General features: G+C 54.4%; 107 protein-coding genes and 3 pseudogenes (2 of these 110 cut by a window edge). 62 read left to right on the forward strand and 48 right to left on the reverse strand.

Annotated features, from left to right (window positions below):
* Positions 1–461, reverse strand: partial view of an oxidoreductase gene (locus HV157_RS00645; protein ID WP_014170359.1) — the beginning only. Its footprint begins 526 nt before the window's first position; only the first 461 of its 987 coding nucleotides appear in the window; it begins with the start codon at positions 459–461; its stop codon lies off the left edge, out of view.
* A 156-nt stretch (positions 462–617) separates the two neighbouring features.
* Positions 618–1,406: an enoyl-ACP reductase FabI gene (gene fabI / locus HV157_RS00650; protein ID WP_020882447.1), complete on the reverse strand. Its 789-nt coding sequence runs from the start codon at positions 1,404–1,406 to the stop codon at positions 618–620.
* Between the two features lie 317 nt (positions 1,407–1,723).
* Between fabI and HV157_RS00655 the strand changes: the two genes are divergently transcribed.
* On the forward strand, positions 1,724–2,617 hold the full coding sequence (locus tag HV157_RS00655) for a helix-turn-helix domain-containing protein (RefSeq protein WP_126488184.1): 894 nt from the start codon (positions 1,724–1,726) through the stop codon (positions 2,615–2,617).
* A 238-nt stretch (positions 2,618–2,855) separates the two neighbouring features.
* Positions 2,856–4,055 carry a GGDEF domain-containing protein gene (locus HV157_RS00660; protein ID WP_249420790.1) on the forward strand — a complete coding sequence of 400 codons (1,200 nt, stop codon included), beginning with the start codon at positions 2,856–2,858 and terminating at the stop codon, positions 4,053–4,055.
* Here HV157_RS00660 and HV157_RS00665 read toward each other — a convergent pair.
* The 3 genes and pseudogenes from HV157_RS00665 to HV157_RS00675 form a co-directional block, all read right to left on the reverse strand.
* Positions 3,990–4,687, reverse strand: a protein-coding gene (locus HV157_RS00665) for an IS1-like element IS1B family transposase (RefSeq protein ID WP_095033700.1) whose coding sequence is annotated in 2 segments (ribosomal slippage) — positions 3,990–4,438 and positions 4,438–4,687 — 699 coding nt in all. Because the reading frame shifts where the segments join, the coding sequence is not laid out codon by codon here. The genes HV157_RS00660 and HV157_RS00665 overlap by 66 nt on opposite strands.
* Positions 4,688–4,720: 33 nt before the next feature.
* Positions 4,721–5,425, reverse strand: a complete 705-nt coding sequence (locus HV157_RS00670; RefSeq protein WP_249420789.1) for a helix-turn-helix transcriptional regulator — start codon at positions 5,423–5,425, stop codon at positions 4,721–4,723.
* Between the two features lie 72 nt (positions 5,426–5,497).
* Positions 5,498–5,892, reverse strand: a pseudogene (locus HV157_RS00675) (RidA family protein).
* Positions 5,893–6,024: 132 nt separating this feature from the next.
* Here HV157_RS00675 and HV157_RS00680 point away from each other — a divergent pair.
* The gene (locus HV157_RS00680) at positions 6,025–6,615 is read left to right on the forward strand and encodes a TetR/AcrR family transcriptional regulator (RefSeq protein ID WP_032678285.1); all 591 of its coding nucleotides are present in this window, start codon (positions 6,025–6,027) and stop codon (positions 6,613–6,615) included.
* A gap of 147 nt (positions 6,616–6,762) precedes the next feature.
* On the opposite strand, the gene sapF is transcribed toward HV157_RS00680, so the two are convergent.
* The 6 genes from sapF to pspF all read right to left on the reverse strand — a co-directional run bounded on the left by sapF (position 6,763) and on the right by pspF (position 13,108).
* Positions 6,763–7,569 (reverse strand): putrescine export ABC transporter ATP-binding protein SapF, encoded by an 807-nt coding sequence (sapF, locus tag HV157_RS00685; protein WP_014170351.1) that lies wholly within the window; start codon positions 7,567–7,569, stop codon positions 6,763–6,765.
* A 1-nt stretch (position 7,570) separates the two neighbouring features.
* The gene (gene sapD / locus HV157_RS00690; RefSeq protein WP_014170350.1) at positions 7,571–8,563 is read right to left on the reverse strand and encodes a putrescine export ABC transporter ATP-binding protein SapD; all 993 of its coding nucleotides are present in this window, start codon (positions 8,561–8,563) and stop codon (positions 7,571–7,573) included.
* Positions 8,563–9,453 carry a putrescine export ABC transporter permease SapC gene (gene sapC / locus HV157_RS00695; protein WP_014170349.1) on the reverse strand — a complete coding sequence of 297 codons (891 nt, stop codon included), beginning with the start codon at positions 9,451–9,453 and terminating at the stop codon, positions 8,563–8,565. Before sapC ends, sapD begins: the two co-directional genes overlap by 1 nt.
* On the reverse strand, positions 9,440–10,405 hold the full coding sequence (gene sapB, locus HV157_RS00700; RefSeq protein WP_014170348.1) for a putrescine export ABC transporter permease SapB: 966 nt from the start codon (positions 10,403–10,405) through the stop codon (positions 9,440–9,442). Before sapB ends, sapC begins: the two co-directional genes overlap by 14 nt.
* Entirely contained in the window at positions 10,402–12,042 is a 1,641-nt protein-coding gene (sapA, locus tag HV157_RS00705; protein WP_020882454.1) for an ABC transporter substrate-binding protein SapA, read from the reverse strand. The genes sapB and sapA overlap by 4 nt, the downstream gene beginning before the upstream one ends.
* Before the next feature lie 88 nt (positions 12,043–12,130).
* Positions 12,131–13,108 (reverse strand): phage shock protein operon transcriptional activator, encoded by a 978-nt coding sequence (gene pspF, locus HV157_RS00710; RefSeq protein WP_121339613.1) that lies wholly within the window; start codon positions 13,106–13,108, stop codon positions 12,131–12,133.
* Positions 13,109–13,274: 166 nt separating this feature from the next.
* Here pspF and pspA point away from each other — a divergent pair, with 166 nt between their 5' ends.
* The 15 genes from pspA to HV157_RS00785 all read left to right on the forward strand — a co-directional run bounded on the left by pspA (position 13,275) and on the right by HV157_RS00785 (position 27,704).
* Positions 13,275–13,943: a phage shock protein PspA gene (pspA, locus tag HV157_RS00715; RefSeq protein WP_014170345.1), complete on the forward strand. Its 669-nt coding sequence runs from the start codon at positions 13,275–13,277 to the stop codon at positions 13,941–13,943.
* Between the two features lie 54 nt (positions 13,944–13,997).
* Positions 13,998–14,222 (forward strand): envelope stress response membrane protein PspB, encoded by a 225-nt coding sequence (gene pspB / locus HV157_RS00720; protein ID WP_020882456.1) that lies wholly within the window; start codon positions 13,998–14,000, stop codon positions 14,220–14,222.
* On the forward strand, positions 14,222–14,581 hold the full coding sequence (gene pspC / locus HV157_RS00725) for an envelope stress response membrane protein PspC (protein WP_014170343.1): 360 nt from the start codon (positions 14,222–14,224) through the stop codon (positions 14,579–14,581). Before pspB ends, pspC begins: the two co-directional genes overlap by 1 nt.
* A 12-nt stretch (positions 14,582–14,593) precedes the next feature.
* Entirely contained in the window at positions 14,594–14,818 is a 225-nt protein-coding gene (pspD, locus tag HV157_RS00730) for a phage shock protein PspD (protein WP_014170342.1), read from the forward strand.
* A 185-nt stretch (positions 14,819–15,003) separates the two neighbouring features.
* A complete protein-coding gene (locus HV157_RS00735; protein WP_269836865.1) occupies positions 15,004–16,701 on the forward strand; it encodes a sugar phosphorylase in 1,698 nt (565 codons plus the stop codon).
* 15 nt (positions 16,702–16,716) lie between these two features.
* Positions 16,717–18,009, forward strand: coding sequence for an ABC transporter substrate-binding protein (locus tag HV157_RS00740; RefSeq protein WP_032678282.1), 1,293 nt, complete (start codon positions 16,717–16,719; stop codon positions 18,007–18,009).
* Positions 18,010–18,031: 22 nt separating this feature from the next.
* The gene (locus HV157_RS00745) at positions 18,032–18,913 is read left to right on the forward strand and encodes a sugar ABC transporter permease (protein ID WP_025204014.1); all 882 of its coding nucleotides are present in this window, start codon (positions 18,032–18,034) and stop codon (positions 18,911–18,913) included.
* Positions 18,900–19,742: a carbohydrate ABC transporter permease gene (locus HV157_RS00750; protein WP_176587177.1), complete on the forward strand. Its 843-nt coding sequence runs from the start codon at positions 18,900–18,902 to the stop codon at positions 19,740–19,742. The genes HV157_RS00745 and HV157_RS00750 overlap by 14 nt, the downstream gene beginning before the upstream one ends.
* Positions 19,743–19,770: 28 nt before the next feature.
* Positions 19,771–20,823: a zinc-binding alcohol dehydrogenase gene (locus HV157_RS00755; protein WP_020882461.1), complete on the forward strand. Its 1,053-nt coding sequence runs from the start codon at positions 19,771–19,773 to the stop codon at positions 20,821–20,823.
* A gap of 16 nt (positions 20,824–20,839) precedes the next feature.
* Positions 20,840–21,628, forward strand: a complete 789-nt coding sequence (locus tag HV157_RS00760) for a sugar phosphate isomerase/epimerase (RefSeq protein WP_020882462.1) — start codon at positions 20,840–20,842, stop codon at positions 21,626–21,628.
* An 11-nt stretch (positions 21,629–21,639) separates the two neighbouring features.
* Positions 21,640–22,698, forward strand: a complete 1,059-nt coding sequence (locus HV157_RS00765) for a Gfo/Idh/MocA family oxidoreductase (protein WP_182268628.1) — start codon at positions 21,640–21,642, stop codon at positions 22,696–22,698.
* Positions 22,692–24,971 (forward strand): glycoside hydrolase family 65 protein, encoded by a 2,280-nt coding sequence (locus HV157_RS00770; RefSeq protein ID WP_182268627.1) that lies wholly within the window; start codon positions 22,692–22,694, stop codon positions 24,969–24,971. The genes HV157_RS00765 and HV157_RS00770 overlap by 7 nt, the downstream gene beginning before the upstream one ends.
* Positions 24,961–25,638 carry a beta-phosphoglucomutase gene (pgmB, locus tag HV157_RS00775; protein ID WP_182268626.1) on the forward strand — a complete coding sequence of 226 codons (678 nt, stop codon included), beginning with the start codon at positions 24,961–24,963 and terminating at the stop codon, positions 25,636–25,638. The genes HV157_RS00770 and pgmB overlap by 11 nt, the downstream gene beginning before the upstream one ends.
* Before the next feature lie 2 nt (positions 25,639–25,640).
* The gene (locus tag HV157_RS00780) at positions 25,641–26,723 is read left to right on the forward strand and encodes an ABC transporter ATP-binding protein (protein WP_063924896.1); all 1,083 of its coding nucleotides are present in this window, start codon (positions 25,641–25,643) and stop codon (positions 26,721–26,723) included.
* Between the two features lie 66 nt (positions 26,724–26,789).
* Entirely contained in the window at positions 26,790–27,704 is a 915-nt protein-coding gene (locus HV157_RS00785) for an OmpG family monomeric porin (protein ID WP_025204021.1), read from the forward strand.
* Between the two features lie 34 nt (positions 27,705–27,738).
* On the opposite strand, the gene HV157_RS00790 is transcribed toward HV157_RS00785, so the two are convergent.
* Positions 27,739–28,749, reverse strand: coding sequence for a LacI family DNA-binding transcriptional regulator (locus tag HV157_RS00790; RefSeq protein WP_025204022.1), 1,011 nt, complete (start codon positions 28,747–28,749; stop codon positions 27,739–27,741).
* A 155-nt stretch (positions 28,750–28,904) separates the two neighbouring features.
* On the opposite strand from HV157_RS00790, the gene HV157_RS00795 reads away from it, so the two are divergent.
* The 3 genes from HV157_RS00795 (at position 28,905) to tyrR (ending at position 33,006) form a co-directional block, all read left to right on the forward strand.
* Complete coding sequence (locus tag HV157_RS00795; RefSeq protein ID WP_049021890.1) at positions 28,905–30,302, forward strand: YcjX family protein; 1,398 nt, start codon at positions 28,905–28,907, stop codon at positions 30,300–30,302.
* The gene (locus HV157_RS00800; protein WP_138614097.1) at positions 30,299–31,351 is read left to right on the forward strand and encodes a YcjF family protein; all 1,053 of its coding nucleotides are present in this window, start codon (positions 30,299–30,301) and stop codon (positions 31,349–31,351) included. The genes HV157_RS00795 and HV157_RS00800 overlap by 4 nt, the downstream gene beginning before the upstream one ends.
* A 113-nt stretch (positions 31,352–31,464) precedes the next feature.
* Positions 31,465–33,006: a transcriptional regulator TyrR gene (tyrR, locus tag HV157_RS00805; protein ID WP_014170325.1), complete on the forward strand. Its 1,542-nt coding sequence runs from the start codon at positions 31,465–31,467 to the stop codon at positions 33,004–33,006.
* Positions 33,007–33,041: 35 nt separating this feature from the next.
* Here the strand turns inward: tyrR and HV157_RS00810 are convergent, their stop codons facing one another.
* Both HV157_RS00810 and tpx read right to left on the reverse strand, forming a co-directional pair.
* A complete protein-coding gene (locus tag HV157_RS00810; RefSeq protein ID WP_182268625.1) occupies positions 33,042–34,250 on the reverse strand; it encodes an aldose 1-epimerase family protein in 1,209 nt (402 codons plus the stop codon).
* Positions 34,251–34,582: 332 nt separating this feature from the next.
* On the reverse strand, positions 34,583–35,089 hold the full coding sequence (gene tpx / locus HV157_RS00815) for a thiol peroxidase (protein ID WP_063214359.1): 507 nt from the start codon (positions 35,087–35,089) through the stop codon (positions 34,583–34,585).
* 108 nt (positions 35,090–35,197) lie between these two features.
* Here tpx and ycjG point away from each other — a divergent pair, with 108 nt between their 5' ends.
* Positions 35,198–36,163: an L-Ala-D/L-Glu epimerase gene (gene ycjG, locus HV157_RS00820; protein WP_020882473.1), complete on the forward strand. Its 966-nt coding sequence runs from the start codon at positions 35,198–35,200 to the stop codon at positions 36,161–36,163.
* Here ycjG and mpaA read toward each other — a convergent pair.
* On the reverse strand, positions 36,154–36,867 hold the full coding sequence (mpaA, locus tag HV157_RS00825) for a murein tripeptide amidase MpaA (RefSeq protein ID WP_020882474.1): 714 nt from the start codon (positions 36,865–36,867) through the stop codon (positions 36,154–36,156). The two genes, ycjG and mpaA, sit on opposite strands and share 10 nt — an antisense overlap.
* A gap of 185 nt (positions 36,868–37,052) precedes the next feature.
* Between mpaA and HV157_RS00830 the strand changes: the two genes are divergently transcribed.
* Complete coding sequence (locus HV157_RS00830) at positions 37,053–38,669, forward strand: peptide ABC transporter substrate-binding protein (protein ID WP_151887447.1); 1,617 nt, start codon at positions 37,053–37,055, stop codon at positions 38,667–38,669.
* A 115-nt stretch (positions 38,670–38,784) separates the two neighbouring features.
* Positions 38,785–39,543: a hypothetical protein gene (locus HV157_RS00835; protein ID WP_182268624.1), complete on the forward strand. Its 759-nt coding sequence runs from the start codon at positions 38,785–38,787 to the stop codon at positions 39,541–39,543.
* Positions 39,544–39,612: 69 nt separating this feature from the next.
* Here the strand turns inward: HV157_RS00835 and HV157_RS00840 are convergent, their stop codons facing one another.
* The 4 genes from HV157_RS00840 to HV157_RS00855 all read right to left on the reverse strand — a co-directional run bounded on the left by HV157_RS00840 (position 39,613) and on the right by HV157_RS00855 (position 44,062).
* Positions 39,613–40,176 (reverse strand): DJ-1/PfpI family protein, encoded by a 564-nt coding sequence (locus HV157_RS00840; RefSeq protein ID WP_025204027.1) that lies wholly within the window; start codon positions 40,174–40,176, stop codon positions 39,613–39,615.
* Positions 40,177–40,393: 217 nt separating this feature from the next.
* Complete coding sequence (locus HV157_RS00845) at positions 40,394–40,534, reverse strand: Ecr family regulatory small membrane protein (RefSeq protein ID WP_182268623.1); 141 nt, start codon at positions 40,532–40,534, stop codon at positions 40,394–40,396.
* Between the two features lie 73 nt (positions 40,535–40,607).
* Positions 40,608–41,840: a sensor domain-containing diguanylate cyclase gene (locus tag HV157_RS00850; RefSeq protein WP_086532463.1), complete on the reverse strand. Its 1,233-nt coding sequence runs from the start codon at positions 41,838–41,840 to the stop codon at positions 40,608–40,610.
* 92 nt (positions 41,841–41,932) lie between these two features.
* Positions 41,933–44,062, reverse strand: coding sequence for a GGDEF domain-containing phosphodiesterase (locus HV157_RS00855; protein WP_182378383.1), 2,130 nt, complete (start codon positions 44,060–44,062; stop codon positions 41,933–41,935).
* A gap of 457 nt (positions 44,063–44,519) precedes the next feature.
* On the opposite strand from HV157_RS00855, the gene HV157_RS00860 reads away from it, so the two are divergent.
* The 4 genes from HV157_RS00860 (at position 44,520) to dbpA (ending at position 48,712) form a co-directional block, all read left to right on the forward strand.
* Positions 44,520–45,671 carry a methyl-accepting chemotaxis protein gene (locus HV157_RS00860; RefSeq protein ID WP_083599680.1) on the forward strand — a complete coding sequence of 384 codons (1,152 nt, stop codon included), beginning with the start codon at positions 44,520–44,522 and terminating at the stop codon, positions 45,669–45,671.
* Positions 45,672–45,870: 199 nt separating this feature from the next.
* Positions 45,871–46,854 carry a zinc transporter ZntB gene (zntB, locus tag HV157_RS00865; RefSeq protein WP_032680913.1) on the forward strand — a complete coding sequence of 328 codons (984 nt, stop codon included), beginning with the start codon at positions 45,871–45,873 and terminating at the stop codon, positions 46,852–46,854.
* Positions 46,855–47,128: 274 nt separating this feature from the next.
* The gene (locus HV157_RS00870; RefSeq protein ID WP_020882481.1) at positions 47,129–47,311 is read left to right on the forward strand and encodes a hypothetical protein; all 183 of its coding nucleotides are present in this window, start codon (positions 47,129–47,131) and stop codon (positions 47,309–47,311) included.
* 27 nt (positions 47,312–47,338) lie between these two features.
* The gene (dbpA, locus tag HV157_RS00875) at positions 47,339–48,712 is read left to right on the forward strand and encodes an ATP-dependent RNA helicase DbpA (RefSeq protein WP_014170312.1); all 1,374 of its coding nucleotides are present in this window, start codon (positions 47,339–47,341) and stop codon (positions 48,710–48,712) included.
* Positions 48,713–48,762: 50 nt separating this feature from the next.
* On the opposite strand, the gene ttcA is transcribed toward dbpA, so the two are convergent.
* Both ttcA and HV157_RS00885 read right to left on the reverse strand, forming a co-directional pair.
* Complete coding sequence (ttcA, locus tag HV157_RS00880; RefSeq protein ID WP_032678259.1) at positions 48,763–49,698, reverse strand: tRNA 2-thiocytidine(32) synthetase TtcA; 936 nt, start codon at positions 49,696–49,698, stop codon at positions 48,763–48,765.
* A gap of 114 nt (positions 49,699–49,812) precedes the next feature.
* Positions 49,813–49,953, reverse strand: a pseudogene (locus tag HV157_RS00885) (tyrosine-type recombinase/integrase); the annotation flags it as partial.
* 93 nt (positions 49,954–50,046) lie between these two features.
* Here HV157_RS00885 and HV157_RS00890 point away from each other — a divergent pair.
* The 5 genes from HV157_RS00890 (at position 50,047) to HV157_RS26145 (ending at position 51,881) form a co-directional block, all read left to right on the forward strand.
* Entirely contained in the window at positions 50,047–50,391 is a 345-nt protein-coding gene (locus HV157_RS00890) for a DUF1294 domain-containing protein (protein WP_047356425.1), read from the forward strand.
* A gap of 144 nt (positions 50,392–50,535) precedes the next feature.
* Positions 50,536–50,985: a hypothetical protein gene (locus HV157_RS00895; RefSeq protein WP_020884006.1), complete on the forward strand. Its 450-nt coding sequence runs from the start codon at positions 50,536–50,538 to the stop codon at positions 50,983–50,985.
* A gap of 134 nt (positions 50,986–51,119) precedes the next feature.
* Complete coding sequence (locus HV157_RS00900) at positions 51,120–51,317, forward strand: hypothetical protein (RefSeq protein WP_014170281.1); 198 nt, start codon at positions 51,120–51,122, stop codon at positions 51,315–51,317.
* A gap of 3 nt (positions 51,318–51,320) precedes the next feature.
* Entirely contained in the window at positions 51,321–51,734 is a 414-nt protein-coding gene (locus HV157_RS00905; protein WP_047356426.1) for a GFA family protein, read from the forward strand.
* 69 nt (positions 51,735–51,803) lie between these two features.
* Positions 51,804–51,881 (forward strand): hypothetical protein, encoded by a 78-nt coding sequence (locus HV157_RS26145; RefSeq protein WP_223263916.1) that lies wholly within the window; start codon positions 51,804–51,806, stop codon positions 51,879–51,881.
* A 58-nt stretch (positions 51,882–51,939) separates the two neighbouring features.
* On the opposite strand, the gene HV157_RS00910 is transcribed toward HV157_RS26145, so the two are convergent.
* The 5 genes from HV157_RS00910 to nifJ all read right to left on the reverse strand — a co-directional run bounded on the left by HV157_RS00910 (position 51,940) and on the right by nifJ (position 58,516).
* Positions 51,940–52,146, reverse strand: a complete 207-nt coding sequence (locus HV157_RS00910; protein WP_063934306.1) for a hypothetical protein — start codon at positions 52,144–52,146, stop codon at positions 51,940–51,942.
* A gap of 143 nt (positions 52,147–52,289) precedes the next feature.
* Positions 52,290–53,399: a porin OmpC gene (gene ompC, locus HV157_RS00915; protein WP_020884010.1), complete on the reverse strand. Its 1,110-nt coding sequence runs from the start codon at positions 53,397–53,399 to the stop codon at positions 52,290–52,292.
* 28 nt (positions 53,400–53,427) lie between these two features.
* The gene (locus tag HV157_RS26410) at positions 53,428–53,640 is read right to left on the reverse strand and encodes a hypothetical protein (RefSeq protein ID WP_341767533.1); all 213 of its coding nucleotides are present in this window, start codon (positions 53,638–53,640) and stop codon (positions 53,428–53,430) included.
* The gene (locus tag HV157_RS00920; RefSeq protein ID WP_000019445.1) at positions 53,622–54,602 is read right to left on the reverse strand and encodes an IS5-like element ISKpn26 family transposase; all 981 of its coding nucleotides are present in this window, start codon (positions 54,600–54,602) and stop codon (positions 53,622–53,624) included. The genes HV157_RS26410 and HV157_RS00920 overlap by 19 nt, the downstream gene beginning before the upstream one ends.
* A gap of 389 nt (positions 54,603–54,991) precedes the next feature.
* Positions 54,992–58,516 (reverse strand): pyruvate:ferredoxin (flavodoxin) oxidoreductase, encoded by a 3,525-nt coding sequence (gene nifJ / locus HV157_RS00925; RefSeq protein ID WP_176587181.1) that lies wholly within the window; start codon positions 58,514–58,516, stop codon positions 54,992–54,994.
* Positions 58,517–58,789: 273 nt separating this feature from the next.
* Between nifJ and HV157_RS00930 the strand changes: the two genes are divergently transcribed.
* On the forward strand, positions 58,790–59,056 hold the full coding sequence (locus tag HV157_RS00930; RefSeq protein ID WP_014170276.1) for a DUF333 domain-containing protein: 267 nt from the start codon (positions 58,790–58,792) through the stop codon (positions 59,054–59,056).
* On the opposite strand, the gene hslJ is transcribed toward HV157_RS00930, so the two are convergent.
* From hslJ to HV157_RS00950, 4 genes are all read right to left on the reverse strand, one after another.
* A complete protein-coding gene (hslJ, locus tag HV157_RS00935) occupies positions 59,057–59,494 on the reverse strand; it encodes a heat shock protein HslJ (RefSeq protein WP_014170275.1) in 438 nt (145 codons plus the stop codon).
* 127 nt (positions 59,495–59,621) lie between these two features.
* Positions 59,622–59,750: a DUF2474 domain-containing protein gene (locus tag HV157_RS00940; RefSeq protein WP_014170274.1), complete on the reverse strand. Its 129-nt coding sequence runs from the start codon at positions 59,748–59,750 to the stop codon at positions 59,622–59,624.
* Positions 59,750–60,760, reverse strand: a complete 1,011-nt coding sequence (gene cydB / locus HV157_RS00945) for a cytochrome d ubiquinol oxidase subunit II (protein ID WP_032678254.1) — start codon at positions 60,758–60,760, stop codon at positions 59,750–59,752. Before cydB ends, HV157_RS00940 begins: the two co-directional genes overlap by 1 nt.
* Complete coding sequence (locus HV157_RS00950; protein WP_113656265.1) at positions 60,760–62,160, reverse strand: cytochrome ubiquinol oxidase subunit I; 1,401 nt, start codon at positions 62,158–62,160, stop codon at positions 60,760–60,762. The genes cydB and HV157_RS00950 overlap by 1 nt, the downstream gene beginning before the upstream one ends.
* Positions 62,161–62,554: 394 nt before the next feature.
* Here HV157_RS00950 and HV157_RS00955 point away from each other — a divergent pair, with 394 nt between their 5' ends.
* The 9 genes from HV157_RS00955 to HV157_RS00995 all read left to right on the forward strand — a co-directional run bounded on the left by HV157_RS00955 (position 62,555) and on the right by HV157_RS00995 (position 71,048).
* Positions 62,555–62,743 (forward strand): hypothetical protein, encoded by a 189-nt coding sequence (locus HV157_RS00955; protein WP_020884014.1) that lies wholly within the window; start codon positions 62,555–62,557, stop codon positions 62,741–62,743.
* An 82-nt stretch (positions 62,744–62,825) separates the two neighbouring features.
* A complete protein-coding gene (locus tag HV157_RS00960) occupies positions 62,826–64,235 on the forward strand; it encodes a PLP-dependent aminotransferase family protein (RefSeq protein ID WP_182268621.1) in 1,410 nt (469 codons plus the stop codon).
* Between the two features lie 273 nt (positions 64,236–64,508).
* Positions 64,509–65,654: a putative ABC transporter substrate-binding protein YdcS gene (gene ydcS / locus HV157_RS00965; RefSeq protein WP_020884016.1), complete on the forward strand. Its 1,146-nt coding sequence runs from the start codon at positions 64,509–64,511 to the stop codon at positions 65,652–65,654.
* A 15-nt stretch (positions 65,655–65,669) separates the two neighbouring features.
* Entirely contained in the window at positions 65,670–66,683 is a 1,014-nt protein-coding gene (locus HV157_RS00970; RefSeq protein WP_020884017.1) for an ABC transporter ATP-binding protein, read from the forward strand.
* 1 nt (position 66,684) lies between these two features.
* Positions 66,685–67,629, forward strand: coding sequence for an ABC transporter permease (locus HV157_RS00975; protein WP_063214368.1), 945 nt, complete (start codon positions 66,685–66,687; stop codon positions 67,627–67,629).
* Positions 67,619–68,425 carry an ABC transporter permease gene (locus tag HV157_RS00980; RefSeq protein WP_032680927.1) on the forward strand — a complete coding sequence of 269 codons (807 nt, stop codon included), beginning with the start codon at positions 67,619–67,621 and terminating at the stop codon, positions 68,423–68,425. The genes HV157_RS00975 and HV157_RS00980 overlap by 11 nt, the downstream gene beginning before the upstream one ends.
* Before the next feature lie 24 nt (positions 68,426–68,449).
* Positions 68,450–69,874, forward strand: coding sequence for an aminobutyraldehyde dehydrogenase (gene patD / locus HV157_RS00985; RefSeq protein WP_182268620.1), 1,425 nt, complete (start codon positions 68,450–68,452; stop codon positions 69,872–69,874).
* A 155-nt stretch (positions 69,875–70,029) separates the two neighbouring features.
* Positions 70,030–70,203, forward strand: coding sequence for a GhoT/OrtT family toxin (locus HV157_RS00990; protein WP_032670341.1), 174 nt, complete (start codon positions 70,030–70,032; stop codon positions 70,201–70,203).
* Positions 70,204–70,289: 86 nt separating this feature from the next.
* On the forward strand, positions 70,290–71,048 hold the full coding sequence (locus HV157_RS00995; RefSeq protein ID WP_020884021.1) for an alpha/beta hydrolase: 759 nt from the start codon (positions 70,290–70,292) through the stop codon (positions 71,046–71,048).
* A gap of 33 nt (positions 71,049–71,081) precedes the next feature.
* Here HV157_RS00995 and HV157_RS01000 read toward each other — a convergent pair whose 3' ends face one another.
* The 3 genes from HV157_RS01000 to HV157_RS01010 are packed head-to-tail and all read right to left on the reverse strand — an operon-like array spanning position 71,082 to position 77,591.
* The gene (locus tag HV157_RS01000) at positions 71,082–73,256 is read right to left on the reverse strand and encodes a virulence factor SrfC family protein (RefSeq protein ID WP_182268619.1); all 2,175 of its coding nucleotides are present in this window, start codon (positions 73,254–73,256) and stop codon (positions 71,082–71,084) included.
* Positions 73,253–76,234, reverse strand: coding sequence for a virulence factor SrfB (locus HV157_RS01005; RefSeq protein ID WP_182268618.1), 2,982 nt, complete (start codon positions 76,232–76,234; stop codon positions 73,253–73,255). The genes HV157_RS01000 and HV157_RS01005 overlap by 4 nt, the downstream gene beginning before the upstream one ends.
* A gap of 4 nt (positions 76,235–76,238) precedes the next feature.
* Positions 76,239–77,591: an SrfA family protein gene (locus HV157_RS01010; protein WP_182268617.1), complete on the reverse strand. Its 1,353-nt coding sequence runs from the start codon at positions 77,589–77,591 to the stop codon at positions 76,239–76,241.
* A 283-nt stretch (positions 77,592–77,874) separates the two neighbouring features.
* Between HV157_RS01010 and HV157_RS01015 the strand changes: the two genes are divergently transcribed.
* Both HV157_RS01015 and HV157_RS01020 read left to right on the forward strand, forming a co-directional pair.
* Complete coding sequence (locus HV157_RS01015) at positions 77,875–79,473, forward strand: ABC transporter substrate-binding protein (protein ID WP_025204114.1); 1,599 nt, start codon at positions 77,875–77,877, stop codon at positions 79,471–79,473.
* A 51-nt stretch (positions 79,474–79,524) separates the two neighbouring features.
* Positions 79,525–79,758: a YdcY family protein gene (locus HV157_RS01020; RefSeq protein ID WP_182268616.1), complete on the forward strand. Its 234-nt coding sequence runs from the start codon at positions 79,525–79,527 to the stop codon at positions 79,756–79,758.
* Positions 79,759–79,772: 14 nt separating this feature from the next.
* Here HV157_RS01020 and HV157_RS01025 read toward each other — a convergent pair whose 3' ends face one another.
* Positions 79,773–80,222 carry a DMT family transporter gene (locus HV157_RS01025; protein WP_014170257.1) on the reverse strand — a complete coding sequence of 150 codons (450 nt, stop codon included), beginning with the start codon at positions 80,220–80,222 and terminating at the stop codon, positions 79,773–79,775.
* On the reverse strand, positions 80,219–80,737 hold the full coding sequence (locus HV157_RS01030) for a GNAT family N-acetyltransferase (RefSeq protein ID WP_020884028.1): 519 nt from the start codon (positions 80,735–80,737) through the stop codon (positions 80,219–80,221). Before HV157_RS01030 ends, HV157_RS01025 begins: the two co-directional genes overlap by 4 nt.
* Positions 80,738–80,887: 150 nt before the next feature.
* Between HV157_RS01030 and HV157_RS01035 the strand changes: the two genes are divergently transcribed.
* The 3 genes from HV157_RS01035 to HV157_RS01045 all read left to right on the forward strand — a co-directional run bounded on the left by HV157_RS01035 (position 80,888) and on the right by HV157_RS01045 (position 83,492).
* Positions 80,888–81,463 carry a helix-turn-helix domain-containing protein gene (locus HV157_RS01035; RefSeq protein WP_182268615.1) on the forward strand — a complete coding sequence of 192 codons (576 nt, stop codon included), beginning with the start codon at positions 80,888–80,890 and terminating at the stop codon, positions 81,461–81,463.
* 65 nt (positions 81,464–81,528) lie between these two features.
* Positions 81,529–82,569, forward strand: a complete 1,041-nt coding sequence (locus HV157_RS01040; RefSeq protein WP_047356436.1) for an NADP-dependent oxidoreductase — start codon at positions 81,529–81,531, stop codon at positions 82,567–82,569.
* Positions 82,570–82,823: 254 nt separating this feature from the next.
* Entirely contained in the window at positions 82,824–83,492 is a 669-nt protein-coding gene (locus HV157_RS01045; RefSeq protein WP_020884031.1) for a GntR family transcriptional regulator, read from the forward strand.
* 133 nt (positions 83,493–83,625) lie between these two features.
* On the opposite strand, the gene pqqU is transcribed toward HV157_RS01045, so the two are convergent.
* A complete protein-coding gene (pqqU, locus tag HV157_RS01050; RefSeq protein ID WP_182268614.1) occupies positions 83,626–85,740 on the reverse strand; it encodes a TonB-dependent receptor PqqU in 2,115 nt (704 codons plus the stop codon).
* Positions 85,741–85,981: 241 nt separating this feature from the next.
* On the opposite strand from pqqU, the gene HV157_RS01055 reads away from it, so the two are divergent.
* Positions 85,982–87,043: a YncE family protein gene (locus HV157_RS01055; protein WP_182268613.1), complete on the forward strand. Its 1,062-nt coding sequence runs from the start codon at positions 85,982–85,984 to the stop codon at positions 87,041–87,043.
* A 71-nt stretch (positions 87,044–87,114) separates the two neighbouring features.
* On the opposite strand, the gene ansP is transcribed toward HV157_RS01055, so the two are convergent.
* On the reverse strand, positions 87,115–88,611 hold the full coding sequence (gene ansP, locus HV157_RS01060) for an L-asparagine permease (protein WP_020884034.1): 1,497 nt from the start codon (positions 88,609–88,611) through the stop codon (positions 87,115–87,117).
* A gap of 347 nt (positions 88,612–88,958) precedes the next feature.
* Positions 88,959–90,494, reverse strand: a complete 1,536-nt coding sequence (locus HV157_RS01065) for a PAS domain-containing methyl-accepting chemotaxis protein (protein ID WP_113656261.1) — start codon at positions 90,492–90,494, stop codon at positions 88,959–88,961.
* A 342-nt stretch (positions 90,495–90,836) separates the two neighbouring features.
* Between HV157_RS01065 and HV157_RS01070 the strand changes: the two genes are divergently transcribed.
* The 10 genes and pseudogenes from HV157_RS01070 to pptA all read left to right on the forward strand — a co-directional run bounded on the left by HV157_RS01070 (position 90,837) and on the right by pptA (position 99,921).
* Entirely contained in the window at positions 90,837–91,376 is a 540-nt protein-coding gene (locus HV157_RS01070; RefSeq protein WP_020884036.1) for an AAA family ATPase, read from the forward strand.
* 110 nt (positions 91,377–91,486) lie between these two features.
* Positions 91,487–92,506, forward strand: a complete 1,020-nt coding sequence (locus HV157_RS01075) for an LLM class flavin-dependent oxidoreductase (RefSeq protein ID WP_182268612.1) — start codon at positions 91,487–91,489, stop codon at positions 92,504–92,506.
* Positions 92,485–93,606: an amidohydrolase gene (locus HV157_RS01080; protein ID WP_020884038.1), complete on the forward strand. Its 1,122-nt coding sequence runs from the start codon at positions 92,485–92,487 to the stop codon at positions 93,604–93,606. The genes HV157_RS01075 and HV157_RS01080 overlap by 22 nt, the downstream gene beginning before the upstream one ends.
* A gap of 16 nt (positions 93,607–93,622) precedes the next feature.
* Positions 93,623–95,886, forward strand: a pseudogene (locus tag HV157_RS26150) (NtaA/DmoA family FMN-dependent monooxygenase).
* A gap of 9 nt (positions 95,887–95,895) precedes the next feature.
* On the forward strand, positions 95,896–96,405 hold the full coding sequence (locus tag HV157_RS01095) for a GNAT family N-acetyltransferase (protein WP_182268611.1): 510 nt from the start codon (positions 95,896–95,898) through the stop codon (positions 96,403–96,405).
* Between the two features lie 9 nt (positions 96,406–96,414).
* Positions 96,415–97,341 carry an amino acid ABC transporter permease gene (locus HV157_RS01100; RefSeq protein ID WP_182268610.1) on the forward strand — a complete coding sequence of 309 codons (927 nt, stop codon included), beginning with the start codon at positions 96,415–96,417 and terminating at the stop codon, positions 97,339–97,341.
* Complete coding sequence (locus HV157_RS01105; protein ID WP_014170239.1) at positions 97,325–98,098, forward strand: amino acid ABC transporter ATP-binding protein; 774 nt, start codon at positions 97,325–97,327, stop codon at positions 98,096–98,098. The genes HV157_RS01100 and HV157_RS01105 overlap by 17 nt, the downstream gene beginning before the upstream one ends.
* 9 nt (positions 98,099–98,107) lie before the next feature.
* The gene (locus HV157_RS01110; RefSeq protein ID WP_020884043.1) at positions 98,108–98,995 is read left to right on the forward strand and encodes a transporter substrate-binding domain-containing protein; all 888 of its coding nucleotides are present in this window, start codon (positions 98,108–98,110) and stop codon (positions 98,993–98,995) included.
* 40 nt (positions 98,996–99,035) lie between these two features.
* Positions 99,036–99,653: a glutathione S-transferase family protein gene (locus tag HV157_RS01115; RefSeq protein WP_014170237.1), complete on the forward strand. Its 618-nt coding sequence runs from the start codon at positions 99,036–99,038 to the stop codon at positions 99,651–99,653.
* Positions 99,654–99,690: 37 nt separating this feature from the next.
* Entirely contained in the window at positions 99,691–99,921 is a 231-nt protein-coding gene (gene pptA, locus HV157_RS01120) for a tautomerase PptA (RefSeq protein WP_020884045.1), read from the forward strand.
* Between the two features lie 43 nt (positions 99,922–99,964).
* Here the strand turns inward: pptA and HV157_RS01125 are convergent, their stop codons facing one another.
* On the reverse strand, positions 99,965–100,264 hold the full coding sequence (locus tag HV157_RS01125; protein ID WP_014170235.1) for a helix-turn-helix domain-containing protein: 300 nt from the start codon (positions 100,262–100,264) through the stop codon (positions 99,965–99,967).
* A gap of 160 nt (positions 100,265–100,424) precedes the next feature.
* On the opposite strand from HV157_RS01125, the gene fusA reads away from it, so the two are divergent.
* Positions 100,425–102,524: an elongation factor G gene (fusA, locus tag HV157_RS01130; RefSeq protein WP_182268609.1), complete on the forward strand. Its 2,100-nt coding sequence runs from the start codon at positions 100,425–100,427 to the stop codon at positions 102,522–102,524.
* A 42-nt stretch (positions 102,525–102,566) separates the two neighbouring features.
* Here fusA and HV157_RS01135 read toward each other — a convergent pair whose 3' ends face one another.
* A complete protein-coding gene (locus tag HV157_RS01135) occupies positions 102,567–103,142 on the reverse strand; it encodes a flavin reductase family protein (protein WP_182268608.1) in 576 nt (191 codons plus the stop codon).
* A 143-nt stretch (positions 103,143–103,285) separates the two neighbouring features.
* On the opposite strand from HV157_RS01135, the gene nhoA reads away from it, so the two are divergent.
* Entirely contained in the window at positions 103,286–104,131 is an 846-nt protein-coding gene (gene nhoA / locus HV157_RS01140) for an N-hydroxyarylamine O-acetyltransferase (protein WP_151887463.1), read from the forward strand.
* 42 nt (positions 104,132–104,173) lie between these two features.
* Here the strand turns inward: nhoA and narI are convergent, their stop codons facing one another.
* The 6 genes from narI to HV157_RS01170 form a co-directional block, all read right to left on the reverse strand.
* Positions 104,174–104,854, reverse strand: a complete 681-nt coding sequence (gene narI / locus HV157_RS01145) for a respiratory nitrate reductase subunit gamma (protein ID WP_182268607.1) — start codon at positions 104,852–104,854, stop codon at positions 104,174–104,176.
* Complete coding sequence (gene narW, locus HV157_RS01150; protein ID WP_149376493.1) at positions 104,851–105,546, reverse strand: nitrate reductase molybdenum cofactor assembly chaperone; 696 nt, start codon at positions 105,544–105,546, stop codon at positions 104,851–104,853. Before narW ends, narI begins: the two co-directional genes overlap by 4 nt.
* Complete coding sequence (narH, locus tag HV157_RS01155; RefSeq protein WP_020884050.1) at positions 105,546–107,090, reverse strand: nitrate reductase subunit beta; 1,545 nt, start codon at positions 107,088–107,090, stop codon at positions 105,546–105,548. The genes narW and narH overlap by 1 nt, the downstream gene beginning before the upstream one ends.
* On the reverse strand, positions 107,087–110,827 hold the full coding sequence (locus HV157_RS01160) for a nitrate reductase subunit alpha (RefSeq protein WP_025204127.1): 3,741 nt from the start codon (positions 110,825–110,827) through the stop codon (positions 107,087–107,089). The genes narH and HV157_RS01160 overlap by 4 nt, the downstream gene beginning before the upstream one ends.
* A 66-nt stretch (positions 110,828–110,893) precedes the next feature.
* Positions 110,894–112,279 carry a NarK family nitrate/nitrite MFS transporter gene (locus tag HV157_RS01165; protein ID WP_020884052.1) on the reverse strand — a complete coding sequence of 462 codons (1,386 nt, stop codon included), beginning with the start codon at positions 112,277–112,279 and terminating at the stop codon, positions 110,894–110,896.
* A 206-nt stretch (positions 112,280–112,485) separates the two neighbouring features.
* Positions 112,486–113,061, reverse strand: coding sequence for a TetR family transcriptional regulator (locus HV157_RS01170; RefSeq protein ID WP_020884053.1), 576 nt, complete (start codon positions 113,059–113,061; stop codon positions 112,486–112,488).
* A gap of 116 nt (positions 113,062–113,177) precedes the next feature.
* Between HV157_RS01170 and HV157_RS01175 the strand changes: the two genes are divergently transcribed.
* The gene (locus tag HV157_RS01175) at positions 113,178–114,665 is read left to right on the forward strand and encodes an MFS transporter (protein ID WP_020884054.1); all 1,488 of its coding nucleotides are present in this window, start codon (positions 113,178–113,180) and stop codon (positions 114,663–114,665) included.
* Between the two features lie 38 nt (positions 114,666–114,703).
* On the opposite strand, the gene HV157_RS01180 is transcribed toward HV157_RS01175, so the two are convergent.
* The gene (locus HV157_RS01180) at positions 114,704–115,162 is read right to left on the reverse strand and encodes a GFA family protein (protein ID WP_020884055.1); all 459 of its coding nucleotides are present in this window, start codon (positions 115,160–115,162) and stop codon (positions 114,704–114,706) included.
* Between the two features lie 79 nt (positions 115,163–115,241).
* Positions 115,242–115,343: the final stretch of a porin OmpD gene (ompD, locus tag HV157_RS01185; RefSeq protein WP_020884056.1), read on the reverse strand. The gene runs 972 nt beyond the window's last position; only the last 102 of its 1,074 coding nucleotides appear in the window; its start codon lies beyond the right edge, outside the window; its stop codon occupies positions 115,242–115,244.

Here is a 115,343-nt window from a genome sequence, read left to right on the forward strand (position 1 = left end):
CCCACCTCATCAAGCTGCTGCTGTGCTTTATCATCGATGACATCAGGTGAGCTGGCGAGCTGACGGGCGTACTGGGTGATTTGTGCCAGGCGGCGGTTACTTTCGCGTGAGGAGTCAGGGCCGGGAAGCGGGGCGAGGAGGGCGGCATAGTGGTTACACAACCGTTGGACGCCACAGGCCTGCGCGACCGTTAATGCAGTACTCAATCTGTCGTAGGCGCTGAGCGTATGCAGCCGGTTAACGGAGATTGAGAGCGGAAACAACAGGTGGCATAAGGTTCTGGCAGGGGTGAGCCAGCCAGTACAGGCGGCGACAATCTCGTCAGGCAGGGCTAAATCGAGCAAAAAACGATCGTCGACGTTAGCGGCTTCGGGCACCAGAGGCAGAACATCCGTCTGCGCGTGGTTTGACTGGGTTTCGTGGTACCAGTGGCCTTTGCCGGAAAAACGGCGTTGTTCCATGGGCGTTCCTTGATCTCAAAATGGCGATCAATATCCTGGCGTAAGGCAGATGTGGGGAAAAATATTGTTAGGTGATAACAAATAGCTGAACGGAATAACGAAGGGGTCGGGCGGAGGAAGGAAAACTCTCTTCCCGTGAGGGAAGAGAGTCACAGCTTATTTAATTTCCAGCTCGTTCATTGCAGCGATGTTGAAGCCGCCGTCAACGTGAACCACTTCGCCGGAGATACCCGCGGAAAGGTCAGAGCACAGGAACGCTGCAGAGTTACCCACATCTTCAATGGTAACGGTACGACGAATCGGAGTAACCGCTTCGCAGTGCGCCAGCATTTTACGGAAATCTTTGATACCGGAAGCTGCCAGGGTACGGATTGGACCCGCAGAGATAGCGTTCACACGCACACCTTCTGGACCCATCGCGTTCGCCATGTAGCGGACGTTTGCTTCCAGAGACGCTTTAGCCAGACCCATAACGTTGTAGTTAGGGATAGCACGTTCTGCGCCCAGATAGGACAGGGTCAGCAGAGCTGCGCCGGGGTTCAGCATCGCACGGCAAGATTTAGCCATTGCCACGAAGCTGTAGGAGCTGATGTCGTGAGCGATTTTGAAGCCATCACGGGTTACCGCGTTCACGTAGTCGCCGTCCAGCTGATCGCCAGGAGCGAAGCCGATGGAGTGAACGAAACCGTCGAATTTCGGCCATGCTTTTGCCAGTTCAGCAAACATGCCATCGATGCTTTCGTCTTGTGCAACGTCGCATTCCAGAACAAGGCTGGAACCCAGCTGCGCGGCAAACTCTTCTACACGGCCTTTCAGCTTGTCGTTCTGGTAGGTGAACGCCAGCTCAGCGCCTTCGCGATGCATAGCCTGTGCGATGCCGTATGCGATGGACAGTTTGCTGGCAACGCCAGTTACCAGAATGCGCTTACCGGAAAGAAAACCCATAGATTTAATCCTTATATTCATTGCTTATTTTTTGCCTTGTAAATCATAGCATTACAGGCAACATTTCAAAGTCATTCGAAATTAGCTCGAAATTATATCCCACTCAGTGCCCCTTGTGTCACGCTATTTCTCGCTCAAAGCCCGTGACGTATGTCATGGAAGGGGGTGAGCGAACGCGTTATCACGCTGTTTCACAGGCATCCGTCCATTATATCACTGCACGACCGGTTCGCCTCATCCAACCAGAGGCGGGCGTTTTTGCGCAAAATGATCCGTTCAGTGGATTTTACGTATTACAATCCAGTTAGAGTCAAAACATGAAAGAAATCATTAACAAACACGTTATAGACTGGGTTGAAGATAATATTTTATCTCTGGAGCATATCGATCGGCTGGTCGTAAAAACGGGTTACAGCAGAAGGACGCTCGAAATCTGGTTTAAACACCAATTCCACCAGTCGCTGGGTGAGTATATGCTCAGGAGACGAATGAGCTATGCCGCGTCTTTATTAAGGATGACGTCGCTGCCGGTCACCGAAATCGCTCACATTTTTCAGTATCATAGTGGACAGGGTTTTGCCCGCGCGTTTAAGAAATTGACCGGGAAAACACCGTCTCAATATCGAAGCGATGAAATATGGGACTTCCAGCGTTACCATCCTTCACTGTTATTAGAAGGGCTCCGTAAACCTGACGTGAAGATTTGTCGGCTGGCGCGGACGTTTTCCTATAACGATACCCTGACGGAATATGATCATATTTTTAATCCTGCGATACAGGATGTGACCAAAAGACTGAGAAAACTTTTGCTTGATCATCGTGGGGAGGTAAAAGAAATCGCCATCAGGGGACGGCGTCCAGAAGGCCTGGATAAAAGCCGGGAAAACATGGCTGAAGTCATAATTGATTATCTGTCACCGGATAATACGTCGCACCAAAAACAGGAATATCATTTTTCCGGTAAATATGCCGTTATGCGGTATGACGGTACCTGGAGCGCCTACGGTAAGCTCAGCAAAAAGAACTATTTTTATAACCGCTATAGACACCAGAATCTCGCCGTTCCTGCCTCTCATGTGGCAGGCCAGACGGAGCTGGCAACGAGCCTTGCGCTTTCGGAATCGGTTTATCAGACGTTTCAGAACAATAAGCGGCTGTATGTAGACTTCAATAGCCACGGCGATGTGGTGAATGTCAGCACATGGCGCTAGCGTTGCCTCTGGCCTTGCCGGTAAGGGTGATCTCACTGGTGAGTAAAGCGCAGTAGGAAATATCCCGGTTCGGTACGACATCGACCGGGATAATCCACTTCAACAGACTGAGGTCGGTTAACTGAAGCATCTGAAAAGAGGGTGGCAAGCCTGACCGGTTTGCCCCTCGATGTTAAGCAGAGAATGGTGTAAATCGCTCTGCCGTTTCACGTCTTTTATTTATGCGGTATTAATGAACATGAATAACATTACGTTGGCTGAGAAAATGATCGTGCTGTCCGGTGCGCTGCTGTTTGCACTGATGATCGCGGTGAACTCCTTTTTTGTTAATGATAATCCAGGTTTCAGGGTACCCATGACAACCTATTTGATCGTCATGATTGCGCTATTTTTTCTGGATACCATTATCTCTATTTTTATCCAGATGCAGTATGCGTCTGACCGATCTCATTTATCCCTGTTAATCCTGAGCATGGCGTTTCTGAGCGGTCTCATCTATTTCATAGAAACGATTATCGTCATTCAGCTTCCTGAAGACGCAGGGTTAACCCATACGCTAAAAACTAACGATACGGCGGTATTTTATTTTTTCCGCCAGTTAAGTTTTATTTTTTTGCTGGGGCTTGCTGTATGGGTGGAGAAACACACGGCACGGCGACGGTTCACATTACGGAATAAGGTCTGGCTGGCGCTAATATCGTTAATCCCCCTGGTTATGTTCCCGGTGCTGGCCCATGCGTTGAGCAGCTACAATCCAACCTGGACATTAACGATAGCCGCGTATCGCCCCGATCAGTATCATCCTGTCTGGGATGTCCGCTACGTTAACGCTCTGATAGTTCTCTGGTCGGCCCTGGCCTGCTACATGACTTACGTGACACGCTTTTCATCTGGCGTCTGGAACAGCATCATCGTGGTGTGCCTTTCTGCGATCACCTATAACTTTTTCCTGCTCTTACTCGATACGTATAACCTGTCGCTCTGGTATATCAGCCGGGCGGTAGAAGTGTTCAGTAAACTATTTGTTATCTGTACCTTACTGTTACATGTCTTCAGCTTGCTGAGATTTTTTGGCGATCGGGTTAACCGCGATCCCCTTACGCAGATCTTCAACCGCAAGTATTTTTTTGAGGCACTTCAGCGGCTCCGCATGCTCAGAACAGAAAAGGGCACCAGCATTATGATGCTGGATATCGATAACTTTAAGACCATTAATGACACCTGGGGACATCCTGTGGGGGACCGCGTCATTCTGGCGGTCGTGGATATTATTAAAGACAGTATTCGTGATAACGACGTCTTTGCCAGACTGGGAGGTGAGGAGTTTGGCCTGCTGTTGCCCGACACGGACAGGAGTGGTAATGACTCCAACTTATTGATAGTGTTTTATGTTCAGATAATGCCCGATGACTTTGTCATGCAGCTCCACCGATTTTGAGAACGACAGCGACTTCCGTCCCAGCCGTGCCAGGTGCTGCCTCAGATTCAGGTTATGCCGCTCAATTCGCTGCGTATATCGCTTGCTGATTACGTGCAGCTTTCCCTTCAGGCGGGATTCATACAGCGGCCAGCCATCCGTCATCCATATCACCACGTCAAAGGGTGACAGCAGGCTCATAAGACGCCCCAGCGTCGCCATAGTGCGTTCACCGAATACGTGCGCAACAACCGTCTTCCGGAGCCTGTCATACGCGTAAAACAGCCAGCGCTGGCGCGATTTAGCCCCGACGTATCCCCACTGTTCGTCCATTTCCGCGCAGACGATGACGTCACTGCCCGGCTGTATGCGCGAGGTTACCGACTGCGGCCTGAGTTTTTTAAATGGCGGAAAATCGTGTTGAGGCCAACGCCCATAATGCGGGCGGTTGCCCGGCATCCAACGCCATTCATGGCCATATCAATGATTTTCTGGTGCGTACCGGGTTGAGAAGCGGTGTAAGTGAACTGCAGTTGCCATGTTTTACGGCAGTGAGAGCAGAGATAGCGCTGATGTCCGGCAGTGCTTTTGCCGTTACGCACCACCCCGTCAGTAGCTGAACAGGAGGGACAGCTGATAGAAACAGAAGCCACTGGAGCACCTCAAAAACACCATCATACACTAAATCAGTAAGTTGGCAGCATCACCCATTCCCAGCTGCCTTCAAAGGACATTTTTGCATATTTTCCGGTAAGTAAAAGTGTGTCTTTCTTTGTTGTTTTAGTGCTGTCTAAACAATATGAAATTAAGACTTCTACCAGATAGGAACGGCTTTTACCCAGACGTTCTGGTCGGCGCGGCACTATGGCAAGCTGTTGGATCCGATCGCGATTCTCAAGCAGGATTTTTTTGATTTTTTTAGTGACATCGTGCACCGCAGTATCAAAAAGATGATCGTGCTCTATAATCTCATGGGTATACGGAAAAATCTCATTGAGTTCACAGAGTGTTATTTCGGGTGTTTTAAGATCGTCTAATAAAAATGAGGGCTGAAGGATATCAAAATCCCACTCTTTTGCATTTCTGTATTCAGAAGGGGTGAGTCCTGACATCTTTTTAAAGGCTCTTGAAAACCCCTGGCTGCTTTGGTAGTGAAATAAATAAGCAATGTCCGTAACGGGAAGCGACGTCATTCTGAGCATGATGGCTGCAAGGCTCAGCCTTCTCCTTAGGATGTACTCACCTAAAGAGAGGTGATATTTCTCTTTAAACCATGTTTCGATGGTTCTTCTGCTATACCCGGTATCTTTAACCAGTTGATCAATATGTAAAATAGAAAAGTTATTTTCCTCTACCCAGGTGAGAATATATTTACTAATACTTTCTTTCATTCGATATCTACAGCGTGTGGCGTCATGACGTAATTAATAAATTGCCGGTGGGGGTTATGCCGAATACTCGCTTTATTGCGGTGGGATTCTGGCAATGACCTTAATTTCAAAATCAAAGCCCGCAAGCCAGTTTACCCCCACGGCCGTCCAGTTCGGATAAGGGGGCGGGGGAACGCTAATTTTTTGGCTTCCATGATGGTTGAAAACTGATTTTCTGGATCGGTATGAAACGTCGTCACGTCGATCACATCATCAAACGTACATCCCGCGGCAGAAAGCGTAGCCTGGAGATTATCAAAAGCCAGTTGTACCTGAGCGCCGAAATCCGTTTCAGGTGTGCCGTCGCTGCGGCTTCCAACCTGGCCTGAGACAAATAACAGATCGCCAGAGCGAATGGCAGCAGAATAGCCATGTTCTTCATAGAGGGCATGACGATTAGCGGGAAATACAGGTTCACGTGGGTGCATGGCATTTCCTTTTCGATTGGGGGTATTGTTGAGATCACGCGGTCGTATTAACATACGCGGCGTATGTCAAAATCTAAACCACATACGCCACGTATGTCAAACGGAAAAACACAACGTAACCAAGGACGTCTTATGGCTGCAAAAAGCCGTGCCGAAACGGCCCAGGAAAATCGCGAAAAAATGATACAGGCAGGGCGCAAAGCTTTTGCCGAGAAAGGCTATGCCGCAGCCTCCATGGATGAGTTGACCGCAAGCGTGGGGTTAACACGTGGAGCGCTATACCATAATTTCACTGACAAGAAAGGCTTGCTGGCTGCGGTGGTCGCCCAGATAGACAGCGAAATGGCACGAAAGGCGAAGGAAATTGCCGCCAGCGCCGAGAATGACTGGGAACGACTGCTGGCGGAAGGCGTCGCTTACATCAAAATGGCGCTCGATCCGGAAGTGCAGCGTATTGTACTGCGTGATGGTCCGGCTGTTCTGGGTGACCCGGCCCACTGGCCCAGCCAGAATAGCTGCCTGGAATCTACCCGTCAGACCATAGAAAAAATGATTGAACGCAAGGTCCTGAAAGACATGGATGCAAACGTCGCTGCACAGCTGTTAAATGGCGCTGCGCTCAATGCTGCACTGTTGATAGCCGCCAGTGACGATCCACAGAAGACGTTGCCACATGCGATTGAGGTGTTTGTCCTGCTTGCAAGCGGGTTACGCCATCAGTGAAAGGAAAGGGTTAACGCGCGCGAGCTGCCATTTAACCCTTAAAGGAATGGGTGTGCCGGGGGCATTTTTGTCGGATAAGGGGCGTTAAAACGCCGCGAGGATTTCGCGTGTGGTGAGCGTTGTTAATCCGCCCCTTGCACCAACGCGCTAGCGGTCTTTTCTCCACGCGTCCGCGGTTAATGCTTCACCGAAATGGCCGGCGATCAATCGCTTAGTCAGTTCATGAAGCGGAGAGGCCATAACATCTGCGGTACTGCCACGTTCAACAACCTCACCCTGATGCATGACCATCACCTGGTCGCTGATGTGTTTCATCATCCCCAGATGTTGGGTCACGTAGATATACGAGATACCCTGTTTTTCCTGTAATTCGAGCATCAGGTTAATTAACTGCGACCGCATCGACATATCCAGCGAGGCGAGCGCTTCGTCGGCGATGATCACTTTCGGGCGCAATATCAGCGCACGCGCGAGCCCAAGACGCTGTTTCTGGCCGGGGGCGAGCATGTGCGGGTAATAGCTCTCGTGATCGGGCAGCAGCCCAACCATCCGCAGGGTTTCAAAAACGCGTTTGCGTCGCGCTTCTGGCTCGAGATCGGTATTCAGACGCAGCGGAAAATCGAGGATTTGCGAAATACGCTGACGCGGGTTGAGCGATGTCGACGGATCCTGGAAGATCATGCGGATACGCTGGCTGCGGAAAGAGTAATCACCGAATTCCAGCGGATGGTCATCTATCAGCACTTCGCCGCCGGAGGGTTCAACCATGCCTGCCAGCATCTTCGCCAGCGTGGATTTACCGGAACCGTTCTCACCGATGATCGCCAGCGTCTGTTTTTCGCGCAGGGTAAAGCTGAGCGGCTTCACGGCTTCAACGGTCTGACGATGGAACAGCCCGGTACGGTAGCGAAAGGTCTTACTCAGGTTACGGACTTCCAGTAAGGTTTCGACCATTTCACTCTCTCTCCATGTTCAGCGGGAAATGACAGGCATATAGATGATTTTTGGCCCCTGTCAGGCGTGGCGTCTCAATACATTTACGCTGCGCATACGGGCATCGCGGCCCCAGACGACAGCCAATCGGCAAGGACTCCAGCAGCGGGATAGCCCCGGGCAGGGTGTTCAGGCGACTCTTGTGTGGCATGGCGCTGCCAAAATCTGGAATGGCGCGGATCAGCGCCTGCGTATACGGATGATGCGGCGCGGTGATGAGGTCTTCACTCGGGGCGGTTTCGACCGTCTGCCCGCAGTACATCACATCAATCTTATCAGCCCATTTGCTGAGCATTTGCAGGTCGTGACTGATTAACAAAATGGTGGTGTTGTTGTTCTGGTTCAGACGCGTCAGCAGGCGGAAAATCTGCGCCTGCGTGGTCGGTTCCATCGCGTTGGTCGGTTCATCCGCAATCAGCAGACGCGGCTGATTGGCCAGCGCGATGGCAATCATCACTTTCTGACACTCACCGTCGGTCAGTTCGTACGGAAAACTGCGCATGGCATCTTTATGATCTTTGATCCCGACGCGGTGCAATAGCTCAATTGCACGACGCTTACGCCAGCCGAACCGTTGCCACCAGCGGCCTTTATAGGTCCATCCGGGAATGTTCTGCATCAGCTGTTTGCCCACGCGCTCGGACGGGTCAAGACAGGATTGCGGCTCCTGGAAAATCATCGATACGTTATGGCCGACCAGCTTGCGACGCTCGCGGGGAGAGAGGCGTTGCAGGTCGATATCATCAAAACGCATACGGTCAGCGGTGACGCGCCAGTTATCCTTCGCCACACCACAGATGGCTTTGGCGATCAGGCTTTTCCCTGAACCGGATTCACCCACCAGCCCGCGAATTTCACCCTCAGCAAGGGTGATACTAATGCGATCGACGGCTTTCACCCAGCCTTCACCGGTTTTGAACTCGATGGTCAGGTTGCGAATATCAAGAAGCGGCATTATTGCACCCCCGCATTAATTGCACGGCGTATACCATCGCCCAGCAGGTTGACAAGCAGCACACTCACCATAATGGCTGCGCCCGGTAACATAACCGTCCACGGCGCAACGTAGATAAGCTCGAGCGCGTCACCGAGCATCGCGCCCCATTCAGGCGACGGCAGCTGCGCGCCGAGATCGAGAAAACCAAGCGCCGCGATGTCCAGAATCGCCATCGACAGGGCGCGGGTGATCTCCGTGACTAGCCCGGCAGCGATGTTCGGCAGTACGGCAAACCAGAGGATGTTTAAGGTTGTTGCACCGTCCAGGCGAGCTGCGACGACATACTCTTTTTCCAGCTCGTCATGCACCATGCTGTATACCGAACGCACGATGCGGGGGAGGATCGCCAGCCAGACCGCGAACATGGCATGCGACAGGTGTGGCCCGACAAACGCCACCACAATGATGGCCAGCAGCAGGGACGGAATAGAGAGCAGGGTGTCGAGAATGTGGTTCAGTGCCGCCGAGCGCAGGCCATGCGTCGACCCGGCAAAGATGCCGAGCGCCAGACCGCAGATGGTGGCAGCAAACGTCACCACAAATGCACCGCCGACCGTCGGCGCCGCGCCGCTCAACAGGCGGCTCAATACGTCACGCCCCAGGTCGTCTGTCCCGAGGAAGAAAGAGACCTCACCGTAGCGCGACCAGGATGGGGGCAGCAGCTGATAGCCAAGGAACTGCTGATCAATACCATAGGGCGCAAACCAGGAGCCAAAAACGCAGAGCAACACCAGCCCGGCGAAGCCATAAAGGCCAATCATTGCCGTGGTGTCACCATAGAATTTACGCCACACGGTACGCAGCGCACCGGGCGTGCGCTTTTCACTGTATACGTTATCGTAGGGCATACCATTCCTTATGCTTCAACGGGTTGGCCATAGCACCCAAAATATCGGAAATCACGTTAACAATAATCACCAGAGAGCCAATCACCATGACGCCCGCGGAAATGGCGGCGTAGTCCTGCTGGCGGATAGCGTTAATCAACCATCGTCCCAGCCCCGGCCAGCTGAAGACCATTTCGGTAATCATCGCCAGGGTGAGCATGGTGGAAAACTGAAGCCCCAGTCGCGGGATAACAGGCGGCAGGGCGTTATGCAGCACATTACGGCGTAAGATAGTCAGGCGCGATAAGCCGCGCGTGGCGGCCGCTTTGACATAGTTTTGATCGAACACCTCGATGGTACTCAGGCGCATCAGGCGGATCACTTCGGTTGTGGGTGCCACCGCCAGCGTCAGTACCGGCAAGACCATATGGCGTACGGCGCTGACGATCATCTCATGTCGCCAGGCTGAATCAGACAGCCAGGCGTCAACGATAGCAAACCCGGTCACCGTTTTTACCGTATACAACAGGTCAAAACGGCCAGAAACCGGCAGCCAGCCCAGGTTGAGGGAAAAGAAAAGCGTCAGCAGCAGCGCCAGCCAGAAGATCGGGATCGAGAAGCCGAGCAGGGCGAGGGCGCTGATAAATTTATCCTGCCATTTGTTGCGATAAATCCCTGCCAGCATCCCTACCGGAATACCAACCATTAAGGCAAAACCGAATGCCAGAATGCACAGCTCCATTGTCGCCGGGAAAACCTCTTTCAGCTGCTCGGAGATGAGCTGTCCGTTGATGCTTGAAACACCGAAATCCCAGTGCAGCAGACCGTTAAACCAGAAGAGCCACGCATCCCACAGCGACGACCCCTGAAGCGGGGCGTGCGGGGTGAAATAGCTCAGACTGAAACCAACAAAGGTCAGGAAAAAGAGCGTCACCAACAGCAGCAGAAGGCGGCGCAAGGTAAAAATGATCATGGTTTTTTCACCTCTTGTTCTTTTTCGCGAGACACGCCGGCGAAGGAGGCGTTGCCGAACGGACTCAACACCAGGCCTTTAATATCATAGCGATAGGCCTGCAGGCGCAGGGACGAGGCCAGCGGTAGCACGGGCAGCTCTTCGGCAAGGATCTTCTGCGCTTCATCATAGGCGTCTATGCGTGACGCCAGCTGTTGGGACGCCAGCGCTTTTTGCAGCACGCCGTCAAATTCCCGGTTGCACCAGTGGGCGTAGTTGGTCTGGGAGTTAATCGCCGCACAGCTCAGCAACGGACGGAAGAAGCTGTCCGGGTCATTACTGTCGGTCGCCCAGCCTGTCAGGGTTAAATCATGGTTCATGTCCATCAGGCGCGCCTCCTGGAAACGACCCTCAACCGGCACGATGATCACTTTCACCCCCACCTGCGCCATATCTGCCTGCAACAGCTCGGCGGTCTTCAGCGGGCTTGGGTTCCAGGCCTGAGAACTGGTCGGTACCCAGAGTTGCAGCGTCAGGTTTTCCGCTCCCAGCGCTTTCAGCTGTTCACGCGCTTTTGCCGGGTTGTATTCCGTAATTTTAGCTTCACTGTCATAGGCCCACGAGGCTCGCGGCAAAATAGAGGCGGCGGTTTCTGCCGTACCGTAATAGATCGACTGCATCAGACGCTGGTTGTTAATGGCCAGCGCCAGCGCGTGGCGTACGGCAGGGTTGTTCAGCGGCGGCTTATCGGTATTAAACGCCAGATAGGCGATGTTCATGCCGGGGCGTAACGTCAGGCGCAAACGCGGATCGTCGCGCAAAATGGTGAGCTGGCTGGCAGCAGGCCACGCCAGCACGTCGCACTCCCCGGTCAGCAGTTTTGATAAACGCCCCGTCCCGCCAGAGCCAAGATCGACCACTACCTGTGGCATCAGCGGCGTGCCGCGCCAGAAATGCGCATGGCGCTGCAGGCGGATATATTGTCCGGAGCGATATTCGGCCAGCTGGAACGGACCGGTGCCGACTGGCTGACGGTCGATTAACTCCTGACGATCGATTTTGCTCAGGTTCGCAGCGTATTCAGCAGACATAACGGACGCATAGTGGGTGGCCAGGTGCCAGAGGAAAGAGGCATCCGGGCGCTTCAGCGAAAACTCCACCGTGCGGTTATCCAGCTTGCGAACGCTTTTAACGGTATCGGCAAACTGCAGGCTGTCGAAGTAGGGGAAGTTGCTGCCGTTAACGTTATGCCACGGGTGATTACGGTTAAAGATACGCTGGAACGTAAAGACCACGTCATCCGCGTTCAGTTTGCGCGTTGGGGTAAACCATGGCGTGTGCTGAAATGCGACATCATCGCGCAGGTGGAAACGGTAGGTCGCGCCGTTATCCAGGACTTCCCAGCTTTCGGCAAGCTCTGGCACCAGACGGTAGGTATAGGGATCCACATCAAGCAGACGGTCATAGAGTTGCGCGGCAAGGGTATCCACAATCAGGCCGCTGCCCGCTTTTTGCGGGTTAAATGTATCAACCTGACCGCTTACGCAATAGACGAAGCCGCTGTCGCGAATATCAGGTTGCGTAGCGGGTTCGGGCGCAGCAAACGCCAGGCTGCTGAACAAACCAAGTGCAAAGAAGGACGATAAAACCAGACGCATAATTTTTAAGGTTTTTAGGTTCGATCTGCAAAGTGTATCGCACTTACGCCTGCTTCGTAAAAATGTCTGCGGGTAAGTGCTGATATTGTCAGCGCATTTGATGCTTTTTGAGCAATGCCCTTAATTGATGGTAGGTCAGACCCAGGAGTTCAGCCGCCCGTTTCTGGTTATATTTCGCCACCTTCAGGCTCTGCTCAAGCAGCTGTTGTTCCTGTTCATGCTGGAACTGCCGCAAATCCAGGGGAAGTGAAGGGGAAGCCCCGGACACGGGCGGGGCGGAAGCTGGCTGCGGGCTACGCTGAAAAGGATCGAGAATAATGTTATCCAGCTCGGTCTCACTGCTGCCGTGGCGATAGACAGAACGCTCCACGACGTTTTTTAACTCACGGATATTTCCCGGCCAGTGGTAAGCGAGGAGTGTCTCCTTTGCATACTCGCTGAACCCCGGAAAAAGCGGCAGGCCGAGCTCGCGACACATCTGAATCGCAAACTGCTCTGCCAGCAGCATGATGTCGCTTCTTCGCTCGCGCAGCGGCGGGAGCTGAACGACGTCAAAGGCCAGCCGGTCGAGCAGGTCGGCACGGAATTTATCCTCTGCCACCATTTGCGGGAGGTTGGCATTGGTCGCGCACACCAGACGCACGTTGACCTGCAACGGCTGGCTACCGCCGACACGCTCCAGCTCGCCATACTCAATCACGCGCAGCAGCTTTTCCTGTACCAGCATGGGCGCGGTGGCCAGTTCATCAAGAAACAGCGTGCCGCCGTCGGCGCGTTCAAAACGACCCGGATGGCGTTTTTGGGCACCGGTAAAAGCACCGGCTTCATGACCGAAAAGCTCCGTGTCGAGCAGATTTTCATTCAACGCCGCGCAGTTAAGCGAAATGAAGGGGCCATCCCAGCGTCCGGATAAATAATGTAGACGGTTAGCAATCAGTTCCTTACCCGTGCCGCGCTCACCGATAATAAGCACCGGCTTGTTGAGCGGCGCGAGACGGGAGACCTGTTCGAGGACTTCCAGAAAACTGTTGGCTTCGCCGAGTAAATTGTCTTTGTATCCAGCCATGATGAAATTAACCACTCCTTAGTGATATTCACCAGGTGAGCATAGTGTGCCGATGCCTGGAAATCAACCACATCAAGTAAAATCAACAAGATAAAAACTTGGCACGGTATTTGTATTAGCTATGTAGCAGGGCATCGCCCGATAACAGAACTATGAGGATCACATTATGGGTATTTTTTCTCGTTTCGCCGACATCGTGAACGCCAATATCAACTCACTGCTTGAGAAAGCGGAAGATCCGCAGAAGCTGGTGCGCCTGATGATTCAGGAAATGGAAGATACGCTGGTTGAAGTGCGTTCTACCTCCGCCCGTGCGCTGGCTGAGAAAAAACAGTTAACGCGCCGCATTGAGCAGGCGACCGCTCAGCTTAACGAATGGCAGGAAAAAGCAGAACTTGCGCTGCGTAAAGATAAAGAAGACCTGGCCCGCGCCGCGCTGATTGAAAAACAGAAGCTGGCAGACATGGTCGCGACGCTCGAGCATGAAGTCACACTGGTCGATGATACCCTTTCGCGTATGAAGAAAGAGATTGGTGAGCTTGAGAATAAACTGAACGAAACGCGTGCGCGTCAGCAGGCGCTGGCATTGCGCCACCAGGCGGCAAGCTCATCCCGCGATGTACGTCGCCAGTTGGATAGCGGTAAGCTGGATGAAGCAATGGCACGTTTTGAGTCGTTTGAACGCCGTATCGACCATATGGAAGCGGAAGCGGAAAGTCACAGCATTGGTAAACAAAAGTCACTGGATCAGCAGTTCGCTGACCTGAAAGCGGACGATGAAATCAGCGAGCAACTTGCTGCGCTGAAAGCCAAAATGAAGCAAGACAACCAATAATAATTTGTGCGGCACCTGAGCGTGCCGCCACGCATCGTAAGACAAGGAGTACACATGAGCGCGCTTTTTCTGGCTATTCCCCTGACCATTTTCGTGCTGTTTGTTCTGCCGATTTGGTTATGGCTGCACTACAGCAACCGTTCTTCACGTGGTGAACTTTCCCAGAGTGAACAACAGCGTCTCGTACAGCTGACCGAACAGGCGAATAATATGCGCGAACGCATTCAGGCGCTGGAAGATATCCTCGATGCAGAACATCCAAACTGGAGGGACCGTTAATGGCTGGACTGAACCTGAACAAAAAATTGTGGCGCATTCCGCAGCAGGGAATGGTACGCGGCGTCTGTGCCGGACTGGCCCATTATCTTGATGTCCCGGTCAAACTGGTTCGCGTGGTAACGGTGCTGTCGATCTTCTTCGGTCTGGCGTTTATCACCCTGGTGGCGTACATCGTGCTGTCGTTTGTACTCGACCCGATGCCGGAAGGTGAACTGGCCGCAGAAGGCGCACCGACCAGCAACGATCTTCTCAACGCGGTTGACGATCAACTCGCCGCTGGGGAGAAGCGGTTACGTGAGATGGAGCGCTATGTCACATCTGACACCTTCACGCTGAGAAGCCGTTTTCGTCAGCTTTAAGAGAGAATATACATGAAGCAAAACTGGCAACAGGCCGGTCAGAAGGTAAAACCCGGCCTGAAAATCGCAGGTAAACTGGTCCTGCTGACGGCATTACGTTTCGGCCCGGCAGGTGTGGCGGGTTGGGCGATAAAATCTGTTGCCCGCAAGCCGGTAAGAATGTTGCTGGCTGTGGCGCTCGAACCTCTGCTGCAAAAAGTGGCAAAACGGCTTTCACGTCGCTACTTTCCCCAATAATTCCTGCGTACGTTAGCCTTTCTCGTTTTCGGGGCAGGCTAGCGATACTTCTTCGCTTTCCCTTTCTTTCTTTGCGGCAGCTCACAATACTGCGTTGAGCTGCTTTGCAATCGCCTTTTTCTGCGTCCCGGTCCGTTGACAGATATTTTTCATGGGAGTAGATTGCGCTCCGTGGGACCGCTACCATGGAAAATAAAATGCAGGCTAAAATTAAAGAAATCATTAATCTTGTTTACGGGGAATCATTTTCCGATACCCATTTTTCGGTGTTGCTGGAAAAGATTGATAACGCGATTTCTGTTATTACAGATAAGCGTAAGGTGGGGTGGGATGAAAAAGATGTTGTCCTGATTACGTATGCCGATCAGTTTTCGGCAGAAGGGGAGAAAGCCCTGCCGGTTTTCACACGGTTTTATAATAAGTGGCTCTCTCACTCCTTTTCACATGTTCATCTTTTACCTTTTTATCCGTGGTCTTCTGACGACGGTTTTTCTGTTATTGATTACCACGACGTCGCACCAGAAACAGGAACGTGGCAGGACATCGCCGAATTAAAACAATCAGCCAGTTTGATGTTTGATTTCGTCTGCAATCACATGTCGGCGCAAAGTCAATGGTTCGCGAATTACCTTAAGCAAATGCCGGGGTATAACGATTTCTTCATTTCTGTTGACCCTGAAACGGATCTGTCGGCCGTCACGCGACCGCGTGCTTTGCCCCTCCTCACGCCGTTTACGCTTCACGATGGCAGCGTACGCCACCTGTGGACCACCTTCAGCAGCGACCAGGTCGATCTCAATTTTGCCTCTCCTCAGGTTCTGATTGCGATGGTAGACGTGCTGCTGCACTACCTGACTGAAGGGGCGCGCTACATTCGTCTGGATGCCGTTGGGTTTATGTGGAAGATACCCGGAACGAGCTGTATCCATCTGGAACAAACCCATCAGCTTATCCAGCTTTTCCGTGCTATTACCGAGGCTGTCGCGCCGGGTACGGTGATAATCACTGAGACCAATGTCCCGCATAAAGACAACGTTGCCTACTTTGGTGACGGCAACAATGAAGCGCAGATGGTGTATCAGTTCTCCTTGCCGCCGCTTGTGCTGCATGCGCTACACCGTCAGGATGTCCGGGCGCTGTGTCAGTGGGCGTCGTCGTTGGCGCTTCCTTCCACGAAAACCACCTGGTTTAACTTTTTGGCCTCGCATGACGGGATTGGCCTCAATCCGTTACGCGGAATTTTACCCGAGTCTGAGATCCTCTCGCTGGTAGAGAAACTTCAGGCCGAGGGGGCGCTGGTCAACTGGAAAAACAATCCGGATGGAACGCGAAGCCCGTATGAAATCAATGTCACTTATCTTGATGCGTTAAGCACAAGGGACTGCGATGACAATCACCGTATTGCCCGGTTTATTCTGGCTCATGCTGTACTCCTGAGTTTCCCCGGTGTGCCTGCCGTCTATATCCAAAGTATTCTTGGCTCGCGTAATGATTATGAGGGCGTGGAGCGCCTGGGATATAACCGTGCGATTAACCGCAAAAAATACCTCGCCGGTGCAATCGACAGTGAACTTGAGAATGAAAATAGCCTGCGGCAGAAAGTCTATTATAGATTGCGTGAATTAATCGCCCTGAGGCGCGCAGAAAAAGCATTCCACCCTGACAGTCAGGCTTGTTTTAGTACGGCAGGCGAGCATGTATTAAAAATAATGCGTATTGCGCAAAGCGGCGAAAAAGTTACCGCGTTATTTAATTTCAGCGATCGCGTTCAAACGCTTGAGTCGAATATTCCATCCGGCAGGGAATTGATCGCCGGGAAAGATATTACTGGTACGACTCTGACCCTTAATCCATGGCAGGTGTTGTGGGTTAAAGAAAACTAAAAAAGGACCTTAAACATGAATATGCCCAAAATTGTGCTGATATCAGCACTGGTTTCGTGCGCCTTGTTGTCAGGCTGTAAGGATGACAAACCCTCTGCTGTCACCATTGAGTTTATGCACTCCTCAGTTGAACAGGAGCGTCAGGCGGTAATTACAAAACTGATTGAAAAATTCGAGAAAGAGAACCCGACGATTACGGTGAAACAGGTACCGGTAGAAGAGGATGCCTACAACACCAAAGTGATTACGTTGGCCCGCACCGGTGCGCTGCCCGAGGTCATTGAGGTCAGCCACGACTACGCAAAAGTCATGGATAAAGAGCAGCTGCTGGACCGGGATGCGATCAACGCCGCCATCAAAGCGGTGGGCGAAAACACCTTCTATGACGGAATTTTACGTGTCGTTCGCACGGAAGACGGCTCAGCCTGGACGGGGGTGCCAATCAGCGCTTGGCTGTCTGGCGTCTGGTATCACAAAGATGTGCTTGCTGCGGCGGGTATTGAGGAGCCGCATAACTGGGAACAGCTGCTGAAAGCCAGCCAACGCCTCAGCGATCCGGCTAAAAAACGCTATGGCATAGCGCTACCCACGGCAGAAAGCGTGATGACCGAGCAGGCGTTTTCTCAGTTTGCGCTTTCCGGTGGCGCGAACGTTTTTGACGCCAACGGGAAAATCAACATCGATACCCCGGAAATGGTGAACGCGCTGGCGTTCTATAAAGCACTGGCCGCGACCACCATGCCGGGCTCGAACGATGTCATGGAGATTAAAGATGCCTTTATGAATGGTTCGGCGCCGATGGCGGTGTATTCCACCTATATCCTGCCGGCGGTCTATAAAGACGGCAACCCAGCCAACCTGGGCTTTGTCGTTCCGACTGAAACGTCTTCAGCGGTCTACGGCATGGTCACATCGCTGACGATCACCTCCGGTCAAACAGAAGATGAAACCCAGGCTGCACAGAAGTTTGTTACCTGGATGGAGCAGGCACAGAACGCGTCTGACTGGGTGATGATGTCCCCGGGTGCCGCGCTGCCGGTGAACAAACTGGTCGTCGGCACGGACTCCTGGAAAGACAACGAGGTCATTAAAGCGTTTGGTCAACTTCCCTATGAGCTTATCGCCCAGTTCCCGAATGTGCAGGTATTTGGCGCCGTGGGCGACAAAAACTTTACCCGCATGGGTGATGTAACGGGGTCCGGCATCATCAGTTCCATGGTGCATAACGTCACAGTAGGTCAACAGGATCTCACTGCAACGTTAAGCAACAGCCAGAAGCGACTGACTGACCTGATTTCACAACGATAGGAGCGCTCTGCGGAAGGAAATTATGAAGACGTTGTTTTCTGGTCGTTCAGATATGCCTTTCGCCATGCTGCTGTTGGCCCCCAGCCTGATTTTGCTGGGGGGCCTGGTGGCCTGGCCGATGATTTCCAATATTGAAATCAGCTTTTTACGTTTGCCGCTTAACCCGCGCATTAGCGCCGTGTTTGTCGGGCTGGATAACTATGTTCGTATCCTCAGCGATGGCGCATTCTGGCACTCCCTGTGGATGACGTTCTGGTACACCGCCCTGGTGGTGATGGGCAGCACGGCGCTGGGGCTGGCCGTTGCCCTCTTTTTTAACCGGGAATTTCGCCTGCGGAAAACGGCGCGTTCACTGGTGATTTTGTCCTACGTCACACCATCCATCTCGCTGGTGTTTGCATGGAAATACATGTTCAACAACGGCTACGGCATTGTGAACTATCTGGGTGTCGATCTGTTGCACCTGTATGACCAGGCGCCGCTGTGGTTCGACAACCCGGGCAGCAGTTTTGTGCTGGTGGTGCTGTTCGCCATCTGGCGTTACTTCCCCTACGCGTTTATCTCGTTCCTCGCGATATTGCAGACCATCGATAAATCGCTGTACGAAGCCGCGGAAATGGATGGGGCAAATGCCTGGCAGCGTTTTCGTATCGTCACGCTGCCCGCCATTATGCCGGTGCTGGCCACGGTGATTACACTGCGAACCATCTGGATGTTCTATATGTTCGCTGATGTTTATCTCCTGACCACCAAGGTCGATATTTTGGGCGTCTATCTCTACAAGACCGCATTTGCCTTCAATGACCTCGGGAAAGCCGCTGCCATCTCCGTGGTGCTGTTCGTGATCATCTTCGCCGTCATTCTGCTGACCAGAAAAAGGGTAAACCTCAATGGCAACAAATAAACGCGTACTGGGTCGTCTCGGTTTTTATCTGGGGCTGGCGGTGTTTCTGATCATCACGCTGTTCCCGTTCTTTGTGATGTTAATGACCTCGCTTAAGAGCGCGAAAGAGGCGATATCGCTCCATCCGACCATCCTGCCGCAGGCGTGGACGCTGCAGCATTACATCGACATCTTTAATCCGCTGATCTTCCCGTTTGTGGACTACTTCAGAAACAGCATGGTGGTCTCGCTGATCTCGTCTGTAATTGCCGTTTTTCTCGGCACGCTGGGGGCTTACGCGTTATCCAAACTGCGTTTTAAAGGACGCACGACAATCAATGCGAGTTTTTACACCGTCTATATGTTCTCGGGGATTTTGCTGGTGGTGCCGCTGTTCAAAATCATCACCGCGCTGGGGATCTATGACACGGAGCTGGCGCTGATTATCACCATGGTGACCCAGACGCTGCCGACAGCCGTCTTTATGCTGCGCAGCTATTTCGACACCATTCCGGATGAAATAGAAGAAGCCGCGATGATGGACGGGCTTAACCGCCTGCAAATTATCTTCCGCATTACCGTTCCGCTGGCGATTTCCGGCCTCGTGTCGGTGTTCGTCTACTGCTTCATGGTGGCATGGAACGACTACCTGTTTGCATCCATTTTCCTGTCCAGCGCCAGCAATTTCACCTTGCCGGTTGGGCTGAACACCCTCTTTAGCACGCCAGATTATATCTGGGGTCGGATGATGGCGGCATCGCTGGTGACAGCGCTTCCGGTGGTCATCATGTACGCACTGTCTGAACGTTTTATCAAAAGTGGTTTGACCGCCGGTGGCGTTAAAGGCTGAGGCGGCCAGTTTTAACTAGGAGTCAGTCATGAAAAAGTTAGTTGCGACAGCGCCTCGTGTAGCGGCGCTGGTGGAATATGAAGATCGTCCTGTTGCCGTCCATGAAGTGAAAATTCGTGCGCGCTTCGGCGCGCCAAAACACGGCACCGAAGTGGTAGATTTCCGGGCGGCAAGTCCCTTCATTGATGAGGAGTTTAACGCGGAGTGGCAAATGTTTACCCCGCGTGAAGAGGGCGCGGCGCGGGGCATTGAGTTTGGTAAGTTCCAGCTGGGCAACATGATTGTTGGCGACATTATCGAATGCGGCGATGACGTGACGGAGTACCAGACGGGCGACCGTGTCTGCTGCTATGGGCCGCTGCAGGAGACGGTCATCGTGAATGCCGTTAATAACTACAAGCTGCGCAAAATGCCGCAAGGGTCTTCCTGGAAAAATGCTGTCTGTTACGACCCTGCGCAGTTCGCCATGAGCGGCGTGCGTGATGCTAACGTGCGGGTGGGGGATTTTGTCGTTGTGGTCGGACTGGGTGCCATTGGGCAGATTGCGATTCAGCTGGCGAAAAAAGCCGGTGCATCCATCGTCATCGGTGTCGACCCTATCGAACATCGCTGCGAAATTGCCCGCCGTCACGGGGCCGATTACTGCCTCAATCCGTTTGGCACCGATGTCGGTCTGGAGATTAAAAAACTGACCGGAAAGCAGGGCGCTGACGTGATTATCGAAACCAGCGGTTTTGCCGATGCATTGCAGTCTGCGCTGCGCGGGCTCGCCTACGGTGGAACGATCTCCTACGTGGCTTTCGCGAAACCGTTCGCAGAAGGGTTCAATCTGGGGCGTGAAGCCCACTTCAATAACGCGAAAATCGTTTTCTCGCGCGCCTGCAGCGAACCCAACCCGGATTACCCGCGCTGGAGCCGCAAGCGTATTGAAGAGACCTGCTGGGAACTGCTGATGAACGGTTATCTGAACTGCGAAGATCTGATTGACCCGGTTGTCACCTTTACCACCAGCGCTGAGAGCTACATGAAGTATGTCGATCAGCATCCGGAACTGAGCATCAAGATGGGCGTCACTTTTTAAGCTAAGGAGAGCATCAATGAAAATCGCAACGCAAAACCAGGCCTTTTTCCCGACTTCTATTCTGGAGAAATTCCAGTACATCAAAGCGATGGGTTTTGATGGCTATGAAATTGACGGCAAATTGCTGGTGGACAATCTCGATGAAGTGAAAGCCGCAATCACCGCCACGGGCCTGCCGGTGACCACCGCCTGCGGGGGATATGACGGCTGGATTGGTGACTTCATTGAAGAACGTCGTCTGAACGGATTAAAACAGATCGAACGCATCCTGGAAGCACTGGCTGAAGTGGGTGGAAAGGGGATTATTGTGCCCGCTGCCTGGGGAATGTTTACCTTCCGTTTGCCGCCGATGACCTCTCCACGCAGCCTGGCGGGTGACCGCGAAGCGGTGAGTGCTTCGCTGCGTTATCTGGATGAGGTAGCGGCGCGTACCGGGACCACCGTTTACCTTGAGCCGCTCAACCGCTACCAGGATCACATGATCAACACGCTCGCGGATGCGCGTCGCTATATCGAAGAGAACGCGCTCAGGCATGTGCAGATCATCGGCGACTTTTACCACATGAATATCGAAGAAGATTCGCTAACAGAGGCGCTGCATCGCAACCGGGATCTGCTGGGTCATGTGCATATCGCCGATAACCATCGCTATCAGCCTGGCAGCGGGACGCTGGATTTTGCCACGTTGTTCGGACAGCTTCGTGCGGACAACTATCAGGGCTACGTGGTGTATGAGTGCCGTGTCCGCGCCGACGATCCGGCCCAGGCTTACCAGGATTCACTCACGTATCTGCGTGAATGCTAAGGATGATGAGCGTGATGAGTGCTTCAACACCTTCGATTCTGCGCGTCGCCATTATTGGCGCCGGGCAGGTCGCGGACAAAGTGCATGCCTCGTATTACGCCACACGCAGTGATGTTCAAATGGTCGCTGTCATGGACAGCGGCCTTGAACAGGCACAGGCGTTTGCGGAACGTCATGCAATTCCTTCGGTCTGGCAGAATGCATCTGAAATGCTGCAGGCGGTAAAACCTGATGTGGTCAGCGTCTGCTCCCCAAACCGGTTCCATTTTGAACATGTCATGGCGGCACTGGAGGCCGGATGTCATGTGATGTGCGAAAAACCGCCTGCCATGACGCCGCAACAGGCTGACCAGATGCGCATGGCGGCCCGTAAAGCGGGAAAAGTGCTGGCGTATGATTTTCACCATCGGTTTGCGCTCGACACGCAGCTGCTTCGTGACGCTGTCACAAATGGGGCGTTAGGTGAGATCTACTTTACGTCGGCGCAGGCGCTGCGTCGTTGCGGCGTGCCGGGCTGGGGCGTCTTTACGAACAAATCGCTACAGGGTGGCGGACCGCTTATCGATATCGGTATTCATATGCTGGATGCCGCGATGTATGTGCTGGGTTTCCCGGCGGTAAAAAGGGTGACCGCCCACAGCTTCCAGAAGCTGGGGAACCGTAAAAACAGTGGACAGTTTGGCGAGTGGGATCCCGCCCGGTTTACCGTTGAAGATGCTTTGTTTGGCACAATTGAATTCTGCAATGGCGGCGTTCTGCGCCTGGATACCTCGTTTGCGCTGAATATCCGCGAGCAGTCGATCATGAATGTTTCATTCTGTGGCGAAAAGGCGGGGGCCACGCTCTTCCCGGCTCACATTTACCACGATGAGGCGGGCGTTTTACAGACCCTCATGCAGCGTGATGAGGCAGACGACCAGCGTCACCTGCGCAGCATGGAGGCGTTTGTACGCCATGTGCTGGGAGAGCCGGTTATGATCGCAGATGCGGAACAGGGGCTGGTTATCCAGCAACTTGTTGCCGCGCTTTATGAATCGGCGGATACAGGGGAAAGCGTGACGTTATGCTGAATGTGTCTGTTTTAACCGAACCGGGCTTCTCTCCCCACAGTCTGAATAAATACGCCTCCATCATGGCTTGCGGCAATGGCTACATGGGCATTCGCGCGGCACACGAAGAGGATTACACCCAGCAAACCAGAGGCATGTATCTCGCCGGGCTTTACCATCGCGCAGGTCGCAATGAGACCACGGAGTTAATCAATCTGCCGGATATTACCGGTATTGAGGTTGAACTGGATGGTGTGAATTTTACCCTGCTTTCCGGGGCGCTTCTTGAGTGGCAGCGCGAGCTGGCGTTTGCCAATGGTGAACTGCGTCGCAGCGTGCTCTGGCGCTCGCCCGACGGGAAACGCTATCGCCTGGAGAGCCGTCGTTTCGTTTCTCTCGCTCAGCTGCCGTTAGTGGCAATGCAACTCGCCATCACTCCCCTTGATGGGCCCTCGCAGGTGGTGTTGAAAACCGGAATTGATGCGACGCAAACCAACAGCGGCAGGCAGCATCTGGATGAGATTTCAGTCCGGGTATTCGACCAGAACTGTATGCAGGGCGTGTATGAAACGCAGGACCGGGTCTCTGACGTCGTTATATCCGCGTTCTGCCGGCTTTCAGCGGGTAGCGAAAGCTGCTTTACCGCTAAAAATCGTCGCATCAGTGCGCATTACGACCTGAACGTTTCGCAGGGTGACGCTGTCACGCTTGAAAAGATCGTCTGGGTCGCCCACCGCAGTGACAAAGCCCTTTCGCAGTCGTCGTTTGCGCGTAACGCACTGGCCGAACTCAAGGTGTGCGCAGCGCGAGGCTACGCATCGTTGCTGGAGAGCTCTGCCTGCGCCTGGGAAGACGTCTGGCGAGATGCGCGGGTGGCGGTAACGTCTGCGGAACCGCAGGATCAGCTCGCGCTGGATTATACCGTCTGGCATCTGACCGCCATGACGCCTGCCGACAATGAGCGCTGCAGTATCGCCGCGAAAGGATTGACCGGCGAAGGGTATAAAGGCCACGTCTTCTGGGATACCGAAATTTTCCTGCTGCCTTTCCATCTCTTTACGCGTCCGCAGGTCGCCCGCAGTCTGCTGCGTTATCGCTGGCTCAACCTGGCCGGGGCTCGTGAAAAAGCGCGTCGCAACGGCTGGCCTGGCGCACTTTTCCCCTGGGAGAGTGCCGCGAGCGGTCAGGAGGAAACGCCGGAATATGCGGCAATCAACATCCGCACGGGCACGCGCCAGAAAGTGGCCTCTGCGCTGGCAGAACATCACATTGTGGCGGACATTGCCTGGGCTGTCGTGGCCTACTGGCAGGCGACACATGATGACGCTTTTATGCGTAACGAAGGGCTGACGCTACTGATAGAGACGGCAACGTTCTGGATGGGGCGGGCGACGGAAGTCAATGGTCGCCTGGAAATCCACGATGTGATCGGGCCGGATGAGTACACGGAGCACGTCAATAACAATGCCTACACCAACTATCTGGCCTGGCACAATGTCGCCTGTGCGCGCCAGTTTATGGCGATGTTCAATCGTGAAGATGATGGCTTCATGGAGAATGCCAGCCGGTTTATGTCCCGTTTGTGGTTACCGCAAGCCAACGCAGAAGGGGTCCTTCCTCAGGATGATACCTTCATGGCGAAACCGGCTATCGATCTGAGCCGCTATAAGGCGAAAGCGGGTAAACAGACCATTCTGCTCGATTACTCCCGCGCGGAAGTGAACGAGATGCAGATCCTTAAACAGGCCGACGTGGTGATGCTCAACTACCTGCTGCCGGAACGGTTTACCCCACAGCAGTGTGCTGCCAACCTGGCGTACTACGAGCCGCGTACCATACACGACTCTTCGCTGAGCAAAGCGATTCACGGAATTGTTGCTGCCCGGTGTGGCGATACGGAAAGGGCCTACGCCTTCTGGCGCGAGGGTGTCGCCATCGATCTGGGCGACGATCCGCACAGCTGCGATGACGGGATTCATGCTGCCGCCACCGGGGCTATCTGGTCCGGCGTTATTCAGGGATTTGCCGGTATGCAGATCGTCCAGGGGGAATTGCATCTTGCCCCGAAGCTGCCTGCCCACTGGCGAAAACTGGCTTTCCCGCTGCGATGGAGAAACGCGCGTATGCACTTCACGTTTGAAAATGATGTTTTAACGATTGAAACCACTGCACCGGTGACCTTAACGCTGTGGGGTAAAACCCTGTGCATAACGGATCGGCAGGTCTGTTCTTTCAGGGATTTTTTTACATCTCTTGGTGGGACCGCTACCACAGGAGCAAATCATGAAGCCTGAGGCCGTTGTCTTCGATCTTGATGGTGTGATCACCGATACCGCGCACCTGCATTTTCTGGCCTGGCGTGCCGTGGCGCAGGAAATTGGCATCTCGCTCGACGTGGCGTTCAACGACGAGCTGAAAGGGATAAGCCGTATGGAATCGCTGCAGCGGATTCTGCGCCATGGCGGAAAAGAGGAGGAGTTTAACGACCAGCAGCGGCAGGCGCTCGCGGATAAAAAGAACGCGCGCTACGTCGGGTCTCTGGCGTCGTTGACGCAGGATTCTCTGCTTCCGGGCATCCGCGAGGTGCTGGCGGAAATTCGTGCGGCGAACGTCAAAATCGGGCTGGCCTCAGTGTCCCTTAACGCCCCCGGTATTTTGCAGGCGCTGGGCATTGAGAGGGCTTTTGATTTCTGCGCCGATGCCTCGCGCATTGCCCGCTCAAAACCGGACCCGGAGATCTTTCTTGCGGCCTGCACCGGGCTGAATGTGCGCCCCGAGCAGGCTATCGGAATCGAAGATGCTGCAGCCGGCGTTGAGGCAATCAACGCGGCGGGAATGCTCTCGGTCGGGATTGGACCTGGCCTGAACCATGCGGGCTTACAACTTCATTCAACGCAGGAACTGACCTGGAAATGCCTGACAGATTTCTGGGCATCCCGAACGGTAATGATAAGGAATTAAAAATGGCTCAACTGTCTCTGAAACATATTCAGAAAATCTACGATAACCAGGTCCATGTGGTTAAGGATTTTAACCTCGAAATTGAGGACAAGGAGTTTATCGTCTTTGTGGGTCCCTCGGGGTGCGGTAAATCGACGACGCTTCGCATGATTGCCGGGCTGGAGGAGATCTCCGCCGGTGAGCTGGTGATTGACGGTGTCTGCATGAACGATGTGCCCGCCAAGTCCCGCGACATTGCGATGGTTTTCCAGAACTATGCGCTTTATCCGCATATGACGGTTTACGACAACATGGCGTTTGGCCTGAAGATGCAGAAAATTCCCCCCGCGGTCATTGAAGAGCGCGTGAACTGGGCGGCACAAATCCTGGGCTTGCGTGATTACCTCACGCGTAAACCTGGCGCATTATCGGGTGGGCAACGTCAGCGCGTGGCGTTAGGACGGGCGATTGTGCGCGAAGCCGGCGTCTTTCTGATGGATGAACCGCTTTCTAACCTCGACGCCAAGCTGCGTGTGCAAATGCGTGCTGAAATCAGCAAGCTGCACCAGAAGCTCAACACCACAATGATTTACGTGACCCACGATCAGACGGAAGCGATGACGATGGCGACCCGGATTGTGATCCTCAAGGATGGCGTTATTCAGCAGGTGGGGGCACCTAAGCAGGTCTACAACGAACCGGCGAATATGTTTGTGGCGGGCTTCATCGGATCACCGGCAATGAATTTTATTCGGGGCGCGATAGACGATCGCTATTTCGTGACGGAAACGCTGCGTCTGGAGATACCTGAAGACACGCTGGCGGCGGTGAATGCCGCCGGATATCAGCGTAAAGCCGTGGTCTTTGGGATCCGGCCGGAAGATATTCTGACGCTGCAAAACCGTGGGGATGATATTGCGGCAAAAGTCAGCGTGGCCGAACTGACCGGGGCTGAGTTCATGCTCTATGCCACCGTGGGCGGGCATGAGCTGGTCGTTCGTGCAGGAGCGGTAAATGATTATGCGGCGGGGGATAATATCGGCATCCAGTTCGATATGAATAAATGTCATTTCTTCGACGCTGATACTGAAGTGGCTATTAGATAAGAAAGGCGTTCGCCGGAAATGCAAATTTCCGGTTTTTTTTGAGTTAATTATAAAGGGAACATTTAAATGAGTACTCTACTAAGAAGTGCTGCGCTCGTTCTGTGCGCAGGGGTTAGCTGCGCGCATGCAACGGAATCAGCAAAACACTGGGAATTTAATATCGGTGCCATGTATGAAATTGAAAACGTCGAAGGTCAGGGCGACGATAAAGATGGATTATATGAACCCTCTGTATGGTTTAATGCCACGTGGGATGCCTGGACTCTTTCGCTGGCAATGTATCAGGAAGGACCGGTTGATTACAGCAGCATGACCCGTGGGACCTATTTTGACCGTCCGGAATTTGAATTACGCTATCGCTTTATTGGCACCGATGATTTTACACTCGGGTTGACCGGCGGTTTCCGTAATTACGGTTATCACTTTAAAGATGAACACGGTGCCAAAGACGGTAGCGCAAATATGCAGCGTTACAAAATTCAGCCGGACTGGGATATTAAATTGTCCGACGACTGGCGTTTTGGTGGCTGGTTTGCCATGTATCAGTTTGCAAATGACCTGGAAAAAACCGGTTATGCCGACAGCCGTGTAGAAACGGAAACGGGTTTTACCTGGACCATTAATGAAACCTTCTCTGCTAAAGTGAACTATTATCTTGAGCGCGGTTTCAATATGGACAGTTCACGTAATAACGGCGAATTTTCAACGCAGGAAATTCGCGCGTATCTGCCTGTTTCATTAGGCCAGACGACGCTCACGCCATATACCCGTCTGGGGCTGGATCGCTGGTCGAACTGGGACTGGCAGGACGATCCCGATCGTGAAGGACACGATTTCAACCGACTGGGTTTATTGTACGCGTATGACTTCAACAATGGATTATCCATGACGCTGGAATACGCCTACGAATGGGAAAACCATGACGAAGGCGACAGCGACCGTTTCCACTACGCGGGTGTTGGCGTTAATTACGCGTTCTGACAGACCGGATGCCAGGGGCTTTCAGCCCCTGGTTTTAGCGAAGAGAGGGTGCTAACGTAAAGCGGGTATCGACAAGCACTTTTTGTGGCGCAGGCTGACCGGCGATACGCCTGAAAAGAAGATTGCAGCTCTCTTCACCCAGCTTGCGGGTTGGGATATCAAAGCCCCCGGGTGCTGGCGTTAAAATGAGAGAGAGCATCGGGTCACTGTATCCTGCAATCACAACCTGCTCGGGGATCCTCAGATCCAGAGTATCCGCCGCGCGATAAAGGCTGAGTAACTTCATGCTGTCGGTGGCAAATACCGCATCAGGTGGCGTGGCCGAGGAGAGCAATTCTGTGGCCGCGGCAAGCGCGCTTTCATGGGTATATCCGCCGTCGATGATCCACGCCGGGTTAATGGTGATGCCGTGTTTTTCCAGGCTGGATTTATAACCGGCAAGACGATCAATCGAAACATGATAATTGAGCGGCGCATGCAGACAGGCAATGTTACGTCGGCCATTTTTAATAAAGGTTTCTGTTAGCGTGGCGCTGTCGTGAAAATTATCCGTGTCGACCGAGTAAATATTCTGAAAATCACCTTCGACTTTCCCGATGACGACCACCGGTACGCCATAAGCATCCAGCGTTGTGAAAAAGGATTCATTTGCCGGTGAGCTCAGCATGATGATCCCTTTAATCATTTTTTGTTTTATTTTACTTTCGCATTTCAGCAGATCGTCTTCACTGCTTTTCGAGGTTTGCAAAATAACGTCAAAACCTTCCTCTTCAGCTTTGGCTGTAATGGCATGCAGAACATCAGAGAAAAACGGGTTGCCGGCGGTGGTTTTCGTCGAGCGTGTCGAAATAACCATAATGGCGTCGAAGCCAGAAGAGGTCAGGGCGCGGGCGAGTTTATTGGGTTGATAATTTAATTCGTCAATCGCCTTCAACACTTTTTCACGCGCTTCAGGAGAAATATTCGTTTGTTTATTCAGAACGCGGGAGACGGTTGATTTCGAAACGCCGGCAACCCGTGCGATATCATAGATGGTGGGTGACATACACCTTACTCACTCCTGACTAACAGCAATGTCGTTCATCTTACTGGAGAGAAAACGGCAATAGCAATAAATAAGAATTGATAATCAACGATCTGCCCCCATTTATTGTATTCTGAAGCAATGTATTTGAGGCTTCCGGGCAATGAAGGACGGCGATGAAGCGACTTAAGAACGAACTCAATTCACTGGTGAACCGTGGCGTTGACCGTCATCTGCGTCTGGCGGTGACGGGGCTGAGCCGCAGCGGCAAGACGGCGTTTATCACCGCGATGGTGAACCAGCTGCTTAACCTGCACAGTGGGGCGCGGCTGCCGCTGCTGAGCGCCGTGCGGGAAGAGCGCCTGCTGGGGGTTAAACGTGTGCCTCAGCGCGATTTTGGCATTCCCCGCTTTACCTATGATGAAGGGCTGGCTCAGCTTTATGGTGAACCGCCCACCTGGCCGACGCCGACGCGCGGGGTGAGTGAAATTCGCCTTGCGCTGCGTTTTCGCTCTAATGAATCCCTGATGCGCCACTTCAAAGATACCTCCACCCTGTATCTGGAAATTGTGGATTACCCCGGTGAGTGGTTGCTCGATTTACCTATGCTGGCACAGGATTATCTCAGCTGGTCACGGCAGATGACGGGGCTGTTGCAGGGCAACCGCGCCGAGTGGTCGACGAAATGGCGAAAACTGTGCGAAGGCCTGGATCCGCTGGCCCCTGCCGATGAAAACCGGCTGGCGGCAATTGCCGAGGCCTGGACGGAGTACCTGCATCAGTGTAAGCAGGAAGGGCTGCATTTCATCCAGCCGGGCCGTTTTGTTCTGCCGGGAGATTTGGCGGGCGCACCTGCGCTGCAGTTTTTCCCGTGGCCGGACGTGGATGGCATCGGGGAGTCAAAACTGGCCCAGGCGGACAAACACACTAACGCCGGAATGCTGCGCGAGCGTTACAATTACTACTGTGAAAAGGTGGTGAAAGGTTTTTATAAAAACCACTTTTTGCGTTTTGACCGTCAGATTGTGCTGGTGGATTGCCTGCAACCGCTGAACAGCGGGCCGCAGGCCTTCAACGATATGCGCCTGGCGCTGACACAGTTAATGCAAAGTTTTCACTACGGGCAGCGCACGCTGTTTCGCCGTCTCTTCTCACCCGTTATCGACAAGCTGCTGTTTGCGGCCACAAAAGCCGATCACGTGACGGTCGATCAGCATGCCAATATGGTGTCGCTGCTGCAGCAACTGGTGCAGGACGCCTGGCAGAATGCCGCGTTCGAAGGGATCAGCATGGATTGCCTTGGACTGGCTTCCGTACAGGCGACACAGAGTGGGTTGATTGACCTTAATGGCGAGAAAATACCGGCATTGCGCGGGAATCGTCTCAGCGACGGCGAACCGCTTACTGTCTATCCGGGCGAAGTGCCCGCCCGCCTTCCGGGGCCGGCCTTCTGGCAGAACCAGGGCTTCCAGTTTGAAGCCTTCCGCCCGCAGGCCATGACGGTCGATCAGCCGTTACCGCATATCCGTCTGGATGCGGCGCTGGAGTTTTTGATTGGAGATAAATTGCGATGACGGAACCGTTAAAACCGCGCATTGATTTTACCGGAACGCTTGAGCAAGAGCACCCGGAGGCGTTTAAAACCGCGCAGACGTTTAATGGCCCGCAGGCAGATAATTTTGCCCCGGCGCTGACCGAAGAGCTGCTTGTTGAAGAGGGGCCGGCTGAAGCGGTCGTGGAAGCCGCGCTACGCCCAAAACGCAGCCTGTGGCGAAAGATGGTGACTGCCGGGCTGGCATTGTTTGGCGTCAGCGTGGTTGGGCAAGGCGTCCAGTGGGCGGCCAACGCCTGGCAAACCCAGGACTGGGTCGCGTTGGGCGGCTGCGCTGCCGGTGCTCTGATTGTGGGGGCGGGTGTCGGGTCTGTTGCGACCGAGTGGCGTCGCCTGTGGCGCCTGCGACAGCGCGCCCATGAGCGTGATGAAGCGCGGGATTTGCTCCACAGTCACGGAACCGGCAAAGGCCGCGCGTTTTGTGAAAAGCTGGCCAGTCAGGCGGGTATTGACCAGTCACACCCGGCGCTTCAGCGCTGGTATGCCGCTATCCATGAAACCCAGAACGATCGTGAAGTGGTGACGTTGTATTCCCACATGGTGCAGCCGGTGCTGGATGCCCAGGCGCGGCGCGAAATCAGCCGCTCTGCTGCGGAATCAACCCTGATGATTGCTGTCAGCCCGCTGGCGCTGGTGGATATGGCGTTTATCGCCTGGCGTAACCTGCGTCTGATTAACCGGATTGCTGCTTTATACGGCATTGAGTTGGGGTACTACAGCCGCCTTCGCTTGTTCCGTCTGGTATTGCTCAACATCGCCTTTGCCGGAGCAAGTGAGCTCGTGCGGGAAGTGGGGATGGACTGGATGTCGCAGGATCTGGCGGCGCGTCTCTCTGCCCGTGCCGCGCAGGGTATTGGTGCCGGTTTGTTGACCGCCCGTCTGGGCATCAAAGCGATGGAAGTGTGCCGTCCACTGCCATGGATTGATGGCGATAAGCCGCGATTGGGGGATTTCCGACGTGAGTTAATCGGTCAGCTCAAAGAGACGCTCAATAAAAAACCGGTTCAGTAGCCGGTTTGGTCATTAATCGTGCTGGCTGTCAATATTTGTTGACAGCCATCTTCCCGATCACCGTGTTCTGACATATCATTTTAATGTTATTGGCTTAAAACGGTGAATTTCCCATGCGTCTTGAAGTCTTCTGTGAAGACCGTCTCGGTCTGACCCGCGAATTACTCGATCTTCTTGTTTTACGTAGCATTGATTTACGTGGCATTGAGATCGATCCTGTCGGGCGAATTTACCTCAATTTTGCCGAAATTGAATTTAATACGTTCAGTAGCCTGATGGCAGAAATACGCCGTATCGCTGGCGTTACGGATGTACGCACCATCCCCTGGATGCCGTCGGAGCGTGAGCATCTGGCATTGAGCGCATTGCTTGAAGCCATGCCAGAGCCTTTCCTCTCCCTGGATTTAAAAAGTAAGGTTGAGCGTGTTAACCATGCCAGCTGCCAGCTGTTCGCGCAGAGTCAGGAAAAACTCAGCAACCACAACGCAGCACAGTTGATTCCCGGCTTTAACTTCCAGCGCTGGCTGGACAGCAATCCGCAGAACACCCACAGCGAGCATGTGGTTATCCACGGACAGAATTTCTTAATGGAGATAACGCCGGTCTATCTGAAAGGCGAGGCCGACACGCGCGTTCTGACCGGCGCCGTGATCATGCTGCGTTCTACCGTGCGCATGGGCCGTCAGCTGCAAAATATCTCCAGTCAGGATGTGGGGGCATTCAGCCAGATTATTGCCGTCAGCCCGAAAATGCGGCATGTGGTAGACCAGGCGCGCAAACTCGCGAGTCTGACCGCGCCACTGCTGATTACCGGCGATACCGGTACCGGGAAGGACCTGCTGGCGCACGCTGTGCACCTGGCCAGCCCGCGAGCGGCAAAACCGTATCTGGCCCTGAACTGCGCCTCGATTCCGGAAGATGCCGTCGAAAGCGAATTATTTGGTCACGCGCCGGAAGGTAAAAAAGGGTTCTTCGAGCAGGCTAACGGCGGTTCCGTGCTGCTGGACGAGATTGGTGAAATGTCGCCACGCATGCAGGCCAAGCTGCTGCGCTTCCTCAATGATGGCACGTTCCGCCGTGTAGGCGAGGATCACGAAGTTCATGTGGATGTGCGTGTGATTTGTGCGACGCAGAAAAACCTGGTCGAACTGGTGCAAAAAGGGGTATTCCGCGAGGATCTCTACTACCGCCTGAATGTCCTGACCCTGAATATCCCACCGCTGCGCGATTGCCCGCAGGATATCATGCCGCTGACCGAACTCTTTGTGGCGCGCTTTGCCGACGAGCAGGGAGTACCGCGTCCGAAGCTTTCAGCCGATCTCGGCACGGTGCTCATGCGCTACGGCTGGCCGGGCAACATTCGCCAACTCAAGAACGCCGTTTACCGCGCACTGACGCAGCTGGAAGGTTATGAACTGCGGCCGCAGGATATTCTGTTACCGGATTACGATGCCGGGACGGTGTCAGTAGGTGAAGAGGCGATGGAAGGTTCGCTGGATGACATTACCAGCCGTTTTGAGCGCTCCGTGCTGACGCAACTGTACCGTAGCTATCCAAGCACCCGTAAGCTGGCAAAACGCCTTGGCGTTTCACACACGGCGATTGCCAATAAGTTGCGAGAGTATGGTTTGAATCAGAAGAAGGGTGACGAATAACGGTAAAAAGCCTCTGTAAAGAGGCTTTTTTTTACTCATTCTTTTGCGATAGGGGTGCTATTAATGTCGACCTTTGTCTCTCCCTGAATCGATGCAATACGGTTCTCCACGTCTTTCACCTGTTGCGGGTTATGGAGCAGGGTATAGGTCAGATCAAACTGTGTGCTGGCTCCCGGTTGCAGTTGCTTAACGCGTTTTTGTTCGCGCTCAATGGTGACCGGGTAGGCGTAGCTGGTACCCGGCTCAATACCGGTGACATAACCTTGCTTCAGGGTGTCGGTGTTTTTCCATAAGGTCAGCACCGGCAACTGGCGGGTATCAAACTGAATGGACGCCCCTTTATCACCGGCTTTATTCACCACGGCCGCGAGGGTTTTGTGGTTGTTATCCGCAAGCGGTTTGAGGTTAAACACCATCTCATCAAAGCCTTTCGTTGGCCCGGCATAGGTCTGCCAGTCGTTGACACCGGCTTTCGCGTAGTCATTGAATGGACTGACGCTCGCAACCGGGGCAAGGAAGCGCGCGCCTTCTTCGAGGATCGGGGTACCAAAGTTGCTGTGGTAGATGATTTGATAATCATGCGGGTAATCAGCATGGTTTGTCAGAACATCATGCAAACTGAACTGGTTGGTTCCTGGGACGTAACGCAGTTCGGTCATGGTCTGCAAATCTGCTTTTTTGAACGTGCTCTCTTTGATCAAACCGCGAATTCGAATTTCATGGGGGGCGGCGTCAGCCACCTCCACTTCAACCTGCGATACAGGCGTATTGCCCGCCTTGCCGTGAAGCGTATAGATTTGGCCGTCAGCCGTGACCGGGTGGCCCGTCCACTCATAGCCACAGCGCACCATCATCTCGTTGAAACCTTCCAGCCAGCCAAGCCCGTTGCGACTTTCCAGATTAATATATGCCGGGTTCACGACCTCTTTTACCGGGGAATCCCAGCCCATTCTGGTGCCGAAGCCTTCCACATGGAGCAGGTTCATGCCGCGAGAGGGGCTTAAGGTAATGGTCAGGCCACTTTTACTGCTGATAACAAGGATTTTGCTGCCTTCCTGTTTCCCACCGTGCAACACTTTTTGTTCAATGCTGAACGCCTGATCTTTTACCTTCAGCTCATCGCTCGTTATTTTCCAGTTTCCTTTCTCCACGCCGCTTTCAGCGCTTGTCAGCACCCAGGTTTTCGCCGCAGCATGACCCGAAATCAAAGCCGCAAGGAGCGTAATAGCCAGTTTAATTTTCATATCCTTTCCTTTTTGCTGAAACGATTATTTGCTTTCGTCAGCAAATCTAATGTTTTGACCTGAAGGGAAATGTGATGTGCTTCACTGGGGAAGAAAATATGAATATTTAAGGTCTAATATGAGAATAAGATCGCAATTAAGTTAACTTTAATGCAATTAATTGCACAGTAAATGTGAACGGTGAAGGGTTTAGCTTTAACGATTCAGCTTAAAGGGAATAAAAAACCCCGCCAGTGCGAGGTTTGTCATGTGTCGTCTTCCAGAGCCTGCAAAGAGAAATAAACCCTGTTATTTCATTAGATTGCTAAGCTATATAGAATGCTAAGCATTCATTATGCTTTCAACACGTCCAGCGCGGCAGTGTAATCCGGCTCGGTGGTGATTTCGTTAACCAGTTCGCTGAACACGACGTTGTCATTTTCATCGATAACCAGTACAGCGCGCGCTGCCAGGCCTTTCAGTGGGCCTTCCGCGATGCTCACGCCGTAGTTTTCCAGGAAATCCGGGCTGCGCAGGGTGGAGAGGGTAATGACGTTGCTCAGGCCTTCAGCACCGCAGAAACGGGACTGGGCGAACGGCAGATCGGCAGAAATACACAGCACAACGGTGTTGTCCATGTCCGTCGCCAGCTGGTTGAATTTGCGCACGGATGCAGCACAGACGCCGGTGTCGATGCTTGGGAAAATGTTCAGGACTTTGCGTTTGCCAGCAAACTGAGACAGTGTGACGTCAGACAGATCTTTAGCCACCAGAGTAAAAGCCTGTGCTTTGCTGCCAGCCTGTGGAATGGAACCTGCAACAGTAACCGGGTTGCCCTGGAAATGAACGAGTTGTGACATAGATATCTTCCTGTTTACATATAGTTAACGTCGGGGCTAGTGTATGCCATCAGCGGATAACACGGCAAACCAATTTTTTTCGCCTTTCCGGGCCGCAAGGAGTCAGTGATGAGAAGCGTTAAGGTCTATGAAGAAGCCTGGCCATTGCATACCCCGTTTGTGATCTCCCGCGGCAGTCGAAGCGAAGCCAGTGTGGTCGTGGTGGAGATAGAAGAGGACGGCATTAAGGGCGTCGGCGAATGCACGCCGTACCCGCGCTATGGCGAAAGTCTGGCGTCGGTAATGGCACTTATCATGACGCTCGTTCCCGATCTGGAAAAAGGGCTCACCCGCGAGGCGCTACAGCAGCGTATACCCGCCGGCGCGGCGCGTAATGCGATTGACTGCGCACTCTGGAGCCTGGAGGCTGCCAAACAGCAAACCTCGCTGACGACGCTGCTAGGCGTCACGTTGCCGACATCGGTTGTCACGGCGCAAACGGTAGTGATTGGCGAGCCTGAACACATGGCCGCCAGCGCAAAAGCACTCCTTGATGCGGGGGCGACGCTGTTAAAGGTGAAGCTTGACGATCGTCTGATCAGCGAGCGTATGGTCGCTATCCGCTCGGCAGTCCCGACAGCCACGTTAATTGTGGATGCGAATGAGTCATGGCATCCCGAAGGCCTTGCCGCACGATGTCAGCTGCTGGCCGACCTGGGCGTAGCCATGCTGGAGCAGCCTCTGCCGGCACAGGATGATGCGGCGCTGAAGAATTTTATCCACCCGCTGCCCATCTGCGCAGATGAAAGCTGCCATACGCGCGATAGCCTGGTTGAACTGCAGGGCCGTTACGAGATGGTCAATATCAAGCTCGACAAGACCGGCGGGCTGACAGAGGCGCTGGCGCTGGCAGAACAGGCGCAGGCGCAGGGGTTTTCAATCATGCTGGGATGCATGCTGTGTACATCCCGGGCGATCAACGCGGCGCTGCCGCTGGTAAATCATGTCAGTTTTGCCGATCTTGATGGCCCGACATGGCTGGCGGTTGACGTTTCACCGGCACTCACGTTTACCAGCGGCGTCCTTCATTTTTGAGGCTGCCAGCGCAGAAGCTCCACCATGGCCTTTAAATATTTTTCGCTGGCTTCGTCTGACGATATCGGCGGGAATTCCGCGGTGATGCAAGGTAATCCCAGGTCGGCACACCAGCTGCCGAATGAGCCAGGGGTTTCATAGCCCACGCTGGAGACAAGCGGCAGGGCGAAAGCATTCGCCAGCCATTCGCCCAGCTCGGTGTGCCGCGGATCTTCGATGCAGGCCAGCGGATCGTGGAAGGTGACAACCCAGGCCGGGTGGATCTTATGGATTAACTGGCACAGCGCTTGTGTTTCCGGCTCCGAGCCCGGCGTGTCGCCGGTCAGTAAGACAACGTCACGCTCTTCAGCGGAGCTGTTCCAGCGATAAACCGTTTCACCGGCGCGCCAGTTTGCTGCCGGGAAATTACGGTTTAAATCGATGCCCCGCGCATTGGCGCGTAACCCAAGCTGACACCCATCCGGGTTGACGGCCAGAATCACGTGATGACGTCGTAAGCTGGGCGTCAACGTGCGCAGCGCGCACGAGAGCGTGACGACAGACGAGTTCTCGTCGCCGTGCGTGCCGGCAATGATCAAACCGCTGTTGCGATCGGCATCGGGGGCCGGAAACCAAATCAGCGATGCGCCTAAAAATGAACGGCCATACTGCTCTGCACCTGGCGGGAAGGCGCCGCGTTCCGCTCTGGGTCGGGTGATTGCCATAGGAAATCCTGATAAAGAAGTCTCTACTGGCAGTGTTGTGCAAAACTCGCGGTTAATCAAATAGTTTCCGTATGGCGGGAAAATTGCCGGATATCAACTTTCCGGAGGAAGGTATTTGCAATTCTCATTGTCGAAACAAATAATTACGCATCTGCTTATTACCTGAATTCATAAAAGGGGATCTTATGAAGCATCCTGTTTCGCGTCTCTGTACTGCACTGTTGCTGTGCGGACTCTCTTCACTCTCGTACGCCGCTGATGTGCCACAGGGCACGGTACTGGCGCAAAAACAGGAGCTGGTCAGACACATTAAAGATGAGCCGGCTTCCCTTGATCCGGCAAAAGCCGTGGGATTACCCGAGATACAGGTCATTCGCGACCTTTTTGAAGGACTGGTTAATCAGAATGAGAAAGGTGAACTGACACCAGGCGTGGCGACGCGCTGGCAGAGTAACGATAACCGTATCTGGACCTTCTCCTTACGTGATAACGCGAAATGGTCTGACGGTTCTCCGGTTACCGCTCAGGATTTTGTCTACAGCTGGCAGCGTCTGGTTGATCCGAAAACCACGTCTCCGTTTGCCTGGTTTGCGGCGCTGGCGGGTATCCATAACGCACAGGCGATAATTGATGGTAAAGCCGCGCCAGATATGCTGGGCGTGACGGCCGTAGATGCAAAAACCTTACGTGTGCAGCTGGATAAACCGCTGCCGTGGTTTAGCAATCTGACGGCAAACTTTGCCTTCTATCCGGTGCAAAAGGCCAATGTGGAGAGCGGCAAAGAGTGGACGCGTCCGGGGGCTCTGGTCGGAAATGGCGCCTACGTTATGAAAGATCGCGTGGTGAATGAAAAACTGGTTGTGGTGCCAAATACACACTACTGGGATAACGCCAAAACCGTCCTGCAAAAAGTGACGTTCATACCGATTAACCAGGAATCCTCGGCCACTAAACGCTATCTGGCGGATGATATTGATATCACCGAATCGTTCCCGAAAAACATGTATCAGAAGCTGCTCAAGGACATTCCGGGACAGGTGTATACACCGCCTCAGTTGGGCACCTATTACTATGCGTTTAATACGCAAAAAGGACCCACGGCCGATGCCCGTGTACGCCTCGCCCTGAGCATGACCATCGATCGCCGCATCATGGCGGACAAAGTGTTAGGAACCGGTGAGAAGCCCGCCTGGCATTTCACGCCAGACGTGACGGCAGGGTTTACGCCAGAAACCTCGCCGTTTGAGCAAATGTCACAGCAGGAACTTAATGCCCAGGCGAAAACGCTGCTTCAGGCCGCGGGCTATGGCCCTCAGCGCCCGCTGAAGCTGAACCTGTTGTACAACACGTCAGAAAACCATCAGAAAATCGCGATTGCGGTGGCCTCGATGTGGAAGAAAAACCTCGGCGTTGACGTCAAACTGCAGAACCAGGAGTGGAAAACCTACATCGACAGCCGTAATACCGGTAATTTCGATGTGATCCGCGCGTCATGGGTCGGGGATTACAATGAGCCATCGACCTTCCTGTCGTTATTGACCTCAACCCACAGCGGCAATATCTCGCGTTTCAACGATCCGGCGTACGATAAAATTATCCATCAGGCGACGCTCGAAAACACGGCGAAAGCCCGTAACGCAGACTACAACATGGCGGAGAAAATCCTCACGGAAAAAGCGCCAATCGCACCTATTTACCAGTACACCAACGGCCGCCTGATCAAACCATGGGTGAAAGGTTACCCCATTAATAACCCGGAAGACGTGGCTTATAGCCGGACGATGTATATTGAGAAACACTGACGAGCCGGGAACCGCCGGTCTTCGTTGTGAACGTTAAATTAAGAGCTGGCGCATTTGCGCCAGTTTTTCTTTATTGAACGAGGGATGTTTGTTCCGTGAGTCAAAGGGGAGGTAAATGATGACGGATGAAAAGAAAGAGAAAGCGTCTTTCCCGGCAGGGTTAGGGATTATGGATAAAATCTGGGAATGGCAATGGATTATCCGCTTCATCTATATTGTCCTTTTCGCCGATCTGGCGCTGCTGGTATACAGCGGGCAAGGAATATTGACCTGGCCTGTTCAGACACTTAACTGGACCGAACATCTGGGTTTTTTCTGCGTGGCGCTCGCCGCCTTAGGTTTGATTGCCACCACCCTGATGCCTTTTATAGCCAATATCGTCAGGCTATTACTCAATGAGTTCATCTACAGCAGAATCTTCCCGGATTTCTTGCGCGCGCAGAGTGATTATCAGAAGAGGTCGGGTGAAGTTCCTTCAGGCGAAGTACTTGATTTAGCGTTGAAGGAAAACAACCAGTTCCTGCTGAATTATTATGAAAAACATAATGCAAACTGGCGCACGAAATTTCATGAGCGATTTAAAGTCGGGGATTTACTCTTTGGGATCCTGTTTTTCATGATGCTTGATGACCATCCGCAGTGGTTTAGCGACGCGCAGCATTCGCTGGTCATCGATCTGTTCAGCCACGGCGGTGAAAGCGGAACCGTTCTGTTTTATACCGTACTTATTATCATCTTTAGTACGCTGATGAGTCTCTGGTTTGGTAAATGGGACTGGGGGAACATCTACTATCCGCCACTGTATCGTGAAAAAGAGGAAGCCCGCAGAAAAGCGCGTGAGCGGGAAGCGCAGTGGGAGCGGCAGGATCGCTAAATCGCCGGGCGACACATTATTCCCAGCGGATTGCTCCCGCCAGGCGTTGCTGGCGGGAGCAGGGCAACGTTATTCTAGCAATGCACTGAATTTCGCCAGCCATTGCGGATGCGCAGGCCAGGCGGGGGCAGTGACCAGATTACCGTCTACGTGCGCCTGATCGATACCAATATTGGCATAGTGCCCGCCGCCGAGGCGGACTTCAGGCGCACAGGCGGGATAGGCGCTACAGGTTCGTCCTTTTAATATGCCGGCAGCAGCGAGCAGTTGCGGTCCGTGGCAAACCGCAGCAATCGGTTTGCGCGCGGCGTCGAAGGCCTGCACCAGTTTCAGCACGTCATCATTTAGCCGGAGATATTCAGGGGCTCGTCCGCCCGGGATTAGCAGCGCGTCATAATCCTGCTCTTTTACGGCGGAAAAATCGGCATTGAGGATAAAACGGTGGCCCGGCTTTTCACTGTAGGTCTGGGCGCCGTCGAAATCATGGATCGCCGTCATGATGTAGTCGCCACGGGATTTGTCCGGGCAGACGGCGTCCACCTGATGGCCAATCATCTGTAAAGCCTGAAAGGGCACCATTGTTTCATAATCTTCGGCGTAATCGCCGACCAACATCAGGATTTTCTTGCTCATCATTTCTCACCTTTAGGTTTAACGATGTTTAAGATATAGCCTGGCACAGCTGAATTGCCGGAAATAAAAAAAGCCCGTCAGAGAACGGGCGAAATAAGCAAATGATTTAATGATTCGTTATCAACTTGTTGGAGGATAACGTTGCGTATTTTACGCACCTCTTACCGGTGCTGATACCTGACAAATTCGGTAGGTGAAACAAGGAATTAAACATGCGTCATAGCGCATCGAAGGTGGGGTAGATACTGTTCTCAAGGTATTCCACCAGAAACCAGATCTTACCGCTGAAAATAAACCAGAAGCCGAATATAATAACGAATAAAATAATTATGGTGAGTATTATTTCTGTTTTTCCCATTGCACATCTACCCACCTGTGGTCCATTTATTCGAGAGGGGCATTGTAACGGGGCTTACGAAGATACACCAGTTTCATGCCGCCAGGACTTTATTGCGCCCATCACTTTTGGCGCGATAAAGCGCATCGTCCACACGTTTAAACAGCTCATCCATACTCTCGCCCGGATTATGTCGCGCCACGCCAATGCTGACGGTGAAACGAGGTAAACCCGGGATCGTGATGCGGGCGACCGCATCGCGCACAGTTTCGGCGATTTGCAGGGCGGTGTCGAGCGGGGTGCGCGGCAGCAGGATGACGAACTCCTCACCGCCCCAGCGGAAGACCAGGTCCTCTTTGCGGCTACAGGCTTCCAGCGTGCGCGAGAGCGAGATCAGTACCTCATCACCTTTCAGGTGGCCGAAGAGGTCGTTGATATTTTTGAAGTGATCGGTATCCACCAGCAGCAGGCTAAATTGCTGCTGCGCGGGAAGATGATGGGTATTGGCCTGGTCGGTGATGATATAGAACTGACGCCGGTTGAGCAGGCCCGTCATGGAATCACGCAGTGCCGCGTGTTCCAGCTCCTGCTCCAGCCTTTTTTGCTCGGTGATATCGTGGATAATGCACAACATCAATTTGTCGCCGTAAATTTCAATCGGCCCGGCATAGGTCTGAACATGGCGGGTGGAGCCATCGGCCAGACGGTGGATAAAGTTGAGGGGCTTATGGCCGCCCGGCAACGCGGCAATCTCCGTCATCACGGGGATCACATCCCGCCCCAGAGTATTGATTTCCCAGGTATGTTTTCTGCACATTTCATCATGCGCATAACCGTAAAAAGTCAGCGCCGCCAGATTGGCATCCACAATCTGGCCATCCCGGGACGGATCGATAAGCAGCATTGGCGCGCTGTTGGTCAGGAAAAAGCGCGCGTAAAATCCCTGTTTTTTGCGCTGGTAGGTCGCGGAGCGGCTGGCCTTAAGCCCGGAGAGAACCTGCTGCGTCAGCCCTTCAAAAACAATAACATTCCCCTGGGGCACGAAATGGGCAAGCGAGAGACGGCAGCTCAGCGCGGTTTCATGTCCATCGCGGGAGATGGTCCAGATTTCGACGACCTCCTGCTCACTCTTCAGTTCAGGCACATACATCGACAGCACGTGATGCGCATTGGCGGAATAGGTACCTTTGCGTAGGTCATCCAGGGTTTTATCGCCCATGATCTGAGCGGCGGCCACATTTGCAAAAATGATCTGTTCTGAAGCAGGTGAAATGAGCCACACGGGGGTTTTAATTAAATTCAGCGCATCAAAACAATTTTGCGACATAGCGTATTCCTGTACATCGGCACCATGTGCCTGAGGATCATGACAGAATTAACGGGAGTGGACTCCTTTGAAACATACTCTACTTAACCCGGTCAGGCATGATTTTTTTGTGAAATATATGCGGGTTCCGCGTGAATTTTACCAATGGGTATAATTTGTTTGTCTGAGTTTTTTTGCAGCAGCAGCCAGGGAACCTGTTCGGCAGGTAAAGGACGGGAGAAAAGGAACCCCTGCAGGTAATCACAGCCGAGGTCCGTCAGCACCACCTGTTGTTCTTCCGTCTCGATCCCTTCCGCAACCACATTCATTTCCATGGTCCTGGCGATATTAATAATGGTTTCCACCAGCTTGCGGCTTTTTTCATTTACCAGCATCGAGTGCACAAAGCTCTTGTCGATTTTTAGCTCTTTAGCGGGCAGAACGCTCAACATCAACAGGTTGGAATAGCCGGTGCCAAAATCATCAATCGAGACGGTAATCCCGGCTTGATTGAACGCATTGAGTAATTCAATACTGCGGTCGAGATTTTTCAGTGCGGTACTTTCCGTCACCTCAAGGATAAGCCGGGAGGGCGACAGATTATATTTATGCAACATCGACGAAATGATGTGGAAGATATCCGGCTGTTCGAACTGGACGGGGGAGAGGTTAAAGGACAATGTCCACTGGCTGAAACCTTGTTCTGTCCAGAAATGAAGCTGACGGCATGCCGCTTCAATCGCCCAGTTCCCCACCGGGATGATCAGCCCCGTTTGTTCCAGCGACGGTAAAAACAGATTAGGCAGCAACACCCCTTGCTCAGGGTGCCGCCAGCGCAGAAGGGCTTCAAAACCGTGAATAGTGGAGTCTTTTGCATGCCAGGTCGGCTGATACCACAGTTCAAACTGATCGCGTTCCAGCGCCTGAGTTAACTCCTGCAGGAAGCCGGGGTTGGCCGGAATGGCCGTTGACATCTCGTTCCGGTAGACGGCCCAGCCGTTTCGTCCATCCTCTTTGACGCGATTCAGGGCCGCATCGGCTTTTAGCTTCAGCTCATGCAGCGTCTCGCCATCCTGCGGGTAGAGGCTGACCCCTGCGCTGATTGTTGTGCTCAGCGTGTGCCCACAAAGTGAAAACGGGCGGCGCATATCCTCCAGCAATGTTGTGAGCAGCGCGTTGATTTTATCGTCGTCACACTCGGGAACCAGCAGGATAAAGGCGTCGCCGCCAAGCCTGGCGAGGGTCATCTCGCGGGTAAGGCGGGCGGTAATGCGCTGCGCGAGAGAGATTAACAACTCATCCCCGGTGTTGTGGCCCCAGGTATCGTTGATGCGTTTGAAATGATCGACGTTGAGGAAAATCACGGCGAATGGCTTCTTGCTGAGCAATGCGCTGCGCAGGCAATCCTGCATCCGAATGTCCATCTGGTGGCGATTAGCGAGACCGGTAAGCGCATCAAACCGCGCCTGCAGTTCAAGCTGACGATTAAGCTGGCGTAGGTTGTCGGTCAGTCGGTTCGTCCGCCGGTGCGAGTCGATGAGCGAAATCATTAACATACCGCCGAGCAGGCACAGTGTGGTGACAGAAACCCAGACCGATAACCCCAACTCGCTGATACCGCCGGGCAGGGTATGCGTCATTTCCTGAAAATGGGCGGCACGCATGCCGGTGTAGTGCATCGCGCAGATGGCGACACCCAACACGCAGGCCGCGAGAATACGATTGATAAACACCCCTTTGCGCATATCCCGCAGGCGAAATGCCAGCCACAGCGCCGCGCCGGAGGCCATAACGGCAATCAACACGGACACGGCAACAATGCGTCGATCCCAGAGAATATGGCTGTCCAGCATCAGTGCGGCCATACCGATAAAGTGCATACAGACCACGCCAGCGCTCAGGAGCACCGTGGCAACGATCAATCGAAAAGGGGAAAGGGTTTTACCCGTTACGGCAATATTGATGGCGACCGTGGATGCAACCACCGCCACGCCCAGTGAGGCGAGGGTTAACCAGAGGTTATAGCTCATTATCATCGGCATTTGCATCGACAGCATGCCGATGAAGTGCATTGACCAGATCCCGATCCCAAGCGTGACGCCTCCGGCGATACGCCAGAACATCGCCGTTTTACGGCTGGAAAGCGGGATTTTTCCGGCGCTGTCCAGGGCCACAAATGAGGCGATAAAGGCCACCAGATACGAGAGGGCTATTAACACAGGGTCCCACGATATATTGAGCATTATGCAATCCCACGCCAAAGAGGGTTACCGATTTCGCCTGCCGGGCACGTCTTTAACTGGCAACGTACATGCGCATTGAAATAATATGAGTTATGTATCGTGCAAAACGACCGGTCATATTAAAACGTTAAGGCTGGCGGTGAATATAAAATATATTCTTTCCGGCACCTATTAAGCATTGCTAAACAAAGGCGAATAATTGCAGCAAAGCTCCTTAAATATGAGCGCGGCCATATTGTCTCATCGCAGGCGATGGTATCGCTTAAAGTGGCAGGAAACCAGTATCACAGGATGCTGCATATAACATTTTCACTAATACCCTGTTTTTATCTGACTTAAGTTAAATATCAGGTGGCTAACGGCGAAAGGTGAAACCAGCGTTGTTCATCAGGACAAACAACAACACGAATGCTATAAATCTTAATGCCGACCTAAATATAAAATCGTGGATATAATCATGCTAAGAAATATTAGTGTCAGAACCTTCATTGCCGGGTTCCTTTTATGTCTTTTCCTGGTTGATGCAGGTGTCGTTGTTCTATTTTCCAGCAAATCCTCTCTCTTTATTTCACTCAATATCATTAATTTCGTTGCGCTATTTTTGCTCTGGGGCTACATGACAAAGTATCTTGTGACGCCGATCAATACGGTGAAAAAAAGTATTGAAGAAGTGACTGCAGGCAATCTTGGCGTGACTATCCCTGAATTTGGCAATAACTGTGCAGGGCGTTTAATCCCCGGGATTAACAGCCTCTCCAGCAACATCGCGACCCTGGTACGCGAGATCAGGGCCTCGTCGCAAACCGCCATGACCTTGTCCGATCAACTCTCCGCGCGTAGCGCGCAGCTTTCGGTGAAAACAGAGCAGCAGTCTGCATCGCTGGTGCAAACGGCTGCCAGCATGGAGCAGATGGCAGCAAGTACCCGAAATAATGCCGATAACACCCGACTGGCCAGCGAGCAGGCAAACAGGGCGACACTGCAGGCGCGCAAAGGTGGCGAGTTGATGGGGCAGGTGGCCACCAATATGCAATCCATTACCGAATGTGCACAGCAAATGACGGAGATTATCTCGATGATCGACGGCATTGCCTTCCAGACGAATATCCTGGCGCTAAACGCGGCCGTTGAGGCGGCCAGAGCCGGTGACCACGGCAAAGGGTTTTCGGTGGTGGCAGAAGAGGTGCGAAACCTGGCCCACCGCAGCGCGGACGCCGCCAAAAACATCAAAACGCTGATTGAAGTGACCAGCAATAACGTTACTCAGGGCGTGACCGTTGTGTCCGAAGCTGAAAAGAATATGCAAGAAATTGTGACCGGCTCCGGCAATGTCAGCCAGTTGATGGATGACATTTTCACCTCGACGTCAGAGCAGGAGAAAGGCATTTCCCAGATTACGCTGGCCTTATCTGAGCTGGAACGGGTCACGCAAAGTAACGTTACGATGGCAGAAGAACTCAACGGATCCTCTGATGTACTGCGTAATCAGGTAAGTGAACTGCAGGCGCGGACGCGTAACTTCCGGCTCGAAAAGGGGTATCAGGTTGAATCCACGCCTTCGCATGCTGCCCCGCTGTCATTCCACTCGCGTCCCGGTCACTCCCTCTGATGCGCGAAAAGAGCCTGGTCACCGGGCTCTTTTATCCCGACTTCTCGCCGCTGAATTATCCTCCCGTGCGGTCTGAAAAGGCGCCTGGCGGAATACGGTTATTTCCTGAGCGAATTCAGCGCGATGCGAAACATAGTTGTTGCTTAACCCCTGATGAAAGCTAGACTGACAACGAAAGAGCTGAAAAGGGGGAGGCGCGGTGGAGAGTATAAAAGGATCAGAACTAAACGTTCCTGATGCAGTTTTTGCCTGGGTGCTGGATGGTCGTGGCGGTGCCCGACCGCTGGAAGACAACGATGTTATTGATAATGAGCATCCCTGCTGGCTACACCTTAACTATACCCATCCGGACAGTGCCGACTGGCTGGCCACGACGCCGCTCCTGCCGAACAACGTGCGTGATGCGCTGGCGGGTGAAAGCCTGCGGCCACGTGTGAGCAGAATGGGGGACGGCACGCTCATCACTTTGCGTTGCATTAACGGCAGCACCGATGAACGTCCTGACCAGCTGGTCGCGATGCGTGTTTATATGGACGATGGTCTGATTGTCTCCACCCGTCAGCGTAAAGTTCTGGCGCTGGATGATATCGTGAACGATCTGAAAGAGGGCACCGGGCCGACCGATTGCGGAAGCTGGCTGGTGGACGTCTGCGACGCGCTGACTGACCATGCGAGTGAGTTTATCGAAGAGCTGCACGATAAAATCATCGACCTCGAAGATAACCTGCTCGATCAGCAGATCCCGCCGCGCGGTTTTCTGGCGCTTCTGCGTAAGCAGTTAATTGTCATGCGCCGTTATATGACGCCACAGCGGGACGTATACGCGCGTTTGTCCAGCGAAAGGCTCAACTGGATGAATGACGATCAGCGACGCCGAATGCAGGATATTGCCGACAGGCTGGGCCGCGGACTTGATGAAATCGATTCCTGTATTGCCCGCACGGGCGTCATGGCGGATGAAATCGCGCAGGTGATGCAGGAGTCACTGGCAAGAAGAACCTATACGATGTCGCTGATGGCAATGGTCTTTCTGCCGAGCACATTCCTGACGGGATTGTTTGGCGTGAACCTGGGCGGAATTCCCGGCGGCGCGGCCCATTATGGCTTTACCACATTTTGCGTCATGTTAGTTGTTTTGATCGGTGGTGTTGCATGGTGGTTGCATCGTAGTAAATGGCTGTAAATTTACGCTTTTTTCAGCTTTTACGGAGATCAAAACGCTCTTTTAATTGAGCGAAGTCAATAAACAATGACCCCGTAAGGTGCAATATTACTCCCGCAGGTGAATGCAACGTCAAGCGATGGGCGTTGCGCTCCATATTGTCTTACTTCCTTTTTTGAATTACTGCATAGCACAATTGATTCGTACGACGCCGACTTAACTAGTCGGCTTTTTTTTGCCTCCTGTTCCCCAGCGTCTACCCTAAAAGGGACGTCAGTAAAACCTGGAGGGAATGATGAGCATCTTACTCGCTCTGCAACTGCAGTATTCACGTCAGTCCGATCCGATCCCCACCGATCCGACGCCGATGCCCGATCCTGTTCCGCGTCCGCAACCCATGCCTGACCCGCCGCCCGATGAAGAACCGATTAAATTGTCGCATCGAACCCCGAGATCTGCGAGGATACGCGCCATCTGACCGCAAAGATGACCACGAGAGACTATTGTGACCGCTTTTTCAACCCTGAATGTACTGCCCGCCGCCCAACTCGATAACCTCAACGAGTTGGGATACCTCACCATGACGCCTGTTCAGGCGGCCGCATTGCCCGCCATTCTTGAGGGGCGTGATGTACGCGTTCAGGCTAAAACAGGGAGCGGAAAAACGGCGGCTTTCGGTCTGGGTCTGCTACAGCATATTGATGCTGCGCTGTTTCAGACGCAGTCTCTGGTGCTGTGCCCAACCCGCGAACTGGCGGACCAGGTCGCGGGCGAGCTGCGTCGTCTGGCGCGATTCCTGCCTAACACCAAGATTTTAACCCTCTGTGGCGGACAACCGTTTGGCGCACAGCGTGATTCGCTTCAGCATCCACCACACATCATTGTGGCGACGCCTGGCCGACTGCTCGACCACCTGCAAAAAGGTACGGTCTCGCTGGATGCATTACACACGCTGGTCATGGATGAGGCAGACCGGATGCTAGATATGGGCTTCAGCGATGCTATCGATGAAGTGATCCGTTTCGCGCCTGCAGACCGTCAGACGCTGTTATTTTCGGCGACCTGGCCTGAAGCGATCGCCGCAATCAGTGGCCGCGTGCAGAAAAATCCGCTCACCATCGAAATTGACAGTGTTGATGCGCTGCCTGCTATCGAGCAGCAGTTTTATGAAACGTCCCAGCATGGAAAAATCGCGCTCCTGCAGAAGGTGCTCAGTCAGCATCAGCCCGCTTCCTGCGTGGTGTTCTGTAACACCAAAAAAGATTGTCAGGCGGTCTGTGACGCCCTGAATGCCGCAGGTCAGAGCGCGTTATCGTTGCATGGCGATCTGGAACAGCGCGATCGCGATCAGACGCTGGTCCGTTTCGCCAACGGCAGCGCCCGCGTGCTGGTTGCCACCGACGTGGCGGCGCGCGGTCTGGATATTAAATCGCTTGAGCTGGTCGTGAACTACGAGCTGGCATGGGATCCTGAAGTACACGTTCACCGTATCGGCCGTACTGCGCGTGCCGGAAACAGCGGTCTGGCCATCAGTTTCTGCGCACCGGAAGAGGCGCAGCGCGCCAATATTCTGTCTGAAATGCTGCAGATTAAGCTTAACTGGGTGAATGCACCGGGCAACGTCAGTCTCGTTCCGCTGGAAGCTGAAATGGCAACGCTGTGTATTGATGGCGGTAAAAAAGCCAAGATGCGTCCGGGTGATGTGCTCGGTGCGCTGACCGGAGACGTGGGGCTGGATGGGGCGGATATCGGCAAGATTGCGGTACATCCTGCACATGTTTATGTTGCTGTTCGCCAGTCGGTTGCCCATAAGGCCTGGAAACAGCTGCAGAACGGGAAAATCAAGGGTAAAACCTGTCGCGTTCGTCTGCTGAAATAAGGTTTAAACGCGTCTCAGACGGTGGTCTGAGACGCGTTTGCGTTATTTCACTATTTCACTTCTACGACATTCAGGCGCAGTTCTTCAAACTGATTGTCATCTTCTTCTGGCTGCCAGCCAGCAGGTTTCACGGGGATCTCTTCCCGGTCAAACGCCAGATCGCCGCCATTCACCACTTCCGACTCATGGTTGATGCCTTTGAAATCGAAAAGCTCAACGTCCGCGAGGTGAGAAGGCACCACGTTCTGCATCGCGCTGAACATGGTTTCGATACGGCCCGGGTAGCGTTTGTCCCAGTCACGCAGCATGTCACCAATCACCTGACGCTGCAGGTTCGGCTGAGAGCCGCACAGGTTACATGGAATGATCGGGAACCCTTTGGCCTGAGAGAACCGCTCGATATCTTTCTCGCGGCAGTAGGCAAGCGGGCGGATCACAATGTGTTTGCCGTCATCGCTCATCAGTTTTGGCGGCATGCCTTTCATCTTGCCGCCGTAGAACATGTTCAGGAACAGCGTCTGCAGGATATCGTCGCGGTGATGGCCGAGTGCGATTTTGGTTGCACCCAGTTCTGTCGCGGTACGGTACAGGATGCCGCGGCGAAGACGAGAGCAGAGCGAGCAGGTGGTTTTGCCTTCCGGGATCTTCTCTTTCACAATCCCGTAGGTATTTTCTTCTACGATTTTGTACTCAACACCCAGTTTTTCCAGGTATTCCGGCAGAATGTGCTCCGGGAAACCAGGCTGCTTTTGATCGAGGTTAACCGCCACCAGGGAAAACTTCACCGGCGCGCTTTGCTGAAGATTACGCAGGATCTCCAGCATGGTGTAACTGTCTTTACCACCTGACAGGCAGACCATAATGCGGTCGCCTTCTTCAATCATATTGAAGTCTGCAATGGCTTCACCAACGTTACGGCGCAGACGCTTTTGCAGTTTGTTCAGGTTGTATTGCTCTTTCTTATTAATATCTTGATTTTGTTGCATTTAATCTGTACTCAAATTTCAAATGGGGCACCAGTGGGGCAAACGGTTTAGAGGGGCAGCTTCTTTCCGCATTGCCCACTCTTTGCTGTTCATCTCTTCACTCTATGAAGCTTAGATTTCAAACACCCTCTGCGCATTTTAGTGCCCCATCTGACTGGCAATAAAAGACGGGTCAGCGCCTGCGGTTAACCACCAGCATGCGAAAGTGTGCCGTGTATGGTACGGATTGTTGCGCCGAATGCCAGCACGTTTTACAGGATTTTGAATTGTGGATGGCAGCAACCTTGCTTTGTGATATCGCGTATAATGCGGCTTCGACATACTCTGAACATTCCAGTGGCTTGTGCTATGACCCTCAATCGCTTTAGTTATTTGCTTCTGTTGATCGCCGCAATTGGAAGTCTATTCACCTCGCATCCGTTCATCCTGTGGCTCCTGCTTATCAACGTACTGACGTTAGCGATGTATGGCGCCGACAAAATGGCGGCGCGAAGGGCCATGCGCAGAGTGCCGGAAGCCACACTGCTGGTATTTGGCCTTATCGGCGGATGGCCCGGGGCGATTATAGGTCAGCAACTGTTTCGCCATAAAACGCAAAAGCAGCCCTTCAAAACCTACTTCATTGTCAGTGTCATCGTCAGTATTTCAGCGATGGTGGCGGTGTACCAACTCTTTCCTGTTTTAACGTACTGAGCGTGTACAAACGGAATGCAATAACGCGCTGACCACGGTAGATAACTAAAAACGACTGCCAATAGTAGTAGGAATATTCTTAAGGTGTTGCTGTTTTTTGCACGATCTGAATAATGTGTGCAACGACACGGATGACAACATCTCATGAAAATTCAAACTATTACACTGGCAATGCTGGTGGTCGTTTCTGCGCCTTCGAGGTCAGCTTTTCAGGAGCGGGAATATAATACCTGGTATATAAAAAATGCTGTTCTTTACGATATGACCCAGACTTCAGACGGTTTCCCGGTCATGTTGAGCATCTCCCAGCCTGAGCGGAAATCAGCAAATTTGCTGGTCTCCTATATCACCGAAGGGCGCTGTGGCGGGACCCGACAAGAACTTAACGTGAATGGCAAAGTGCTTCCGGCCACGTATTATTGTGTTCAGGTCGGGCAGAACCGGATAGAGCATTTTTCGGTGAAAGATGCACAGAGCGTTAACGGCATGGTTAACCATCTGAAATCGGATTTTACCTTACTTCTTCAAAACGACATCAAGGTCTGGGCCGCGAACATTAATGCGCCCAAATACGGCCTCGCGCCGCGATTCTGACACGTACACCTCGACCTCATCACCTGTTAGCTAAGGGGTTACGCCCTGTATCACAGAATAAATAGCATCCGTGACAACGCCACGTTTTACCACAATCCTGCTACGCTTTTTGTGTTGTACAAGGGAGCACAAACATGAAGAACAAAGATGAACAAACGGGATTAGTGGGACTGGCAATTGGTGCCGCCGTTATCGGTCTTGTTTCAGCACAGCAACCCATCCATCGCGACAGTATTGTGAGTGAACTGGTCAGACTCGGCAGACAGAAAGGCGATGGCGTTGAAGATGAGGTTTTCGTTAAGGCTGCCGAGCTCGTGAGAAAGGGGGTGTAACCGATGGCTGATATTCGTCATGCACAGTGCCATTGTGGCGCGGTGGCGTTTACCGTTGAACTCTCAGACGGATTAAATACCGCCCGGCGCTGCAGCTGCTCTTTTTGCCGGATGCGGGGCGCCGTGGTGGTCTCGGCACCGCTGTCGGGCATTACCGTAACGAAAGGGGCGGATAAGCTCACGGAATATCGTTTTAACACAGGAACAGCCCGCCATTTCTTCTGCTCGGTCTGCGGGATTTATACCTTCCATCAGCGGCGTTCAAATCCCAACGAATACGGCGTGAATGTGGCCTGTTTTGAAAATGTGACCCCCTTTGATTTTGCCGAAGTGACGGTGATGGACGGCGTTAATCATCCCGCGGATGGCGACAGCGGGGTTTTCGGCTACCTCTCTTTTCGTCAAAAAGAAGCATAACTGCCGCCTGGCCAGATTTTAACAATGCGGCCTATAGTGGGGAGTGGGTATCCGAAACAGGAGAGAAATATGCTGTATGTTGAGAAAGACGATCCGCGTGAGGCGCCTGAGTCAGGTGATAAAAAGCCTCAGCCGGTCAAAAAATAGTCCGTTGATACGTTTCCCGCCACCGGCCCTGCTGGTGGCGTATTGTTTGGGGGAAACCTTAACTGCCATCCAGATGGTTCAACAGCGCGCCGAGATGCCCAACGACACCACCAAAATCAAAAATTAACGCCATCCATATAATCGCCAGAAGGGTAAGTACGGCAACTGATACACGACCAAACAATGCAGTTATCCTTAATGAAGCAAAGTCTATAAGGTGAGTGTACACGGGTTTCTTTAAACTTACCCTTAACGACACCGTCATAAATTTTCCTTTTGAGATGATTCACACATTCACTGAGCCGACAGGCGCGAAGAGAGGGAAATATGATGGGAGAGAAGAGGAGGGCTGGCTTCAGGCGTCGCAACGAAAATAACGAGCCCGCATCACGATGCGGGCTCTTGGGATCAGAACTGGTAAACCAGACCTAATGCAACGACATCATCCGTGCTAATGCCGTTATTTTTGTAGAAACTGTCATCTTCATCCAACAGGTTGATTTTATAATCAACGTAGGTGGACATGTTTTTGTTGAAGTAGTAGGTTGCGCCTACGTCAGCATATTTAACCAGATCCTGATCGCCCTGACCGTTGGCCAGGTCTTTACCTTTAGACTGCAGATAAGAAATTGCCGGGCGCAGGCCGAAGTCGAACTGATATTGCGCGGTCACTTCAATGTTTTGCGTTTTATTGGCCACGGCATCCGTATTATCGCCATAAGGGGTCATATTGCGGGTTTCAGAATACATTGCCGCCAGATAAATATTGTTGGCGTCATATTTCAGGCCTGCAGTCCAGGCATCCGCTTTATCACCACCGGCAGTGGTATTCATCACCTGCTCGTTGGTACGGTCAGAAGAGGTATAGGCAGCACCCGCGCTGATACCCATGCCAAAGTCATAGGTGGTGGAGATACCGAAGCCGTCACCGTTCTCATGGCGCGTGTCGCGACCATTGTTGGTGCCTTCCTGGTTGTTGCTGGCATCTTCGTTCTTACCCTGATACTGCAGGGCAAAGTTCAGACCCTGTACCAGACCATAGAAGTCAGTGTTACGGTAGGTTGCGACCCCGTTGGCACGGCCAGTCATAAAGTTGTCTGCATTGGTGTAAGAGTCACCACCGAATTCAGGCAACATATCGGTCCAGCCTTCCACGTCGTACAGAACGCCATAGTTACGACCGTAATCGAAGGAGCCATAGTCACCGACTTTAACACCGGCGAAGGCCAGACGCGTCCATGACTGGTTATTAGACCCTTCAGTGTTATTGGCCTGGATGTTGTATTCCCACTGGGCGTAACCGGTCATCATGTTGTTGATCTGGGTTTCACCCTTGAAGCCCAGACGCATATAAGTTTGATCGCCATCTTTAGAGGCATCGTCGGAGAAGTAATGCAGACCATCTACTTTTCCGTACAGATCTAATTTATTGCCGTCTTTATTATAAATTTCTGCAGCATGCGCAGCGCCAGCCATTAACAGCGCTGGAATCATCAGGGCCAGTACTTTTCTTTGCATTTTGGAATTCCTTTGCAGTTGTTTTTATTTAATTACGTATTGAACTTTCCACACGAGAAAGCTGTCTCATGCTAAGGAAGGTGCGAATAAGCAGGTCATGTCTTCCCAAGCTGACTCGTTGATTAAAATTTCGCGGATCTGGGCCGATTTTTTTCCCGCAAACACATCGAATCAGCCTATTTAGGCTATTTTTTCCACCATTTCTGGCGTTATTTCCGGTTTTTACTGAGATCTCTCCCACTGACGTATCATTTGGTCCACCCGAAACAGGTTGGCCAGGGTGAATAACATCGCCAGTTGGTTATCGTTTTTCAGCAGCCCCTTGTATCTGGCTTTCACGAAGCCGAACTGCCGCTTGATGATGCGAAACGGGTGCTCCACCCTGGCACGGATGCTGGCTTTCATGTATTCGATGTTGATGGCCGTTTTGTTCTTGCGCGGATGCTGCTTCAAGGTTTTTACCTTGCCGGGACGCTCGGCGATCAGCCAGTCCACATCCACCTCGGCCAGCTCCTCGCGCTGTGGCGCTCCTTGGTAGCCGGCATCGGCTGAGACAAATTGCTCCTCTCCATGAAGCAGATTACCCAGCTGATTGAGGTCATGCTCGTTGGCCGCGGTGGTGACCAGGCTGTGGGTCAGGCCACTCTTGGCATCGACACCAATGTGGGCCTTCATGCCAAAGTGCCACTGATTGCCTTTCTTGGTCTGATGCATCTCCGGATCGCGTTGCTGCTCTTTGTTCTTGGTAGAGCTGGGTGCCTCAATGATGGTGGCATCCACCAAAGTGCCTTGGGTCATCATGACGCCTGCTTCGGCCAGCCAGCGATTGATGGTCTTGAACAATTGACGGGCCAGTTGATGCTGCTCGAGCAGGTGGCGGAAATTCATGATGGTGGTGCGATCCGGCAGGGCGCTATCCAGGGATAATCGGGCAAACAGGCGCATGGAGGCGATTTCGTACAGGGCATCTTCCATGGCACCGTCGCTCAGGTTGTACCAATGCTGCATGCAGTGAATACGCAGCATGGTCTCCAGCGGATAGGGCCGTCGGCCATTGCCCGCCTTGGGATAAAACGGCTCGATGACAGCGGTCATATTCTGCCATGGCAGAATCTGCTCCATGCGGGAGAGGAAAATCTCTTTTCGGGTCTGACGGCGCTTAGTGCTGAATTCACTATCGGCGAAGGTGAGTTGATGGCTCATGATGTCCCTCTGGGATGCGCTCCGGATGAATATGATGATCTCATATCAGGAACTTGTTCGCACCTTCCCTAAATCACTCCTCACCAAGAACAATAAAATATAATTGTTACGAGTTAAGTTAATTCTTAACCGGATTATGCGGCGGAAATAGTCATTGGCTTTATGAATGATTTAAAGCTAATCATATTAAATAAAAATTATTAATTGCCCCTTAAATCAGATAATCTCAGCGGCGTTATATGCCTTTAAGATTTTTCATCCATAATTTATGTGAATGTCATTTAGTGAATTAACGTGATATTCATTAATTATCTGGACTCGCCCGGTGTGAATACAGCGGGCTTTTTTTATGGCAAAAAAATGCCCGGACAAGCCGGGCAGAGGGAGAGTCAGTCGCGGGTGGGTTTTTCCGCTTTTCCGGCCATTTGCGCCAGGAAATCATACCGTTTTTGCAGATCGGCGGCGGCATCTTTCCACAACTGCTCGGCCACCTCTGGTTGTTGCGCGTTGAGGCGACGGAAGCGCTGTTCCTGCATTAACGTTTCGGCCAACGCATCGGAAGGCGGGCGTGAATCCAGCGCCAGAGGCAATTTACCTTCATCGGCGCGGCGCGGGTCGAACCGGTAGAGCGGCCAGAAGCCGGTTGCGGTCAGCTGGCGCATCTGATCGTGGCTGAGTGCCAGGTCGTAGCCATGCTCTTCACAAGGGCTGTAGGCAATGATCAGCGACGGACCCGGGTAGGCTTCCGCTTCCTGAATGGCTTTCACCGTCTGGTTCAGCTGCGCGCCCAGCGAGATTTGCGCGACATACACGTGGCCGTACATCATCATGCTGACGCCGAGATCTTTACGCGCCTTGCGCTTGCCGTGTTCACCAAACTTAGTTACTGCGCCAAGCGGAGTAGCTTTTGACGCCTGGCCACCGGTGTTGGAATAGCACTGCGTATCCAGAACCAGAATGTTGACGTTTTCGGTAAGGCTTAACACGTGATCCAGCCCGCCAAAGCCGATGTCATACGCCCAGCCGTCACCGCCAATCAGCCAGATTGATTTTTCCACCAGCGCGTCAGCGTCGGTCAACAGTTGCCCGGCACCTTCTACGCCCTGCAGAGCGTTGCGCAGTTCCGCAACCTGCTCACGACGACGTTCTGGCGTTGCATCGGCGTGCAATGCGTCATTCAGCTCCGCCGGGATGTGGCCGGCAAACTGTTCCAGTAACCGCATCACGCGTGCGCGGTGCTGGTCAACGGTCAGACGGAAGCCCAGACCAAACTCGGCGTTATCCTCAAACAACGAGTTCGCCCATGCCGGACCGCGGCCATGGGCGTCGGTGGTGTACGGCGTGGAAGGCAGATTACCGCCATAGATTGATGAACAGCCCGTGGCGTTAGCGATCAACATTCTGTCGCCGTACAGTTGCGTGAGCAGCTTGATATACGGTGTTTCACCGCAGCCAGAGCAGGCGCCTGAATACTCGAACAGCGGAGTAATGAGCTGCGAGGTACGAATATCAATACGCTCCAGCGTGCTGCGGTCGATCTCCGGCAGGTTCAGGAAGAAGTCATAATTTACCTTCTCTTCTTCGACATGCTCGAGGCGCGACATCATATTGATGGCTTTGATGTCCGGATCCTGACGATCTTTCGCCGGACAGACCTCAACGCACAGATTACATCCGGTGCAATCTTCCGGAGCGACCTGCAGAACATACTTCTGTCCGCGCATATCACGGGATTTCACATCAAGTGAATGCAGGCTGGCCGGGGCGTCTTCCATCGCTTCCGGGGAGACCACTTTGGCACGAATGGCCGAGTGCGGGCAGGCTGCTACGCAGTGGTTGCACTGGGTACACAGCTCCTCTTTCCAGATGGGGATTTCTTCGGCGATGTTGCGTTTTTCCCAGCGCGTGGTGCCCATCGGCCAGGTGCCATCCGGTGGCAGCGCGGAGACGGGAAGGGCATCACCCAGCCCGGCCAGCATGGCTGCCGTCACGGTTTTCACGAAATCCGGTGCCGCGTCAGAAACCACCGGTGGACGGTTCGGGCTGGACGCATCAACCGCTTGCAGCGGTACTTCAAATAAAGACTCGCGTGCCAGCGCCAGCGCCTGCCAGTTACGCTCGACCAGCTCCTGACCTTTACTGCTGTAGCTTTTGGCAATCGCCCCCTGCAGTTCCATTAGCGCGCTGTCTCCCGGCAGGATCTGCGTCAGGTGGAAGAAGGCCATTTGCATCACGGTGTTAATTCGCGCGGCAAGGCCACACTCGCGGGCAATTTTTGCAGCGTTAATGACGTAGAAGCGGGCTTTTTTCTGGTTCAGCACCGCCTGCACTTCCTGCGGCAGTCGCGACCAGACTTCATCCACGCTGTATGGCGTATTGAGCAGGAAAATACCGCCCGGTTTCAGGCGCTCTGCCATCTGGTACTTATCGATGAACTGCAGCTGGTGACAGCCCACAAAATCAGCCTGCGAGATAAGGTACGCCGAGCGGATAGGGTGCTCGCTGACACGCAGGTGGGAAACGGTCAGCCCGCCTGCTTTTTTGGAGTCGTAGACAAAATACCCCTGGGCATACCACGACGTGGAGTTCCCGATAATCTTAATGTTGTTCTTGGTCGCGGAGACGCTACCGTCGCTGCCCAGTCCATAAAACAGCGCCTCAAGTTTTGCGGTGGAAGGCAGCGTGTTTTCCGGCAGGGGCAGAGAGAGGTTGGTCACGTCATCATAAATACCGACGGTAAAGCGCGGTTTTGGTTTAGCCTCGCTCAGCTCATTAAACACCGCCAGCACACAGTCCGGGCCAAACTCTTTGGAGGACAACCCATAGCGACCCCCGATCACGCGCGGCAGTGTTTCGCGCTCACCGCAATTAAACGCTTCAGCCAGCGCGGACATGACGTCCAGATACAGAGGTTCTGCGTGGGCGCCAGGCTCTTTAGTGCGATCGAGCACCGCCACGGTGCGCGCGCTTTCCGGCAGGGCGGAGAGCAAATGTCGCGCGGAAAACGGTCGGTAGAGCCGCACTTTGAGCACGCCGATTTTTTCACCACGGGTCAGCAGTTCATCCACTACCTCTTCACAGGTGCCAATGGCTGACCCCATGAGCACAATGACCCGTTCCGCCTGCGGATGACCGTAGTATTCAAACGGTTTGTATTGCCGTCCGGTGGCCGCGGCAAAATCATCCATCGCCTGCTCAACGTGATCATAAACGGCGTTGTACCACGGGTTCGTTGCTTCCCGGGACTGGAAATAGGTATCCGGGTTGGCCGATGTCCCGCGGATCACCGGGTGTTCCGGGTTCAGCGCACGGGCGCGATGCGCGTCGATATCCGCTTGCGGCAGAAGATTGAGGAGCGTGTCGTCTGCCAGCGGAACGATTTTATTGATTTCGTGAGAGGTACGAAAACCATCAAAGAAATGAATAAAGGGCACGCGACTCTTCAGCGTCGCCATATGCGAAATTAACGCGAAGTCCTGTGCTTCCTGAACGCTGCTGGCGCACAGCATGGCGCAACCGGTCTGGCGGACGGCCATCACGTCTGAGTGATCGCCAAAGATGGAGAGGGCGTGTGTCGCAACGGTTCGTGCGGCAACGTGAAGCACAAACGGGGTAAGTTGTCCTGCCAGTTTATAGAGCGTCGGGATCATCAACAATAATCCCTGCGACGACGTGAATGACGTCGACAAAGCACCGGTCTGCAGCGCCCCGTGGACGGTCGCGATAGCGCCAGCCTCAGACTGCATTTCCACAACTCTTGGGACGTCGCCCCAGACGTTTTTCAGTCCGTTGCCCGCCCAGGCATCGGCCTGTTCGGCCATCGTAGAACTTGGCGTAATTGGGTAGATGGCGATAACTTCACTGGTGCGAAACGCGACGGACGCGACTGCACCATTACCGTCAATAGTTTGCATAGGACAACACCCTTACATTGCGCAAAAAAAGGAGCCCGAAAAAAACACAACGGGCTTTGAATATTATTCCCTTAGTTTAGCAAAGGTCGGATTTTACGATTTTCGCTTTTGTGTCCTCGGTATTCTCGACATCAATGAGTAGATCAATCTTTTGGCGAAAAAATTGCGAGAAATTGTTTCAGGAGCGCATAAATACGCACTTTCGCTCTCGACGACACGGCATGTGATGCCTATTATGCATAGGTTTCGCATTATTAATGGGGGAGAGAGAGCATGCGTTCAGCATTTTGGGTCGGGTGTGCCGCGTTATTATTATCGGCATGCAGCAGTGAACCTGTTCAGCAGGCAACGGCGGCACACGTAACGCCGGGAATGAAAGCGGCGATGTCCAGCTCCGGACAAGCCAACTGCGCGATGATTGGCGGCTCGCTGTCTGTTGCCCGCCAGCTTGACGGCTCAGCTATCGGGATGTGCGCATTGCCAAACGGCAAACGCTGCAGTGAACAGTCGCTTGCCGTAGGATCCTGCGGAAACTACTGATTACTCCGCACGCTTAAACATTAGCGTTTTATCGGCTGTCGCCAGCGTTAACTGGTCTTCAGTCAGGTCGACCTGCGCCCCTTTGCGCAGCATGTCGCCAATGGCCTGATCCAGTTCGTTTAACTGTGGTTCGGTACAGAGCTTGCGCGTCATGGCGAGCGTTTTGACCTTGAGCTCACCTTCGGACAATTTCCCCTGTCCGTTAAACGTGTTACACATCACGCCGGAAACGCTAATGTTATTAACCAGACTGATATCAGACAGGGCTTTGAAGCTGATCTCTGGTTGCGTTGTCGTGGCCTTAACGGCTTTCCCGTCCACATTCTCCAGCACAAAACGGTGGCTCTTAAGTTGGTCCGGCTGAACGGAGGCTTTACCAGGATTAACGCACCCGGTGAGGACAAGACTGATAACACTTAACGCAATGAGCTTTTTCATTTTTCTTCTCAGACGATAGATACTGTGAATCTTTTTTTCAGTGTAACGATACTCTGCCGTGCGTTAATGGGGTTTATCTGAAAGTGCGGGCGGGTACCGGGCAACGTTGGCGTTGCCCGCAATACGATCAGTGCGATTTAAACCCTGCGGCCGTCATTAACATGCGAAAGAGCATACTGACCGCCGCCAGTGCCAGTACGCTGCCGCCCCAGATAATGGCCAGCCACATGACTCTTTTCCAGAAAGGTTGTTGCATCAGTGATAACCCTCTCCATGCTGTACTTTTCCGCGAAACACGTAGTAACTCCAGAAGGTGTAGACCAGAATCACGGGAATGATCAACAACGCGCCCACCAGCATAAAGCCCTGGCTTTGTGTCGGAGCCGCCGCCTGCCAGAGCGTGATTGACGGGGGAATAATGTGCGGCCAGATGCTGATCCCAAGTCCGCTAAAGCCGAGAAAAATCAGCCCTAACGTCAGGATAAACGGCAGATGATGGCTCTCTGGGTTATTCAGGCAACGCCACTGACACAGGCTCAGGATCACCACCAGCGCCGGCACGGGCAGCAGGAAGAAGAGATTCGGCAGGGTAAACCAGCGCGCGGCGATGGCCGGCTGCGCCAGTGGCGTCCAGAGGCTGATTGCTGCAATGAATACCAGAAGCAGGATCAGTAGCGTTCTGGATACCCGTCGCATTCGCTGTTGCAGCGCGTTTTCGCTTTTCATCACCAGCCATGTCGAGCCTAACAGCGCGTAGGCCACCACCAGACCTGCGCCGCAGAACAGGTTAAAAACGGTCAGCCAGTCGAACGGTCCGCCACTGTAGGCACGCCCGGTGACGCTAAAGCCGTTGATCACTGCGCCCACCGTCATGCCCTGGGTAAAGGTCGCCAGGATCGAGCCGCCAATAAACGCTTTATCCCAGAAAGGGCGGTGTGCCGGCGTGGCTTTAAAACGAAACTCAAATGCCACGCCCCGGAAAATAAGTCCGATCAGCATTAACGTCAGCGGAATAGTGAGGGCATCAATAATGACCGCATAGGCCAGCGGAAACGCGCCAAACAGCGCTGCACCGCCGAGCACCAGCCAGGTTTCATTGCCGTCCCAGACCGGCGCAACGCTGTTCACCATCACATCGCGATCGTCGGCATCAGGCGTAGCCGGGAACAGGATACCTATCCCCAGATCAAAACCATCCATCACGATATACATCAGCGTGGCAAAGACGATGATAACAAACCAGATAATGGAAAGATCGATACCCATTATGGTTGCTCCTTATGTTCAGTAGTAACGGCAGAAAGCGGGCGTGCGGGACGTCCATCGGACTCGGTGGCAAACGATTCATGAGGCTGAGGTCCTTTTTTAATCAGGCGGACCATATAGCTGTAACCCACGCCAAATACGGAGGTGTAGACGACGAAGAAGGCCAGCAGACTCACGCTCATATGCAAGTCACCATGGGCAGAAACCGCATCCTTCGTTCGCTGAAGCCCGTAGACGACCCACGGCTGGCGGCCCACTTCGGTAGTGACCCATCCGGCCAGGATGGCAATTAGCCCGGAGGGTCCCATCAGGAGAGCAAACCACAGGAAGGGACGCGAAGCGTACACGCGTTTTTTATAACGTAACCAGAGTGCCGTCACCCCAAGCAGCAGCATCAGCATGCCTAAGCCCGCCATAATGCGGAATGACCAGAAGACGATGGTGGAATTTGGCCGGTCTTCCTTTGGAAATTCTTTCAGTGCCGGAACCTGTTTGTCGAGGCTGTGCGTCAGAATAAGGCTGCCAAGCGCCGGGATCTCCAGCCCAAAGCGGGTGCGCTCCTGTTCCATATCCGGCCAGCCAAACAGCAGCAGCGGGGTGGGTTCACCCGGTGGGTTCTCCCAGTGGCCTTCAATGGCTGCTATTTTGGCGGGCTGGTGCTTCAGGGTGTTCAACCCGTGCATATCACCTACCATCGCCTGAAGGGGAGCCACAATCAGGGTCATCCACAGCGCCATGGAAAACATCGCACGGATGGCGGGGGTGTTGTTTCCGCGCAGCAAATGCCAGGCTGCGGATGCGCCGACAAACAGGGCGCTACTCAGGAAGGCCGCTATCGACATATGCAGCAGGCGATACGGGAAGGAGGGGTTAAACACCACGGCAAACCAGTCTACCGGCACCACCTGTCCGTTGACGATTTCAAAGCCCTGTGGCGTCTGCATCCAGCTGTTTGATGAGAGGATCCAGAAGGTTGAGATAACGGTCCCCAGCGCCACCATGCAGGTTGCAAAGAAATGCAGACCCGGCCCGACTTTATTCCAGCCGAACAGCATAACGCCGAGGAATCCTGCCTCGAGGAAGAAGGCAGTAAGCACTTCGTAGGTCAGGAGCGGGCCGGTAATACTGCCGGCAAATTGTGAAAACCCACTCCAGTTGGTCCCAAACTGGTAGGCCATGACCAGCCCGGAGACCACGCCCATACCGAAGTTAACGGCAAAAATCTTCGACCAGAAATGGTACAGCGAACGCCAGACCGGGTTTTTGGTTTTCAGCCACAGGCCTTCTAGCACTGCGAGATAACTCGCCAGACCGATGGTGATTGCCGGGAAAATAATGTGGAAGGATACGGTAAAAGCAAACTGTATCCGTGCAAGGTGAAAAGCATCTAATCCAAACATGCACAACCTCAATGTCAAACGGTGTGCTGTTATGGTATAGGGGCGAAATAACGAGTATCAGACGCAGAAAAGCGAAATTTACCTATAACAGTTCATGAAAACATCACGCTTTGCACATCTGATATAGCTTGCATGAAAGAATAAAAAAATTATTTTTATGAAATTTATGCATTAAACAGCTTGCCTTGTTATCAACATCATGCGTTAATGGCCCTCTGGGTTTGAGTCCAAATAAACATCTGACGTAGTTTTATAAAGCAGTTCTCATCACGTTGTGCCTCTCCGCAGCCTCTCTTGGGTCTTTTTCTACACTCCGATTAGTTTTTGTTTCAAACCACTATCGCCTGAAGGGCCCATTAAGCAATTAACGTTTTTACGTTTACAGGAGAATCCTATGACTTCTTATATCCATTTCCGCTGCCCATGCTGCCATGGTTCGCAGTACCGTACCTCAGCTTTTGATGTGTCTGAGAAAAACCCGTTCGGTGCAAAATGCATTTTTTGCAAATCGTCGATGATTACCCTCGATCATCTGGCCGCTGCCCGCCACGCTCAGCGTAACGTCACCGAACTGCGTAAGTAATGCATCTGGCTAACTATAACAGTTAGCAAAATCTTCTCTTTTTCTCCTGCTGATATACACTGTCGGTCATAAGGAGAATCTGATGAAAAAATACCAGCGTCTGGCGCAACAAATTATCTCGCAGATCGAGCTTGGCGTATGGTTGCCGGGCGATAAGCTGCCTTCTCTGCGAGAGCAGGTCGCGAGCAGCGGCATGAGTTTTATGACCGTGGGCCACGCGTATCAGATGCTGGAAAGCCAGGGGCGTATCGTCGCCAGGCCGCAGTCGGGCTATTACGTTGCCTCGCGCCCGACCGCCCAACAACCTGCGCCGCCTGCCCAGGTGATGCGGGACGAAGTGGTAGATATCAACACCTATATCTTCGACGTATTACAGGCCAGCCGCGACCCGTCGGTTGTTCCTTTCGCTTCTGCCTTCCCCGACCCCCGGCTTTTCCCGTTGCAGCAACTTAACCGTTCGCTGGCCAATGTCAGTAAAGCCGCCACAGCAATGAGCGTGATTGAAAACCTGCCTCCGGGTAACGTTGACCTTCGCCACGCCATTGCCCGCCGCTATGCGCAGCAGGGAATGAATATCTCGCCGGATGAGATTGTCATAACCGCAGGCGCACTCGAAGCCCTGAATCTTAGCCTGCAGGCCGTTACCGAGCCTGGTGACTGGGTGATTGTCGAAAACCCCTGTTTCTATGGTGCACTGCAGGCGCTGGAACGCCTGAAACTCAAAGCGCTGTCGGTGGCGACGGACGTCCGCGAAGGGATCGATCTGAATGCGCTTGAGCAGGCGCTCAATGAGTATCCGGTCAAAGCCTGCTGGCTCATGACCAACAGTCAAAATCCACTCGGCTTCACGCTCAGCGCAGAAAAAAAAGCGCACCTGGTCGCGCTTCTCGCCAGGCACAACGTCACCCTGATCGAAGATGATGTCTACAGCGAACTCTATTTTGGCCGGGAGAAACCCCTGCCAGCGAAAGCCTGGGATGGTGACGATATGACGCTGCACTGCTCGTCCTTCTCGAAATGTCTGGTGGCGGGGTTTCGCATCGGCTGGGTGGCGGCAGGTAAACATGCGCGACGCATTCAGCAGCTACAGCTGATGAGCACCTTATCGACCAGTTCACCCATGCAGCTGGCGCTGGTGGATTACCTGGCGACAAAACGCTATGACGCCCATCTTCGCCGCCTGCGACGCACGCTGGCCGAACGCAAACAGCAGGCGTGGCAGTCGCTTTTGCGCCATATGCCGGCAGGCGTCAAAATTCATCACAACGACAGCGGCTATTTTTTGTGGCTGGAACTCCCGGCGCAGCTGGACGCCGGGCTGCTGAGTGAGAAAGCGCTAATGCACCACATCAGTATTGCCCCCGGTAAGATGTTTTCGACCTCTGACGCCTGGACACCGTTCTTCCGGTTTAATACCTCCTGGGCGTGGGGGGAGCGGGAAGAACAGGCTGTGATTCAGTTAGGGAAATTAATTAGCAGCATGCTCGAATAATAATCTCCGCACCTTTCTAAAATAATCATTCCTTATCCTGATGGCGGTACGGCGAATATTCCGCAGTACCGCATCATAGGAAATCTGCATACCGCCTCTCAACGCTAACTCCTTGTCTATAATCCAGTTAACGGGGAATGCGCCCTCGGTCACACCTTGATGAAATTTCTTTAAGCCGCACGGTGCGGCGCATTTGCGCGGTCTACGTTTAATAAGGGAGATATTTTTACGGCACGGCTGCCGCTAAATTTCATTGCGACAGGAGTAATTCTTATGAGCAAAAAATTTGCCCGCAGCAGCCTGTGCGCGCTCGGCATGACCCTCATGACAGCGCACGCCGCAGAGCCACCGAAGGCTATCGGCGACGGGGAAGGACGACTGGATATTATTGCCTGGCCCGGGTACATCGAACGGGGACAAACCGATAAAAATTATGACTGGGTCACGCAGTTCGAAAAAGAGACCGGCTGCGCGGTGAACGTTAAAACCGCGGCCACCTCGGATGAAATGGTTAGCCTGATGGCTAAAGGAGGATACGATCTGGTCACTGCCTCGGGCGATGCCTCACTGCGCCTGATCATGGGGAAACGCGTTCAGCCGATTAACCCGGACCTTATCCCAAACTGGAAAACTCTCGACCCGCGGATCGTCAAAGGTGAATGGTTTAACGTCGGCGGCAACGTCTACGGCACGCCGTATCAGTGGGGGCCAAACCTGCTGATGTACAACAGCAAAACGTTCCCGACGCCGCCGGACAGCTGGAGCGTCGTCTTTACGAAACAGAATTTACCTGACGGTAAAACCAATCAGGGCCGCGTGCAGGCCTATGATGGCCCGATTTACATCGCCGATGCGGCGCTGTTTGTCAAAGCCACGCAGCCGCAGCTGGGTATCACCGACCCGTACCAGCTAACAGAAAAACAGTATGCCGCCGTACTGAAGGTATTGCGTGACCAGCATGCGCTGATCCACCGCTACTGGCATGACACCACCGTTCAGATGAGCGACTTTAAAAATGAAGGCGTAGTGGCCTCCAGCGCCTGGCCCTATCAGGCCAATGCCCTGAAAGCGGAGAACCAGCCTGTTGCCACTGTTTTCCCGAAAGAAGGGGTAACCGGCTGGGCGGACACCACCATGCTGCACGCGCAGGCCAAGCACCCGATGTGCGCCTACAAATGGATGAACTGGTCGCTGACGCCTAAAGTGCAGGGCGATCTGGCGGCCTGGTTTGGCTCGCTGCCCGTGGTACCGGAAGGGTGTAAAGCCAGCACATTGCTCGGCGATAAAGGCTGCGAAACGAACGGCTACAACTATTTCGACAAAATCATGTTCTGGAAAACCCCGATTGCAGAAGGCGGCAAATTCGTTCCTTACAGCCGCTGGACACAGGATTACATCGCCATCATGGGCGGCCGTTAATCGCAGGAGCAGAACATGACGTACGCAGTAGAGTTTAATGACGTTTCCCGTCTGTACGGTGACGTGCGGGCGGTGGATGGGGTCACCATTGCTATTCATGACGGAGAGTTTTTCTCCATGCTGGGGCCTTCGGGCTCCGGCAAAACTACCTGCCTGCGTCTGATAGCCGGTTTTGAGCAGCTGTCAGGCGGCGCAATCAAAATCTTCGGTAAAGAGGCGAGCGCACTTCCCCCATGGGAACGCGATGTGAATACCGTGTTCCAGGATTATGCGTTGTTCCCGCATATGTCGATCCTCGATAACGTCGCGTACGGACTCATGGTCAAAGGTATCGACAAGAAAACGCGGCATGCACAGGCGCGTCAAGCGCTGGAAAAAGTGGGGCTAAGCTTTGCTGTCACGCGTAAGCCTTCGCAGCTTTCCGGGGGGCAACGTCAACGTGTCGCCATCGCGCGGGCGCTGGTCAATGAACCCCGGGTATTGCTGCTGGATGAACCGCTCGGCGCGCTCGATCTTAAACTGCGTGAGCAGATGCAGTTCGAGCTGAAAAAGCTGCAACAGGAGCTCGGCATCACCTTTATTTTCGTCACTCACGATCAGGGGGAAGCCCTGTCGATGTCTGACCGGGTCGCGGTTTTCAATAATGGCCGCATTGAGCAAGTCGACACCCCGCGCGATCTCTATATGCGTCCAGGAACGCCATTCGTGGCGAGCTTTGTCGGGACCTCAAACGTGTTTGACGCCGGTATGGCACACAACGTGTGCGGGATGGAAGGCATCTATTCTTTACGGCCGGAACATATTCGCCTCAATGAGAGCGGTGAGGTTCAGGTTGAGGGCGTGGTGCAGGCAGTACAGTATCAGGGGGCGGCAACGCGTCTTGAGCTAAAACTCGCTGACGGTGCAAAACTGCTGGTCAGCCAGGCCAATTTTAGCGATGCCGCAACGCTGAGCGGCGTGACGCCGGGACAGGCGGTGATGGCGTCGTGGTCACGTGATGCCATGGTTCGCCTGCAAGAGGAGAGGTGACATGAACACGCATCTCGCGGCGCCTCCCGCCCACCGTAGCCGCATGAGCCGCCTTACCGCACTGTTCTGGCGTAAGCCATCGCTTGGGCTGTTCCTGCTGCTGCTCGCGCCGCTAATGTGGTTTGGCATCGTTTATCTGGGATCGCTTCTCACGCTTTTATGGCAAGGGTTTTATACCTTTGACGATTTCACCATGGCGGTCACGCCGGACCTGACGTTTGCCAATATCCTGGCGCTTTTTAATCCGGCAAACTATGACATCATCCTGCGTACGCTGATGATGGCCATTGCGGTGACCATCGCCAGCGCTATCCTCGCGTTTCCGATGGCCTGGTACATGGCACGTTACACCCGCGGCAAGTGGAAGGCGTTCTTCTATATCGCCGTGATGCTGCCAATGTGGGCCAGCTATATTGTTAAAGCCTATGCCTGGACGCTGCTGCTGGCGAAAGACGGGGTGGCGCAGTGGTTTCTGAGCCACCTGGGGCTCGAGCCGATCCTGACCGCAATCCTTACGCTACCGGCCATTGGGGGAAACACGCTTTCCACCTCCGGGCTGGGGCGTTTTCTGGTGTTCGTCTATATCTGGCTGCCGTTTATGATCCTGCCGGTACAGGCGGCGCTGGAGCGGCTGCCCGCGTCGTTACTGCAGGCTTCAGCCGATCTCGGCGCGCGACCACGCCAGACTTTTCGTTACGTCGTTTTGCCGCTGGCAATCCCGGGCATTGCGGCAGGGTCAATCTTCACTTTTTCCCTGACGCTGGGCGATTTCATTGTTCCACAGCTGGTGGGGCCGCCGGGGTACTTTATTGGCAATATGGTCTATTCCCAGCAGGGCGCTATCGGCAATATGCCCATGGCCGCTGCCTTCACCCTGGTGCCAATTGTCCTCATCTCTCTTTATCTGGCGTTCGTGAAACGTCTGGGAGCATTCGATGCACTCTGAACGCGCACCGTTGTTCCTCAAAGTGGCAGCCTGGGGAGGCGTTATCTTCCTTCATTTCCCGCTGCTGATTATTGCGACCTACGCCTTTAACACCGAAGACGCCGCGTTCAGTTTTCCGCCGCAGGGGTTGACCTTGAAGTGGTTCACCGTGGCAGCGGGGCGTGGCGACATCATTGAATCAGTGACGTTGTCACTTCAAATCGCTGCGCTGTCGACGGCTATCGCGCTTGTGCTTGGCACGCTTGCTGCAGCAGCGCTGTGGCGAAGCGCGTTTTTTGGCAAAAATGCGATCTCGCTGTTGCTGCTGTTGCCGATTGCGTTACCGGGGATTATCACCGGTCTGGCGCTGTTGACGGCATTTAAAACCATTGACCTTGAGCCGGGTTTTTTCACCATCGTGGTCGGTCACGCCACGTTCTGCGTGGTGGTGGTGTTTAACAACGTGATTGCCCGTTTCAGACGCACCTCCTGGAGTCTGGTCGAGGCGTCAATGGATTTGGGAGCCGACGGCTGGCAAACCTTCCGTTACGTGGTCCTGCCGAATCTCGGTTCGGCGTTGCTGGCCGGGGGGATGCTGGCGTTTGCACTCTCGTTTGACGAAATCATCGTCACAACATTTACCGCGGGACACGAGCGCACGTTACCGCTGTGGTTGCTTAATCAGCTCGGGCGTCCGCGCGACGTGCCGGTCACCAACGTCGTTGCACTGCTGGTGATGCTGGTCACAACCCTACCCATTCTGGGAGCCTGGTGGCTAACCCGCGACGGCGAAAACAGTGCCGGAAGCGGGAAATAACATTGATTTCAACAGGACAATGCTATGCAAACACAACTGCTGATAAATGGTGAACTGGTCGCCGGGGACGGGGAAAAACAGCCGGTCTATAACCCTGCCACCGGAGAGGTACTTCTGGAGATTGCTGAAGCGTCAGCAGCGCAGGTCGACGCGGCGGTTCAGGCCGCCGATCGCGCATTCATTGAATGGGGACAAACCACGCCTAAAACGCGTGCCGAGTGTCTGCTGAAGCTGGCTGACGTGATTGAAGCCCACGGCGAAGAATTTGCCCGTCTCGAATCGCTCAATTGCGGTAAGCCGCTGCACTGTGCGTTGGGAGATGAAATTCCGGCTGTGGTCGACGTTTTCCGCTTCTTTGCCGGCGCCGCCCGCTGCCTGAACGGGCTGGCCGCCGGCGAATATCTTGACGGTCACACATCGATGATACGCCGCGATCCGGTGGGCGTGGTCGCCTCCATTGCGCCATGGAACTATCCGCTGATGATGGCGGCATGGAAGCTGGCACCCGCGCTGGCCGCGGGTAACTGTGTGGTGATCAAACCTTCGGAGATTACCCCACTGACGGCCCTCAAGCTGGCGGAACTGGCGAAAGACATCTTCCCGGCAGGCGTTCTGAACGTTCTGTTTGGCCGCGGAAAAACGGTCGGCGATCCGCTGACCGGCCACGAAAAGGTGCGTATGGTGTCGCTCACCGGTTCTATTGCCACCGGCGAACATATTATTGAACACACGGCGTCCTCGATTAAACGCACCCATATGGAGCTGGGCGGCAAAGCCCCGGTTATCGTTTTCGACGACGCCGATCTTGATGCGGTTGTTGACGGGGTACGTACTTTCGGTTTCTACAATGCCGGGCAGGATTGTACGGCAGCCTGTCGTATTTATGCGCAGAAAGGCGTTTATGCCGCGCTGGTGGAAAAAATGGGTGCCGCGGTGGCGAGCCTGAAGATGGGCGCGCCGGAGGAGGAAACCACCGAGCTGGGCCCGCTGAGTTCCGAAGCCCATCTTTCACGCGTCTGTAAGGCAGTTGATGAGGCTAAAGCCCTGAGCCATATTCGCGTGGTGACCGGCGGCAGCAAAAAAGAGGGGGCAGGCTACTATTTCCAGCCAACCCTTCTGGCAGGGGCAAAACAGGACGATGCTATCGTTCAGCGTGAAGTGTTTGGCCCGGTTGTAAGTGTCACCGAGTTTGATGACGAAGCGCAGGTGCTGGCATGGGCGAACGATTCGCAGTACGGCCTGGCGTCATCGGTCTGGACCCGCGATGTAGGGCGTGCCCACCGGATGAGCGCGCGTCTGCAGTACGGCTGCACCTGGGTTAATACCCATTTTATGCTGGTGAGCGAAATGCCGCACGGCGGGATGAAGTTATCCGGCTACGGCAAAGATATGTCGGTGTACGGCCTTGAAGATTATACCGTTGTTCGCCACGTGATGATAAAGCACTAAGCCCCCATGCCCGGTCGCATTCAGCGCCGGGCATTCTCTGCCTGCAGTACATATCCCATATTATTCAGGTGGTTATTCTGTAACGAAAAAACTTGATCTGTATCAACATATGACGCATATTGCGTGCGGTTATTTTTTCGGCTCTGGTAAACAGAATGACGTTGTATCAAAAGATGTTGGTTTTTTACGCAATCATGGCTTCTGTCTGTGCATTAATTACCTGGTTCCTCTCTAAAGACCGCAAACGTATCCGACTGCTCAGTGCTTTTCTGGTGGGGTCAACCTGGCCAATGAGCTTTCCCGTTGCGCTGTTGATCTCGCTTTTCTGAAGCACGCTTCCCGTTTTAAAAGATGAACATAGCATTCCAGACACGAAGACTGTATAAATACACAGTGAATCGTTAAAGGAGTGCTTATGAACAGTTTTTACTCGCAGCAGGCCGGCTGCGTTGTGCGCTGGCACGATCTTCCCGGCTCTGGCGATCCTGTGGTGTTTATTCACGGGTTAGGCTGCGCCTCTTCTTATGAATATCCTCGTATCGTCTCTGACGCCCGGTTTGGTGCGCGCAGAGCCATTCTTATCGATCTCCCGGGCAGCGGTTACAGCGACAAACCCGTGCAGTATCGTTATCGCACCAGCGAGCAGGCGCGAGTGGTGGCTGAACTGTTGGACCATCTCAAACTCAATAGCTTCTGGCTATATGGTCATAGTATGGGTGGCAGCATTGCTATCGAGGCAGCAGGACTGATGGCGCCACGCGTAAAAGGGTTGATGGTGTCGGAACCCAATTTTCACGCCGGAGGTGGCATGTTCAGCCGCTCTATTGCTGCACAGACGGAACAACAGTTCCTGGCGCAGGGGTATGATGCGCTGCTCAGTGCAGAAACCTCACCCTGGGCGGGCAGTCTGCAAAGCAATGCGCCGTATGCCGTGTGGCGTGGCGCGTCCAGCCTGGTGGAAGGGGTAGAGCCGGAATGGGAGGTTCAGTTTTTGTCTCTGCGCTGTCCGGTGACGTTGATTTTCGGCGAGTGGTCTCTACCTGATGATGATGTGGACTCTCTGCAAAAGCGGGGCGTTGAGGTGAAAATCATCCCAGCGGCCGGACACTCCATGTCATGGGAAAATCCGTCGGCACTGGCGCAGACGTTAGCAGAGTGTATGACCACGACCTGAAAGGATAGCCCGCATCTCTGCGGGCCAGGAGCGCTAACGTAACAGGGCTTGTAAGGCCTGGCGTGCGGCAGGCTGTACATCGTGCGGGTGGTGGAAATCGATGTTCTCTATTGCCCGGCTATAGAGGGCGACCAGCCAGTCATAGACATACACCGTTGCCGCATGTACGGGTTGTTCTCCCAGACGCGTCAGGCGCGGCGCGGTACTGTTGACCACCGGTGTGACAAAGATTGCCTGGCCTTTACGGATGCGGCTCGCCGGGCGTGCCTCTGCGGGTGTCCGATCGTAGCCCAGCCAGCCAATGAAGTTGCCCATTACGGCATGCAGTTGAGCAGCGCTGCTCTTGTCGGTTTCAACGATGTTCTGCAACTGCTGCGGCAGGTTCAGTCGGTAGCTGGCCACCACCAGAACGTCGGCAATTTGCTGCAAAACAGCGGGTTCCAGCCCAAGGCGCGCGGCAGTGGCATCGTTGCGGCTCCACTGGCGCAGATGGTTTATCCAGACTTTATGCGCCAGGCGAGCTTTGTCTTTGGTCTGGAATGGACTGGCGTTCTCCTGGGCATGCTCGGCAAACAGGTCAATGGTATCCGTAAACAGTCCGTTCACCTGCTCCTCGCGGGGCTGCTGAACGGCCAGCAGGGTTTCAAAGGCTTTAAGCGGCGGCAGAAGACCTTCAAGCAGTTCACCGTGGCGGGCGGCGGAGCTTTGCAGAACGCGCACCATGTTTTCGGCCTGAGTTCGTCTGGCGCCGGGTTCCTCAACCAGCGGTGCCAGATACCCCTTCATCAGGGCCGAGAGTTCCTGGCGCAGCATTGCTTTCAGCGTGCTAAGACGCTTCTGTCGCTGAGCGGATAACGTGGCCTGAGACAACCACTCGATCACGCGCTGCATGCTGTGGCTGTCCAGCGCCTGCAGTGTCCCCCAGCGCACACCCGGTTTGCCCAACAGGTGCTGTACCGTTTCATCAAGGTTCTGACGGGTGGTAAAACGTGCGTCGTGAGGCGTAATCGCCCACACCAGCCCCGGCAGGGCGGATTCTTCAACAGGCTGAGTCTCTTTGACCCAGTTCATCAGCACCCGGGCTTTTTTAGCCGTTTGCTCGTGCTGGGCTGTCGCATTGCAGATAACAAGCACGTCCGGTTGCAGCTGCTGGCGATAATGCTCCAGCAACCACTGGCATTTAGCCTGGTTCAGTGTATCGGCGCTGTTATCTGAAAAGACCGGAATATCAATAATATCGACATTATCCAGGGCGCTGCTTTCGACCGGCAAGACCAGCTCACGCGTCAGGAAGGCGAGCGTATCGACAGGGATACTGATGGCGTTAAGCATCTCGCCGTTGTTCAGCGGATGAAGCAGCGTCTCCTGGGACTCCGGAAGGGTAAAGGTGCCGTGAGTCAGGAACCCTTCGCCCGGCAGCCCGAAGTTATCGACCAGCAGGCTGAGCGGGGCGGCGAGTGCTCCGGCATGGCTGGTCTGATGCAGGACATGAGCGAGCTTTAACCACTGCTGGGTCAACTCCTGTTGCTCACCCCACAGCAGCGACCAGACGCTGGCACGCGTGCTGAGATCGAGCGAAGGGACCAGCTGTGCAAACTGATGCCACAGGGCATCATCAATTTGCTGTTTCGCGGCAGGTACTGAGCTTTGCCAGAAGCGGGCGATGGCACCCACGTCCTGAGCCGTAATACCAGGAACGCCCTGCGGCTGGCGCAGGCCACGCCACTTCTCCAGGCGCGTCTCAATGACCGCTTTATCCACGGCGCGGATGTCCGGCTGCAGCGTGGTGCGGGCGATAAACAGCTGCACCAGCTCTGCCTCTGTCACCAGGCTCAGGCGCAGCGGGAACGCCTCATCCATCACCTCTGTATTTCCGCGGGTGAACCGCACGGCCATGTTGGTCAGGGCATGTCCCGGATTAATGTGCGAAAAATAGTCAAATGTACGCTGGCCTGGCGTAACGTTCAGGCGGCCATTACCGCTGCCGCACAGCGATAAAAGCAGATGCGCTTTTGCACTCTGAGAATGACCGTAAAGTCCAATACTGCCCGGGCGTGACAGGGCGCGGTCAATGGCCTGCTCCCGTGCCTGCGTCGCGTTGATGCGCGCAAGAAGGGCATCGGCCTCGTTATCCAGCACTGGGGCGTTCAGGCGCGTCTCATTTATCCACCCGATTAAGGCCTGAGTGGTGGTCATCGTCGCAGTCATTTCAGGTATACGCTCCCGCTGTCGATCCAGTAGTGGCTGCCGCTATGACGGCGATCGGCCAGAGTATTCAGTTTGAAGGTTAAAGCATCAGGCGGAACCGGCGTCCCGTCCTGCAACCAGGCATCGCTCAGCGCGAAGGATTCAGGCCCCTCATGCTTATTGCCGCCGCAAAGTTTGAGCCGCACGTTCAGCACGCCGTCACCCGCAATCGCTTTGGCCAGTTCGGCCGAGTTGATGCTAAGCGTATAGAGCGGCGTTGCCGGCCAGCGCGCGTTCGCCAGCTGGCGGAAACCGAGCGTCACATTTCCGCGCAGCGGGAAGTGCAGACGAGCGTCGAGTTTCGCACCCGGTTTATCCAGGTCGATATCCTGATACCAGACGTTTTCTTCACGCAGGGTGTTTACGGTGTTATCCAGGACGCCCAGATAGCGAACAGTCGAATATGCACCGATATCCGCGGCTTTAAAGTTAAAGCGCGGCAGTCGCAGGTCAAGCGCCAGGCTGCAAAGCATCGCGCCGACGGCGGCGGTCGATTTTGGATTACCAATGCGTCCTTGCTGGCTGAACGGGTACCATTCATGAACCTGGTATTTATCCAGCCAGACGATGCGATTAACCGGCACCGGCTGCAGATGGCGAATAAGCGCCTGAACGCCAGGCAGGCAGCCCGGACGCCCCGTGATCAGCAGAATATCGCAGCTGTAATGTGAAATGGCCTCGCACACCGCATGCAGGGGTGACGCCAGCGTGAACTGGCCTGCCAGCATCGCATCCTGCATTTCACGGAAATTCACGTGCAGCGGAACGGCAAACAGATCGAAGGCTTCTGAACCTGCCGGCAAGGCATGATCGACGGCCTGTTGCAGATAATTCATCACGTTGCGGGTCGGTTTCTGCGACAGCAGATCGCCAAAGGTGGCATGCAAGCCTGCCAGCGGATCGTCGATGTCGCTGGATTCCCACGCGGCAAGGATGGCGTGACCAATCGGCATAAAGAGCTGAAGCGCCGTTTGCTGGCGCAATACCGCCTGGGTATCGATACGTCCTGAGTCACCAAACAGCGAGGCCATCAGCAGAGAGGCATCGGCGATGCCGGACTTCTGCAGCTGGGTTTGCAGGGCGGGTAACACATAGCGCTGGATGACGTCCAGCAGGGTGTCGTCACCGGCCACTTTAAACCCTTCGCGGAACAGCAGCTGCGGCGTGATTTTGACGTTGTTACCGGAGCCGTCATCCAGCTGATAATGGGTGATCGCCATGTCGGTTGTGCCACCGCCAATGTCGATAGAGGCGACACGCAGCGAGCGCCCCGGCTGAACGTCTGGTTCAGGTTCACGATCCGGGCGGGCGAGGGAGGCGAAGAACGCTTCCGTCTGACCACCAAAATGTGAAATCGCTTCGTTGTATAGCCACACCAGTTGACCACAGCTGGCCTCGTCCCACTCCATCTGGATTGCAGGTACCGGCACCACGCTTTTTTCCTGGTGCTTACGGGTGGCAAAATCGTCGTCCTGCGGGTGCCAGCCCATCGCTTTCCAGACGATAGCGATCGCTTCGAACATGCGGCGACGGAAGATCTCGCGTTCCTGCTTCGGCATCGCCGAGGGCAGGGTCAGGATCAGCGTACGCAGCTGGCGTGGCGAGGCCGGAAAGCCCAGACGCAGGCGCGTGGCAACGCTGTTGATCTGCCCCAGCGCCTGTGCCAGCAGTTCGCACAGCATATGCGTCATCAGCGTGCTGCGGCTGTACTGCGGGGAGAAAACCGGCAGTCGCTCGTCCTGCGGCAGCGTAAAGAGTGGTTCACCGTCATCGTTCATCAGGTTCATCAGCGGGAACGCGGTCGCCAGCGGTTCGCGCTGGGTTTTGCTGTTCATCTGGCTAAAGCGCCAGTCCTGGACCACCGGGGTTTCATCCCACAGGTAGCGACGCGGGCTGGATATACCGCTGTTACCTTCCGTGCCCAGACGGCGCGTAGCCAGTTTGCGGGCTTCATCGCCCACGCGGACAATAGACGGCCAGACAAAGGCATCTTCACGCCCACTTTCCACCGAGAAGTGCTGCTTGCCAAAACGCGCTTCTGAAAACTCCAGACGACTGGTAAACAGCGGCTCATTGAGGAACTGTGGTTCGCTTAACGAGCGCACCTGCAGTTCGGCCGTCTGGCGCAGACCGTCGTTCGCATCACCGTGATCTTCAATAATAACGCCGCAGGTATGGGTATTCCCGACGTCGAGGATCAGGTCGACCGGAATAGCCGGCGTACTGAGGGTATGGGTGACAAATTTCACTTCCGGCACGGTAAGCTGTTCACCGAGCATGGACAGCAGGTTGAGCCAGTGTGCCTGGTACTCAAAGCTGCGCATTGCCTGCTGCAGGTCGCGTTCCGCGCGGTTTTCAACGTCGGTCGCATAGTGGGTAAACGCCTCGCGCAGCCAGCCGTCAATCCAGGTCTGGTCGAGGAAGCTTTCCACCTCATCGTCACGCCACGCCAGTCCGAAACGGGTGCCGTTGAGAATGTCATTTTCAACCGGGGACAGCGCGGCAGTAGCATGCTCTGCAATCTGGCTGTCGAGAGCGAGCGTGACGCGGTGTGTATTACCTGCCGCATCAGGCGTTTCAAGTTTACGCACCTGGACACGCGCCCAGTTATCCGGCCCGTCAACAAAGGTACGTGGCGGATTGAAGCGCAGGAAGGGAATGGGGAGCCAGACGCCATCCAGCACCGTCAGAGACTGATGCAGTGGGATCGTGGTTTCCGGTTTCACCACTTCAGGCTGTCCGCCGTTCAATCCCGGCAGCGTGTAACGCCCGTTGACGAGATCGAAATCGAGACGCAGAAGCGGACCGTTGGCGGTTTTACGTACGAAGCGCCCGTTGCTGGCGGTGTCCTGCGGAGTCAGGCCAAAATCGAGGAATTGCACGCCGCTGTTGGCAATAAGCGTGACGCTCTGTTTATAGTCGCAAAGATTTACCAGCATAGGGTCAGGCACCTGCTTTCTTGAACGTCAGTGGAACGACGGTTTTGGCATCATAACGGGCATTACATTCAGCGACATCGCTGGTACCTGCTTTACAGGCAACTTCCGGCATCGGGTAGCGTGAACCGTCTGTGCAGCGGGCATTACCGCGACTCTTAATCATCAGTTCGCCATTGCTGTGCAGCCCGGAGAAAACCTCCACGCGGCAGACAACATTGTCACCGTGAACAACACGAGCGAAGCCTTTATTGTTCTGGATCTGATAGCGCAGCGACGGTGGTTTTCCGGTAATCGGATCTTTCACGTCGAGGATCGCACGCCATGTTCCGTTCAGAAAACGCGTCGACCCCGCTTTCACCTGGTTTGCTTCCATGACCATGGCGTCTTTCGGGATCGCCGCAATCACAACCGGCGCAGGCGCTGGGGCGGCAACGGGAGCCGGCTCTTTTTCTTTGCTCGCGACCACCTCTGCCTGATGCAGCGGTAATTTCATCGGCAGTGGCTCAACGGCTTTAATCGGCTTTGGCGCAATGGCGACAGGTTCAGGGGCAACGACAGCCACTGGCCCGGCAGAAGGGGCCTGTTTTGGCCACAGCAACGGGGTGGCAATCGCGGCAACGATCACGGCGGCAACCGGAAGCGTCCACAGGGGAACGCGGCGTTTTTTGGCTACGATCGCAGGCTCTGGCTCGGGTTCTTCTACAGGTGGCATAGTGACCGGCGCAGGTTCAGGCGTATACAGTTCGTCCGGCGTGATGCGCACCACCGTGGCCGGGGCGATCAGCGGTTCATCGGCCTGTTCAAAGGTCAGGACTGGGGTCGGTTCCGGCTCGGGTTCAGGGTCTTCAATGACAATCGGGGCTGGCTCAGGGATCAGCGATTCACGTAAACAGTCGAGTACGTCGTCACGTGCATTCTCATTGAGGTTTACAAACCCCCAGAAGCTTATGACCGGCTTTCCATCAACCAGGAAAAGGAAATTTTCGCCGGGAAACTGAAATGCTTTCGACAGCAGGGAGCCGAAAAGCTGTTGCGCTGTTTTTGGCGACTGCAGGCACTTCTTACTCAGCGATTCACCGCTGGCCAGCGTATTTTCCAGATAGCGCAGGGCGCGATAACGATCGTCTTCGTTGGCCGCTTTCCAGCTGGTTACACTACCGTCGACCGGCGAATACCAGTCGACACGGTCGCCACCATCATTGACCTGCGGAATAGCCAGACAGTCGACAATCGCCTGTTGTTTGCGTAACCGGAGCGCTTCCCGGATTTGTAACGCTGATTCAAAAACGGCTTGTCCGCCGCCGCCAACGGCCTGAAAGTCATCCAGATTACCGCTGCGTAAAAGAGTTTTTGCCACGATTTGATCCCATATACTTCTTCACACCGTTACTTTAACGAAATCGGGAAGCAACCAAACGGAGGAAGAGACGCCAAAAGGGACGATTTCTTGTGGCATAGAAAGGTGCGGTTGTGCTTGACGAATAATGGCACTTAAGGCAAATCAACCTCTGGCACACTGGCTGTAAAACCAGCGGAAAACGTTGCTTTAGAATAACCTGATAGTGATTCGTTATTTGCCAGGTTATAGCGGCTGTGCTGTTATTACAGTCCAATATAATAAAACTGCCAGGGTTATAACCATGTCTACAGGGAAAACGCTGCTCGCCCTCGCGCTGAGCACTCTCTTACCAGCAGGTGCCGCATGGGCGGCGAATAATGACACCATCATTTATTGCTCTGAAGCATCACCGGAGTCTTTCAACCCGCAGATCGCCAGCTCAGGCCCGTCATTCGTGGCCAGCTCTCAGGTCCTGTATAACCGCCTGATCAATTTCGACCCGGTGAAAAACACCCCGGTACCGTCGCTGGCAGAGTCCTGGACAATTTCCCCGGACGGTAAGACTTATACCTTTACGCTGCGTAAAGGGGTCAAGTTCAACAGCAATAAATACTTCAAGCCGACCCGTGATTTTAATGCGGATGACGTTATTTTTTCCGTCATGCGTCAGAAAGACCCTAAGCATCCTTATCACAATGTCTCGCAGGGTAATTACGAATACTTTAATGATGTAGGCCTGGACAAGCTGATTCAGGACGTCAAAAAGGTTGATGATTATCACGTGCAGTTTACGCTGAGCGAACCAAACGCCGCATTCCTTGCTGACTGGGGGATGGATTTCGCCTCTATTCTTTCCGCTGAATACGCTGACGCGATGCTGAAAAAAGGGACGCCTGAGAATGTCGATACCTGGCCGATTGGTACCGGGCCGTACGTTCTGCAACAGTACAAAGTGGATTCGCTGATCCGCTACGTCGCTAACCCGAACTACTGGGAAGGTGCGGTTCCGACGAAACACCTTATTTTCTCCATCACGCCAAACGTAGAAACGCGTCTGGCGAAGCTGCAGACCAACGAATGCCAGATCATTCCGGCGCCGTCACCGGTTCAGTTTGATGTTATTAACAAAAATAAAGACCTGAAGCTGCACGCCGTGGAGGCGTTGAACGTGGGGTATCTGGCGTTCAATACCGAGAAAAAACCGTTTGATAACGTGCTGGTGCGTCAGGCCCTGAACTATGCGACGGACAAAAAAGCCATCGTGAATGCGGTCTTTATGGGTTCCGGTACGGTGGCGAAATCCCCCATTCCGCCGAATATGCTGGGCTTTAATAACGATCTGAAGGACTACAGCTACGATCCTGAAAAAGCGAAAGCTTTGTTGAAACAGGCCGGTCTGGAGAAGGGTGCGGACGTGACGCTGTGGTCAATGCCTGTGCAGCGTCCGTATAACCCTAACTCGAAGCGTATTGCGGAGATGATTCAGAGCGACTGGGCGAAAGTCGGCGTGAAGGCCAAAATTGTCTCTTACGAGTGGGGCGAGTATCTCTCCGGTATGCGTAAAGGGGAGCATGATTCCGCGCTGTTTGGCTGGATGTCCGATAACGGCGACCCGGATAACTTTGCTGATGTACTACTGGGATGCGACAGCATCAAAACTGGATCGAACGCCGCGCGCTGGTGCGATAAGGGGTATGATGATCTGGTCAAGAAAGCCAAACTGACCAGCAACCCGGGTGAGCGTGCAAAACTCTACAGCCAGGCGCAGGAGATCTTCTATGCCCAGGCACCGTGGATTGCGCTGGCGAACGGCAAAACGTTCTACGCCACCCGCAGCAACGTAACGGGGTACAGCGTGAGCCTGATGGGCAGCGATTTCTCCAAAGCGAAACTGAACTGACATTTTTCCCGGCAGGCACCGCGCCTGCCGGGCATCTGACAAGGAGTGACAATGTCACATTTAAATGAAGTTATCGCCCGTGTCGATAACGCCATCGAAGAGGGAGTGATTAGCCGAATGAATGAACTGCTGATCGAACTGAGCGACGACGCAGCGTTAAGCCGTGAAGATCGCTACAGTCAGCAGCAGCGTCTGCGTACCGCGATTGCACATCACGGTAAGCAACATAAAGAAGAGATGGACGCCCGTCAGGAATTGCTGACCAAAGGCGGTACGATACTGTAGCGGTGAGCCGGGGGTCAGAACTGGCGTCTCGCGACCAGCCACGCCCCGACCACCAGCATTACGGCACCGCACACCGGGCCAATCAGCGCGCGCAAGGGGATGCCATTGCTTCTGAGTACATCCATTACCAGCCCGCCAATCAACTGGCTTGCCACCAGCACGGCGATGGTTGTCGCTGCGCCAACATTTTGATAGCCGCTGATACTGGCAAAAACAAAAAACGACCCTAACAGCCCCGGGATCAACGTCCACCAGCGGATCGTTGAGGCCAGCTCGCTAAATCCGGCGAAGCCCTGTTTTAGCAGCAGAATGCTGACAAACAGCACAATGCCAACCAGCGAATTCAGTAGCATCGCGATAAGAATGGTCGAGGAGGACTGAGTGATGCGCACCATTAAGGTGTTTTGCACCACCAGGCCAATTCCCGCCGCCACCAGAAAAGCCAGCGTCAGAGATTGATTCATGAGATAGCATCCGGATCGCTGCGCTCATCAAGCTGCAACTGCATAAAGGTCAGATCCAGCCAGCGGCCAAACTTCGTGCCCACCTGCGGCATCTGGCCGGTGGTCACAAAACCGAGCGTCTCATGAAGATGAATAGAGGCCTGGTTTTGCGCCTCAATGCCCGCCACCATGACGTGTTTGCCGAGGGTCCGCGCTTCAATAATCAGCGCGTTCATCAGCGTGCGGCCAATACCTTTGCCCTGATGATCCGGATGAACGTAGACAGAATGCTCTACCGTATGCCGGAAACCGTCAAAGGCGCGCCAGTCGCCAAACGAGGCGTAGCCGGTGATAACGCCATTCTCTTCACTCACCAGCACCGGGTAGCCTGCGAGGGCACGCGCCTCAAACCAGGCAATGCGGTTATCCGTATCGACGGTTTTATCATTCCAGATCGCGGCAGTATGCAGCACCGCGTGGTTGTAAATCTCCCCAATAGCGGCGCAGTCTTCTTTGCAGGCATGACGAACGATCATGTTTGAACCTCTGAGTGTGTTGTTCACTATAGTATTACGTTATGAGTACGATATTACACAACTGTACAGACGGATAGCTATGACATAAGCCAGATTTTTTTGTTATCAAAACCGCGTTGAAATGCCGTTCATACACTATAGTATGACGTCATGAATACTATGGCAGACACAATGAATCAAAGGATTAGCGCGCGAATTCGCCTTGAACGCGAGTCGCGAGGATGGTCATTAAGCGAGCTTGCTGACCGGGCCGGCGTCTCGCGCGCCATGATCCACAAGATAGAGCGCGGGGACAGCAGCCCGACGGCGACCTTGCTCGCGCGGTTATCCGGCGCGTTTGGCATCAGCATGTCAACGCTGATCGCCAGAGCCGAAATGCAGGAAGGAAAGCTGCTGCGTCTGGAAAACCAGCCCGTCTGGCGTGACCCTCAGACACACTACCTCCGCCGCCACGTTTCACCCCGCACCGATCTGCCCATCGATCTTGTTCAGGTTGAGCTGCCGGCGGCAAGCGATGTCCCTATGCCCGCCTCGTCGTATGCGCTGGCGCGCCAGCTTATCTGGCTGCAGTCTGGCGAACTGGTTTTCCAGGAGGGCGATACCCGTCATGAAATGCACGCCGGTGATTGCCTGGAACTGGGGCCGCCCAACGACTGCCGGTTCATTAATGAGACGAATGAAACCTGTATCTATCTGGTTGTGCGGCTTAACCAGTCTGGCTCGTAAAGTTAAAGCGTTTACGCCGATCATGAGCCAGGCTCTAATGACATTTGTACCAGAAGGAGTTCCTGATGAATCAATCTGTTTCGCAAAATCGCCGCTGGGTTCTGGCTTCTCGTCCGCACGGTGCGCCGGTCGCGGAGAATTTTCGTCTGGAAGAGCAGCCTGTTCCTGAACCTCAGGCAGGACAGCTTTTGCTGCGCACGGTCTGGCTGTCGCTTGATCCTTACATGCGTGGCCGCATGAGTGATGCACCTTCCTATTCACCGCCAGTGGAAATTGGGGCGGTCATGGTGGGGGGAACGGTCAGCCGCGTTGAGCAGTCAAATCATCCGGACTATACGCCGGGTGAGTGGGTGCTGGGCTATAGCGGCTGGCAGGAGTATGCAATTTCAGACGGCAGCGGCCTGGTGAAACTGGGCGATAATATTTCTCACCCCTCGTGGGCGCTGGGCATTCTGGGTATGCCAGGGTTTACCGCCTATATGGGGCTACTGGACATCGGCCAGCCTAAAGCCGGTGAAACGCTGGTGGTTGCGGCGGCGACGGGGCCGGTTGGTGCGACGGTCGGGCAGATCGGTAAAATCAAAGGTTGCCGGGTGATCGGCGTTGCCGGTGGTGCAGAAAAATGCCGCCATGCCGTTGAGGTGCTCGGGTTTGACCAGTGCCTGGATCACCATGCCGATGACTTCGCGGCCCAGCTGGAAAAGGCCTGCCCGAAAGGGATTGATGTCTATTATGAAAACGTCGGCGGGAAAGTCTTTGACGCCGTGTTGCCCTTACTGAACACCTCGGCGCGCGTACCGGTATGTGGTCTGGTGAGCGGTTACAATGCGACGGGTCTGCCGGAAGGGCCGGATCGTTTGCCGTTATTGATGGCGACGATTCTGAAGAAACGGATTCGTATGCAGGGGTTTATCATCGCTCAGGACTACGGCCATCGCATCAAGGAGTTCCAGGATGAGATGGGGCGCTGGGTGCAGGAAGGCAAAATTCACTACCGTGAGCAGGTTACAGACGGCCTGGAGAATGCGCCTGAGGCGCTGATTGGCCTTCTTGAAGGAAAAAACTTCGGCAAAGTCGTGATTCGCGTCGCGGGTGACAATAAATAATCTAAAATATGGCGGGGTTTCCCGCCATATTTATTTGTGAAGATACGATATATTGTCTTTAATTAACTGGACATGGCTTTTCGCGCCTTCCGTTCAGATGAGCACGAAAACGAAAAAAAATAAACTTTGCATTTCTTGACATTTTTACAGGCTTCCCATCACCAGGCATGACGATACAGGATATATCGGAACAGCGTCGTTTATAAAAAACGGCGTTTAAAAATAGCATTAAGTATTAGCTACAGGAATTGAACATGCTTGATTTGGACCATTTAGAAAAAGCGCAAAGGATCAGTCTTACCATGCAAGTCGAACTCAGTTTGAAAGGCGCGTTAATTACAGGTTCACTGAAACCTGGCGCTCGACTGATTACCAAAGAAATTGCTGATAAATTAGGAACCAGTATTACCCCGGTTCGCGAGGCGCTTTTGCGTCTGGTGTCGTCTGGGGCATTACACGCCACGCCAGCCCAGGCGTTTCTGGTTCCTGAGGTCACGCTTGAGCGTTATAACGAGATTAACGCCATCAGAAAACAGCTTGAGCCTATGGCGGTAGCTGCCGCCTGTCAGCATATGACGGAAAATAAGCTGGAGGTGTTGCGCAAGCTATCAGAGACATTCCATGAAGCCATGCGCAACGGGCATGTTCAGCAGGCGCTGCATGCTAACCGCATCTTTCGGTTTACGCTTTATCAGTACGCGGAAATGCCGACACTCAGCGCCTTAATTGAGCAGCTATGGGTGCGTATTGGACCTTGCATGAACTATCTGCATCAGGAGCTTAACGACATCAAGGTGTCGACTTATCACTACGCCGAGCTCCTGTCCGCGCTTGAGCGAAGAGATGTTGATGGCAGTCAGAAGGCGATAGAGACGTTGATTGACGAAGCGAACACGCTTTTACAGCGACAATATTTTAACTGAGAGATTATTTAGCAGAGCGACTATATCCTGCCGCGAATTATATTCCTGGTTAAATACTCCTGATGGCTTATTGCCATCAGGAGCGTTATTCAATTTATAAAAATAATATTCAGCAAAAAAGAATGCTTTTTGCTTACTCGAAGCGATAAGAGACCGACAGACCTACGCCGTAGTTACGGCCCGGTGCAGGTTCGTAATAACGCCCGTTGGATTCATTCACGATAACCGATCCGACATACTCTTTATCGAACAGGTTATCGACGCGACCAAAGACGTCCATTCCCCAGTTACCGTAGTTGAATTTATACCCGGTATTCAGCCCAACCACCGTGTAGGACGGGGCTTTCGCCGTGTTCTCGTCATCCGCCATGATATCGCTCATGTAGCGCACATCCGATCCCGCATACCAGCCTTCTTCCGGCTGCCAGCCAAACGAGGCATAACCCATGTTGCGGGCAATGCCCGGCATACGGTTGCCGTTACAGTCGCCGGTGCTGCACACGTTGGTTCGATAGGTGGCGTCCAGATAGGTCCACGCCATTTTCAGCTTCCAGTTCTCACCAAACTGCTGATCCAGGGAAACTTCAACCCCCTGACGACGGGTTTTACCGGCGTTTTTATAGCTGGTACGACCGCCAGCGCTGGCATCGACGACAATCTCATCATCCGTATCGGTGCGGAACAGCGCTGCCGTCAGCAGACCATTACCGATACGGGTTTTGCTGCCCACTTCATAGGTATTGTTCGTGGAAGGTTTCAGGCCAATGTTGAGGCCGCCCTGGTTATCCGCACGATAAGAGAGCTCATTGATGGTTGGCGTTTCAAACCCACGACCTGCCGCAGCATAGAGATTCCACGCATCGGTCACGGCATATTTCACCGATCCGGCCGGGAGCCACTTGTGATAGCTTGCGTCACCGCTGTCGTCTCCGTTGCCCGGGGTCACGTAATGGTCGTTGGAGTCAAACCAGACCGAGCTGTAACGGACGCCGGCATCCACGGAGAGTTTCTGCGTTAACTGCCAGCTGGTTTGCAGGTACGGGTCGACGTTCCACATCAGGTTACGTTCGTTACGACGTTTGTCACCCTTGACGCCGTACTCCGGCACGCCGTTGTTCATCACGAAGTTTTCGTATCCGCGACGATCTTCGCTCATGTTTTCGTAGTTCAGACCGGTGGTAAAGGTGACCGGAACCAGCAGTTCGCCACGGTGCGTCCAGCGGGTATCAATCCCCTGGTAATGGCGCTGCATATCAATCACGCCGCCGGAGTGGGAAGGTCTCAGCTGAGGCTGATAAGGAATTGACTGGTACTGCGTCATTTCACGTTCGCCGGCGTACATCATGACGCTGAGATCGTCCTGGGTGCTGAGCTGACGATCGTAGCGCAGGCCAGCCTGGGTCTGCTTGATGGTCTTGCGCGTATTGTATTGGTCGCCACGCGGAGACTGGCGAGGGTTGTCATGCCACTCCTGGGCACTCAGTCCACCCGGATCGTTGGCTTTCATGTCCACGCTGTTGAAAATCAGCGTCAGCTTGCTCACGTCATCAATACGAACACCCAGTTTAGCGTTGGCGAGATTCTTCCGCGCGCCGCTGTGGTCGCGATAACCTTTGGTCGTGAAACGGGTAGTGGACACGGTGTAGTCCACATCCCCGGCATGCGTCCCGTCACCCATCGCGCCGGTGGCTTTCATTCCATAGCGCCAGGTACCGTAACTGCCGTAATAGCTGCTGGCCTCGATGGTCGGCGGCTGCTGCCCGGTCTGGGTCGTCATGTTGATCACACCGCCAGAGGCGTTGCCATAAAGGGCAGAGAAGGGGCCGCGCAGCACTTCTACGCTGTCCACGCTGGAGAGATCGATATTGGAGGTTTGTCCCTGTCCATCCGGCATGGTTGCCGGAATACCGTCGACATACATACGGATACCGCGCACGCCGAAGGTTGAGCGGGCACCAAACCCACGCATCGAAAGCTGGAGATCCTGAGCATAGTTCTGGCGGTTCTGGATCTGCAGCCCCGGCACGCTGCCAAGAGATTCAGACAGGTTAATGCGTGGCGCAGCATGACGCATATCCTCGCCATTCACGACGCTGACCGCCGCCGGGGTATCGAGCTCCGAGATGGTTTGCGGCGTGGCGCTGACGATCATGGTCTGTTCATCGGCACTCATCGCAGTGAGAGGCGCAGAGATAACAGGAACCAGCAGCAGTGGAAGCGTTGCCTTACGGGCAGAAATGATTTTCATGAAATAGACCGGTTATGGAAAAAACGTACCAAATGGAACATGTCCATATATGTTAAATCTTTTGTAAATCTTTTGAAAACTATAACCGCACATTGCGTTAATGAAAGGCCGGGAAGGAAAGAAAAACTCCACATTTAACTCATAAATGATTACTATTCTCATTATCAAAACGGCAATGCCATGACGTTGCCTGCCGGAAGTGATGTCAGCAGTAAACCCTGTGTTCAAAAAAGGAATTGTTATGTCTTTACGTCATCTGTGCTCGCCGCGCCTGAGTATGTCTCTGCTGTCAGGGGCGTTACTGTTTGCCGGAACCTTCCAGGTTCATGCTGCCGAAGAGATGTTGCGCAAAGCGGTAGGGAAAGGCGCATATGAAATGGCCGTGAGCCAGCAGGAGAATGCGCTGTGGGTCGCGACATCGCAGAGCCGCAAAACGGACAAAGGCGGGATTGTCTATCGCCTTGACCCGGTCACGCTGGACGTGACGCAGGTCATTCATAACGATCTCAAACCGTTCGGTGCCACCCTTGATAATGCCACCCAGACGCTGTGGTTTGGTAACACCATCAACGGCGCGGTAACCGCGATTGATGCCAAAACGGGTGAGGTGAAAGGGCGACTGGTGCTGGATAACCGTCAGCGCAGTGAAACCGTCAAACCGCTGCAGCCGCGCCAGCTGGTGGCCGATGACAGCACAAACACCGTTTACATCACCGGCGTAGGCCAGGAGAGCGCGATTTGGGTAGTGGATGGTGCAACGCTGAAGCTGAAAGAGACCATCAGCAGTACCGGTAAATTCAGTACCGGCCTGGCGCTGGATGCGAAGGCAAAACGTCTTTACACCACCAATGCTGATGGCGAACTGGTGACGATTGATACGGCAACCCACAAAATCCTCAGCCGTAAAAAAGTGCAGGACGACGGTAAGGAGCACTTCTACCTGAATCTGAGCCTGGATACCGCCGGACAGCGTGCGTTCTTAACCGACTCAAAGCAGCCGGAAGTGCTGGTGGTGAATCTGAAGGACGGCAGCGTCATCAAGAAAATTGCCGTGCCTGAATCGCTGGCCGTTCTGTTTAACCCGGCGCGCAACGAAGCGTATGTGACGCACCGTGAAGCGGGTAAGGTGAGCGTAATCGACGCGAAAACCTACAACGTTACCAAAACCTTCGACACCCCGGTCTATCCGAACAGTCTGGCGCTCTCTTCGGATGGGAAAACCCTGTATGTGACGGTAAAACAAAAATCGACCCGTCAGCAGGAAGCCACCCAGCCTGATGACGTGATTCGTATCACGCTCTAAGTTTCGCTCCTCAACACAAAGAAAAAGGGAAGGCGCAATGCCTTCCCTTTGTATTAACCAGCAGGTCGATATTAACGCGACGTCTCTTCAACCAGCGGGGCGTCGTGTTTGGCATCATCAGGATGAACCGGCGCCGTGCTGTGAATTTCTTGTACGCGTTTACGCACGCCAAACCAGCCGGCAATCAGCAATACGGCCAGCAGAGGAATGGTGGCGATCGTGTAGGTACCGTTCGGGTAATCAAACGCCATCAACACCAGCACGCTGAACAGGAACAGCAGGGTGAGCCAGGAGGTCACCGGTGCGCCCGGCAGCTTAAAGCTGACTTCAGCGGCTTTGCCTTCTTTGATCGCTTTGCGCAGACGCATCTGGCAGACCACGATAAAGGCCCAGGAGGCGATGATGCCGAGCGCGGCAACGTTCAGCACGATTTCGAATACCTGAGATGGTACCAGGTAGTTCAGGAACACGCCGAAGACATATACCACCAGCGTCGCCAGAATGCCCGCGTAAGGCACATGCTGACGGCTCATCTTCGACATGAATTTCGGCGCCGAGCCGCCCATCGACATGGAGCGCAGGATACGACCGGTGGAGTAAAGACCCGAGTTCAGACTGGAGAGTGCTGCCGTCAGCACCACGATATTCATGATGCTGCCAACATAAGGCACGCCCAGTTTAGAGAAGAAGGTCACAAACGGGCTTTGACCCGCCTGATAGGCGTTCCACGGCAGCAGCAGAACCAGCAGCACCACGGAACCAACATAAAAGAGACCGATACGCCAGATAACGCTGTTAATGGCTTTAGGGACCATGGTCTGTGGGTCTTTACATTCACCCGCCGCGGTGCCGACCAGCTCAATGGACGCGAACGCGAACACCACACCCTGAACCAGCACCAGCGCAGGCAGCAGGCCATGCGGGAAGAAACCGCCGTTATCAGTGATCAGGTGGAAACCGGTGGCATTGCCATCAAGCGGTTTACCGCTACCGAGGAACACCGTACCTACGACCAGGAACACCACGATGGCCAGCACTTTTACCAGCGCGAACCAGAACTCCATCTCCGCGAACCACTTCACGCCGATCATGTTCATGGTGCCGACAATGGCCAGTGCGCCCAGCGCAAACACCCATTGTGGCACATCACCAAACGCGCCCCAGTAGTGCATGTAAAGCGCGACGGCGGTGATATCGACAATACCGGTCATTGCCCAGTTGACGAAGTACATCCATCCAGCAACGTAGGCCGCTTTTTCACCGAGGAATTCACGGGCGTAAGAGACAAAACTGCCGCTGGAAGGGCGATGCAGTACCAGTTCGCCCAATGCACGAAGAATGAAGAAAGAGAAGATCCCGCACACCAGATAGACCAGGGCGAGAGCCGGGCCAGCCATCTGCAGACGAGCGCCAGCACCTAAAAACAGACCCGTTCCGATAGCGCCGCCGATGGCGATCATTTGAACCTGACGGTTGCCCATCGCTTTGTGGTAGCCCTCTTCATGGGAGTTTAACCAGCGACGTTTAGCAGCGTGATGATCGGCTGCGCTTTTATTGCTTGTTTTCATTGAGTTACCTGTTTGCCTGTCTGAACCATTATCGTGATAGTCCTGCCTGGCAGAGTGCAATACAAACGATTGCTTCTGCGCAAACACATGTTGCCTTCCCAGTCATTCTGCGTATGGATAAGGCGAAACATGGCGAGGCATCCTACCTGCAATTCATAAGCGACGCAAAATATAACCGTGCCGAAAGTGATGCACGTCGAAGGAAATCGTGTGGTCAGAGCAGACGGGGATCACAACACGCTGAATAGCGGTGAGTTTTTAGACAAATCCATTAATGAAGTGGTGCTTTAATCATCAGTTTCGCTTAATGATTGCGCAAAGCAACCAGCGCATAACGGCGCCTTTGCTCAACCGCCAAAAACGGCAATCGCCTGTTGCAGGCGGGTCGTGCGCTGCGTCAGATGGTGTGCGGCGTCCGTCACGTTATCCACCATACCGGTATTGTTTTGGGTCATTGTACCGATGCGGGAGATGGACGCGTTAATCAGGGTCAGCGCCTGTGTTTGCTCCTGCGTGGCGTGGCCTATCTCCTTAATCAGAGAAGACATCTCCATGACATTGCCAATCATCACCGTGAGCTGCGATTCAGTTTGCTCGACCTTCTCCACGCCGGCGTTCACGCTGGAAACGTTTTTCTCTATAAGCGTTTTGATCTCTTTGGCCGCGATGGCAGAGTGCTGGGCAAGGTTGCGGACTTCGGCCGCCACGACCGCAAAACCGCGGCCGGCATCACCCGCACGCGCCGCTTCAACGGCCGCGTTCAGCGCCAGAATATTGGTCTGGAAGGCGATACGATCGATGACGCTGATGATGTCGACGATCTGGCTGTTATCCTGCGACACGGACTGCATCATGCCGATAGTCTCTTTCATCATTGCTTCACCGCGGTGAGCGCTGGTGCGGGTGCGATCTGCCATCAGGATCGCGTCTTTCGCCGTTTCAGCCGTCTGCTGAACCGCGCTGGCAATTTCTTCCACGGCTGAGGCCGTTTGCTGCAGAAAGTCTGCGGTTTCTTCGGTACGCGTTTGTAATGCCATACCTTCTTTCGCCACCTGCTGGCTGATTGTACTTATACCGCTGATTTGCGCACCGACATCGTCAACCAGCGAATGGAGGTTCAGACCCGACTGATTCACCATGCGCATCATCAGGCCGATTTCATCGACGCGGTCAAAATGGTAATAGTCCGCTTTACGTCCTGAAACCACCCGCTGCATTTGTTGGACAATGGATTTTACCGGCTTTGCAATTTGCGCATGAAGATAAACAGCCAGGGCAATAAATAGCAGAGCCAGACCTACAGTCTCAACAATACGATCGGCAAATATAAACAGCTGCAGACAGGCGAGCAGGGCGGTTATCGCAATACCAAGATGGATCCTTTTACTGGTGCTGAGGCGTTTAAACAGCGACGTAAAAGAGAACAGACCGTGGCGAACAAACAGGCCTTTATAAAAGCGATGATGTTTTAATTCATTATTGCGCACTTTCTCATACCGTTTTTCACTGACAGTAATCTCTTCACGCGAAGGAATATTCCGCACAGAAATATAGCCGGTTAACGTTTCATTCTGATAAACCGGGGTGACGTTGGCGCGCACCCAGTAGTGATCGCCGTTCTGGCGGCGGTTCTTGACCAGCCCCGTCCAGGTCTCACCCTGTTGCAGGGTAAACCACATGTCGCCAAACGCCTCGGCAGGCATGTCGGGGTGGCGAATAAGATTATGCGGCTCACCGAGAAGACTCTCTTCTTTATAGCCGCTGGCGTCAATAAAGGCAGAGTTCGCATAGGTAATATGGCTGTGCGTATTGGTGGTCGACATAAGCGTCGAACCTTCGTTAAGTAAATACTCGTTTTGTGTAACGGGAGTGTTATTCCGCATCAGTAACCCCATGGTCATATATCAATAAAAAAAGAGCCCGTTAAACATTCAGGCAAGTTTGTAAGGTTTGTTTTTATTTTTACTGTCGGCATATTCTCTACGAAAGTTATGCGTTCCGGAATACCCTGTATTTAGTATTTTTTATTTTTAAAATGCGACCGATGTAATAAAAATGAAAATATTTATCGATGCGTTTTTGTGGCGCCCTGCAAATAAACGCCATAAGGCAAATTAAAAGCGGGAGATCACGCTTCGACGTAAACTGACCCGCCGAAATAGCGTTTCGTTAACAAGATGAAAACGCTATGCTTTAAGGGTTTTTCTTCAACAGGGGGCAGCAGGGTGAAAGTAAATGTGATTGGCACCAGCGGGAGTGGAAAAAGCACTCTGGCGAAGCGTATCGCCGCAGAACTGGATATTCCTTACATTGAAATGGACCGACTTTACTGGTGTCCGGACTGGCAGGGCACACCGGACGCTATCTTGCTGGAAAAACTGGAGACGACGCTAAAGGCGTCAGCGGAGTGGGTGCTTGATGGCAACTATAACCGTACGCGTCCTGTGAAATGGCGAGACGTGGATCGGGTGGTGTGGGTGGATTATGGGTTCGCCCGAACCCTGTATCAGGCTGTCACCCGAGCGTTCAGGCGCGCCTGGCACAAACAGGAACTGTGGCCCGGTACGGGAAACTGTGAGAGTTTTCGTCGCTCATTCTTGAGCCGTGAGTCCATTATTATCTGGACAATCAAAACCTGGCGCAGCAACCGCGCACGTTATGCACGCGATATGGTAGACCCGCAATACGCCCATATTCATTTTGTCCGCATTACCCGCCGCAGTGAGGTGGAAAACCTCATTTCATCGCTTAAGTCACACGCGTAGCATGGATTTATATATCTGATTTCCGGCAAACCAAATGTAAATTAATTGTTTCTCAGAGGTGAAATACGCCTTTAATAATGACGACATGTTAAGTCAAACGAGAACGCAACATGTCCTGGCGAATCAGTATTCTGGATAAAAGCCCCATCGCTGAAAACGAAACGGCTGCCGATGCACTGGCGCGAACCCTGGCGCTGGCACAGCAGGCAGAAAATCTGGGCTATCACCGTTTCTGGATTGCCGAACACCACAACACGCCCCAGCTGGCCAGCCCTTCACCCGAACTGTTAATCGCCTGGATCCTCGGGCAAACACGGCGTATCCGCGTGGGCTCTGGTGGCGTCATGCTCCAGCACTACAGCCCTTACAAAGTCGCAGAAAATTTCAACCTCCTGGCCGCGCTTGCTCCCGGGCGCGTGGATCTGGGCGTTGGGAAAGCCCCAGGCGGCCTGCCGCTCTCCACCCGGGCACTGCAGCAGGGCCTCGATCAACAGCAAAAAGGCAGTTTTGCCGAACAGCTGACACAGCTTCATCACTGGATCCAGCCGGAAAATCAGTCGGTGGACGAGGCCGTTCGCGCGACGCCGCTGCCGCCGGTTCCGGCGCAGGGGTTCCTGCTGGGGGCCAGTACCGAAAGCGCGCTGCTGGCCGCGAAACTTGACTGGAATTTTGTCTTTGCTGCTCACCTGAATGGGGATCCGGCGCTGCTGCGTGAAGTCATCACCACCTGGCGTAACCACAGCGCCCGGGATGCGATTGTGGCGGTGCAGGTCATCGTCGCCCAGTCGCAGGCTGAGGCGGAGGCACTGGCACAACAGGTTGAAGTCTGGGGCGTCGAACTGGCAAATGGGCAGCGCGTCACCGTGGCCAGCGAAGAGCAGGCCTATGCCTTTGCCCGACAGGCCGGCAGCGAGCCGGTGCGCATTGCCCGTCGGGCACAGTCGCTGCTGGCGGGAACAGCCGAATCGGTGCTGGAACAGTTGAACGCCCTGCACGAAAAATGGGGCATTGATGAATTCATTATTGATACCCCCGTTGCGGATGGCGTAACGCGAATACAGTCCCTGCGTCTGCTGGCGCAGGCGAAGCTTAACAAGGAGGTCGCCGTATGCGTTTTGACGAACAACTGATTGCCTGGCGCCGGGAGCTGCACCAGAACCCGGAGCTGTCCGGCCAGGAGGTCGAAACGACCGCTCGCCTGCGTCAGTGGCTGACGACGGCTGGTATTACGCCGCTGCCTTATGCGCTTCAGACCGGCGTGGTGGCCGAAATCGGCACGGGGAAAAAGCTGATCGCGCTGCGGGCCGATATTGACGCCTTACCCATTGAAGAGCGCAGCGGCGTGCCGTTTAGCTCACAGCGTGCGGGTGTGATGCATGCCTGCGGACACGATATTCATACCAGTGTGATCCTCGGGGCGGCGCTAAAGCTTAAAGAGCGTGAAGCGTCTTTAAACGGGCGCGTGCGGATCCTTTTTCAGCCGGCTGAAGAGAACTTTGGCGGCGCGAAAAGTATGGTGCGGGCCGGTGCCTTACGTGATGTCAGTGCCATCTTCGGGATGCATAACGAGCCGGGGCTGCCGGTCGGGGAATTTGCCACCCGCGGTGGGCCGTTCTACGCCAACGTCGACCGGTTTGTTATCCGAATTACCGGTAAAGGCGCGCATGCTGCACGTCCGCATGAAGGTAACGACGCCATCGTGCTGGCGAGCCAGCTGGTAACGGCGTTGCAGAGCGTTGCCAGCCGCAACGTCAACACGCTTGATTCCGTGGTGCTGAGCGTCACGCGCATTACCGGGGGCAATACCTGGAACGTCCTGCCGGAAAGCGTTGAGCTGGAAGGCACGCTTCGCACCCACCGCGTGGAAGTGCAGCAGAATGTGAAAGCACGCGTCGGCGAAATTGCCGCCGGGTTTGCCAGCGCGTTTAGCGCGCAGATCGACATCACCTGGTACGCCGGGCCTACCGCGCTGGTCAATGACGCACACTGGGCCGAATTTGCCACCGCCGTCGCCAGAGAATCTGGGTATGAAACGCAGCACGCCGAGCTGCATATGGGTGGGGAAGATTTCGCGGTGTATCTGCAGCAGATCCCCGGGGCGTTTGTCAGCATCGGTAGCGCCAGTCCGTTCGGTTTACATCACCCGGCCTTCAACCCGGATGAAGCATTAATTGAGCCCGCTGCCCGCTATTTTGCACAGCTTGCGGAAAAAGCCCTGCAACACGTTTAATTCTGAAGAGGTGAATATGTCTGCAACCCGACAATTGCGGCTGGGAACCATTTTGCATGGTGCTTCCGGGAACATGTCTGCCTGGCGTCATCCGGCGGCGGTCGCCGATGCCAGCATTAATTTTGATTTTGTAAAAGCCACGGCGTTAAAAGCCGAAGAGGGGAAGCTTGATTTTTTATTCGTCGCCGACGGCCTCTATATTAACGAGAAATCCATCCCGCATTTCTTAAACCGGTTTGAGCCGTTAACGGTCTTGTCCGCACTGGCAAGTCTGACCTCGCGCCTCGGTCTGGTCGGTACCTTATCGACCTCCTACAGCGAACCGTTTACCGTGGCGCGCCAGTTTGCCAGCCTGGATCATTTGAGCAACGGACGCGCAGGCTGGAACGTGGTGACCTCACCGCTCGAGGGATCGGCGAAAAACTTCTCGCGCGAGAAACACCCTGAACATGCGCTGCGCTACCGGATAGCGGATGAATACCTCGACGTGGTGAAAGGACTCTGGGATTCCTGGGAGGGGGATGCCTTTGTGCGCAACAAAGAGAGCGGCCAGTTCTTTGACCCGGCAAAACTGCATACGCTTGATCACCACGGCGATTTCTTCCAGGTGGCCGGTCCGCTCAATATTGGCCGCACGCCGCAGGGACGCCCGATTGTCTTTCAGGCGGGTGCATCGGATGACGGAAAAAAACTGGCTGCGAAACATGCTGACGCCATTTTTACCCATCATGAAACGTTAGAGGAAGCCAAAGCGTTTTATCGCGACGTGAAACACCAGCTTGAATCCAATGGCCGCAGGGCATCGGACTTACATATTTTTCAGGGTGTCAGCGTGATTGTTGGCAAGGACGCGGAGGACGTGGAGAACCAGTATCAGACAACCGCGGCTCTGGTGTCGATTAACGATGCCCTGAATTACCTCGGCCGTTATTTTGAACATCACGATTTCAGCCAGTACCCGCTTGACGAGCCGTTCCCGGACATCGGTGAACTGGGTAAAAACAGTTTTCGCAGCACGACCGATGAAATTAAGCGTAATGCTCGCGAACGCAACTTAACCCTGCGTCAGGTTGCACTCGAAGCGGCATCCCCGCGCCCGCGCTTTTCCGGTACGCCGGAGCAGGTGGCAGACGGTCTGCAGGGCTGGTTTGAGGCATTCGCCGCGGACGGCTTCATTATTCAGGGTGGAACGCCGGACACGTTCCCGCGTTTTGTTGACCAGGTTGTCCCGGTGTTACAGGCCCGCGGTTTATTCCGCACCGACTATCCCGGCACTACGCTGCGCGACAGTCTGGGGTTAGACGAACCGCAAAACCAGTTCACACAACAATAATAGAGAACCTCGTTATGCAGAAATCATCGCTTATTCTGGCGCTTGCGCTGGCCTTTTCCCCTGCCGTCTGGGCAGAGAATGTGAACATTAATGGCACTGGCGTGAGCCTGGAAGCCAACAAAACGCCCGTCAACACCGCCAAAAACAGCGACGCCATCGCGCAACTGCCGAAAGATTATCGCTTCGCCGTGCCGGGCAAATTCACCGTGGCGGTTGCCGCGCTTAACTCACCGCCGCTGACCGTTTTTTCCGACGACAATAAAACGCTGCTCGGAAGCGAGGTGGACGTTGCCCGTCTGGTGGCCGACAGCCTTGGGCTGGAGCTGAACGTGGTGCCAACCTCCTGGGAGGACTGGCCTCTCGGCGTCGTCTCCGGGAAATACGATGCGGCGATCAGCAACATCACCGTGACCAGAGAGCGCAAAGAGAAGTTTGATTTTGCCACTTACCGTAAAGATTCCCTCGGTTTCTATGTGAAATCGACCAGTCCGATTACCTCGCTGCAGAAGGCGGAGGACATCGCCGGGCTGCGCATCATCGTAGGTTCCGGGACCAACCAGGAGGCTATCCTGCTGGCGTGGAATGCGCAGAACGTGAAGAAAGGCCTGAAGCCGTTTACCCCGATCTACACCAAAGACGATGCATCACAAACCCTGTCTCTCCAGTCAGGCCGCGCAGATGCGTTCTTTGGCCCGAACGTGACTGGCGCATGGAAAGCGGCGTTGACCGGGAAAACGAAACGGGTTGGGATTGTCGACGGCGGCTGGCCGAAGGCGGCGCACATTGCGGTGACGCTGAAAAAAGGCAGCGGCCTGGTCGAGCCGGTACAGACCGCACTTAACGGGGTCATCAAAAACGGCGATTACGACAAAGTGCTGAACCGCTGGGGGGAAGGGGTAGAACGTATCCCTCAATCAGAAGTGAACCCGGCTGGACTGGGTGACTAAGGAGGCGCTATGCGCGAGCAATTTCGGGACGTGTCACCGGAAGACGCCGATCTTCAGCCCATTATCGACGGATTATTCGGTGAATATGCCGCCCGCTATGACGACTACTTCTCTAAAGACGCGGAAGTGGAGCTCACGGAGTGGTACCTGGCCCCGCAAGGGCTGTTTATTGTCCTTGAGCGTGACGGCGACATCATCGCCACCGGCGCGTATAAACCGTTTGATGAACGCACCGCTGAAATCAAACGAATCTGGACGCACAAGGCGCTGCGTCAACAGGGGCTGGCGGCCCGCGTCGTCCAGGAGCTGGAGCGTCGGGCGGTACAGGCCGGTTACAGCCAGATCTACCTCACCACCGGTTTTCGTCAGCCGGAGGCGGTCAGGCTGTATATCAGCCAGGGCTATCAGCCGCAGTTCGATCTGAACCGCGATCCGGAAGAGTACAGCCAGCCGCCGTTTGATGGCCGGCTGCGTTTCACCAAAACGCTGATCAGTGAAGCGTTCAGTAAAACAGCATGAGGAATGACGATGAGCAACGTTGAAACCATTAAGGTGGTCCCGGCGCGTTATCCGCTACGGACTGTCGGTGCCGTGGTGGCGCTGTTTGTGCTTGCGGTGGTCATTCAGTCCGTGGCCTTTAACCCGCGCTGGGAGTGGTCTGTCTTTGCCCGCTGGTTCTTTGATCCGGTTATCCTCGAAGGCGTAGGGCAGACATTGCTGTTGACCCTGATCGGTACTGCGTTGAGCGTAATCATCGGCGGCCTGCTGGCGCTGGCGAGGCTCTCTTCATCCTGGCTGCTGAGCAGCCTGGCCTGGGGGTATATCTGGCTGTTTCGTTCGTTGCCGCTGATTGTGGTTCTGATCATTCTCTATAACTTTTCCTATCTCTACGACACGCTCTCGCTCGGCGTACCCTTCACCGGCATTACCTGGGGTCGCTTCGAAACCATCAACGTGCTGGGACAGTTTTCCACCGCCGTGGTGGGACTGACGCTGGTTCAGAGCGCGTATACCGCCGAGATCATTCGCGGCGGTTTTCTGGGGGTGGATCATGGTCAGTATGAAGCGGCGGCGGCACTCGGTCTGCCAGCCTGGCGTCGCACGGTGCGTATCATTTTGCCGCAGGCGCTGCGCACGATTCTGCCGTCCGGATTTAATGAAATTATCAGTCTCGCGAAAGGCACGGCGATGGTGTATGTCCTGGCGATGCCGGAACTCTTCTATACCATTCAGATGATCTATAACCGCACGCAGGAGGTGATCCCGCTGCTGATGGTCGGTGCGGTCTGGTATCTGGTGATTACCACCGTGTTGTCTGCGATTCAGCATGTTGTGGAGCGCGGGCTTGCCCGCAGCGAACGCCGTTCAGCCGTTAATCAAAACCGGGTAGCCAGTCGCGTCCGTTCCGTATCCACCGCATCAGTACAGGAGCCCGTCCATGCAAACCTCTCCTGAAGGGCATATTTCGATTACCGGCGTCAGTAAGTTTTTTGGTCGCCATAAAGCGCTTGATAACGTCTCGCTGGAGATCCCGCCCGGATCGGTAACGGTCATCCTCGGGCCTTCCGGATCGGGTAAATCGACGCTTCTGCGCACCATTAACCATCTGGAACGCGTCGACGAAGGGTTTATCCAGATTGACGGTGATTACATCGGTTACCGCCGTCAGGGTGACAAACTCTACGAGCTGAAAGAGAAAGAGATCCTCAAACAGCGCGTCAATGTGGGCTATGTCTTCCAGAACTTTAATCTCTTTCCGCATCTCACAGTGCTGGAAAACCTGATTGAAGCGCCCATCGCCCATAAAAAACTGAGTAAGAAAGAAGCCGTTGAAAGGGCATACAGCCTGCTGGATGTGGTCGGGCTGCGCGATAAAGCCGACGCCTGGTCGCGCCATCTCTCCGGGGGCCAACAGCAGCGTATTGCTATTGCCCGCGCGCTGGCGTTACGTCCCCGGGTAATGCTGTTTGATGAGCCCACTTCAGCGCTCGACCCGGAACTGGTTGGCGAAGTGCTGGATGTGATTAAAAAGCTCGCCCGCTCGGGTACCACGCTGGTGGTGGTCACCCACGAGATCGGCTTTGCCCGGGAAGTGGCGGATCAGGTGGTCTTTATGGTCGACGGCAAAATTGTGGAGCAGGGCAGCAGTGACGACGTATTAACCCGTCCGTCGCACCCGCGAACGCGCCAGTTCCTGTCAAAAGTGCTGTAAGGAGTGCAGATGAAATATGCTTTTCTGGCCGGTCTGGCTTTTACGACCGCGAGCCATGCGGGTATCGATTTACACGCCAACGAGCAGCCGCTGCCGGTGACGGTAGATCGGCAGGCCGTCGCGAAGATCCCCGCGAACTATAAATTTGTTGAGCCGGGCACGCTCACGGTAGCGATCTCAGCGCTTAACTCTCCACCGCTGGCGCTGCTTGCCAGCGATAACCGGACGCGGATTGGCAGCGATCCGGATATTGCCCGCTTGCTGGCGGGCAGTCTGGGGTTAAAGCTGAAGCTGGTTCCCACGGCCTGGGAAGACTGGCCGCTGGGGATCAGCTCCGGACGCTATGACGTGGCGCTGGTGAATATTGCGGTGACCGAACAGCGAAAAGAGAAATTTGATTTTGCGACCTATCGCGTCGACTCGCTGGCGTTTTCCGTGAAATCCACCAGCGCGGTCCAGGCGATTAACAGCGCAAAAGACCTGGCAGGCAAAAAGGTGATTGTCGGTTCCGGGACCAATCAGGAGCGCATTCTGCTGGGCTGGAATGAAGAGAACAAAAAAGCCGGTCGTGCGCCTGCGCTGCCGGTCTATCTGACCGATGATGCTTCCGGCAACCTCTATATTCAGTCCGGCAGGGCGGATGTGTTCTTCGGGCCTCAATCCGTATCAGCCTATAAAGCGGCGTTGACCGGCAAAACGCGCGTAGTGGGGCTCGGGCCGAAGAGAGCCTATGTCGCCACGACGACCAAAAAGGGCAATGGGCTGGTTTATGCTTTGCAGGCTGCGCTGGAGGGCGCTATTACGCGTGGAGAGTACCAGCGGGTGCTGGCACGCTGGGGAGAAGAGGGCGAAGCGGTGACACAATCCGACGTGAACCCGCCTGGGATAACCTATTAGTCATGTCTACACTTAGGGTTTTCATCCCGGAGGGGGCAACATGATTAAACTCTATGGCGTACCCGGCTGGGGATCGGCAATCAGTGAAGTGATGCTGACTCTGGCAGACATCCCTTATCAATTTATCAACGTGGACGGGTTTGACCAGCCCGGTCCGCAGCGTGAGTTGCTGAAAGCACGCAATCCGCTGTGTCAGGTACCCACGCTGGAACTGGAAAACGGGGCGATCATGACCGAAACGGCGGCGATTGCCCTGATGGTGCTGGACAGATGTCCCGATCTTGCGCCTGCCGTCGGCCAGGCTGAGCGGCAGCAGTTTCAGCGGTTGCTCATCTGGTTTGTTGCGAACGTTTATCCCACCTTTACCTACGCTGACTACCCCGAACGCTGGGTGCCGGATGCGCCGGAGCAGTTGAAAAACAGCTGTATTGAATACCGAAAATCACTCTATCTGTGGTTTGACAGCCAGCTCAGTGCCACCCCTTTTGCGCTCGGGGAACGGCTGACGCTGCTTGACGTCTACATCACGGTTGCACGCACCTGGGGGCCTCGCCATGCATGGTTTGCGGCGAATACGCCGAAGATAACGGCGATTGCGGATACCGTGTGCCAGCTGCCGGAACTGCACAAGGTGTTAAAGGCAAACGAGATAATCTGATAACGTGGAACTCACATTCATAACTGGAAGCCTGCATATGCCACACGTAGATATCAAATGTTTTCCCCGTGATTTGAACGACGACCAAAAAACCGCGCTGGCGGCGGATATTGCCGAGGTGATTACCCGTCATCTGAACAGTAAAGATCGCTCTATTTCGGTCGCCCTGAATGAAGTGCAGGAAGCCGACTGGAAAGCGCAGGTCTGGGATACCGAAATTGAACCCAACCTGGATCACTTAATTAAGAAACCCGGCTATTCAATGTGAGAGAGGGTCGGGCGGCGCGGAGTCGCCCGACACGACACACGCGTTACTTCGTCTGCAGCAATATTGCCATCAGCCCCGGAAAGCGGGCATCAAGATCGTCTCTGCGCAGTGAAATCATATTTTCTCGCCCCTGCGGGCGCTGCCAAATCACGCCGCTGTCGCGCAAGACGCGCCAGTGATGGGTCATCGTCGATTTCACCACCTCGTCCGGGCGCAGCGCGTTACAGCTCAGTTCGCTGCCATCGGCCAGCCTGCGGATAATCGACAGCCGTAGCGGGTTACCGAGGGCAAAAAGCACATTTTCCAGCAGTATTTGTTCAGTTTCAGGGTGGTTCGGGATCATCGTTTTCCTGCGTCTGGTGTCAGATTGAGCTATATCAACAATAGGTCAACCGTAAAAAAATAGTTCGATAATACTCGTACAATAGGACTATTATAGCAAACGAACGAACACGCGACCATCCCGGTCGTCACAACGCAGTCTTAATGACTAAGGAAATATTATGCCCCGACCCATCCCTCTCGAACGTTATCGCAACATCGGTATCTCCGCGCATATCGATGCCGGTAAAACGACCACCACCGAGCGCATCCTGTTTTATACCGGTATGAGCCACAAACTGGGTGAAGTACACGATGGCGCGGCAACTACCGACTGGATGGCACAGGAGCAAGAGCGCGGGATAACCATTACCTCTGCGGCAGTCAGCTGTTTCTGGCCAGGTATGGACCGGGGCTTTGAACCGCACCGGATCAACATTATCGACACCCCAGGCCACGTGGATTTCACCATTGAGGTGGAACGTTCCATGCGTGTACTCGACGGCGCTGTCATGGTGTATGACTCCGTCGGTGGCGTGCAGCCGCAGTCGGAAACCGTCTGGCGTCAGGCGAATAAATATCATGTCCCGCGGCTGGCCTTCGTCAACAAAATGGACCGCCCGGGTGCGGACTTCTTCCGCGTCGTGCGAATGATGCAGGAGCGTCTGAAAGCGAATCCAGTCCCGATTGTTATTCCGGTGGGGGCAGAAGAACACTTCACCGGCGTGGTGGATCTCATCAAAATGCGTACCATTTTGTGGGACGATGCCACCCAGGGCATGGTGTTTACCTATGCTCCTGTGCCGGATGACGTAATGAGTACTGCGCAGGAATGGCGGGAAAAAATGGTCTCTGCGGCGGCGGAAGCCAGCGATGAGCTGATGGATAAATACCTGGAAACGGGTGATTTAGAGGAAGTGGAAATCATCAGGGGGCTGCGTATGCGGACCATCTCCGGTGAAATCCAGCCGATGCTGTGCGGCAGCGCGTTTAAAAATAAAGGCGTGCAACGCATGCTCGATGCGGTCATTGAACTGATGCCGTCGCCTCTGGACGTGCCCGCCATTGATGGTGTGGATGAGAATGGGCAGCATGCCGAGCGTCATCCAGACGACAACGAGCCGTTCTCCGCGCTGGCCTTTAAACTGATGAGCGACCCGTACGTCGGACAGCTGACCTTTATCCGCGTTTACTCTGGCGTGCTGCGCAAAGGCGACGCGGTGTTCAACCCGGTGAAAGGGAAGAAAGAGCGCATTGGGCGCATCGTGCTGATGCATGCTAACGATCGCCACGAAGTGGATGAGCTGCGCGCGGGCGATATCGCGGCCTGCGTTGGGTTGAAAGATGTGACAACCGGTGACACGCTCACCGACCCGAATGCCGTCATCACGCTAGAACGGATGGAGTTTCCGGACCCGGTTATCTCGCTTGCGATCGAGCCGAAAACCAAAGGCGATCAGGAGAAAATGGGCATTGCATTGCAGCGCCTGGCAGCGGAAGACCCTTCGTTTCGTCTGCACACCGATGAAGAGTCCGGCCAGACAATTATCTCCGGGATGGGTGAGTTACATCTTGAGATTATCGTTGACCGCATGCGGCGTGAGTTCGGCGTTGAGGCGAACATTGGTCGCCCACAGGTCACGTACCGTGAAACCCTGCGTAAAGCGGTGAAGGATATCGAAGGGAAATTTGTCCGACAGTCCGGCGGTAAAGGGCAGTACGGCCATGTGGTGCTCAGTCTGGCACCATTAGAGCCCGGCAGTGGTTTTGTGTTTGAAGATGCCACCAAGGGCGGCGTTGTCCCGCGCGAGTATATTCCGTCTGTGGAGAAAGGCCTGCGCGAAGCCATGAACAGCGGTGTCCTGGCGGGGTATCCGGTTGTCGATGTGAAAGCGACCCTGACGTTTGGCTCCTATCACGAGGTCGACTCCTCGGAAATGGCGTTCCGCATGGCGGCGATCCTCGGCTTTAAAGAGGGCGCTCGCAAAGCGGACCCGGTTATTCTTGAACCGGTCATGCATGTCGAGGTGGAAACACCGGAAGAGTACGCCGGCAACATCATGGGCGATCTCTCTTCCCGCCGCGGCATGGTGCAGGGAATGGAAGAGCAGTACGGTAGTCAGATTATTCGCGCGGATGTGCCGCTGGCGGAGATGTTTGGCTATGCCACGACGCTGCGTTCGATGTCGCAAGGCCGCGCGACCTACACGATGGAATTCCATCATTTCGCGGAAGCACCGCGTAATGTTGCGGATGAAATTATTGCACGGCGCGCGAAGTAATTTAAAAGCCCTTTCCCTCGCGGAGAGGGCTTTTTTTATAGGCTATTTTTCCAGCGCTTTTAACATTTTCCCGCTGGTCACAAACGTCCCGGCCCCCAGATGATGCAGGGTGTTCAGCTTATCGCCGTCAAACTGCCAGCGTCCGGCGACAAACGCGCGTTCATCTGCGGCTGCCGAAACAACCTCACCAAACAGCGTATCGTATTTTTCTGCAGCTGCGGTAACCGGGAGTAAACGACACTCCATCCACGCCAGGCATTTCTCTTCAATTACCGGCAGGCCGAGTACCGGACCTTGCACAACCGGGATCCCGTAGCAGTTGAACTTGTCTTCGTCGCGCCCGCTCACGCTGCCGACGGCGTAAGCCCAGTTAGCCGCTGCCACGCCGGGGATGACGATGCCGAACTTTCCGCTGCGCTCAATCAGTTCGCGCGACCAGGTACTTTTGTCCACCACAATTGCGATACGCGGTGGCTCAAACTCTACCGGCATCGACCAGGCCGCGGCCATGACGTTACGACGGTCGATAGACTCATCGCGGCTGGTAATCAGCACCGTAGGGCCATGGTTCAGCAGACGGCTGGCATGCTTTAATTCAACGGGACGAAACGCGCTCATGAACATTCCTCTCAGCAGGTATGCTGGCATTAAACGTCTGATGGGTAGCCGAAATCAAGATGCACCCGCAAAAAGCACTTTTGCGCATATGGAGGCCAGAAAATAGTTTATAAACAGGGAACATCACATCATGGAAGCGAATCATGTCCCCATTTCTGAGTGCTTATTTTGCCCGTACGGGCTGGCAACAGCCTGTTCAGGTTGACATCGACACCCTGCGGGCGCTGCATCTACACCACAACTGCGCGATCCCCTTCGAGAATATTGACGTCGTGATGCCGCGCGAAATCCATCTGGAAGATCAGTGCCTGGTCGACAAACTGGTGACGGCGCGTCGTGGAGGCTATTGCTTTGAGCAGAACGGCCTGTTCGAACGCGTTTTGCGTGAAGTGGGCTTTACGGTTCGCAGCGTGCTGGGCCGCGTGGTCTTAGCCAGTCCGCCACAGATGCCGCCGCGTACGCATCGTCTGCTGCTGGTTGAACTCAACGGCGAGCGCTGGATTGCCGACGTCGGTTTTGGCGGACAGACGCTGACGGCGCCGATTCGTTTGCTCGCCAACGAGGTGCAGGAGACACCCCACGGGCTGTACCGTTTGCTGAGCGAGGGCAACGACTGGATCCTGCAGTTCAGCCACCACGATCACTGGCAGTCGATGTACCATTTTGATCTGACAACACAGTATTTCAGCGATTACGTGATGGGCAACTTCTGGTCGGCGCACTGGCCGCAATCCCATTTTCGCCACCATCTGTTGATGTGTCGCCATCTGCCTGACGGCGGAAAGCTGACCCTGACCAACTTTAACTTTACCCACTGGCAGAAGGGGCATGCGGAAGAGCAGGTCCATCTTCCCGACGCGAACGCGCTGTATCAGGTGATGCAGTCACGGTTTGGACTGGGCGTTGACGATCCCAAACACGGGTTTTCGCTGGACGCGCTGACGGCGGTGATGGCCGGGTTTGATACACATCCTCAGGCCGGGAAATAGACCGGTGGCGCTGCGCTCAGGCGTAGCGCCACCCGGCAACACTCAGCGGCGCGATCTCACCACCTGATATCTACGCGTTAAATACTCCACCGGCGCGCTCCAGACGTGCACCAGTCGGGTGAAGGGGAAGATCAGGAAAATGGTCATGCCCAGCACCAGATGAACACGAAAGATAAACGCCACGCCCGCCAGATGTTCGGACGAGCCACCGCGGAAGGTCACTACCGACTGCGCCCAGTCCACCAGCTTGAGCATCTCGCTGCCGTCGGGATATTTCGCGGAGAACGGAATGGTGGTGAGCCCAAGAATACACTGCACCAGTAAAATGCAGAGGATCAGGATATCTGCCGTGGTGGAGGTCGCCCGGATACGCGGGTTCGTCAGCCGGCGAATCAATAATCCCGCACCGCCCACCAGCGTGAGCACGCCGCAAACGCCGCCCAGAATCATCGCCATCAGCTGTTTCTGCGACATCGGCAGAAACCACGAATAAACCCAGTGCGGCGTCAGCATCCCGAAAAGATGTCCGAAGAAGATCCCCAGGATGCCGATATGGAACAGATTTGACCACAGCACCATGCCGCGCTTATCCAGCATCTGGCTGGAGGAGGCGCGCCACGTATACTGCCCGTAGTCGTAACGCAGCCAGCTTCCCACCAGAAAAACCGTGCCGCACAGGTAGGGGTAAATATCGTAGAAAAAGACGTTCAGAAACTGGATCATTTTGGGCCTCCCGCACTGACGTCGACATACTGCGGGGCAACGTCCTGGCTAAAGCGTCGTTGATATTGCTGCATCGGTGAGGTATCACACGATGTGGCGTTGTCCTCGATAAACTTGACCTGTTCCTCTTCCCAGACGGCGTCCAGCGCCTGGCGGGTATCATCCCGTTTCTCGGTGGAAACCTGTTTCGCCACGCTGTCGCTGGTCAGACGCGTGCCCGCGAGCGTCAGGAGCGCATCGAACAGCTGATAATGCGCCACGCCGCGCTGCTTCAGGCGACCGCCAATCAGCGCCAGGATCGGCGCAACGTTTTGTAGCCCTTCGCGGGCCTCGTCGTCGGTGACGAGGCTGAGATACTCCAGGTAGAGCGGCAGATAGTCCGGCAACTCACGACAGTCCAGCTGCAGGCCGGCTTTTTCGTACTGGCTCATCAGGTCGACCATCGCCTGGCCGCGATCGCGGGATTCGGCATGAACGTGCTCAAACAGCAGCAGCGAGGTCGCACGACCCCGCTCAAACACCTCGCACCATTCGGCCTGCTTATCCAGCAGCGCGGCATCCAGATGCTGGCGGGCAAAGGGCAGTAACGCAGGGAGATCCTGTTCTATCAGGGAAAGTGCTTCCTCGCGATTTTCCCATAATGTTTCATCGGGATACTCAGTCAGCAGGGCGATGATTTTGAGGATCTGCATCACTCTCCCTCCCCGTGGTCGCGCACTTCGGTGATGTTGATGGCATCAATGCGGCTGCTGTTAAAGAGGTTGAATTTGGTGTCGGAACCGTGGCACCCGTCGCCAAAGGAGAAGCCGCAGCCGTTGCGTTCCGGGAAGGCGTCGCGCGCCATTTCGCGGTGGCTGGTGGGGATCACGAAACGATCTTCGTAGTTGGCAATCGCCAGATAGCGGTACATCTCTTCAACCTGCTCGACGCTAAGGCCCACTTCTTCGATGGCGCGCGTATCGGTCACGCCTTCAACGGTCTGAGAGCGTTTGTAATGACGCATGGCCATCATGCGTTTGAGGGCGCGCAGCACCGGAGCAGGATCGCCCGCACTGAGCATGTTGGCCAGATACTGCACCGGTATGCGCAGGCTTTCGACCGCCGGTAACACGCCGTCGTTGAGCGGCAGGCCGCCCGCATCTGCGTAAGACTGGATCGGTGACAGCGGCGGAACGTACCAGACCATCGGCAGGGTGCGGTATTCCGGATGCAGCGGCAGGGCCAGCTTCCAGTCCATCGCCATCTTGTAAACAGGGGAACGCTGGGCGGCGTCAATCACGTTCTGCGGAATACCTTGCTTGAAGGCTTCTTCAATGACCGCCGGGTCATGCGGATCAAGGAATACGTCACACTGGCGTTCATAGAGGTCGGTTTCATGTTCGGTGCTGGCCGCTTCTTCAATGCGATCCGCGTCATACAGCAGCACGCCCAGATAGCGAATACGCCCGACGCAGGTCTCCGAACAGACGGTTGGCTGGCCGGACTCAATGCGTGGGTAGCAGAAGATGCATTTCTCCGACTTTCCGCTTTTCCAGTTGAAGTAGATTTTCTTGTACGGGCAACCGCTGATGCACATGCGCCAGCCACGGCATTTGTCCTGGTCAATCAGCACAATGCCGTCTTCTTCACGCTTGTAGATGGCACCGCTCGGGCAGGTGGCCACGCAGCTCGGGTTCAGGCAGTGTTCACACAGGCGCGGCAGGTACATCATGAAGGTGTTTTCAAACTGGCCGTACATCTCCTTCTGGATCTTGTCGAAGTTGCGGTCGCGGGCGCGTTTTTCGAACTCACCGCCAAGCAGTTCTTCCCAGTTCGGGCCGCCAACAATTTTGTCCATCCGTTTGCCGCTAATCAGCGAGCGCGGGCGGGCCGTCGGGAGGTGATCGCCTTGTGGAGCACGGTGCAGATCCTGGTAATCAAACGTGAAGGGTTCGTAGTAATCATCAATGCCGGGCAGGGACGGGTTGGCAAAGATTTTTGACAGCACGCCCACGCGCCCGCCGAGACGCGGCGTCAGCTTGCCGGTGATCCCGCGTACCCAGCCGCCTTGCCACTCCTCCTGATCTTCCCAGTTTTTCGGGTAGCCAATCCCCGGTTTGGTTTCAACGTTGTTGAACCACGCATATTCCATACCTTCACGCCCGGTCCAGACGTTTTTACAGGTGACCGAGCAGGTGTGACAGCCAATGCATTTGTCGAGATTCAGCACCATTCCAACCTGTGAGCGTATTTTCATTTTTTCGCCTCCTGTACCTGATCCCGACCTTCGCCATCCAGCCAGTTAATATTTTTCATTTTGCGGATCATGATGAACTCGTCGCGGTTAGAGCCGACGGTGCCGTAATAGTTGAAGCTGTACGCCAGCTGGGCGTAGCCGCCAATCATGTGTGTCGGTTTGGGACAGACGCGCGTCACCGAGTTATGGATCCCGCCGCGACGGCCGGTGACTTCTGAACCCGGAATATTCAGGATACGTTCCTGCGCGTGGTACATCATGGTCATGCCCGGCGGGACGCGCTGGCTCACCACTGCCCGGGCGGTCAGGGCCCCGTTGGCGTTGAAGGCTTCGATCCAGTCGTTATCCTCAATGCCTAACTCTCTGGCATCGGTTTCGCTGATCCAGACGATAGGCCCCCCGCGTGACAGCGTTTGCATCAGCAGGTTTTCACTGTAGGTCGAGTGAATGCCCCATTTCTGGTGTGGCGTCAGGAAGTTCAGCGCCTTCTCAGGAAAGCCGTTCGGCGGGATTTCGCGCATATGGCTAACGCTTCGGGTATCAATCGGTGGGCGATAGGCCACCAGACTCTCCCCGAACGCGCGCATCCACGGATGGTCCTGATACAGCTGCTGACGACCGGAAAGGGTGCGCCAGGGAATAAGCTCGTGAACGTTGGTATAACCGGCGTTATAGGAGACATGCTCACTTTCAAGGCCCGACCAGGTGGGGCTGGAGATAATTTTCCGCGGCTGGGCCTGAATATCGCGGAAGCGGATTTTCTCATCTTCTTTGTTCAGCGCCAGATGGGTGTGATCGCGACCGGTCAGTTCGCCCAGCGCTTGCCAGGCTCGCACTGCCACCTGGCCATTCGTTTCAGGGGCGAGGGCGAGGATCACTTCAGAGGCGTCAATCGCCGTTTCAATACGCGGGCGTCCTTTTGCCGGGCCATCAAGCTTCACGTAGTTCAGCTTGCCAAGGAAATCGACCTCGCTCTGAGTATTCCATGAAATGCCTTTCCCGCCGTTGCCGAGTTTGTCCATCAGCGGGCCGAGTGAAGTAAAGCGCTCGTAGGTTTCCGGATAATGCCGTTCGACCACCGCAATCGTCGGCGCCGTTTTACCCGGAATGAGATCGCATTCGCCTTTGCGCCAGTCCTGAATATCAAACGGCTGTGACAGTTCCCCCGGGGAGTCGTGCTGCAGCGGCTGCAGTACCACGTCCGTTTCGGTGCCAAGATGGCCGACGCACACCTCTGAGAAAACGCTGGCAATACCTTTGTAGATCTCCCAGTCGCTGCGGGATTCCCAGGCCGGGTCGACGGCAGCTGAAAGCGGATGAATAAACGGATGCATATCCGACGTATTCATGTCGTCTTTTTCATACCATGTCGCGGTGGGCAGCACGATATCGGAGAACAGGCAGGTGCTGGACATGCGGAAATCGAGCGTCACCAGCAGGTCAAGCTTGCCCTCGATGGCCTGAGTTTGCCACTCCACCTCTTCGGGCTTAACGTCATCCGTCGACCCTAAATCTTCGCCCTGGATGCCGCTTTCGGTACCGAGCAGGTATTTGAGCATGTACTCGTGACCTTTCCCCGAAGAGCCGAGCAGGTTAGACCGCCAGACAAACAGATTGCGCGGGTGGTTTTTACCGTTGTCAGGCTGTTCGCAGGCGAAACGTATATCGCCCGATTTTAATGCCTGCACGGTGTACTCCTGCGGGGTCATGCCGGCGGCGTCGGCCCGGGCTTTAATGTGCAACGGATTGAGGTTTAGCTGCGGTGCCGAGGGAAGCCAGCCCATACGCTCTGCCCGGACGTTAAAATCGATCAGGTGACCGGTGAATTTTGTCGCGTCCGCCAGCGGAGAGAGTAACTCCTGCGCGGTCAGTTTCTCATAACGCCACTGGCAGGCGTGGTTGTAGAAGTACGACGTACTGTTCATCTGGCGCGGGGGACGGTTCCAGTCCAGCGCAAACGCCAGCGGCAGCCAGCCGGTTTGCGGACGCAACTTCTCCTGACCCACATAGTGTGACCAGCCGCCGCCGCTTTGACCCACGCAGCCGCAGAACACCAGCATGTTGATCATCCCGCGGTAGTTCATGTCCATGTGGTACCAGTGGTTCACCCCGGCACCGAGGATAATCATCGACCGGCCGTGCGTTTTGTGCGCCGTGTCGGCAAACTCGCGGGCAATTTTCTCTATCAGGTAAGCCGGGACGCCGGTAATTTGCTCGCCCCAGGCGGGAGTATAGGCTTTGATCTGGTCATAGCTGCCCGCCGCGTTGCTGTCTTCCAGACCACGATCGAGGCCGTAGTTAGCGAGAATCAGATCGTAGACGCTGACCACCCGTTTCTGGCTGCCATCGGCCAGCGTCAGGGTTTTACTCGGCACACGGCGCGTCAGGACCGGCTCCTGCTTGACGCTACGGAAGTGTGGATTTTCATTGCCGCCAAAATAGGGGAATGCCACCTCTGCCACGCTGTCGTGGGTAATCAGCAGCGAGAGGGTGAGCTCAGTTTCATGATCTGCCGCCAGCGGCGCCAGGTTCCATTTGCCTTTTTCGCCCCAGCGGAAACCAATGGACCCGTTCGGCACCACCAGATCGCCGGCGATATCAAAGGCGACGGTTTTCCACTCAGCATTATTGGCTTCTCCCAGCCCGTCCGTGAGATCAGAGGCCCGAAGCATCCGCCCCGGCACCACGCGGCCATCGGCCTGTTCATCCAGCAGCACCAGCATCGGCATGTCGGTGTAGCGGCGGCAGTAGTTGAGGAAGTACTCGCTGGGGTTGTCGAGATGGAACTCTTTGAGGATCACGTGGCCCATGGCCATCGCCAGCGCGCTGTCGGTGCCTTGCTTGGGTGCCAGCCACTGATCGCTCAGTTTGGCGACCTCGGAGAAGTCCGGGGTGATGGCCACGGTTTTGGTGCCTTTGTAGCGAACCTCGGTAAAGAAGTGGGCATCTGGCGTACGCGTCTGCGGAACGTTAGACCCCCAGGCAATGATATAGCTGGAGTTGTACCAGTCTGCGGATTCCGGCACGTCGGTCTGCTCGCCCCACGTCATGGGCGAGGCGGGCGGCAAATCACAATACCAGTCATAAAAACTGAGACAGGTGCCGCCCAGCAGAGAGAGATAACGCGTCCCGGCGGCATACGAGACCATCGACATCGCCGGAATCGGTGAAAAACCGGCCACGCGATCGGGGCCGTAGTGTTTAATGGTCCAGACGTTGGCGGCAGCAATCAGCTGGTTCAGCTCTTTCCAGCTGGAGCGGATAAATCCGCCGTGTCCGCGAGCCTGCTTGTAGCTCCGGCTCTTCTGCGGATCGTTCTGAATGGCATCCCAGGCCAGCACCGGATCGCTGTGTTGCGCCAGCGCGTCACGCCACAGTTCGATCAGCGTGCGGCGCACCAGCGGGTATTTCAGCCGGTTGGCGCTGTAAAGGTACCAGGAATAACTTGCACCGCGCGGGCAGCCGCGCGGCTCGTGGTTAGGCAGGTCGGGGCGGGTACGCGGGTAGTCGGTCTGCTGGGTTTCCCAGGTAACCAGGCCGTTTTTGACGTAGATTTTCCAGCTACAGGAGCCCGTGCAGTTTACGCCGTGGGTGGACCGCACAATCTTGTCGAACTGCCATCGCTGTCGGTAGCTGTCCTCCCAGTCACGGTTGGTGTTGTACACCTGCCCGTGTCCATTGGCGAAGCTGTCGCCTTTTTGTTTGAAATAGCGAAAGCGATCCAACAGTTTACTCATGACATTTCTCCTGCTTCGATAGCCTTTTTGGAGAGGGCTGCCCACTCTCAGGCGAATGTGTAATTGTTATCGTTGTGAAGATTTGCGGCCATAAACCAGCCAGGTCACCAGGACGCAGACGATGTAAAACACGAGGAAAACTTTCATGGCACCCACAGGCGAGCCGGTCATGGCCAGCGACGTGCCGAAGGCTTTCGGAATGAAGAACCCGCCGACGGCACCGATGGCGGAGATAAAGCCCAGCGCTGCCGCGGTTTCGGTCACTGCTTCATGCTGCGCCTGCTCGTCACTTCCCCCTTGTTGCTTCACGCGGGTGAGGGTGATTTGGCGGAAAATGATGGCAATCATCTGAAACGTTGACCCGCTGCCCAGTCCGGCGGTGAGGAACAGGCCCATAAAGACCAGATAGAAGGCGAGAAAACTGCCCGACCCGGAACCGGGAAGCGTCAGGAAAAGCAGGGCGCTGAAAAGCGCCATAAAGACGAAGTTAATCAGGGTGACGCGTACGCCGCCGAGTTTGTCTGAGATCATCCCGCCCGCAGAACGGGCCAGCGCGCCAATCAGTGGACCAAAGAAAGCCAGATGGAGGATATTGACGTCAGGAAACTGGGTTTTCGACAGCATGGCGAAGCCTGCTGAAAAACCGATAAACGAACCGAAGGTTGCCAGGTAGAGGAGGCTCAGGAGCCACAGGTGAAAACGTTTTAACACCGGTAGCTGGCTGGCAATCGTGGCCTTAGAGCTCGCGATGTCATTCATGCCGAAAAACGCCGCAATCGTGGCCAGCAAAAGAAGGGGCGCCCAAATCCACGCGGCATTGGCCAGCCACATCGTTGATCCGTCATCCTGCGGCACGCCGTTTACGCCGAGAAAGGTGAACATGGGCAGGAAGATCACCAGCGGCGCGACCAGCTGCATTACGCTCACGCCCAGGTTCCCCAGCCCGCCGTTAATCCCCAGGGCGCTACCCTGTTTCGTTTTCGGGAAGAAGAAGCTGATATTGCCCATGCTGGAGGCGAAGTTAGCGCCGGCAAAACCACACAGCAGCGCGATGACGATAAAGATCCAGTAGGGAGTGGCAGTGTCCTGAATCGCGATCCCCAACCAGACGCACGGAACAATCAGGATCACCGTGCTTAACACCGTCCAGTAGCGTCCACCAAAGAGAGGAACCATAAACGAGTAGGGGACGCGCAATATCGCACCGGACAGGGAGGGTAAGGCTGTTAGCATAAAAAGCTGGTCGGTGGAAAAATTAAATCCAACTTTATTCAGATTGACCGCAATGGCACTAAATAACATCCATACGCAAAACGCTAATAACAGGCAAGCCACAGAAATTAAAAGATTTCTTCGGGCAATATGTTTTCCTTTATTTTCCCAGAATTGCGCGTTTTCGGGTTTCCAGTTGCTCAGCAGATAAGGATTATTCTTCTCACTTTGTTGTGACATGTCGCCCTCTTGCTTAACCATAAAAAGAAAAAATGGAGTAAAAACAGGTGGATGTCTGACAGTGTGTTTCTGGAATTATTGGATGGTTTGGGATACATCTGAAAGGATAGATAAAAAAGCGAATCCCTGAGCCGGGACGGGAAATAAGGGTTCGCTTAATGTGTTACGAATTGTAAGTGAGGGCTGTTAATACTCATAAGTGAGTATTAACACAATTCCAGAGAGATTAATTTATCAAGATGGTTATTAAAGGCAGCGTCGTCCATCTCTGGGATATCTAATATATAAATGCCGTCCAGGCCACACACCAGACCAATTAAACGCCAGGCAATATTTTCTGGCCGATCGCCCGGGGTAAAATCTCCCGCGTCAGTGCCTGCTTTGATAAGGGCGACGGTCTCCTGGTGCCACATCTCCATGGTCAGTACATATGCGCCCCTGATGTCCGTATCCCGGCTTGCCAGGATCTGCGCCTCACGCCACAGGCGAATATAGGGCTCAAACCGACCATCATCGCTGCCGAGCATGGCATGTAGCTGCTGTCGCCAGCTGGCCTGCTTGCCGACCACATCCGCATCCAGCAGTTCACGGATCAACCGCACAAAAGCCAGCGATTTTAGCTCCCCGCCAGAGGTGAAATGGTGGTGGACCTGTCCGGTGGCGACGCCGGCTTCGGCGGCAATTCGCCGTACCGTCATTGCGGAAAGTCCGTCAGAGAGCGCCACGCGCATAGCGGCCTGTAAAATCTCTTCCCGCCTTTCATCCTTGCTCAGATATCGCATTTTCACTCACTCTTAATGGGACTGAAACAAGTGTAACAAAAAGCTGGACACTCGTTCAACTTTACGTAGGATCGCAAGCTGGACATGTGTCCATGATTTAAAAGAAAAGGAAATTTATGTTTCGTCAGTGGTTAGCGTTAGTCATTATCGTGCTGGTGTATATCCCGGTGGCGATCGACGCGACGGTACTGCACGTAGCGGCGCCGACGTTGAGTATGACGCTGGGTGCCAGCGGTAACGAATTATTGTGGATCATCGATATATACTCGCTGGTGATGGCGGGGATGGTGCTGCCGATGGGCGCACTGGGTGACCGCATTGGTTTTAAACGGTTGTTGATAATTGGCAGTACGCTGTTTGGCTTGTCATCGCTGGCAGCTGCATTTGCGCCTTCAGCAGGATGGCTGATTGCTGCCCGCGCCTCGCTGGCGATTGGGGCGGCGATGATCATCCCGGCCACGCTTGCGGGGATCCGCACGTTGTTCGTTAATGCGCGCGATCGCAACATCGCGCTTGGGGTCTGGGCCGCCGTCGGTTCAGGCGGTGCGGCGTTTGGTCCGTTGATTGGCGGTATGTTGCTGGAGCATTTTTACTGGGGATCGGTCTTTTTGATCAACGTACCGATCGTGGTCATCGTTGTTTCCCTTGCCGCGCGTCTGGTGCCTCGTCAACAGGGACGCCCGGAACAGCCGCTGAATATTGCCCATGCAGTCATGCTGATTGTGGCGATATTGCTGCTGGTCTACAGCGCGAAAACCGCGCTCAAAGGGGTGCTTTCTCCGTGGCTGGTGGCAATGACGCTGCTCACCGGAGCGGTGATGCTGATGATCTTTGTGCGGATCCAGCTTCGCGCCCGCGTGCCGATGATCGACATGCGCCTGTTCTGTCATCGCATTATTTTAAGCGGTGTCGTGATGGCGATGACCGCCATGATCGCGCTCGTGGGGTTTGAGCTGTTGATGGCCCAGGAGCTGCAGTTTGTACATGGCTTTACGCCGTTTGAAGCGGGGATGTTTATGCTGCCGCTGATGGTTGCCAGCGGGTTTAGCGGGCCGATTGCCGGTGTGCTGGTCGGTCGTCTGGGGCTGCGGCTGGTGGCGGCAGGCGGAATGGGGCTGAGTGCCGTCAGCTTTATCGGTCTGTCGCTGCTCGACTTCAGCACGCAGCACTGGCAGGCATGGAGTCTGATGGTGCTGCTGGGCTTCAGTGCCGCCAGTGCGCTGCTGGCCTCAACCTCGGCAATTATGGCGGCTGCGCCAAAAGAGAAAGCGGCTGCCGCAGGGGCGATTGAAACCATGTCCTATGAGCTGGGCGCAGGGTTGGGCATTGCCATTTTTGGTCTGCTGTTAACCCGCAGCTTCTCAGCGTCAATTGTTCTGCCGCAGGGACTGAGCGCGACGCTGGCCGATAAGGCCTCGTCATCGATTGGCGAAGCGGTGAACGTGGCGCAGAGCCTGACTCCAGGGCTGGCGGAGTCGTTAATTGCGGCGGCAAAAACGGCCTTTATCACGTCACACAGCGTGGCGTTAGGCAGTGCTGGCGCAATGTTACTGGTGCTGGCGGTCGGGATTTGGTTTAGCCTGGCAAACGTACCGAAACAGTAAAAAACAGGCCCGGTGGCGCGATGCTTACCGGGCAACCCTCAGTGTGCGTCATGGGGAGTCAGCAGGCAGCGCTTGTCGTGTGCTTCAATTTCGGTGCCGCTAAAGCGCGCGTATTGCCCGGTCAGGCCAAAGAATGCGGGTTGCGTTTCTGTATAGATTTCAGCGGCAAGTATCAGACGGCGACGTTCGTCTTCGCTCATCTCAAGCTGTGTCCAGGGAATGAAATAGCGCGTCGTTGAGCGTGCGGTCAGTGTGAACCACAGCGGGCAACCGCATCCGGGACAAAACCAGCGTTCGCCGCGCGCAGATGACGTGAAATGAGAAGGGGCTATCGACTCTTCTTCCACAAGCGGTTGACCCTGCGCTTCCAGATACATGGCCATTCCCCCCGACCATTTCTGGCACTGGGTACAGTGGCAGGCATAGACGTCGAAGTTGTTGAGGGAAACGCTGAATTGGCTCATCCCACACAGGCAGCGTCCTTTGAAAATATGCATGGCGTGCTCCTTTATTACGCCAGTCAAACCGAATAAAAAAAGCCAGCCACGAAGGCTGGCTTTTTTATACTAACAAATCTTAGAACTGGTAGGTCAGACCAACAGCAACGATGTTGTCGGTAGAAACGCCAGCTGCTTTAGTGAAGCTGCTGTCGTCAACCAGGTTGATTTTGTAATCAAC

Origin of the sequence: Enterobacter sp. RHBSTW-00318, assembly GCF_014101375.1 — a bacterium.
GTDB lineage: Bacteria > Pseudomonadota > Gammaproteobacteria > Enterobacterales > Enterobacteriaceae > Enterobacter > Enterobacter ludwigii.

Excerpts from the sequence above, each read along its gene's own strand:
- HV157_RS00970 (WP_020884017.1), top strand. The coding sequence starts at position 65,670 with ATGACGTACGCAGTAGAGTTTAATGACGTTTCCCGTCTGTACGGTGAC.
- HV157_RS00890 (WP_047356425.1), top strand. The coding sequence starts at position 50,047 with ATGACCCTCAATCGCTTTAGTTATTTGCTTCTGTTGATCGCCGCAATT.
- patD (WP_182268620.1), top strand. The coding sequence starts at position 68,450 with ATGCAAACACAACTGCTGATAAATGGTGAACTGGTCGCCGGGGACGGG.
- HV157_RS01180 (WP_020884055.1), bottom strand. The coding sequence starts at position 115,162 with ATGCATATTTTCAAAGGACGCTGCCTGTGTGGGATGAGCCAATTCAGC.
- sapF (WP_014170351.1), bottom strand. The coding sequence starts at position 7,569 with ATGGTCGAAACCTTACTGGAAGTCCGTAACCTGAGTAAGACCTTTCGC.
- HV157_RS00910 (WP_063934306.1), bottom strand. The coding sequence starts at position 52,146 with ATGACGGTGTCGTTAAGGGTAAGTTTAAAGAAACCCGTGTACACTCAC.
- HV157_RS01105 (WP_014170239.1), top strand. The coding sequence starts at position 97,325 with ATGCAAACCTCTCCTGAAGGGCATATTTCGATTACCGGCGTCAGTAAG.
- pspA (WP_014170345.1), top strand. The coding sequence starts at position 13,275 with ATGGGTATTTTTTCTCGTTTCGCCGACATCGTGAACGCCAATATCAAC.
- HV157_RS00750 (WP_176587177.1), top strand. The coding sequence starts at position 18,900 with ATGGCAACAAATAAACGCGTACTGGGTCGTCTCGGTTTTTATCTGGGG.
- HV157_RS00900 (WP_014170281.1), top strand. The coding sequence starts at position 51,120 with ATGAAGAACAAAGATGAACAAACGGGATTAGTGGGACTGGCAATTGGT.
- ycjG (WP_020882473.1), top strand. The coding sequence starts at position 35,198 with ATGAGAAGCGTTAAGGTCTATGAAGAAGCCTGGCCATTGCATACCCCG.
- HV157_RS26145 (WP_223263916.1), top strand. The coding sequence starts at position 51,804 with ATGCTGTATGTTGAGAAAGACGATCCGCGTGAGGCGCCTGAGTCAGGT.
- HV157_RS00895 (WP_020884006.1), top strand. The coding sequence starts at position 50,536 with ATGAAAATTCAAACTATTACACTGGCAATGCTGGTGGTCGTTTCTGCG.
- HV157_RS01165 (WP_020884052.1), bottom strand. The coding sequence starts at position 112,279 with ATGTCACAACAAAGTGAGAAGAATAATCCTTATCTGCTGAGCAACTGG.
- HV157_RS01000 (WP_182268619.1), bottom strand. The coding sequence starts at position 73,256 with ATGACTGCGACGATGACCACCACTCAGGCCTTAATCGGGTGGATAAAT.
- HV157_RS00845 (WP_182268623.1), bottom strand. The coding sequence starts at position 40,534 with ATGGGAAAAACAGAAATAATACTCACCATAATTATTTTATTCGTTATT.
- HV157_RS00930 (WP_014170276.1), top strand. The coding sequence starts at position 58,790 with ATGCGTTCAGCATTTTGGGTCGGGTGTGCCGCGTTATTATTATCGGCA.
- pqqU (WP_182268614.1), bottom strand. The coding sequence starts at position 85,740 with ATGAAAATCATTTCTGCCCGTAAGGCAACGCTTCCACTGCTGCTGGTT.
- sapC (WP_014170349.1), bottom strand. The coding sequence starts at position 9,453 with ATGCCCTACGATAACGTATACAGTGAAAAGCGCACGCCCGGTGCGCTG.
- HV157_RS01030 (WP_020884028.1), bottom strand. The coding sequence starts at position 80,737 with ATGATCGTTCGTCATGCCTGCAAAGAAGACTGCGCCGCTATTGGGGAG.
- HV157_RS00850 (WP_086532463.1), bottom strand. The coding sequence starts at position 41,840 with ATGTCGCAAAATTGTTTTGATGCGCTGAATTTAATTAAAACCCCCGTG.
- sapD (WP_014170350.1), bottom strand. The coding sequence starts at position 8,563 with ATGCCGCTTCTTGATATTCGCAACCTGACCATCGAGTTCAAAACCGGT.
- ydcS (WP_020884016.1), top strand. The coding sequence starts at position 64,509 with ATGAGCAAAAAATTTGCCCGCAGCAGCCTGTGCGCGCTCGGCATGACC.
- HV157_RS01125 (WP_014170235.1), bottom strand. The coding sequence starts at position 100,264 with ATGATCCCGAACCACCCTGAAACTGAACAAATACTGCTGGAAAATGTG.
- HV157_RS00660 (WP_249420790.1), top strand. The coding sequence starts at position 2,856 with ATGAATAACATTACGTTGGCTGAGAAAATGATCGTGCTGTCCGGTGCG.
- nifJ (WP_176587181.1), bottom strand. The coding sequence starts at position 58,516 with ATGCAAACTATTGACGGTAATGGTGCAGTCGCGTCCGTCGCGTTTCGC.
- HV157_RS00795 (WP_049021890.1), top strand. The coding sequence starts at position 28,905 with ATGAAGCGACTTAAGAACGAACTCAATTCACTGGTGAACCGTGGCGTT.
- ansP (WP_020884034.1), bottom strand. The coding sequence starts at position 88,611 with ATGAAAACAAGCAATAAAAGCGCAGCCGATCATCACGCTGCTAAACGT.
- HV157_RS00655 (WP_126488184.1), top strand. The coding sequence starts at position 1,724 with ATGAAAGAAATCATTAACAAACACGTTATAGACTGGGTTGAAGATAAT.
- HV157_RS00860 (WP_083599680.1), top strand. The coding sequence starts at position 44,520 with ATGCTAAGAAATATTAGTGTCAGAACCTTCATTGCCGGGTTCCTTTTA.
- tyrR (WP_014170325.1), top strand. The coding sequence starts at position 31,465 with ATGCGTCTTGAAGTCTTCTGTGAAGACCGTCTCGGTCTGACCCGCGAA.
- narW (WP_149376493.1), bottom strand. The coding sequence starts at position 105,546 with ATGCAGATCCTCAAAATCATCGCCCTGCTGACTGAGTATCCCGATGAA.
- nhoA (WP_151887463.1), top strand. The coding sequence starts at position 103,286 with ATGTCCCCATTTCTGAGTGCTTATTTTGCCCGTACGGGCTGGCAACAG.
- HV157_RS01135 (WP_182268608.1), bottom strand. The coding sequence starts at position 103,142 with ATGAGCGCGTTTCGTCCCGTTGAATTAAAGCATGCCAGCCGTCTGCTG.
- HV157_RS00835 (WP_182268624.1), top strand. The coding sequence starts at position 38,785 with ATGATGACGGATGAAAAGAAAGAGAAAGCGTCTTTCCCGGCAGGGTTA.
- HV157_RS00975 (WP_063214368.1), top strand. The coding sequence starts at position 66,685 with ATGAACACGCATCTCGCGGCGCCTCCCGCCCACCGTAGCCGCATGAGC.
- HV157_RS00980 (WP_032680927.1), top strand. The coding sequence starts at position 67,619 with ATGCACTCTGAACGCGCACCGTTGTTCCTCAAAGTGGCAGCCTGGGGA.
- HV157_RS00800 (WP_138614097.1), top strand. The coding sequence starts at position 30,299 with ATGACGGAACCGTTAAAACCGCGCATTGATTTTACCGGAACGCTTGAG.
- HV157_RS00830 (WP_151887447.1), top strand. The coding sequence starts at position 37,053 with ATGAAGCATCCTGTTTCGCGTCTCTGTACTGCACTGTTGCTGTGCGGA.
- HV157_RS01110 (WP_020884043.1), top strand. The coding sequence starts at position 98,108 with ATGAAATATGCTTTTCTGGCCGGTCTGGCTTTTACGACCGCGAGCCAT.
- HV157_RS00870 (WP_020882481.1), top strand. The coding sequence starts at position 47,129 with ATGAGCATCTTACTCGCTCTGCAACTGCAGTATTCACGTCAGTCCGAT.
- HV157_RS01065 (WP_113656261.1), bottom strand. The coding sequence starts at position 90,494 with ATGCGGAATAACACTCCCGTTACACAAAACGAGTATTTACTTAACGAA.
- HV157_RS00960 (WP_182268621.1), top strand. The coding sequence starts at position 62,826 with ATGAAAAAATACCAGCGTCTGGCGCAACAAATTATCTCGCAGATCGAG.
- HV157_RS01025 (WP_014170257.1), bottom strand. The coding sequence starts at position 80,222 with ATGAATCAATCTCTGACGCTGGCTTTTCTGGTGGCGGCGGGAATTGGC.
- sapA (WP_020882454.1), bottom strand. The coding sequence starts at position 12,042 with ATGCGTCTGGTTTTATCGTCCTTCTTTGCACTTGGTTTGTTCAGCAGC.
- HV157_RS01045 (WP_020884031.1), top strand. The coding sequence starts at position 82,824 with ATGCTTGATTTGGACCATTTAGAAAAAGCGCAAAGGATCAGTCTTACC.
- HV157_RS00840 (WP_025204027.1), bottom strand. The coding sequence starts at position 40,176 with ATGAGCAAGAAAATCCTGATGTTGGTCGGCGATTACGCCGAAGATTAT.
- pspF (WP_121339613.1), bottom strand. The coding sequence starts at position 13,108 with ATGGCTGGATACAAAGACAATTTACTCGGCGAAGCCAACAGTTTTCTG.
- pptA (WP_020884045.1), top strand. The coding sequence starts at position 99,691 with ATGCCACACGTAGATATCAAATGTTTTCCCCGTGATTTGAACGACGAC.
- fusA (WP_182268609.1), top strand. The coding sequence starts at position 100,425 with ATGCCCCGACCCATCCCTCTCGAACGTTATCGCAACATCGGTATCTCC.
- HV157_RS00755 (WP_020882461.1), top strand. The coding sequence starts at position 19,771 with ATGAAAAAGTTAGTTGCGACAGCGCCTCGTGTAGCGGCGCTGGTGGAA.
- HV157_RS00940 (WP_014170274.1), bottom strand. The coding sequence starts at position 59,750 with ATGCAACAACCTTTCTGGAAAAGAGTCATGTGGCTGGCCATTATCTGG.
- HV157_RS01055 (WP_182268613.1), top strand. The coding sequence starts at position 85,982 with ATGTCTTTACGTCATCTGTGCTCGCCGCGCCTGAGTATGTCTCTGCTG.
- HV157_RS01080 (WP_020884038.1), top strand. The coding sequence starts at position 92,485 with ATGCGTTTTGACGAACAACTGATTGCCTGGCGCCGGGAGCTGCACCAG.
- HV157_RS00995 (WP_020884021.1), top strand. The coding sequence starts at position 70,290 with ATGAACAGTTTTTACTCGCAGCAGGCCGGCTGCGTTGTGCGCTGGCAC.
- HV157_RS00670 (WP_249420789.1), bottom strand. The coding sequence starts at position 5,425 with ATGAAAGAAAGTATTAGTAAATATATTCTCACCTGGGTAGAGGAAAAT.
- HV157_RS00735 (WP_269836865.1), top strand. The coding sequence starts at position 15,004 with ATGGAAAATAAAATGCAGGCTAAAATTAAAGAAATCATTAATCTTGTT.
- HV157_RS01015 (WP_025204114.1), top strand. The coding sequence starts at position 77,875 with ATGTCTACAGGGAAAACGCTGCTCGCCCTCGCGCTGAGCACTCTCTTA.
- sapB (WP_014170348.1), bottom strand. The coding sequence starts at position 10,405 with ATGATCATTTTTACCTTGCGCCGCCTTCTGCTGCTGTTGGTGACGCTC.
- HV157_RS01020 (WP_182268616.1), top strand. The coding sequence starts at position 79,525 with ATGTCACATTTAAATGAAGTTATCGCCCGTGTCGATAACGCCATCGAA.
- HV157_RS01005 (WP_182268618.1), bottom strand. The coding sequence starts at position 76,234 with ATGCTGGTAAATCTTTGCGACTATAAACAGAGCGTCACGCTTATTGCC.
- HV157_RS00990 (WP_032670341.1), top strand. The coding sequence starts at position 70,030 with ATGACGTTGTATCAAAAGATGTTGGTTTTTTACGCAATCATGGCTTCT.
- HV157_RS00785 (WP_025204021.1), top strand. The coding sequence starts at position 26,790 with ATGAGTACTCTACTAAGAAGTGCTGCGCTCGTTCTGTGCGCAGGGGTT.
- HV157_RS01035 (WP_182268615.1), top strand. The coding sequence starts at position 80,888 with ATGAATACTATGGCAGACACAATGAATCAAAGGATTAGCGCGCGAATT.
- hslJ (WP_014170275.1), bottom strand. The coding sequence starts at position 59,494 with ATGAAAAAGCTCATTGCGTTAAGTGTTATCAGTCTTGTCCTCACCGGG.
- HV157_RS01100 (WP_182268610.1), top strand. The coding sequence starts at position 96,415 with ATGAGCAACGTTGAAACCATTAAGGTGGTCCCGGCGCGTTATCCGCTA.
- HV157_RS01040 (WP_047356436.1), top strand. The coding sequence starts at position 81,529 with ATGAATCAATCTGTTTCGCAAAATCGCCGCTGGGTTCTGGCTTCTCGT.
- HV157_RS00905 (WP_047356426.1), top strand. The coding sequence starts at position 51,321 with ATGGCTGATATTCGTCATGCACAGTGCCATTGTGGCGCGGTGGCGTTT.
- HV157_RS00950 (WP_113656265.1), bottom strand. The coding sequence starts at position 62,160 with ATGTTTGGATTAGATGCTTTTCACCTTGCACGGATACAGTTTGCTTTT.
- HV157_RS01160 (WP_025204127.1), bottom strand. The coding sequence starts at position 110,827 with ATGAGTAAACTGTTGGATCGCTTTCGCTATTTCAAACAAAAAGGCGAC.
- fabI (WP_020882447.1), bottom strand. The coding sequence starts at position 1,406 with ATGGGTTTTCTTTCCGGTAAGCGCATTCTGGTAACTGGCGTTGCCAGC.
- HV157_RS01115 (WP_014170237.1), top strand. The coding sequence starts at position 99,036 with ATGATTAAACTCTATGGCGTACCCGGCTGGGGATCGGCAATCAGTGAA.
- HV157_RS01175 (WP_020884054.1), top strand. The coding sequence starts at position 113,178 with ATGTTTCGTCAGTGGTTAGCGTTAGTCATTATCGTGCTGGTGTATATC.
- HV157_RS00955 (WP_020884014.1), top strand. The coding sequence starts at position 62,555 with ATGACTTCTTATATCCATTTCCGCTGCCCATGCTGCCATGGTTCGCAG.
- HV157_RS00745 (WP_025204014.1), top strand. The coding sequence starts at position 18,032 with ATGAAGACGTTGTTTTCTGGTCGTTCAGATATGCCTTTCGCCATGCTG.
- ompC (WP_020884010.1), bottom strand. The coding sequence starts at position 53,399 with ATGCAAAGAAAAGTACTGGCCCTGATGATTCCAGCGCTGTTAATGGCT.
- pspB (WP_020882456.1), top strand. The coding sequence starts at position 13,998 with ATGAGCGCGCTTTTTCTGGCTATTCCCCTGACCATTTTCGTGCTGTTT.
- HV157_RS00810 (WP_182268625.1), bottom strand. The coding sequence starts at position 34,250 with ATGAAAATTAAACTGGCTATTACGCTCCTTGCGGCTTTGATTTCGGGT.
- ttcA (WP_032678259.1), bottom strand. The coding sequence starts at position 49,698 with ATGCAACAAAATCAAGATATTAATAAGAAAGAGCAATACAACCTGAAC.
- pspC (WP_014170343.1), top strand. The coding sequence starts at position 14,222 with ATGGCTGGACTGAACCTGAACAAAAAATTGTGGCGCATTCCGCAGCAG.
- narH (WP_020884050.1), bottom strand. The coding sequence starts at position 107,090 with ATGAAAATACGCTCACAGGTTGGAATGGTGCTGAATCTCGACAAATGC.
- HV157_RS00780 (WP_063924896.1), top strand. The coding sequence starts at position 25,641 with ATGGCTCAACTGTCTCTGAAACATATTCAGAAAATCTACGATAACCAG.
- HV157_RS00790 (WP_025204022.1), bottom strand. The coding sequence starts at position 28,749 with ATGTCACCCACCATCTATGATATCGCACGGGTTGCCGGCGTTTCGAAA.
- HV157_RS00760 (WP_020882462.1), top strand. The coding sequence starts at position 20,840 with ATGAAAATCGCAACGCAAAACCAGGCCTTTTTCCCGACTTCTATTCTG.
- cydB (WP_032678254.1), bottom strand. The coding sequence starts at position 60,760 with ATGGGTATCGATCTTTCCATTATCTGGTTTGTTATCATCGTCTTTGCC.
- pspD (WP_014170342.1), top strand. The coding sequence starts at position 14,594 with ATGAAGCAAAACTGGCAACAGGCCGGTCAGAAGGTAAAACCCGGCCTG.
- pgmB (WP_182268626.1), top strand. The coding sequence starts at position 24,961 with ATGAAGCCTGAGGCCGTTGTCTTCGATCTTGATGGTGTGATCACCGAT.
- tpx (WP_063214359.1), bottom strand. The coding sequence starts at position 35,089 with ATGTCACAACTCGTTCATTTCCAGGGCAACCCGGTTACTGTTGCAGGT.
- HV157_RS00740 (WP_032678282.1), top strand. The coding sequence starts at position 16,717 with ATGAATATGCCCAAAATTGTGCTGATATCAGCACTGGTTTCGTGCGCC.
- HV157_RS00855 (WP_182378383.1), bottom strand. The coding sequence starts at position 44,062 with ATGCTCAATATATCGTGGGACCCTGTGTTAATAGCCCTCTCGTATCTG.
- HV157_RS01095 (WP_182268611.1), top strand. The coding sequence starts at position 95,896 with ATGCGCGAGCAATTTCGGGACGTGTCACCGGAAGACGCCGATCTTCAG.
- mpaA (WP_020882474.1), bottom strand. The coding sequence starts at position 36,867 with ATGGCAATCACCCGACCCAGAGCGGAACGCGGCGCCTTCCCGCCAGGT.
- HV157_RS00920 (WP_000019445.1), bottom strand. The coding sequence starts at position 54,602 with ATGAGCCATCAACTCACCTTCGCCGATAGTGAATTCAGCACTAAGCGC.
- narI (WP_182268607.1), bottom strand. The coding sequence starts at position 104,854 with ATGATCCAGTTTCTGAACGTCTTTTTCTACGATATTTACCCCTACCTG.
- HV157_RS01075 (WP_182268612.1), top strand. The coding sequence starts at position 91,487 with ATGTCCTGGCGAATCAGTATTCTGGATAAAAGCCCCATCGCTGAAAAC.
- HV157_RS00680 (WP_032678285.1), top strand. The coding sequence starts at position 6,025 with ATGGCTGCAAAAAGCCGTGCCGAAACGGCCCAGGAAAATCGCGAAAAA.
- HV157_RS00770 (WP_182268627.1), top strand. The coding sequence starts at position 22,692 with ATGCTGAATGTGTCTGTTTTAACCGAACCGGGCTTCTCTCCCCACAGT.
- HV157_RS01170 (WP_020884053.1), bottom strand. The coding sequence starts at position 113,061 with ATGCGATATCTGAGCAAGGATGAAAGGCGGGAAGAGATTTTACAGGCC.